The organism is Mycetocola miduiensis (assembly GCF_900115155.1).
Taxonomy (GTDB): domain Bacteria; phylum Actinomycetota; class Actinomycetes; order Actinomycetales; family Microbacteriaceae; genus Mycetocola_A; species Mycetocola_A miduiensis.
Window position 1 is genome coordinate 114649 of the sequence record NZ_FOVM01000007.1, and the last position, 113712, is coordinate 228360.

A 113712-nucleotide genomic window follows, 5' to 3' on the forward strand; every position below is an offset into this window, starting at 1 on the left:
AGACTCCACTCGGTATACGCTGAGGATGTCGCCAACCGAAGGATTCGCAGTGTCTTCCCACATCGAGCGCTCTTCTCAGGAGCACCCTCCAGGCATGCATGAGCCGACCATTCCAGAGCTTGAGGTCGACGAGTCGATCGCGCCGCGTCCGGAGGAAGAAATCGCCGACGCCTTACGGGCGGAGCCCGATGTCGAGGACCACGGTCGGAATCCGCGATAGCCGCGCTGTGTTGCCAGAGGTTCCCGGATTCCTTCCGCCGCTCGAAGCGAACTTTCTGCTGCCAGGAGTCGACGACGCGAGCGGGGCCGGCGGCGCACTCGAGGCGGCCGGGCAGAGTCAGCAAGTCGCCGTCAACCAGCTCGCAACCGGCCTCGGCATTGGAATCGCCGTGCTACCGGTAGTCACAATCCTCCTGCTGTGGCTCATCCCCCGCATCCGGTTCGCGCGAAAGGCCGGACAGGCCAAGGCAGCCGTCAAATCCGGCGCCGGCATCGACCTGCTCGCCCTGCGGGCACTGGCCACCCAGGACATCTCGACCCTCACGAGGATTGATCCAGACGTGATGGGCGCATGGCGGCGCGGCGAGGAGGGCATCACCCGCGCGCTCGCCAAACTCGAGCTGAAAAGTTCAGGTGTGCGCTTCCGCGAAGGGTGAGTGCTGCATGGCCAAAGAGCCAGAAGAGCACCGGTCGTATAGTCACCATTCGCCACCTCAGAGACGAAAAGAGAGTGTTCACTGTCGCTGGGAGCACGCGCAGCTGGCGAGGCACCGACCCATTGCACGCGCGACTTCCGCAGAGTATGCAGGAGGGGTTCCGAGCAAAGGGTGGCTAGTCGCCGCCCTTGGGTTGACAACCAAACCAGGGCGACGGAGGCGGCGGAATGCACCATGCAGGGCGTCACGGCGTGGGGATCGCGTTCGTGGCGATAATTTTTACTGTCAGCGGCTGCACCGCCCAGACCGGAGCAGATTCGTCCGGAGAAGGTTTGTGCGTCGAATCGAGGGCATCCCGAACGGTCGACCCCGCCACACGTCCCATCGCTTTCACGTCCGATCGTTCAGGCAATTACGACCTTTGGCTCATGGGAACCGACGGCTCCGATGAGGTCCAGCTGACCACAAGTTCTCACGCTGAGGCGATGCCTTCTTGGTCTCCAGACGGGACGCACTTGGCGTTCACCTCCGCGGTCGATCTGCAAGAAGGCAGAGCCGACATCTGCGTCATCAACGCTGATGGCACGGGAATCCGCAACCTGACCGGTACTGCTGACGTGTTCGAGATTGCCCCGTCATGGTCGCCCGACGGCACGCACATCGCCTACGTGACGTTGCATGATGACGGCACCAACATTCACGTCATGGAGAGCGACGGTGGTGGCAGTCGACTGCTTGCTTCTAATGGCAATTGGCCGAGTTGGTCCCCTGACGGTGAGCGCCTCGTTTTAGCACGACTCGCGGCGGGTCTCGGGAAGAACTCTGGACCGTCAATCGGGATGGCAGCGGACAGTCTCTCCTGGCTGAAGGAGAGAAGGGCCTGTTCGAGCCTGCCTGGTCTCCGGACGGGCAGTCCATCGTCTATATCTCTCCGATCGGCGACCCTGGGGCCGCCGATCCTGTGGAATGGAACGAGGACATCTTCGCGATGACAGCCGAGGGCAGCCCAGGCCGGCGAATCACTACCGGTCTGGGCAACGATCATTGGCCTCCGGCGTGGCGCCGTTGGTCTCTCCACTCCTGGCGCCGACGACCGAGCCGCGCCGCTCGACGGGCGTGCCGTCGTTGGGGCGAAGTGGGGTGCACCTGCCAGGAAAGCGAACAGCCGACTAGCTCGTCGTCTCAAAGGGCCCTTGATGCCTTCAGCGTTTCACAGCCCCGAATTCTCCGGGGACGTTCCCCGCTTGATGTCGTCATGCTTCCACTCGAGGGTGTCCAGGTCGTCGCGATCGCCAGGGCTGGACCGCCGGGACCCGCTCACCCCAGACACCCAGCGGGCTACAAGCACTGCGACGGCACCAATGACGACCAACGCGCCAATTGTGAACCAATCCATGGTTGCCTCCCCTATCTACGGGGAGCATAGACCGCGGGTGTCGCGGATGAAAGGGGCCGTCGAACCCGTTGCGCAGCCTCGCCTCCGGTCACCGTGCCAGGCATCCCATAGCGATGATCAGTCGACCAGTTCGGCGGGTTCCGTGTAGGCGTATGCTCAACAACATGAAGAGCAACGACGCTCGAATCTGCCGTTACTGCGGCCAGCTTTCGCTTGTGCCCTCCGCGAGTAAGGATCCGAGAGAACCGCCCGGATGGAGCTGCAGCAACCCCGATTGTCAGAGCAAGCACGCCATTCAGCACATCGGCTGATCTTTGCCGCTCGCTCAGTGCAGCACCCCGACCGGGTCGGAAATCGCGTCCACAGCGCAGAAAAGGCCCCACCATTGGCGGGGCCCTCCCTACTGCTGACGCTATACCTTTTCGAGGGTACGGTCGGCTGCCACTTCCTCGGTCGCGCGGGTGCGCCGGCCGACTGGGAAGGTCCAGAATCTGTACTGCTCTGATGGGACCCGGCTCTCCGGGCGCCCCTCAGGAACAGTCTTTCGGGGATCTTCCTGGGCAGTTTCGGTCTGTACAGTCTTCTCGACATCTTCATGCCACGAGTAGCACATCACCAGCCTCCTTACGATTGGAAGTAGGTCAATCGTCCTCCCGTTGGGCGGAGTAGTCGACCCCTTTTCAGCTCATACCAAGCAACAGGCGTCTTGCGCCGCAGACGTCAACTGCCCAGACGCCCCTCGGCGCGCAGCCGCTCGGTCAGAACATCCAGCATGGCAACCTGCCCGCGCACCAGCTTCACCCGGGCTTCCGCCAGCCCGACCCACCGCGCGTCGTCCACCTCAGGAAAGTCCCGCAATACACCCGATCCCTTTGGCCACTCCAGCTCGAATGTGTTACTCACCAGCCGATCAACGGCGAAGTCAGTTTCCGCCGCGAACACCGTCACCACTTTGCCCGACCGTTGCCGGAACTCCCCCAGGCTCGCATAGTGCGCGTCAGGTGCCGGCACACCGATTTCCTCCTCAAACTCCCGCCGAGCCGCTACAAACGGGTCTGCGCCCGACTCGTACTCGCCCTTGGGAATCGACCAGGCGGCCGCCTGCTTCCGTGCCCAGAACGGGCCTCCCATGTGGGCGATCCACACCTGCGGCTCCCCCGCATCCGTCAGCCGATACAGCAGGATCCCCGCGCTCTGCGCCACCATCGGCTCTTTCTCCAATCACTCTTCTCGGGCCTCGAGTCCTTCGGTTAGGAGGTCCACTTCGTTGGTATCGGGCGGAACGGCAATTGACATGTTCGATGAAACCACGACGCTACCCGGAGGTGGGACTACCAGCGGTGCGGGTCCGAGAGGGCACACGCCGTTTAATGGCGCCTAGTGCGCTCTCCTTCACAGCGGGTCCGGATGAGCGCCGTCGAGAGTTTTTAGCACGCTTCGCGGATCGTCACCGGAGATGATTCCCACGGCGGCCAGAAAGTTGCCCGCGGCCCGCCGCCGCTTCCGTCTGGCCTGGTGGGCGAGTTGCACGAAGAACGCCGTCTGAGTTCGCGTGTTTCCATCTCTGGAGGCGTGGCCCCTGATTCAGCTCTCCCCGTCGAGGTGATGACCCGCGGCACCGTTGATGCCGTCGATGCGAGCCATGCGTTCGTCGATCTCGGCCCCGGTTGGTCGAGCTATCGGTGCGCTGCTATCAGCCATGGATAACCTTTTGTTCAGTCTCAGAGCCGCAGACGCGGGAAAGAATCCCCCGAGGAGCAGATGCTCCCCGGGGGATTTAGTGTTACCGGCACAGGCTCAGGAGCCTGTAGCACGGGCTAGGCGCGCCGCCCGTTGGCAACGTGGCCCGTACCTCCATCCACCGTTGGTGGACGAGGGGGTTGTTGCGGGGCATACAGGTTACGGGCAGGGCACCTGCGTCCCACCACCATGGCCATTGCTGGTCCAGCAGACACCGTTGTTGCTTCCGGGAGGAACAACACCGCCTCCGCCGCGTGGCCGGGGTGCGGGCGGGGTGTAACTGCCACCGCCACCGCTGCTGGGCGGTTTGCTGTATCCGCCGCCGCTGCTCTTCTTGGTGCCTCCACGGGAGGATCCAGAGCTTCCGCCACCGGAGTTCTGGCGGGCAGCCGCCTGGCGAGCTGCTTCTTCGGCAGCTTTCCGAGCAGCCTCGGCCTCAGCGGCAACGCGCGCGGCTTCCTTCTCAGCTGCGATGCGCGCGGCTTCGATCTCGGCAGCGATGCGGGCGGCTTCTTCGGTCTGGAACACGGCGAAGTCGTCAGTCAGCGCGGTGACGCTCGCGTCGAGCGCCTTCGCAGCAGTCTTGACCTTCGCCGTCGCGGCCGTGATGGACGTGACGTCGTCACGCGAGGTGCACTCGGTGAGGATCGTGTTGGCCTTGCCGAGGGCAGAACCACTGTCGGTCACGCCGGCGATGAGTTCAGCACCGCTCGGGCGGGCAGGGACCGCTTCGACGGCAGCAACGGCAGCGACGCCTTCGCTTGCGTCGACAGCTGGCACGGCCTCGACGGCTTCGGCTCCAGGACGGTCGGCGTACTTGCGGCTCTTTTCGGCTTCAGCCGGGAGAGTGGTGCTTTCCACGGCCTCGAGCGCGTCGGATGCCGACGTGAAGGACGCCTTCGCGGCCTTGGTCGCCTTGGCGTCCTCCTTCAGGACCGCGACGCACTGGCGGTCGGTCTCTTTGGCGTACGCACTGACCGCGCCGACGGAGACGAGGCCTCCGGCGAGGATCAGCACCGCCGCGATAAGGAAGGCAAGGTGCTTCTTGCCATACTTCGGCGACGTCGTGTTCTTGTTACTGATCTCGTCAGTCATGGTCATCATCTCCTTCTGGGGATAGTTGGTGGGTGGTTGAGGGGAAGTGCCCGTGTTCACTATCGGCTGTGCACCGAGCCCGGACAGGAGGCCCAGAGGCTCGATTTGTTGAGTTCGGCGTCCTCTTGAGCGCGCGCGAAAGGCCGGCGGTTGTTCGGGATGTATCCGAAGCCGCCACGGAGGAGATCCTCGTGTGAATCCTTGACGCACGGGATCAACACAGCGAGCCCATTGCCACGTAGTCAATCGGTACCGGCTGGCGTCAAACACGCTGCAAATGCGCGCATCGACTCGAGGCCTCAAAGCCAACGACTTCTGGCGGCAACAGCAATAGGCGACGCACTCTTCACAATTGCCGAGCTCGTCCGCTGCGGCTCGAACTCAGCGATGCTGTAGGCGGATGGTCGTCGGCGCGCTCACCGGAGCACGCGTTGCGAGACGGCCGTGTTCTTGGCCACTCTCCAAGCACACAAACCTTATTGATCGTCAGGTGCCGCAGACAGGCGCGAGGGTACAGCGCGGCGGCATTCACGCGCTCGAGGTCGTAGGCGTGGCAGCCGCCGCGACGACGACGACGACGACATTCCAATCCAGCGCGAGAATGTTCCAGTGAGTTAACCCGGTGTGCACGACGCGCGCTGCTCGGCGAACCGGACCCATTCCGGAAGGTCCGCCGCAAATGCGCGGGTAACCGTCCGGTCAGAAGTGATGGTCCAGTCGACGTCGCCGCGCACTTCTGGCTCGAACTTGTGCCATTCGAACCAGTTAATCATCTTCAGCTTCGGGAAGCGTTCCGGAATATCGGCCGCGAAGATCTGCCACCACCATGCCTGCTTGATCGCCAACTCCCCCGCCGCGTCACCGCGGTTTACGACGAGCGCCGCAGTCTCGGGGATCGCGACCAGCTTCTGGCGTTTCTCTCCGTACTCGGCGTAGAAGTCGGGCACAGCGGAGTCGTCCCCGGCGAGGCCTCGATATTGGCCGGTCAGTTGAGCGACGAATTTGCCGTCTTCAGGCAGCTCATTCTCACCCCACGGATGCGCGGAGCCCCAGTGATAAAGCGACATGCCGACCCAGTCAACGGCGTCGTCACCGGGATAGTACGGCGCGTAAGGGTCATCGGTCATCCCGACCGTGCCGTCACCGTTCGTATCGAGGGCGGCGAAGTGGGCCGTGCCACGCTTGGCCTCAAATGCGCCGCCAGCGAAAGGGTAGCCACCAGCGTAGTTGGGTGCCCACATCATGGATGTCGCGTCCAGGGAGTCCCTGAGGCCACTACTCACGGTCCGGAAAGCATGAATGTACGCCTCCGGTTGCTGGCCCCAGGCATACCAGGAACCGTTCATTTCGTGGCCGAACCGAACGACCACAGTTGTTCCGGTCGCCTCCACCGGTGCGAGGACATCGGCCAAGTCATCGACGGATTCCGTGGTCACAGTGTCCAGCCCGCCCTTCGGCTCTAAGGTAAGCAGCAGAGTTCCGCCGGCACGCTGAACCTGGTGTACCGCAGCCGTCAGATTCTTCACATCCATCTCCCGGAGCGGGAAATCAACGAACGACACAGCTACGGCCGGCTCCTCGCCGATCGCCTGTCCGAACTCGAGCAGCGATTGATTCGCCCAATCCGGATTGACGCCGAACAGCACACCGTGACCGGGAGCGAGCTCGTCCAATGTCAGCGCCTCGCACGGCGGAAGCGATGTCGGACCGGAGCATCCCCCTAAAGCGAAGGCAAGCGCGACGACGGGAACGGCGCGAAGCGCCCGGGTGAAAAGCATTCCTCGACGCTACAACGATGGAGGATGGTAACGATCCATGCTGTCACAGCGCTCGAGAAGGAGCTCGGCATCCGTCTCACCCAACGTCAAGGGCGCGGAGTCGTACTGACGGCTGCGGGCGCGGCGCTCGCTGTGCACGGTCACGACATCCTCGACCGCCTCTCACTCGCGGAACTCGAACTTGAAGCACTCCGCGCCGGCACCGTAGGCCGGTACACGCTCAACGCGTTCCCCTCCGCCGCGCGCACCTTCGTCGCCGAAACCTGTCGGCGAATTCGTAGCGGCGACGGGCCCGCACTCGACCTACGGGTCATTACGGCTGAGCCGGATGCAGCCGTCGAGGCGCTCGCCTCGGGTAACACCGACCTGGCTGTCATCCACTCCTACTCGAACGTGCCGCGCGACCTCGCCGGTGGCCTCAGCTCGCGACCGCTAGGAAGCGAACCGGTTTGGCTCGCGGCGCCGGCCGCCGGTCTCGGCGACGGTTCGACGAGGACGATTGAACTGACCGATTTCGCGACCACGTCGTGGATCGCCCCGACCGCCGACCTAACCTGCTTCACAATGATGGAACGCGCCTGCGGCCTCGCTGGGTTCCGCCCTCGCATCGTGGCGGAATCGATGGATTTCGCTGTGCAACTCGAACTCGTCGCGGCAGGAGTCGGCGTCGCGCTGGTGCCCGCGCTCACCGTCGCGCACCTACCGGCCGGTGTCGAACTCCTCGAGCTCACCGTGCCGGTTCGGCGGAGCATCCACCTCGCCGCCCGCACCCCTGACTTCAACGACCCGGGCATTCTCAATCTCGCCAGCATCCTCGCCGACACGGCTTGCCCCCACCTTCCGATTCGTCCTCTCGCGGCCTGACCCGCGCGCCGCGGCGCGAACGCCTGCGCGGCCCTCGGCCCGACCGTCGGACGTCACCACAGGGTTGTCCAGATCCGCGCGGAAGCTGGCCGCTCTCCATACGACCGCCCATCGTCGGCGACCTCGACCTCACTTTCCAGGGCATGGATCTCTCGTCCGATCGCGGACTCCAGATGCTGGTGTTCTCCGCTGACCCCGGCTCGTCCTCACACGACGGCCTGCAACTGCTGTCGAACTTGTCCAGCACACAGAACGCTTCCGCGCCGGAAGTTGCGGCGGACGCCACACGGCGACCGCGTGACTGAATACGCAACCCCTGAGGATCGTCTTCCGAGATCCAGAGCATCTCTCGGATCGTGGTAAACGGGCAGCGCCACCAGCGAGGAACCACCGACGCGACCGTCATCCTCGACAAAGGCATCCAGACCACATCGACGGCATCAGCTGTGCACTCAAACTCGATGACGCCGAACACTCACACGTCTACGACCTCGGCGTAGAATTGGGGAAACGAGGAGATGAGATGGCACGCGCCAACGAGTTGACGGATGAACCCGACATCGCCGACTTCGACTTCGCTCGGGTTCTTGCCGCTGTCGCAGATCCGGTGCGCCTCAGCATCCTGAGGCAACTGGCCGACGCCCACACGGCGCTTAATTGCGGAGCTTTCGAATTGCCGGTGAAAGCGCCAACGGCAACCCATCACTTCACGGCGCTGCGACAGGCTGGCGTCCTGCATCAGTACTATGTCGGCTCATCAAGAATGAACCTCCTCCGCTTTGACGACATGGAGCAGGCTTACCCCGGCTTCCTGCCCTCCGTGATCGCAGCCTCGGCGATGCACCGATAACTATTCAGCGCCGATAACCGCCCCTGCGTCGACCCCTCCGCGGTAACCCGCACAGGGTAGGCACGTTTGCACCAGTTTCGTCTGGCTGCGAAACGGGCGCATTCAGTTAGTTGTCATGGCATCGCGTGGTTGGGCGGCCCAGCTGCGCGCCAAGTCAAGAGCGTCCGCCGAGGGTGATCCTGGTTCTGCAGGTAAGTCGCGACGATGATGCCGCTCCTGGAGGGCAGCATCAGAGTCTCGTACGAGAGCGTGCCTGCTTTGCTCTGAGACCAACGGGGCCGATGAATAGAGCAAAGCCCGCAGACCTAAACTTCTACGGGACCGCAGGGCACAACACTGAGCGAGCCATCCGGAGTCGTTGAAGACGAACTCTGCCCGATCTCCGCAGCGGGACGACGGATGCTGCTCGTCGCCATCCCGGCGGAAGTCACCGATTGGCGCTGGGTCGACCCCCGCGCGCGGCGCGTGTCCCTCCCGGTTACGCCATCCGTGTTCAGCCCGTGGCTGGTGCTGCAGTTGAAGCAGCTAGCGGGGCTGACGCTGCTGGATCAGTCGCGCACGCGGGCAGGCACGAGCGCGACCTCCTGTGCCACGCTCTCGGCCGGGTCCCCTTCAAGCATGGCGATCAGTGTGCGGGCGCAGATCGCTCCAGTCTCCACCGGATCGACATCGAGGTAGGCAACGCGCGAGTCGGCCCCGACGGCTTTCGAGTTCCCGGTAACCGACACCTGCACGTCACCCGGGATGCTGAGTCCTAACTCGGCAGCCGCGTTGGTGATGGCGCTGCAATAGGTCTCGTTGAGGCAGTGCACCGCGTTCACTTCGTTCAGAGTGGCGGAGAGGATTTCACGGGCGGCGTCCATCGGCGCCTGGCCCGGAGCAAGCGATACGACCCGCGACGCCACCCCGCGGCGGGCGCACCAGCGCTCGTAGGCCCCGATCGTCGAGACGGTGTACTCATCCAGCCGCGGGCCGACGAACAGCGCAGGGCGTAGTGTCGCCTCGCGGGACTGACGGGCCAGGTGGTCGAGCATGTCGGGTATCGCCTGCGCCATATCGGAGTGCACGCTGGCCAGCTGGGCGCCCGGCTTCGGCTGGTAGCCGCCATCGGTGACCACGGCGCGGCCGTTCTCCAGGCTCTGCTCCACGATCGGGTCCCCGGGAAGAGGGTCGACAACGATCACTCCGTCTAGGGGCAGATAGGTTTCGATTCGACCGTCGACGCTACTGGGCGCGGCCGAGATCGAATATCCGTGTTCCACTGCCTCGATGGCGGCGCCGGCAATGATGCTGCGGTAATAGGGCATGTAGGTCTGTTCCCAGACCGCCGAGTCGCGGTAGCTGACGACGATACCGATCACCCGCGACCTGCCGGAGCGCAGTGCCTGACCGATCGCGTTCGGCCGGTAGCCAAGTTTCGACCCCACCTCGAGCACCCGCTCCCTGGTGGCAGCGGCGACTTCACCCTTGTTGTTGTAGACCTGCGAAACCGTCGCCGTGGAGACGCCAGCGGCCTTCGCGACATCCTGAATGCCGATCTTCTTGTTCGAAACCGTGCTCACCGCTCCGCCTGCTCCTGCCGTCGACCACCCATCTTGACGGAGGGTGCGATTACTGAATACTATCGGCTGCCGCCTAAAACGATTTAGGTATGAGGAGAGGAATGCAATGACGCACACCCCACGACTGCTCGTCCCCGCTGCAGCGATCGCAGCGCTTCTATTATTCAGCGGATGCAGCGCATCAGCGGAAGGAGAAGTCCTGGAGAGCGGAAACCCCGCCTCATACGGTGACTGCGAACTCACCGGCGCCAGGGGCGAGTACACCCTGGAGACCAAGACCGAAGGCACCCTACTGGTGAAGGCAGACCTGCCGAGCCCCGGCTGGTACAACGGCGACACGGTCGAAGACATCCGCAGCGGCTTCGACTTCTGCCTGCTCGTGAACATCGCGCACCGCGCCGGCATCGACAACGTCAAGCTGCAGATGGCGTCATTCGACGGCCTCGTCGCAGGCAAGGCCGGCGACATGGACCTGTCACTCAACCAGATCACCATCACCGACGAACGCCGCCAAGTCATGGACTTCTCCGACCCGTACTTCCAGTCGACGGCGGGCGTGCTGGTCAAGAAGGGGGCGGATGTCACCGAGTCGACCCTCTCGAGCAGTCACCTCGGCGTGAAGCAGGGCACCGTCGGGCAGCTGCTGGTCGCCGACGTCATCAAGCCGGAGAAGGCGGCATCCGTCTTCCCCGGAGACCCGGAGATGCAGGCAGCCGTACTCGCCGGGAACGTCGACGCGGGCATCCAGGATCTCAGCATCGTGCTGGGCGCTGCGACGCAGTCGGGCGGCAAGCTCGAGGTGGTGGGCCAGGTCCTCACCGATGAGGCGTACGGGATCATGATGGAGAAGGGCTCCCCCAACCTCGACACGATCAACAAGATCCTCGCCGACCTGAAGGCCGATCGCACCCTGGACAAGCTCAGCGCGGAGTACCTCGTGGATGCCTACGGCGTCGACCCGGCAAGCATCCCGGTATGGGACGTCAAGTGACGCTGAAAACTCCCCCGGTTGCGCGACCCCTCGGGGTCGCGCAACCCTCCCCGGTGGGCACGGCACGCACGCTGCTGCTGGCAGGAGTGCTGCTGTGCCTCCTCACCGTCGGGATGACCGGGTTCGCCGCCTACCTGACCATCACCGTCGCCGAGACAGGTGTGTGGAAGACCGCCCTCGGCGCCGCCACCCTGGTCGTGGTGGTCCTGGCCCTTCTCACGGCGCGGCCTCTGATCAGTGGGTTCCGGCAACAGGTCGCCAGCACGACAGCCGCCGAGGCAGGCGACCTCGTCTCAGCCCGGAAGTTCCGTGCTCGCGCCGCCCAGTCGGGCTGGACCGCGCTCGGCTCCTGCCTCCCGCTCATGTTCATCGCCACGTTTACGATGTTCCTCCTTGCAAACGACCATGCCGTGCAGACAACGTTCTTCGACGCGCAGTTCATGGCGCAAAGCGTGGGCGACGTGACCGTGGCGTTTGGGGAGAACATCAAGATCGCCCTGCTCGCCGAGGCGTTCGTGCTCGTCTGGGCGCTCGTCATCGCGCTGGCCCGGCTGGCGCCATCGAAGGCGGGGCGGCCGCTGAGGTGGCTGGCCACCGCGTACGTCGACGTCTTCCGCGCCATCCCGTCGATCATCGTGATCTACCTGGTCGGCTTCGGCCTTCCGCTGGCTGGTGTGCCGATCCTCAGCGAGATGGGGCCGATGTGGTCCGCCGTCCTCGCCCTCACCCTCACCTATGGCGCCTACGTGGCCGAGGTGTACCGGGCCGGCATCGAAGGCATCCACTGGTCACAGGTTTCCGCCGCCCGTTCACTCGGACTCTCCTACGGTAAAACTATGCGGCACGTGATCGTGCCTCAGGCGGTTCGCAAGGTGACCCCGCCGCTGCTGAACGATTTCATCGGGCTGCAGAAGGACACTGCTTTGGTCACCATCATTGGAACGGTCGACGCGTTCACACAGGCGAAGATGTACTCCAGCAACTACTTCAACCTGTCATCGGTGACGGTGGTCGCGATCCTGTTCATCATCATCACAATCCCGCAGACCCGCTTCGTCGACCGGCTCCTCGAGCGCGACGCACGCCGCCAATTGAGCAAGGGATAGTCATGGCTTTTCTCGAACTGAACGATGTCGAAAAGTCCTACGCCACCAACCCGGTGCTGCGCGGCATCACCCTGCATGTGGCCAAGCACCAGGTGGTGTGCCTGATCGGCGCATCCGGCTGCGGAAAGTCGACGCTACTTCGCTGCGTCAACGCACTGGAAGACATCCAGGGCGGAGACATCAGGCTGGATGGCGACGTGGTCTCCGGGGAGGGCATCGACGTCAACTCGCTCCGCCGCAAAGTGGGCATCGTGTTCCAGAGCTTCAACCTTTTTCCCCACATGACCGTGCTGCAGAACGTCACCCTGTCGCCCATCCGGGTGCTGGGGGTGCCGCGGGCGGATGCCGAGAAGCAGGCGATCGCGCTGCTCACCCGGGTCGGACTCGCCGAGAAAGCGGATGCCTACCCTGACCAGTTGTCGGGCGGGCAGCAGCAGCGCGTCGCCATCGTCCGGGCGCTCGCCATGAACCCGGAGGTGCTGCTGCTCGATGAGATCACGTCAGCCCTCGACCCTGAACTGGTCGCCGAGGTGCTCAACATCGTGCGGGACCTCGCCGCGGACGGCCTGACCATCCTGATGGCAACGCATGAGATGTCGTTCGCGCGCGAGGTGGCGGACACGGTCGCATACATCCACGAAGGCACCGTGCTCGAGCAGGGACCGCCCGCGGACATCTTCGGTGCGCCACAGCATGAACGCACCCAGGCGTTCCTGAAGAAGATTATTGAAGCGGGAAGGCTGTGAGAGTGACCACAGTATTGGTCGTGGAGCACGAGTCGAATGCCGGCGTCGGCCTGGTCGGCGAACGCATCCGTGCCGCCGGGGCAGCGCTGGACGTGGTGGGGCCTGAGGCGGGGCGAGACATCCCGTTGACCGCAGACGGCTACAATGGCGTCGTGGTCCTCGGCGGAACGCCGGGCCCCACGGATGACGTCACCGCCGAGTGGCTGCCACGCGTGCGAACTCTGATCGCTCACTGCCTGGACACCGAGGTGCCGTTCCTCGGAATCTGCCTCGGAGCCGAGCTCCTAGCCGTCGTCGCGAACGGTGTGGTCGGCCCGGTGCGCAACGGCGCCGAGGTCGGACTGACCGAACTGGCACTCACGGCGGCTGCCGAGGACGACCCGCTCCTGGGCGGCCTGACCGGCCAGCTCAGGGCTTTGCAATGGCACACACTGGAAGTGCACGAACTTCCGCCGGGCGTGGTGTCGCTGTGCTCCAGTGACCGGTGCCCGAACCAGGCGTTCCGGGTCGGGGCCACGGCCTGGGGACTGCAGTTCCACCTGGAGGCATTGGCGGCGACCGCCGAGGAGTGGGCCGGCGAGGACAGCGAGGATCTGCGCTCGGTCGGGCTGACCGGATCTGAGGTGGTTGCGCGGATGCAGGAGCACGAGGTTTCGCTGCGTGACACGTGGTCGACTGTGGCTGACCGCTGGATGTCGCTGGTCGTCAGCGCGGCTGACCAATTGGCGGAGCCAGCATCCGAAGTACTGAACTCGCACGCGCGCCGCTCGTGACGCCATCGGGAGCGAGCCGTTGCTATAAAACGAGGGTGGACCGGTCCAGCCGATTCAGGGATGCCGCGTGAGCGGCGCAATTTGAAGTAGGGCGGACGGGACTTGAACCCGTGACCGACGGATGGCGACGGATCGCTTCCGACGACTGGCCGTGGACGCTGAAACCTCGACTGATTTGGATCTGACCGGGAGTCCGCGGATAACGCCTCATATGGTCGATCGGTGGCAGTCCGGTGCGCGAGCCTGGCCTTCCCTGCTCGGCTCTACCCCGCTGCCAGCGGATGTAGCGCTGGTGCTCGCTCGGACGGCGGGAATATTTCGGCGAGGAATCCTGCCGGGTGCGGTACCGTGGCGCTTCCGGCGAAACAGAAGGATCAGGGATGGCTGCACGAATCCGTTGGCGTGGCGCCCGTCCACGCTGGAACCCCCGTCAGCTCTTGTGGTGGCTGTGGCCCGAACTGCCCGCATCATGGTCGCAGGTGCCGGAACGGCTGCTGCCCGCCGTCACCCAGATTGCCCGACTCACCATTGCAGCGGTGGTCGCGTACGTCATCGCGGACGCCTTGTTTCCGGGCATTCTCGACCTCACGGCCCCCCTTACGGCGCTCCTCGTTGTACAAGTTTCCACGGTGGGCACGCTGCTCATGGGATTGGTGCGGGTCGGGGCGGTTTTGACCGGCGTGCTTGTCGCGGTGGCCGTCACTACGTTCCTAGGGCTCACGTGGTGGAGCCTCGCTTTGGTAATGGCCGCGTCCCTCACGATCGCCTATCTTCTGCGCCTCGGCGACCAAACGCTGGAGGCGCCGATCAGCGGGATGCTCATCCTTGCGGTGTCAGCACCCGGAGTTGCCGCTGAAGTGCGGGTGGCGAACACACTGATCGGCACGGCCGTCGGGGTCGCCTTCAGCCTGATTGCACCGATCGCCATTCCGAACGCGCGGGCCAGTCAGGCAGTACGCCGCGTCATCCGATCCCAAGCTGCGCTGTTGAATGAGGTCGCCTCGACTCTCGGGGATCGTGCTCCGCATCCCGAGGAGGTGACCGCCTGGACCGAGTGGATCGGTGACATCGCCGCAGAGTTGCGTGCCGCAGCAGCCGCGGTGGAAGCGGCCAGGGAGAGCCGGCGTCTCAATCCGCGGGCACTCGCCACCGCTACAGTCCACCCTGGCCTCGCGTCAGCCGTCGGGAGGCTAGACCGGTCGCTCGCCGCGGAGCGGATCCTCATCGCCGCGATCGGACGACAGGCTCCCGTCCACTCCGGCAGCTCATCCGGTCCGTTGGAAGCCGAACTGCGGCGCGCCTTCGCAGTAGCACTCGATGACGTTGCCAACAGTCTGCGCGCATTCGGTGACCTGGTTCAAGCAGAGTACGAGGACGCAAAAGCGGACCGTTCAGAGGAGGCGTTCGAGCGGACGCTGGAGGCCGTGCGCGAGGCGCGAGCCGTGATAACGGAACTCGCCCTCATCGACGTGGACCCGCGCGGGCAGGCCGAGCTATGGATCCTGCACAGCTCGGTGCTTGCCGCGCTCGAGCAGGTTGTGGCACAACTCGACGTCGACGTCGACGTCGCGCGTACGGGTCGCAGAACGGAGCCTTGGGTCGCGCGTCGGTTGCTTCCGATGATTCGCCTGCCTCGCGCCAGCCGTCCGGATCACAGAAAGCCAAAGGGACTCGGCCCGAACAGGTAGTCGTCAGACGGGGCGCCAGTCCCATGAACTTCGCCGCATGACAGTGAGAATCCTCGACGGAGCCACTCACACGACTATCCGACAGGTTCTGGTACCGCATCGGCGAGACTTCGGCAGGGTCGAAGACAACGGCCAGAACATCGATCTCACCGAGGAGTGAGGCTGCGAGCTTCTGTAATGTTTCCTCGACTTCTAACCCCACAGGTCAGCGGTGGTCAATACCCAACCGCTGCGAGACCGGCATTTGCCTGCTCCGGGGTGAACTGCGACCCGTACTGGCTAGTCAGCTGCTCATAAAGTCCGTCGCGGCTGAACGAGCTGTATTCCAAGTAGGACTTCGCTTGCTCCGCAGCCTCGGCGTTCCAATCGGGGGCAAGGTAGTCCACCGCCCACGTCGCCACGTCCAATGGGTAGCCCGAGCCGTACTGGCTGCCCAGTTGGTTATGGATCCCTGTCAGCTGAACGCTAGCCCGAGCCGTCCAAGCAACCCGGAGTCTCCGGTTCGCACTCACCGACGCCTTGCTCTTCGAGAAACCAAGCCGGCAGATCATCACGGCTGGGGCTGATCGAGAAGACGTTGGAATCGATGAGCGGGTATCCACTACTGGTCTCCGCATAGAAGTTCGGTGCCGTGGAGCTTCGGAAGTCGGCCATCTGATTTGGTGCATCGGTAACGCTTCCCGTGTACGGCTGAAGGAACGATCCTGACGAGTCCGTCAGCCGATTGGCTGGGTCGCAAACACCATTTACGCCCCAGGCGTAGGCGTGGAAACGCGTGCTGTGGTCTGCCTGTGGGCCGATGATTTCGGCGTAGATCACCGGGCCACCACCTGAGCCTTCACCCGGATAACTGATGGTCACGGCATCGGGCTGGGTGTTATTGATGCTGGACAACGAGTCGGAGTTGAGCGAGGCGGTCGTGAATCCGGGCGTCGTGAACGACGGATGGAATCCACCGTCGCAGCTGAGGACACTCAACATCACGACTTCTTCCGAGTCATCGACAAGGGCAGATACGACAAACTTTTCTTGGATATAGAGGCGATAGCTGACGATCTCGGTCAGGTCAGCACCACGTTGGACGCTGCCCTCGTGGGTCGTCGATGGCTCTCCGAGGATTTGCGTCAGTCGGTCGCCGCTCAACCCGGCAGCCAACGGTTCGAGCATCTCGTAGTCCTCGTAGTTGGTCCACGTTGCTCTCAGATAGGTTCCGGCAGCGAAGATGACCAGGATGGCCGAGATGAGTCCTGCGATGGCGAGTACCGATTTGGTGATCCGTCGCATGACGAACCAAGTGGGCCACGCGGACCGCCACAACCACGGTCGCTCGTAGCTGGGGATTTTGTCGTAGTCGTTCGAATCGTCTGACACATTGGCCCCCGGTGAACGCGATCGATGACTCCGATTAACGAGAGGATCCTCCGAGCGGCGCCCGGCGGCCAGCCATCGAGGGCGTGTCCTGATTCTCGCCTCACCGCATCCCATCACGGAAGGCAAGTGGCGCACAATCCCTCGCGTGGAGGTTCGGCGTAGCGTCCGAGCGTAGGCCCTGATCTTGGAGGTTGGACTGAAGACATGACGCAGCGCTGATCACGGTGGCTCATCCGTGCTGACGTTCGTCGTTGTCCCTTGACCTGTTCAAGGGACGGTCACCGTGAATGCCCTCGTTACCCGAAAGTGCGTACTTCCGTGCTCCAAGAACATGAATTACGGTAACTGAGTTACCAGCAGGAAGTAGAGAGGCGATCATGGCACGAATCACCGTCCTCGGAGGCACCGGATACGCCGGAGCAGCGGTCGTTGCGGAAGCGGCTGCGCGTGGGCACCAGGTCACCTCGGTCAGCCGTTCAGAGCCGGCGACGCGCATCGAGGGCGTCGACTACGTGATCGGCTCGGCCTTGGACGCTGACATCCTCGACGCCGTTCTACCCGGCCGTGATGTCATCTACTCGGCACTTGCCCCGCGCGGCGAGATGGCCGGCAAGCTCGAAGGGGTGGTGGACGTGCTTATCTCCCGCCTCGCTGGAACGCCCACCCGCCTCGGCTACACCGGGGGCGCGTCGTCGCTGCACACGGAAGAAGGCGGTCCGACGCTTTGGGAAGTCTCCAAAGACCACCTCCCCGCCGAGGTGAAGCCCGAGGTCGAAACCGGCATCACCGTCTACGCGGCACTTCAGGCGTCGCCCGAGTCGCTCGACTGGTTCTACGTGAGCCCGCCCGCCGAGTTCGGCTCATGGCTCGACACCCCTGACAAGGGCAGCTATGTGCTCGGAGGTGACGTGCTCTTGAAGGATTCCGACGGCAACTCGACCATCTCAGCGGCCGACCTTGCGATCGCCGTGGTCGACGAGATCGAAACACCCACCCACCATCGAGCGCGGTTTACAGCCATCCACTAGGCGGTCCCGTAAAAGCTCCAACACGTCCAGGCGCCAGCGGCTGTCAACGCCCCGAATAGTGACTCCAAGGGAACCCCTGTCGGGACATTCGAGCGGGAAGGGCAGGGCACATGAGGCGGTCGACCTATTAGTAGCGCGTAGCTGCGAGCGGAAGCCGCGTCGCCCGTCGCGCGGGGACGTATTCTTGACTCTGCCGTCGAGTAGCCTCATTCCCATATTGGTTCTGGGAGCCACCGTCAGATTTCCAGCGATTGTCTGAAGCAAGATCTCGGCTTACTCGAAGTGGAGTGCGGAATGCTGGCATGGTTTCCCCCCGAAAGTCGACTGGCGTTTCAAGCTAACAGGCGGAACGGATGCAATCCGGAACTTTGCCCTGACACTGGGGGTACTGCGATTGAGTGTTCCGCGAGTGGTTTGCTCCTTTGCATCCGGGCTCGGAGGGGCTTGCGGCGACTCGCTACTCAACCCTTAATGGGACCGCTCAGCGGCACGCGTCCGGTATGTTCAAGGCATGAATGACGAGGAGGCAACGGCTGACGAGCGGTCGAGGGATTTGCAACGTCTCCGTATGCTCCTAGTTGTCGTGGGCGTCCTTGGAATGATGTGGACGTTAGGAGTCGGCGGTGCCGCCGCTAGCCACGGAGGTTTTGAACATGGATGCATCGTCGGAGGACCATTCCCTTCCTCGTCGCCGCAAACCTTATCCATAGACGGTGGGCCGGAACGGGCTTACCTCTCCTTGTGGCCATTCGGGCGCGCCTGCGACTGGAAACGCTCGGACGGACCGGGCGTTGTAACGGCGTTGCCGGACTGGACACAGACCGGTGGTTTCCTTGCTTGCGGTGCGATGGCGATAGCCGGGGGCTTCTTGATCGGCCGAACCAAAGAAGGGGCAAGGTCCGTCGAGGCGAACGCCAGCTAGCTGGGAAGAGCGCGACCGGGACCGGAGACGATCTGACGCCGAAGGACACTGCCTATCTTCGCCTGCCCATGCGCACGGGCCGGACTCTCATCGGGAACCCTCTACGGGAACGCTTGCAGGCACTCGTAACGAGTGAAATCGCTTGGCGAAGGCCGGACTTCGTGGCGCCGAATGCGTCGTTCCGACGAGCGTTAGACGAAGTTACCGCCATCGTGGGTTGTGCGTCTACGTGTCTTCTGAGTCACGCGGAGCCGAGGCATCCAATTGCGTGTGTCCGCCGGTGCCCTCGACGGTCGGGTTTGTGAACGGGACAGCGCCGAGAACCTCCGAGGAGGTGCGGACAGGCCCGACCGTGCGCCGACGCAGCGGGTCGCGGCGCAGGTCGACGTAGAGCGACACGCACAGGCCGATGATGATCAGAACGAACGGGCTCGCCGCCAGAATCGTGAATGTCTGCAATGCGCCCAGCCCACCCACAAACAGCAGAACCGCCGCGACGGCGCCGGTAAGGACTGCCCAGAAGATCACCAGGGGTTTCCAGGGCTCTTTGCGGCCGCGACTCGAGAGCGTCCCGAGAACGAGAGCACCGGCATCCGCTCCACTGACGAAGAACACCGCAGTTAGCACCATCACCAGCAACGCAGACCCGATAAAGAACGGGTACTGCTGCAACGCCGCGAAAAACGCTGCCGCCTCGCTGCCTGTGCTGGCGATGTCCACACCGTTCAGCTGCAGATTCAGGCCCGCCCCACCGAAGACCACGAACCAGATGATGCTGACCGCCGTCGGCACCAATAGCACGCCGAGAATGAACTCGCGAATGGTGCGGCCGCGGGAGATCCGGGCGATGAACGTGCCGACAAACGGGGTCCAGGAGATCCACCAAGCCCAGTAGAAGATCGTCCAGCTCGCCAGCCAGTCGCCGCCGCCGAACACTGCCGAGTGGAAACTCATTGGAACGAGGTCGGTCAGGTACGCCCCGAGCGATGACGGCAGCAGGTTCAGGATGAACACCGTCGGGCCGACCACGAAGACGAACGCCAGGAGCACGGCGGACAGCACCATATTTGTGTTGCTCAGCCATCTGATCCCCTTCGCGATCCCACTCGCAGCGGAGAATACGACGCCGACGGTTAGCACACAGATGATGATGATTGGCATAGCCGTTCCCGGGTTGTCAGCGAACTCCCCTGTGCTCAGCAGTGAGATGCCGGCTGCGATCTGCAGCGCCCCTAGCCCGAGCGACGTCGCCGACCCGAACTTGGTGCAGATGATCGCCAGGATGTCGATCGGCTTGCCCCACCCTTTGGTCTCGATTCGCTCCTTGCCGAAAATGGCCTGGAACGGGGAGCTCATCAGATTGCCGCGGCCCATCCGGTATGTCGAGTAGGCCAAGGCCAGACCGACCACCGAGTAGATCGCCCACGGATGGAGCCCCCAGTGGAAGAAGGTGTACGCCATGGCCGCGTTGGCGGCATCCGCACTGTTCGGCGCCGCGTCGACGAATGGCGGGGGCGAAGCTAGATGAGTGACCGGCTCGTACACGCCGAAGAACATCAGCCCGATCCCCATGCCCGCACTGAACATCATCGCGACCCACGAGAGCGTCGAAAACTCGGTGCCCTGCCCTTCGCGCGAGAGCGGGATGCTGCCATACCTGCCGAACGCCAGTACCAAGGAGAAGATGACGAAGCCCGATGCGCCGAGGATGAACAGCCAGCCGGCGTTGCCGGTGACCCACCCGAGAGCGGATGCCGCGGCGTCACCCACTGCTTCGGTGAACAACACTCCGAGTAGGCAGACCACCACGATGATGCCGGCGGACACGCCGAAGACCGTCTTGTCGACCGTGGCCCATCCCGTCCGGGCGCGATCGTTCACTGCGTCCCCGATTGAAGACTCGATGTCGTCGTCGGATAGGCCCTTAGACATGTCCCTCCTCGCTGACCGAACACCTGCCGATCGACCCTCCGTGCAGAAAGAGGCCTACGTGCGAAGAATCTGCGCTCGGCTGCCCATAAAACTACGCGGACGCGGGGGAGATTACTATAGTTGCCGCTATGGCTGCACTCGACAACTTCGGATCGCCTGAACAGGCGTTGTACGCCGGCGACTCTGGGCGCACCACCTTCGGCCGGCACGGCGACGTTGCAAAGACCGACGTGCGTGTTGCCGCCTACGAAGACTGTGACGAGGCTAACGCTGCGGTGAGCGTAGTGATGGCGGTGAGTGGCCTGCCGATCGGAATCACGTCCACTCTCGCAAGCGTACAGAACGACCTGTTCGATATGGTCGCCGACCTGGCGGTTCCGCTGGACGATCCCGAGCCAGCTACCGCACGCATCCGCGAATCGCACCTCACTCGCCTCGAACGCGCGGTCGATCATTTTGCGCAGGAAGCCACCGATCTCAGCGGATTCGTCCTGCCCGGCGGCACGGTCGCGGCAGCGCTGCTCTATCAGGCACGTGCCGTCGTGCGTCGCGCCGAGCGCACAGTCTGGGCCGCGGTGGAAACGCACCCGGAGTCGGTCAACCCGTTGTGTGCGCGTTATCTGAACCGGTTGTCATCGCTGTTGTTCGTGTTGGCCCGGGGTGCGAATACCGAGCACGGCGACGAGCAGTGGGTGCCCGAGGCGACGGCGACGGCCATGGCTTCGGAAGACGACGGCGGTGACTTGTCGCGGGCGCGGACAGTGAACGGGGATGACGATAGCGCGACACAGTCGCGCCACGATTTCGAGCCCTGAAAAAGCGAGTTGAGCGAGGGCTTGAGAACGCCCGTGAGCTGCGGACGACGCTGTCTTCCAGATCAAGAATGATTGTGCTCTCGTGGTTCCGTGCCACGGGGCGGGCTGGTGCAGAATGAGCAGGTCGAGCGAGTCCACACCTAGCTTGCGGGTGCTGAAGCTCTCGACCAAGAGCGAGAAGTCCCGCAAGATGTGGGCGGAGCAGAAGGTGGGCTTCCACCGAACCGGCGTGAGAGCATTTCACCATCCAGCGGTCGGTGAGTTCGAGCTCACGTTCCAGGCCATGCATCTTCCTGGAGATCAGAGCCTGACTCTCTTTGCGTACCCCGCCGAACCCGGAACACCGGCAGCCGATGCGTTGAAACTAGCACTTGTCACCGGGCTCAAGCACTACCTCGGCCCTTTCGAGGCGTACGCCGCGGGAGAAATGCCTGATACTCCCTTCCGGGAGGAAGCCGCCAGGCTCGACACCCCGAACTTCTACTACGCGCAGGAGGATGAACTCTTCGCTGCGGCCGCACTCCAGGGGTTCACCTGGTCGGTGCATCGATCGCACACCGTCATCGGCCACGCCGTCGGCAATGCGATGAACATGGGTTTGACCATCGCCGTCCAGGCGACTTTAGCGAAACACCTCGATCTGCCATTCGCCTTCCCCGGCAGCGCGGCTCAATGGAACGGTCTCACTGACATGACCGATGCGGGGGTCCTCGCTGAGCAGATGGTCTGGGCTGCGACCGAGACCGCTGGGCGAAACGAGGCGTTCAACATTGTCAACGGAGACGTCTTTCGCTGGCGTTGGATGTGGCCACGGCTCGCCGACCTCCTCGGCGTGCCTGCAGAACAGGTCATCGGGTTTGAGAAGCGAGCGCGGCCGCTGGAGGTACAAATGGCAGAGCACGTTCATCACTGGCCGGCGATCGCAACCGAGTATGGCCTTGTCGAGAGTGATATATCCCGGCTCGCCTCGTGGTGGCACACAGATGCTGATCTGGGACGGGAGATGGAAGTCGTAACGGATATGGGCAAGAGCCGCGCCGCGGGGTTCCTCAGCTTCCGTCGGACGGACCAGGCGTTCGCCGAGCTCTTCGATCGCTATCGAGCAGACCGCCTCATTCCCTGAGCGGGCCGCGGAGGACATGCAGCCGAGCCCTGAACCCTACGGCGATGCCCGAGCGGCAGACTACGACGTTAAGACTCGAATCGGCGCGCATGAGCACCCGACAAGGACTTTCCGAGAACGAAGGATAGAGACTTCACCATGGACTAGCTGACGAGTATGAACACTCGACTCTCGATTTATCGTGGATAAGCGGTAAATAAACGTTCAACGCATCGGGGCGTCCAGCTCATCCGCCATACAGTAGGTCCTGTTCAGCGCCGGTTTCTGCATACTTCTCGAGACTTGAACCCGTAATCCACGACTCAAGTCTCGTAGCAATCAGCTAGATACAAAGACCCGATCAGAGAGCAATTTTAAGTAGGGCGGACGGGACTTGAACCCGTGACCGACGGATTATGAGTCCGCTGCTCTAACCAGCTGAGCTACCGCCCCGAACGGTGTCTATTGGTCAGACACCTGGATGGGAATCGACTCCGTTACGGGGTCTGTCACCGATTCTCCACGATACAGGCTCTCGAACGTCGACAGCGTCCGCTGGATGTCGTGCGCCTTGATCATCCGAAGCGACTCGCGTTTCATCGCAAGAATCTTCTCCGGTGACGCGGTGAGAACATCCGTCAACCGGGCTGCGAGTTCAGCGACGTTTCCCGGCTCGAAGAGGTAACCATTCTCGTCATCGTGCACCAGGTGCGGGAGGGCCATCGCGTTCGCGGCGACCACGGGGAGGGCGGATGCCATCGCCTCCATCGTCACGATGCTCTGAAGCTCAGCAATCGACGGCATCGCGAGCACTGTGGCGCGAGTGTAGGTGGATCGGAGTTCCTCGTCGCTGACATACCCGGTGAAGGTCACCCGGTCGCCAAGCCCCAGCTGCGCGGCAAGGTTCTCTAGGTTGCGCTTCTGGTCGCCCCCACCGACGATCTCGAGCTTCGCATCAAGCGAAGGATCGAGTGTGGCGAACGCCTTGATGAGCACATCGATCTGCTTCTCACCGGTGACCCGGCCGACGAACAAGATGCGGTTCTCGGTGCGCGGCTCGAAGTTCGGCGTGTACATGTGCGCGTCGATGCCACAGGAAATGGCGTGGACACCACTCAGGCCGGTGTACTTCTCAAGGAAGTCGGCCGCACGGCGCGTCGGCGTGGTGACGGCTTCGGCCAGGTTGAGGTTTCCGCGGGCGAGCTTCCACGCCCAGCGCACGAGTGCCTCGCGGTACCGTTCGGGCAGGAGCGAGAACTCCAGCGCGTTCTCGGGCATGAGGTGATTGGTCGCGACGATCCGGATGCCACGCTTGCTGGCCGCGTTCGATAGGCCGCGCCCGACGATGACATAAGACTGCGAGTGGATCACATCGGGCTTCACCGCGTCGATGATGCGTGCCGCGTTGCGGTTGACGGCCCAGGGCAGAGCAAAACGAAGCCAGTCGTGCGGGTACCACCGCCAGCTCTTTAGCCGGTGCACGGTCATCTGCTGGCCCTCGTGCGTCTCCGTCCAGGTGCCGCGCCTGCTCGACGCCGCCGGAGCGACGACGTGCACTTCGTGTCCACGCGCGACCATCCCCGCTGCCAGACGCTCGGCGAAGCGGGCAGCACCGTTCACATCGGGCGCGAAGGTGTCGGCCCCAATGATGATGCGCATCGGTCGTTTGCCGTCTGGTGGGGTGATTGTCGGACGGGTGCCGGTCGGATTCAGTGCGTCGGGCAAGGTGGGCTTTTCCTCCGTCATCGGCCGGTGCACGAGCATCCGGCCACATCCCCTGGCTGATGGCCTCCCGGGATCGGTCGGTTCATTCTAACCGGCGGCCAGCCCGTCGCGCAGGACACCGGCGCGCGTGCCGCGAATCGCAAGGACGCCTCGTTTTCGGGGAATAAGCGGCTCGGAGGTCGATCCGGGCCGTCGTCGATCGTTCTCCTAGTAGCGGTCCGATATCCGGGCCACTACCCTGACCACCCAGGAGAAAGGAACTCCCATGCGCTACGCACTTCTGTTGAACAACCCCGAACCAACCGATGTCGGGATCACCGAGGAAGACATGGAGCCGGCGCGCGCCGCGTTCGATGCGTATGCCAAGTCGCTCGAAGAGGCAGGCGTGCTCCTGTCGGTGGACATCCTCCAGCCGGTCGCTTCGTCCACCACCCTGACGTTGCGAAACGGCAGCCTACAGATTCAGGACGGGCCGTTCGCCGACACGAAAGAGAAGCTCAACGGTGTCTTCGTCCTCGACGTTCCCGACCTCGATGCGGCGCTGGCGTGGGCCGAGAAATGCCCGGCAGCACAGTACGGCGTGATCGAGATTCGCCCCTCAGCACTCTTCTTCGCGGACGGGCAGTGGCAGAGCACGAGCTGACGGCCACAGCTGCAGCTGAGCACGTCGCCCGGAACTACTACGGGCGACTGCTCGCGCTCCTCGCAGCGGCCAACGGGGACATTCCATCGGCAGAAGATGCACTCTCCGACGCGCTGCTGCAGGCGCTGGCCACCTGGCCGGACGCGGGTGTCCCGGCGAACCCGGCTGGCTGGGTCTACTCGGTGGCCCGCAACCGCCTGCGGGACCGGTTCCGTTCAGCGGCCCACCGCACCTCAGTTCCGCTGGACAACCTCGACATCGGGAACAGCGATACCGACGAGGTCGATATCGACGCCATCCCCGACAAAAGGCTTGCACTGCTGTTCGCCTGCGCCCACCCAGCGATCGACCAGGCAATCCGTACACCGCTCATGCTGCAGACGGTGCTCGGGCTCGACGCCGACCGCATCGCTGCGGCGTTCGCGATCCCCGGACCGGCCATGGCCCAGCGACTGGTCCGCGCGAAGCGGCGAATCAGGGATGCTCGCATCCCGTTCCGAGTGCCGGACCGGTCCGAGATGCCCGCGCGGCTCGACGCGGTTCTCGAAGCGGTCTACGGCGCGTACGCCATCGACTGGCAGCTGATCGCAGGCGTCACGATTCGCGAGTCGCTGTCGGGAGAAGCCCTGTACCTGGCCGAGACCGTTGCTGAGCTCCTTCCGGACGAACCCGAAACCCTCGGCCTCGCCGGACTGCTCTCCCTATCGCTTTCTCGTTCCGCTGCTCGGACCCGGGCCGACGGGAGCCTGATACCCCTCGATCAGCAAGAAACCGCGCTGTGGGATGCTGCGCAGATTGAGCGCGGCGAGCAGTACCTCCGGCGGGCGCATGCGCTGGGGAGAATCGGCCGGTTCCAGTTGGAAGCTGCGATCCAGTCGGTGCACTGCGCCCGGGCGCGAACCGGAACGACGGACTGGGCAACGCTTCGGTTATTTCACGAGGCACTGCTTCGCGTGGCACCGACGCTCGGCGCTGAAGTCTCCCTGGCGGCTGTGCTCGCCGAGTTGGACGGCCCCGATGCAGGGCTCGATTTCCTCGACGGGATTTCCGCAGCTGGCGTGAATCGGTTCCAGCCGGCATGGGCAACGCGAGCGCACCTTCTCGCCGCGGCCGGGCGGCCTGCCGAGGCAGCGGCTGCTTACGACAAGGCGATCTCCCTGACCGCTGACGGGCGGACGCGTGACTGGCTCCGCGATCGAGCCGACAAGGCGCGGCGGGGCTGAAACCCTAGGGCTGCACCTGCGGATGGTGGCGCGCCAGCTGGAAGACGCCCCACACGGCGAACGCACCGGCGACGGCGAAACCGATTATTGCCCAGAGCGGAGCGCCGCTGGCCTCGTCGAGGACGACGATGCCGATCGCCACGGCGACCATCGGGTCGACGACAGTCAGTCCGGCGATGACCAGGTCGGGGGGACCGGAGGAATAGGCAGTCTGGACGAAGTAGGCCCCGATTCCCGTCGCAGCGAGAAGCGCAACAACGCACAGCATCGTGAGCCAGTCGAAGTTCTCGTTCATGATCCTGTTGATGACCACTTTGGCGAGCGTCGCCACGAATCCGTAGATGATTCCGGCCGCGAGTATGAAAAACAGCGCCTTTGACCGTCTACGGAAGAATACGAAACCGAGTCCAAAGAGGACGAGCACCGCGGCCAGCATGATGAGGATCGTGTACAGATCCTGATCGGTGACAGCCTTCTCCCCCGCAACAAGCGCCGCAATGGTGACGAACAGGCCGACACCGCCGACACAGGCTGCGATGGCGATCACCGAGGCGTGGTTGAGCTTCACCTTGTTGATGCGAGCGTTCAGCACCGCGGTGATGACGAGCGCGATGGCGCCAAGCGGCTGCACGATGATCAGCGGCGACCAGACCAGCGCCGTCAACTGAAACGCAATGGCGAACCCGAGCATGAGTGTTCCGAGTACCCAGGATGGGCGCGCCAGCAGCTGCTTCAGCTGCCCCACGTTCAGTCCGCTGCGCGCATCGACGCCGCTGCTCGCTTCGACCTTCTGGACCCCTCGGTGCTGGAACTGAGCCCCGAGCGACAGAAAAACGGCACCCACAATCGCGAGCGGGATGCCGATGAGTTGACTGGGATTGCGAACGAACTCCGCCGTCAGGTCGTTGAAGTCGTTGCTCGCAAACATCACCTTGCGAGCCTACAACGGGCCTGTCTTGGTTAGGCTCAACGAATGGCCATTCTCCCCATTCGCATCACGGGTGACCCGGTGCTGCACTCCCCCGCCGAACCTGTGACCGAATTCGACGACACGCTTCGGCAACTCGTTGCAGACATGTTCGAGACCATGGACGCTGCGCCGGGTGTGGGGCTCGCCGCGCCGCAGGTCGGCGTGCCGCTCCGCCTCTTCGTCTACGGCTACGACACCGACGAGCACGGTCGGTGGCGCGGAGTGGTGATCAACCCTGAACTCTGGATCAGTCCCCCGCCCGCAGGCGACCCGGACGAGGAGCTGGAGTCGGAGGGCTGCCTGTCGTTCCCCGGCGAGCGGTTCCCGCTGCGTCGCGCCGACGAAGCGATCGTTACAGGCGTGGACCTGGAGCAGCAGCCGGTCGAGATCCGCGTCGACGGCTGGCGCGCTCGTATTCTTCAGCACGAATATGACCACCTCGACGGCTACCTGTACGTCGATCGGCTGCGCCGGCATGAACGGAAGCTCGTCGCAAAAATCACCCGCAAAATGGGGTGGGGCGCACCAGGCATCAGCTGGATGCCCGGCGTTGACAACCTCGACGACTGAGTCCGGCTGGCACAAAGCGCCGACGCCCGGCGTTGTCCGGGCAAAAGAAAAGACCACAGGGGTGGAGCCCTTGTGGTCTTCTCAGCTCCTCGACTTGGACTCGAACCAAGAACCTACCGGTTAACAGCCGATTGCTCTGCCAATTGAGCTATCGAGGATTATGTGTTGCGCATTTACTTTACCAAAACAATCGCAGACACCAAATCGGCAGGCCGCTCACCGTCAGCCGGCATCCGACGACACGGTCGAGTTCGCGTGGGACAAGCCCGCGAGGAACGGATGCTCCGGGTGAGCGAGCAGGTCGTCGATGGGCCCCAGGCCCACGATCCGGCCGTCGTGAAGCGCCGCGACCCGGGAGGTGGATCGCCGTAGCAGCGAAAGATCATGGCTGATGAGGACCGCCGCGAAGCTACCCTCCTCGTGAAGCCTTGCGATCAGGTGACTTATCGCACCGCGCACCGTCACGTCGATCCCAGCGGTGGGTTCGTCAGCCACCCACAGTTTCGGACCGAGCACGAGCGACCGCGCGACAGCCACCCGTTGCCGTTGGCCGCTCGAGAGCTCGAACGGGTACTTCTCGAAGACCGCGAGCGGCAATTCGACGGCGTCGAGCATTGTCGCGACGCGCAAACCAAGTGCCTTGCGGTTGTAGAGACGGTCCCGCTCCAGAATCGGCTGGGCGATGACCTCGGCCACCGTCAGCTCAGGGGCGAGCCGCGAGGCGGCATCCTGGGGCAGGTAAGCCACGTTGAAGGTGAGGCTGGTCAATTCCCGGCGCCGGATGCCGCGCAAACGGTGACCGAGAACCGTCGCGTCGCCGCCGACGATCACCGGCGCCGGATCCGCACCCTTCGGGGCGACCAGGTCGCCCGCGATAACCCGGGCGAGGGTGGACTTGCCTGAGCCGGACTCCCCGACGATGCCGACAACCTCATCGTCGCCCACAACGACGTCGACCCCGTGAAGAGCTCGATGCGGCGCGCTCAGGCGCCGCCCTGGGTACTCGACGGCGAGGTCGTCGACCCGCACAGCTGTCGTCTCGGCTCCCGATGCAGTCATGGCACCATCCTGCCCTAAAGGGGGCACGCCGCCACCCCCCAACGCGCCGGTCAGCGTTCCCGGAGCCTGCGCCGTTCCCCTTCGAGCGCCATGAGCGCAGCCTGGATCGCCCGGTAACTTTCGCGGTCTTTGGGGTCGGTTCGCTGCAGTCGTCCGAGCATGTCGTGCGACTGGCGCAGCAGATCGCGGTCGATCAACGCCACGGTGATCTCACGCACGTACGAAGTCAGGTCAGCTTCGGAGCGCTCCGGAATCGGCGCGACGGCGAGCTGTTGCACGAGGCCGGTCATCGGGGTCGGTACGGTCTCGATCACCCGATCGAACCAGGCGGCGGTGCCGAAACTGTCAAGGGTGGCCGCGATAGCGTCACGGACAACAGCGAGGGTCGGGTTCACGAAGCCGGTGAGTACGGCCCGCTGCACGAGGTCGTGCCCGGCTAGCTCAGGATGCTGCAGGATCGCCATCAGGGCGTCGCGTTCCAGCCTCGTGGCCGGGTCTCCCGGGAGATCCCGGAGCGACGCAGGCCGCTCGGCGGGCGCCTCCGCCTGAGGCGTCGCGGCCTGGTTGCGGGAGACGGGGGCACGGTTTCCGCCCCTCCCCGCGCGGCTGATCGCCGCCTGCACCTCGGCGAGGTCGACACCGAGGTGCCGGGCAAGAACCCGCGTGTAGCCGGGGCGAAGGGAGGGGTCGCGGATGTCGGCGACGATCGGGGCGGACTCGCTCAGGGCGCCGACCCGGCCTTCGACGGTTTCGAGGTCGTACGAGGCGAGGGTCTGCCGGATGACGAACTCGAACATCGGCTCTTTGGCGTCGATAAGCCGGCGGACCGCGTCGTCCCCGCGGTTGAGCCGCAAATCGCACGGGTCGAGGCCGTCTGGGGCCACCGCTACGTAGGTCTGGGCGGAGAACCGCTGCTCCTCGGCGAACGCGCGCATCGCGGCCTTCTGCCCTGCGGCATCCGGGTCGAAGGTGAAGATGACCTCACCCTTGCCGCTGTCGTCACCCATCACCCGGCGAAGGGTCTTGATGTGGTCGACACCGAAAGAGGTGCCGCAAGTGGCGACCGCGGTCGTGACCCCGGCCAGGTGGCAGGCCATCACGTCGGTGTAACCCTCGACGACAACGACGCGGCCGCTGCGGGAGACATCCCGTTTCGCGAGGTCCAGCCCGTAGAGGACCTGCGCCTTGTGGTACACCGCTGTTTCAGGGGTGTTGAGGTATTTCGGGCCTTTGTCGTCGTCGAGCAGTTTGCGCGCCCCGAAGCCGACCGTCTGCCCGGTGACATCGCGGATGGGCCAGATCAGGCGCCCGCGGAACCGGTCGTAGATCCCGCGGTCGCCCTGCGAGACCAGGCCTGATGCGCTGATCTCCTCGACGCTGAATCCTTTGCCACGGAGCACTTTGGTGAGCGAATCCCAGCTTTTCGGCGCGAAGCCGACGCCGAACTTGTCGGCGGCGATGTGGTCGAAGCCGCGTTCGCCGAGGAACCGCCGGCCAGGGTCAGCCCCGGGCGTGGCGAGCTGCTCCCGGAAGTAGGTTTCGGCGGCCGCGTTCGCGGCGAGGAGCCGTGCGCGGTTGCTGTGGTCGGGGGCGCTGTCGCCGTCTTCGTAGGTGAGCTGGAAGCCGACCCGCGCCGCGAGCCGCTCGACAGCATCCGCAAAGGTGACGTGGTCCATTTTCTGAAGGAAGGAGATGACGTCACCCGATTCACCGCAGCCGAAGCAGTGGTAGAAACCCAGTTGCGGGCGGACGTGGAAGCTCGGGCTGCGTTCGTCATGGAACGGGCAGAGACCCTTGAGCGAACCGACGCCGGCAGACTTGAGGCTGACGAAATCACCGACGATGTCGGCGATGTTGGTGCGGGACTTGACCTCTTCTATGTCGCTTGTGCGAATGCGGCCGGCCATCGTCCTATCCTATCGAGGATCGACTGGAGGGCGGCCTCCCCACAGGGACGGTCGGGCCTACGCGCTCAGCGCGAGACGCTCGTGCCAGGCCAGAGCGGACTGGTCGGTGAGGCTCGCGACCTGGTCGACGACGACGCGTTTGCGGGCGGCGTCGTTGGCGGCATCCGCCCAGTCGTCGGCGAAGCCACGATCGAGCGAGTCCGGACCGGCCTGCAGGAGACCCTCGGCGAGGTCGGTCAGGATGTCACGCTGCTGCCGGTAGATCGGCTGGCGGGCATCGCTCGCCATGACGAAGGCAGCGACGACGCCTTTCAGCACGGCGATCTCTGCCTGCACCTCGTGGGGGACGATCACGCTCGCACCGAACCGGATGAGGCTAGACTGCGGGTACGCTTCACGGGTGGCCTGTGTCGCCGACTGCGAGAAGTGGCCGATCATCTGGCTGGTGAAGTTCTTTAGTTTGGCGAGGTCGCGGCGGGAAGCATCCCAGCTGGTCATCCAGACGTCGTAGCGCGCGAGGCGGTCGAAGGCTGCGGCCATGTCGTCGAGGGTGAAGCTTTCACCCGCCCATGCCTGGACCGCGAGGATGAGCGAGTCGTGGCCGGCGCGGGCGCTGAGGAACGCCGGGTCGATGTACTCGTTGACGATGGCATCCTCGAAATCGTGCACCGAGTACGCGATGTCGTCGGAGAGGTCCATCACCTCCGCTTCAATGCAGCGCTGGCGCTCTGGCGCACCGACCCGAAGCCAGTCGAACGCGTCAGTGTCTTCGTTGAAGAACCCGAACTTGGCGCGGCCGCCTGGATCGTGGACCGCCTGCGCGGCCGGCCAGGGGTATTTGCAACTCGCGTCGAGGCTCGCACGGGTCAGGTTGAGTCCGTAAGACCGGCCGTCAGCGTCGAACACTTTCGGCTCGAGGCGGGTCAGGATCCGGAGGGTCTGCGCGTTGCCTTCGAAACCGCCGATATCCGCGGCCCAGTCGTTGAGCGCTCGCTCCCCGTTGTGTCCGAACGGCGGATGGCCGAGGTCATGGGCGAGGCAGGCGGTGTCGACGATATCCGGTTCAAGACCGAGGCTTGTCGCAAGTTCCCGCCCGACCTGGGCGACCTCGAGCGAGTGGGTGAGCCGGTTGCGCGCGAAGTCCAGTCCGGCGGCCGGGCTCAGCACCTGGGTCTTCGCGGCGAGTCGCCGCAGCGCGCTGGAGTGCAGCAGGCGTGCGCGGTCACGGGCAAAGTGTGAGCGGCGCGACGAGTGGGTCTCCGGGATGGCACGTTCGTTGTCGTGTTCGGAGTACTCCCCGCTACCCGCCACTGGTGTCCGCCTCTGTCTCGGTCAGCGTTCCGCGTTCGGTGACGCCGATGGTGCGGGAGTTCAGCCAGCCGTCGGGCAGCACCGTGCGCTTCGGTGACCCGGCCCGGCCTCGCTGGCCTTCGGCATCCGCTCCCGGGTACGGCAACGTCCAGTCGAGCGTGGCGAGAAGCTCATCGAGCTGGTCCAATGACTCGACCGTCGCGAGGCGAGCCCTGAGGTCGCCGCCGACGGGGTATCCCTTGAAGTACCAGGCGACATGCTTGCGGATGTCGCGGCATCCGCGTTCTTCGCTCTCGAAGAATTCGGCGAGAAGCTCAGCGTGCCGACGGAAGGTTGTCGCGACCTGACCGAGGCTGGGCCGGAAGCGAGTGTCACTGCCGGTGAACGCGGCGGCGAGGTCACCGAACAGCCACGGCCGGCCCAGGCAGCCGCGCCCGACGACGACACCGTCGCAGCCGGTCTCGGCCATCATCCTCAGGGCGTCTTCGCCTGACCAGATGTCGCCGTTGCCGAGGATCGGAACACCACTCACCGTCTCTTTGAGCTTCGTGATGGCGGACCAGTCCGCCTGTCCGGAGTAGAACTCGGACGCGGTCCGAGCGTGCAGGGCGATGCTGGCGACGCCGGCGCCTTCGGCTGCTTTGCCGGCCTCCAGGTAGGTGAGGTGATCTGAGTCGATGCCTTTGCGCATCTTCACCGTCAGCGGGATGTCCCCCGCTGCTTTTACTGCGCCTTCGACGATGTCGCGGAACAGGTCCTGCTTCCACGGAAGCGCCGAACCGCCGCCCTTACGGGTCACTTTCGGCACCGGGCAGCCGAAGTTGAGGTCGATGTGGTCGGCGCGATCCTCGGCCACGAGGATGGTAACCGCTTCTGACACGGTTTTCGGGTCGACGCCGTAGAGCTGGATGCTGCGGGTCGTCTCGGACTCGTGGTGGTTGATCAGCCGCATGGTCTCTTTGTTGCGCTCGACGAGAGCGCGAGAGGTGATCATCTCGCTGACATAGAGCCCGACGCCGAACTCGCGGCAGAGTCGGCGGAACGCGGTGTTGGTGATCCCGGCCATGGGCGCAAGGACCACCGGCACGTCGAGCTCGAGGGAGCCGATGGTCAGTGCCGGGGTGTGGCTTATCGTGGGAATCGCAGACATGTCCTTCAATTCTCCCAGAAAGCTGGCGAAACCATGACCGAACAGGAATCCGGGGATGGCATCGAGCGGATGAGAGCCGATGCGGCTTCCCGCGGGCTCAAGGTCGAGGTGGTTTCGCGACCCAAAGCGTCAAGCCTTGAAGAGGCCGCGGGGCTTCTCGGCATCGAACCGCGCGAGATCGTGAAGACCCTCGTTGTGAAGCGGCACGACGGGGACTTCCTGTTCGCGCTCGTGCCAGGCGGCCGCAAGATTTCCTGGCCGAAACTGCGTGCCCTCGTCGGGGTGAACAAGCTGTCGATGCCCTCAGCGGATGCCGCCTTTGAGGCGACCGGGTACGGCCGCGGCACCATCACCCCGCTCGGAAGCACAACGGCCTGGCCGGTCTGGGTGGATGAATCGGTGCGCGGGCACCGGGTCGCCCTTGGCGCCGGTGACCACGGCCACAGCGCGTTCGTTGACGTCGACGCGCTCGTCGACGCTTTCGCAGCGACCGTTGCCGATATCACCGACCCCGAGTAAAAGCTTTCTCGACGGCCGCCGTAACCTCGGCGAGCGACGGAATCGCGCACGCGTCGCCCTCGCAGGCGACAGCATCCGTCGCGCCGAGGAGGGTCAGTGCCGGTCGTGCGGACCTGTCGCTCATGACGTCACCGCCGCGCGTTCGGTCCAGACCTGGTCGAGCACCTGCGCAAATGTGGCCGCTTCCTGGGCACCGGAGACGCCGTACTTGCCGTCGATGACGAAGAACGGGACGCCCTGGATGCCGTATTCCAGACCAAGGGCCTGGTCGGCACGGACGTCGTCGAGGAACTCGTCTTCGTTCAGCGCGCGGACCACGTCGTCGCGGTCCAGCCCGATCTCCGAGGCGAGGTCGGCGAGGTCTTCGACCCGGCCGACATGCCTGCCCTCGGTGAAGTAGGCCTTGAGCAGACGTTCCTTGGCCTCGACCTGCTTGCCGTGGGCCTTGGCGTAGTGCAGCAGCTGGTGCGCCTTTACGGTGTTGGTGTGCTGGAGGGCGTCGTAGTCATATTCCAGGCCGGTGGCGCTGGCGACGCCTGTCACGCGGTCGATCATCTGCGCGGCCTGCGACGCGGGGATGCCCTTGTGCTGGGAGAGGAACGCCGCCGCGTTGCCGTCGAAGTCGACGGGAGTCTCGGGCGAAAGTTCGTAGCTGTGGTATTCGACGATCACCTCGGGGGCGCTGTCGCCCACCTTCTCGGCGAACGCCTTGGCGCCGGCTTCGAATTTGCGCTTGCCGATGTAGCACCAGGGGCATGCGATGTCTGACCAGATGTCGATTTTGATGGATTCACTCACACTGGGCCCAACTGGATCCGCTGCGCGAGTATTCCCGTGCCTGCATGTCTGGGTGCCGCGACGTTCATCCGTCGCAGATGCCAGTTTTCGGCCCGCATAACCGACGTTTGCGACGGATGAAGTGCTGCCCACGCGTTCTGTCGTAGTGTCGTCGCCATGAGCATGCGCGAGAAACCCGGGGTGGCCGTCGTCACCGGAGTGGGCCGCAGACGTTCGATCGGTGCGGGCCTCGCGCTCGGGCTCGCCGAAGACGGCTGGGACCTCGCCCTCAACCACTGGCGCCCATACGACGAACGACTCGGCCTGGAGGGAACACCTGACGACCCACGAGTGGTCGCCGACGGATGCCGCGAGCTCGGTGTCGCGGTGGAGTTGATCTCAGCAGACCTCAGCGAGCCCGAAACCCCGGAGGCGATCATCCGGGTCGCACAGAAGATGGGTCCGGTTCGCGGGCTCGTCATTTCTCACTGTGAATCGGTCGACAGCTCCATCCTGACCACAGATCTGGACAGCTGGGACCGGCACTTCGCCGTCAACGCCCGAGCGACCTGGCTGCTGATCAAGGCGTTCGCCGAGCAGCTGCCGAGCAACGTCGTGCCTGGGCAGGTCGGCGGCCGGGTGGTCGCACTCACGAGCGACCACTCCGTCCACAACCTGCCTTACGGCGCCAGCAAGGGCGCACTCGATCGGATCGTCATCGCCGCCGCGGTAGAACTCGCCGATCGAGGGGTGCGCGCGAATGTCGTGAACCCGGGACCGATCGACACAGGCTGGATGACGGACGAGATCCGCGCCGCGGGCATCGCGGCGACCCCGGCCGGACGGCTCGGCACGCCCGACGACACCGCTGACCTGGTTCGGTTCCTCTTGTCACCGCGCGGCGGATGGCTCAACGGGCAGATCCTCTACAGCAACGGCGGCTTCAAGGTCAGTTGAGGACCACCCGACGGATCAGGCAGTCGAGAAGCAACGAACCGACTCAGGTCCCGGGCTTGTCGATCGCCCCGCCGAACCGGCGGTCGCGATCGATGTAGAGCCCGATCGCCTCCCAAAGGTCCTCGCGGGTGAAGTCCGGCCACAACGTGTCAAGGAAGACCATCTCGGCGTAGGCGCTCTGCCAGAGCAGGAAGTTGCTCGTCCGCTGCTCGCCCGAACTCCGCACGAAGAGGTCGACGTCGGGCAGGTCGGGAGCGTAGAGCGCACGCTGGATGGACTTCTCGGTGATCCCAGACGGTTTGAGCGTCCCCGCCGCGACCTGCTCAGCCAGCTGCCGCACGGCATCCGTGATCTCGGTCCTTCCTCCGTAGTTCACGCACATCGTGAGGGTCAGGGTGTCGTTGTCGGCCGTCAGTTTCTCGGCGAACTGCAGTTCCTTGATGACCGATGCCCACAGCCGCGGTTTGCGGCCGGCCCACCTCACGCGCACACCCCACTCATTGAGCTGGTCACGCCTGCGGTGGAGCACATCACGGTTGAACCCCATCAGGAACCGGACTTCATCCGGAGAGCGTCGCCAGTTTTCGGTGGAGAACGCGTAGACGGAGAGGTGCTTCACGCCGACCTGGATGGCGCCGGCGACGACGTCGAGCAGCGCCGCTTCGCCAGCCCGGTGGCCCTCAACCCGTGGCAGACCCTGCCGGTTCGCCCAGCGGCCGTTGCCGTCCATGACGATGGCCACGTGTTCCGGAACACCGGCTGCAGGCAGCTGCGGCGGGTAGATCCCCGTCCAGTCGAGCGGACGATATTCGACGGCATCCCGGTGGGTGAAGGGTTTCGGGGTCACGTGTCGGCTTTCTCTCGGGAGACATGGACGAGCGACTTGAGTCCGCGCTCGAGGTGCCACTGGGTGTACGCGGCCGCGACCCCGCTCGCTCGTGACCGCGTGTCTTCGTCGGACGCGTCGGCGTGATCCCAGTCCCCGGTGAGCAGCGACGACAGCAGGCCGATCGTCTGGGCATCCAGCCGGGGGCTCCCCGGCGGGGCGCACTGGTCACAGACGACCCCGCCAAGCTGAACCACCATGTGGCTGTGCGGCCCCGGCGCCTGGCATCTGGCGCAATCGAAGAAACTCGGCGCCCATCCAGCCAGCGACAGTGCACGCAGCAGATAAGAGTCGAGGGTCAGCGAGGAGTCGTGGTCATGACGCGACAGTGCACGCAACGCACCGACCAGCAGGAGGTACTGCTGCAGCGAACCTTCTGACTCGGTGAGCTTGTCTGCGGTCTCCACCATCACGGTCGCTGCCGTGTACGCGGAGTAGTCCGCGGCGATCAGAGCGCCGTACGACGCCAGCGTCTCCGCCTGGTTGATCACGTCAAGGGATCGACCTTCATACAGCTGAAGGTCTGCCACCATGAACGGCTCGAGCCGGGCACCGAACTTCGAGCCAGTGCGCCGCACACCCTTCGCGACCGCACGGACCTTGCCGTGCGACCGCGTCAGCAGGGTCACGATCCTGTCGGCTTCGCCCAGCTTGTGGGTGCGCAGCACGACACCTTCATCACGGTAAACGGGCACAGTCCAGTATCCAGCAGGATGCCGCTCCCCCGCCGACGGCTCGCCTACACCGCCGCGAGGGCGCGATCACCCGTTGTCGTCCGAATGGCCCGGTTCACGGCGGAAACCACGGCCTTGAGGGATGCCGTCGAGATGTCACCGTCGATTCCGACGCCCCAGAGCCGGCGGTCACCGACCTGCAGTTCGACGTAGGCGGCGGCTTGGGCGTCGCCGCTGGCACCGAGGGTGTGCTCGACGTAGTCGTAGAGGGTGACTTCGATGCCCCGCTCGCGGAGCACCCCGAGGAATGCCGCGATCGGACCGTTACCGGTCGAGGTCGCCGCCGTCACTTCGTCGCCGTCCCGGAGGTCGACGACCAGTTCCACGGCACCGGCGAGGTTGCTCGACGTCCGGGTTGACTGCAGTTCGAACCGGCCCCACTTCTCGCTCTCGCTGTCAGAGGGCAGGTACTCGTCCTGGAAGGTGGTCCAGATTGCATCGCTGGTGAGCTCGCCACCCTGCTCGTCCGTCTTCGACTGAACGACGCTGGAGAACTCGATCTGCAGCTTACGCGGCAGGTCGAGGGCGTGGTCGGCCTTGAGCAGGTACGCGACGCCGCCCTTGCCAGACTGCGAGTTCACCCGAATCACCGCCTCGTAGGTGCGGCCGAGGTCCTTAGGGTCCACCGGCAGATACGGGACCGCCCAGACGAGTTCGTTGACGTTTCGGCCCTGGGCAGCGGCATCCGCGGCCATCGCCTCGAAGCCCTTCTTGATGGCATCCTGGTGGGACCCGCTGAAGGCGGTGAACACCAGTTCGCCTGACCACGGGCTGCGCTCGTGCACCTTCATCTGTGTGCAGTATTCGGCGGTGCGCTTGATCTCGTCGACGTCGCTGAAGTCGATCTGCGGGTCGATGCCCTGGGTAAACAGGTTGATGCCAAGGGCGACGAGGTCGACGTTGCCTGTGCGCTCACCGTTGCCGAAGAGGCAGCCTTCGATCCGGTCGGCGCCGGCCATGTAGCCGAGTTCGGCGGCGGCGACGCCTGTACCCCGGTCGTTGTGCGGGTGCAGCGACAGGATGACGTTCTCGCGGTGGTTGAGGTGACGCGACATCCACTCGATCGAGTCGGCGTAGACGTTCGGTGTCGCCATCTCGACGGTCGACGGGAGGTTGATGATGACCTTGCGCTCTGGGGTCGGTTCGAAGACCTCGAGGACCTGGTTGCACACGTCGACGGCGTACTCGAGTTCTGTGCCGGTGTAGCTCTCGGGCGAGTACTCGTAGTACACGGTCGTCTCAGGAATGAGCTTTTCCATCTCGCGGCAGACCCGCGCCCCGTGCAGGGCGATGTCAATGATCCCCTGCTTGTCGGACCGGAACACGACCTCACGCTGGAGCACACTTGTCGAGTTGTAGAGGTGCACGATGGCCTGCTTCGCGCCGGCGATGGACTCGTAGGTGCGCTGAATCAGGTGATCCCGCGCCTGGGTTAGCACCTGGATGGTGACGTCGTCAGGGATGGCGTTCTCTTCGATGAGGCTGCGCACGAAGTCGAAATCGGTCTGGCTTGCGCTCGGGAACCCGACCTCGATCTCTTTGTACCCCATCCGCACGAGCAGGTCGAACATGATCCGCTTGCGTTCGGGGCTCATCGGGTCGACCAGTGCCTGGTTTCCGTCGCGGAGGTCGACGGCGCACCACCGTGGAGCGGTCGTGATGCGTTTGGTGGGCCAGGTACGGTCCGGCAGGTCGACGGTGATCTGTTCGTGGTACGGACGGTACTTGTGAATCGGCATGGCCGAAGCGACCTGGTTGTTTCTCATTGTTCTATTCTCCTCGCGTGTGTGGAAAGCCAACGACAAACCCCGCGACGAGAGGGCTTAGAAGGAAGCCTCGTCGCGGCAGCTAAGGAGCAGAGTGCCGAACAACACAGGAACAGGCTAACACCGTTTCGCCTGCCCCCGTGTCGAATCTGTGCACTTTGTATGCCGAAACGATGATCGACGCAAGAAGTGCGCGGTTTATCAGTCGACTGCGACGGCTGCGACAGGCGAGATGCGTCCCGCCCGTGGCGCGCAAAAGATCATCCCTTGTTTGGACGCCTAGAACCCGAGACGGCCGAGCAGCTTGGGGTCACGCTGCCAGTCCTTGGCCACCTTGACCCGGATGGACAGGAATACCTGCTTGCCGACGAGCTTCTCGATCGGGATGCGCGCCTGCTGGCCCACGTCGCGCAGGCGGGATCCGCCCTTGCCGATGATGATGGCTTTCTGGCTGTCACGCTCCACGAAGATGTTCGCGAAGATGTCGAGAATGTCTTTGTCCTCGCGTTCGATCATGTCATCGATAGTGACCGCGATCGAGTGCGGCAACTCGTCGTGCACACCCTCGAGTGACGCCTCACGGATGTACTCCGCGATGCGGTCCTCGAGGACCTCGTCGGTGATGGCATCCGCCGGGTAAAGCGGTTCGGAGGTTGGCATGAGCGCGATCAGCTCGCGGACGAGGGTGTCGAGCTGGATGCTGCTGGTCGCCGACACGGGGATGATCAGGTCCCACTCGCGCAGTTTCTGCACCTCTGAGAGCTGCTCGGCGGTCGTCGGCCTCGGTGCCGCATCGATCTTCGTGACGATGGCGACCTTCTTTGCGCGCGGATAGTGATCGAGCTGCTCGTTGATGAACTTGTCGCCGGGCCCGATCTTCTCGTTGGCCGGCACGCACAAACCGATCACGTCGACATCGCTGAGGGTCGACTGGACGAGGTCGTTGAGCCGTTCGCCGAGGAGCGTCCTCGGCCGGTGGATTCCAGGAGTGTCCACGATGATCAACTGCCCGGTGTCCTCGTGGACGATGCCGCGGATCGCCTTACGGGTGGTCTGCGGTTTGGAGCTGGTGATCGCCACTTTCTGGCCGACGAGCGCGTTCGTCAGGGTCGACTTGCCGACGTTGGGCCGCCCGACGAACGAGACGAAACCGGCGCGGTAGCCGGCATCCGGCAACACTTCGGGTTCCGGCTGTGGGTGGTCGGTGTTCTGATCGTCATGCGTCATGACTACTCCTCAATCGATTCATATGATCTCTGCACGTCCCGCAGTGCCGCGGTCCGTGTCACGATCACCGTGCTCACGCGCTTGCGCCTGCCCTCGGTACGTTCTGCGGTGAGCCTCAGGCCGTCGGTTTCGGCGATCGAACCGGCGACAGGCAGCCGTCCGAGCACCTTGGTGAGGAGCCCGCCGACGGTGTCGACTTCATCGTCATCCATTTCCAGGTCGAACAGTTCGCCGAGCTCGTCCACCGGCAGCCGGGCGCTCACGCGGTATTCGTCGTCGTTAAGCTTTTCGACATCCGGTGTGTCGGTGTCGTACTCGTCGGAGATGTCACCGACGAGCTCTTCGAGCAGGTCCTCGAGGGTCACGAGGCCGGCGATTCCGCCGTACTCGTCGACGACCATGGCGAGGTGGTTGGATTCGAGCTGCATCTGCTGCAGCAACGAATCGGCCTTCTTCGACTCGGGCACGAACAGTGCTGGGCGCGCGAGGGCGCGCACACTCACGCTGTTCGCTGCGGCGTCACCTTCGTGGCTGAGTCGCACGACATCCTTGAGATACAGCACGCCGGTGACCTCGTCGACCTCACCATCGGTGACGGGGATGCGCGACACCCCGGTGCGCAGGAACAGGCTCATCGCCTGCTGCACGGACACGTTGGCATCGACGGTGACCATGTCGGTCCTCGGGACCATGACTTCACGGACCACCGTCTCGTTGAATTCGAAGATGGAGTGGATGAGTTCCCGGTCGTCTTCTTCGAGCACATCGAGCTCGGTGGCCTCGTCGACCATGTTGAGAAGCTGCTCCTCCGAGGAGAAGGATGCTTCGCGCGCCACCCCAGGGGTGACCCGGTTACCGAACGCCACGAGGGCGTTGGCCAGCGGGCCGAGGAGCACCCGCACGGCGCGGATCACCGGTGCGACGATGCGCAGGAGCCCCTCGGCGTGGGAACGGCCGAAGCTGCGCGGGCTGGCGCCGACGAGCACGAACGACACAGCGGTCATGATCAGGGCCGAGTACAGCAGGACCAGCCAGGGTTCGTCGATGGTGAAGGCGAACGCGAGGGTGACGAGCACGGCGGCGGTGGTCTCGGCAAGTACCCGGATGAAGTTGATGGCGTTGAGGTGCGCCCCCGGGTCTTCAGCGATAGCGCGCAGGTACGCGGGGTTCCGGGACGACTCGGCGAGCTCGGCCATCACCGCGCGCGAGGTCACGCTGATCGCTGCGTCCGCAGCCGCCATCAACCCGCCGAACGCGACGAGCAGCAGGGCGACGCCGATGAACCAGTAGAGGATCATCACCGGGTGGAACGCTCCTGCACCGAGAAACCGAGCAGGATGTCGCGCTGGATTCCGAACATCTCCCGCTCCTCAGCCGGTTCGGCGTGGTCGAAGCCGAGAAGGTGGAGGATGCCGTGGGTGGTCAGGAGCAGAAGCTCCTGGAGCGTCGAGTGCCCGGCCGTTTCAGCCTGCGCTTCGGCGACCTGTGGGCACAGCACGATGTCGCCGAGAAGCCCGGCCGGCGTTGGAGTGTCCTCGGTGCCGGGGCGCAGCTCGTCCATCGGGAAGCTGAGCACATCGGTGGGGCCTGGTTCGTCCATCCACTGGACGTGGAGCTGTTCCATCGCGGCTTCGTCGACGAGGACGATGTTGAGGTCGGCCTCCTGGCTGACGTGCATGGCGCCAAGGGCGTAATCGGCGAGGCGGAGCAGCGCCGCTTCATCGACCGGGATGGCGGATTCGTTGTTGATCTCGATACTCATGAACTCTTGCCCCTTCTGGGCATCCGGTCGCGCGGTGTGGAGCCTCGCCGTTCGGCACGATTGGCGAACTCCTGGGCCTGGCCCCGTTCAAACCGTTCAGCCTGCTTGACCTGGTCGTACTCGCTGTAGGCGTCGACGATGCGCGCGACGAGGTTGTGGCGAACGACGTCGTCGCTGGTCAGCTGGGAGAAGTGGATGTCGTCGACGTTGGCAAGCACCCGGGTGACGAGTCGGAGCCCTGACGAGCCGGCCGGCAGGTCGATCTGGGTGATGTCACCGGTGACGACCATCTTCGAACCGAAACCGAGCCGGGTAAGGAACATCTTCATCTGCTCAGGCGTAGTGTTCTGGGCTTCGTCGAGCACGATGAACGAGTTGTTCAGCGTCCGACCGCGCATGTACGCGAGCGGTGCGACCTCGACGGTGCCCGCTGCGAGCAGCTTCGGTACCAGTTCCGGGTCCATCATCTCGTTGAGGGCGTCGAATAGCGGCCGCAGATACGGGTCGATCTTGTCGGTGAGGGTGCCGGGCAGGAACCCGAGCCGCTCACCGGCTTCGACGGCCGGGCGGGTCAGGATGATCCGCTCGACTTCCTTACGCTGCAGCGCCTGCACGGCTTTGGCCATCGCCAGGTAGGTTTTGCCTGTACCGGCCGGACCGATCCCGAACACGATCGTGTTCTCGTCGATGGCGTCGACGTACTGCTTCTGTCCCAGGGTCTTCGGGCGGATGCTCCGACCACGCGACGTGAGGATGGCCTGCCCGAGGAGGTCGGCGGGCTTTCCGGAGCCGTCCTCCAGGATGCGAGCCGATGACAGGACTTCGACGGGCTCGAGGTCCTGTCCCTGCTTCACCATGTCGATCAGTTCGGCAATGAGGTTGTGGGCTGCCCGAACCTGGGTGGCATCGCCGGTGAGGGTGATCTCATTGCCACGGACATGCAGTTCCACCGCCGGGTACTGCGTTTCGATTGTTGTCAGGAGCCGGTCCTGGGCGCCGAGGAGACGGACCATGGCCACTCCGTCGACGTGGAGCTTTGCTTCTGCAGCCGCCGGTTCGGCGAACGGTCCGCTGTCGGATACTGGGTCACTAGAGGTCGGCACGTGGATCCTCTCCGAGGTCGCCGATGAGAATGTGGGCGTGGACGTGGAAGACGGTCTGGCCGGCTTTCTCGCCCGTGTTGAAAATGAGTCGGTACTGGCCGCCGTGTTCGTTGGCGATCTGCTGGGCCAGGTTGACGACTTCGGCCAGGAGCTGTGGGTCCCCGACCGCAAGTTCAGCGACGTTCGCGTAGTCGGGTGTCTTGGGGACGACGAGGATGTGCACGGGCGCCTTCGGCGCGATGTCGTTGAACGCGATCAGCCGGTCGGTCTCGGCCACAATGCTGGCCGGGATTTCGCGCGAGATGATGCGGGTGAAGATGCTGGGTTCTGTCGTCGACATGTTCCTATCCTACGAAGCTCGGCCGGCCGGTGGGCGGCCGGTGGGGGTCACCAGCGCCCGAGTCGCACGTTGAGCACGGCGAGGGCTGCCGGTCCGGCGGATGATGTCCGCAGCACGGTGTCACCGAGGCGGGTCCGGAGCGCGCCGGCTGCCGTGAGGCTGTCCAGTTCCGCGTCGCTGATCCCGCCCTCCGGCCCGACAATCAGAAGAAGGTCACGGTCGTCGCTGGCGACGTCGATCTGACTGAGCGGTTCGGAGGCTGTCGGGTCGAGAAGCACCACGCGGCTTGTTCCGGCGAGCCGGGAAAGGTCAGCGGTCGATGCGATCGGTGAAACCGGTGGCACGAAGGAGCGGATGGACTGCTTGGATGCTTCGCGTACGATCGTCTCCCAACGGAGACGACCTTTCTCCTTTTTCGGTCCTTCCCACCGGGAGACGCTCCTCGATGCCGCCCACGGGATGATCGCGGAGACACCGAGTTCGGTCGCGGCCTGGATCGCCATTTCGTCGCGGTCACCCTTGGCCAGCGCCTGCACCAGCACGAGGCGTGGCGACGGCTCCTTTTCAACCGTGACTGTGATCGCACGAACTCCCAGGTGCCCCGGCTCAACGGATTCGATCACCCCGGTGACGAGCAGCCCTCGCCCGTTGCCGATCCGAATGTCGTCTCCGACACGCGAACGGTTGACGGTGACGGCGTGCTTCGCTTCAGCGCCCACGAGTTCGACAAGGGCACCCTCGTCTGCTGTCGCGAGATCCTCACGGAGGTACAGGCTGCTCATGTCAGCTCAGGAAGCGGTCGCGCAGTTTGGCGAAGAGCCCCTGCTGGAACGAACCGAGCTGGGTCGACTTCTGGTCCCGTCCTGCAGCGAACGCTTTGATCAGTTCTTTCTCACGGTGGTCGAGACGGGTCGGGGTGACCACCTGGACGCCGATGCGCAGGTCACCGCGACCGTTGCCGCGAAGCTTCGTCACGCCTCTGCCCTTCACCGTGAGGACCTCGTTGCTCTGGACTCCCGGCTTCAGTTCGACGTCGACGTCTCCGTCGAGGGCGTGGATGGTCGTCGTAACGCCAAGGATGGCATCCGTCATGGGAACGTCCAGCGTGCAGAGCAGGTCGTCGCCGTTGCGGCTGAACCGTTCGTCGCTCCGTACCTTTATTTCAAGGTACAGGTCACCGTGGGGTCCACCGGCTGGGCCGATCTCTCCGCTGCCCGGCATCTGCAGGCGCAGGCCGGTGTCGACACCGGCCGGGATGTCGACAGGGACTGTGCGACGGTCGCGGACTCGACCCTGGCCCTGGCAGGTGACGCAGGGGTGCGGGATGACGGTTCCGTAGCCGCGGCAGGTTCCACAGGGCGTGGACGTCATGACGTTGCCGAGGAGGGAGCGGACGGCGCGCTGGATCGACCCGGTGCCGCGGCAGATGTCGCAGGTGACCGGTGAGGTTCCCGGCTGGCAGCAAGAACCCTGGCAGGTGCCGCACAGCACCGCGGTGTCGACCTCAAGGTCACGGTGGGTTCCGAAGATGACTTCGGCGAGGTCGACCTCGACCCGAAGGAGAGCGTCCTGGCCGCGCTCGCGACGGGACTTGGGTCCGCGTTGCTGCTGGCCGCCGAAGAAGGTGTCGAAGATGTCGCCGAATCCGCCGAATCCGCCGCCCATCCCGCCTGATCCGCCGAGATCGTACTGCTGACGCTGTTTCGCGTCGCTGAGCACGTCGTATGCGTGGGTCACCTCTTTGAACCGCTCGGATGCTTCTGCGCCCGGGTTTACGTCGGGGTGCAACTCTCGCGCCAGGCGCCGGTAGGCTTTTTTGATTTCATCGGTGGTCGCCTCGCGGGACACTCCGAGAACTTCGTAATGGTCAGCCACTCAAGGCCTTTCGTTGTGAGGGTCGTCGCTGTGCTCGCTGGACGACCGGGGATGATGCTCTGTGCCGAGCACGGCAGCGGGGTCAGTCCTCGCCGAGCAGGCGGGACAAGTAGCGGGCAACGGCTCGCACGGCGGCGAGGTTGTTGGTGTAATCCATTCTCGTCGGTCCGAGCACGCCCAACCTGGCAAGTTCGCCAGCAGAGGAACGATAGTTGCTGGCGATGACCGACGTTTCACCGAGTCCGAACGACTCATTCTCGCGCCCGATGGAGGCTGACACTCCCCCTCGGTCGACGTCCATCTCGCCGAACAGACGCAGCAGCACGACCTGCTGTTCGAGCGCTTCGAGCACCGGGTAGATACTGCCGGAGAAGTCTTCTTCGGTGCGGGCGAGGTTCGCGGCACCGGCCATCACGAGCTTGTCGTGTCGGTATTGCGCGAAGCCTTCCGCGAGGGCCTGGGTGATCCGCGCCGTGAGCGGTTGGTCTTCTGGAGCGGCCTCTGTGCGGGCCTGCTTGAGGATCCCAGCGGATGCTTCGACGCTGGCGCCACCGAGCAACGCGTTGAGCTTGCTTTTGACCCGCTCGAGTCGCTCGGCGTCGACCGGCTGCTCGATCTCGACGACCTGCTGCTCAACCCTGCCTGTGTCGGTGATAAGAACCGTCAGGACGCGCCGGTCAGTCAGGCTCACCAGTTCGACATGGCGGACCTGCGCCCTCGCGAAGGACGGGTACTGCACGATCGCGACCTGGTTGGTGATCTGCGACAGCAGTCGCACTGTGCGCATGAGGACGTCGTCGAGGTCGACGGACTGGCCGAGGAAGGTCCGGATGGCTTCACGCTGCGCTTCAGAGAGCGGCTTGCGGTCGGCGAGCCGGTCGACGAAGAGGCGGTAGCCCTTATCCGTCGGAATGCGCCCTGACGAGGTGTGGGGAGCGGAGATCAGCTCCTCATCTTCGAGTTGCGCCATGTCGTTGCGGATCGTGGCTGCGGATACACCGAACGAGTGCCGCTCGACGATCGCCTTCGACCCTACGGGTTCACGACTCGCGACGTAGTCCTGAACAATGACCCGGAGCACTTCGAGGCTGCGGTCGGAAACCATCCCTGCACCTCTCCCGCTGAAATCGCGTCCACATGGTTGGCACTCAAAGTACCCGAGTGCCAATTCTAGCGTGAGCCACACACACGAGGTAATTGCCGAACGCCCTGAACAGCGTTACTTTTAGCAGAAGCCCAACCACCGCCCGCCCGCCCCGTGTTGAGGCGATCGGGCCCCGCAGCAAGAAGCGTCATCGATCGAAAGGCTTGGCCATGACCGACCCCAACGCGCAACCCCCGGTTGACCCTTCCCAGAACCCTCCCCAGGCGCCGCAGGGCCCCGCCGCCGGCCAGCCCCCATACGGCGGCCAGCAGCCCCAGCCCGGGCAGCCGTACCCTGGCCAGCAGCCCCCCGCCGGACAGCCGCACCCCGGGCAGCAGCCACCTCCTGGACAGCCATACGGCCAGCCGCCGCAGTACGGGCAGCAGCCATACGGTGGTCCGGTTCCGCCGCAGCAGTACCAGTACCAGGGGCAGCCGAGCGGCGCAGCCCCGCTGACCCAAGCCGAAGACAAGCAGTGGGCGTCGTTCGCCCACTTCGGTGGTGCCCTCGGCGCCTTCCTCGGTGCAGGAACCGCGGGCTGGATCGCGCCACTCATCATCTACCTCGTCTTCAAGGACCGCGGCCCGTTCACGCGCCAGGAGTCGAAGGAGGCGCTGAACTTCCAGCTGACCGTGACGATCTACGTCATCGGCCTCTACATCCTCGGTGCGATCCTCTCGATCGTGCTGATCGGCTTCCTGCTATGGCCGCTGGCCTGGATCGTCGGAGTCCTCGGCGTGATCTTCGGCATCATCGGCGGTGTGAAGGTCAACAACGGTGAGGCGTACCGTTACTTCCACGCCATCCGCATGGTGAAGTAGCGCGCGAAGGAGCATCGCGAAGAAGCACTCGGCGGACGGTTCGCCGGCCGGCTCACACGGTCAGCCGGCGGACCACCGCATCAGCAAGAAGCCGCCCTCGCAGGGTCAGTTCCACTCTCCCGCGCAGGGCGGCTTCGGCGTTAACAAGGTTGTCAGCGATGAGGCCGGCCACGGCGACACGGGCATCAGCCGGCAGTGTCGAGATCAGGATGCCGTCCCGCGTCCGGCTGAGAAGAAGGATCCGTTCCAGTTCCCGGGTCTCGGCCGAGAGGGTCTCTCGGCCCGCTCCGGGTGACACACCGTCACTCATCCGACCGGCGTATGCGGCCGGATGCTTGACGTTCCACCAGCGGACGCCGCCGACATGGCTGTGCGCGCCCGGGCCGATTCCCCACCAGTCCTGGCTCTGCCAGTATGCGAGGTTGTGCCGCGAACGGGACTCGGGCCCTTTGGCCCAGTTGCTCACTTCGTACCAAGAGAAACCGGCGGCCTCGAGCTTGGCGTCCACCAGTTCGTACATATCGGCCTGGAGGTCTTCGTCGGGTTGGCTGACGAGCCCAGACTTGATCTGCCGGGCAAGCTTGGTGCCCGCTTCGACGATCAGGGAGTAGGCGGAGAGGTGGTCGGGGTTCGTTGCGAGGGCGGCGTCGACCGACCGGGTCCAGTCGTCGAGGCTCTCTCCGGGGGTGCCGTAGATCAGGTCGACGCTCACCTGCAGGCCGGCACGGCGCGCCCATTCGACGACGAGCGGCACACGGTCGGGGTCATGCGTCCGCTCGAGTGTCGCCAGCACGTGCGGCACCGCCGACTGCATTCCGAACGAAACGCGGGTGAACCCAGCGTCGGCCAGAGTCGTCAGGTAGTCGGCGTCGACCGAGTCCGGGTTCGCCTCGGTCGTGATCTCGGCATCCGTTGTCAGCCCGATCGACGTGCGGACCGACTCGAGCATCCTGACGAGGTCACCGGCTGGGAGCAGGGTCGGGGTCCCGCCGCCGAAGAACACGGTCGACGCCGGACGTGCAGGGAGTCCGCTCGAGCGGAGCGTGGCTCCGGCGAACGCTACTTCCGCGGACGCCTCGCTTGCATAATCCGACTGTTTCGCTCCACGCAGTTCTGTCGCCGTGTAGGTGTTGAAGTCGCAGTAGCCGCACCGCACCCGGCAGAACGGAACGTGGAGGTAGACCGAGAGCATCCGGGCATCTGCGCCGTCGAGCACCGAGCCGGGCAGTGCACCGTCGAGGGGTGCCGGGTCGGCGATCAACTGGGGACCGGCCATCAGTGGTGCCGCACGTCAGGCCGCCGGGTTCGCCCACAGCGGCGACAGTGCGCGGAGGTACGCCGTCGTGAACGCCTTCCGCCGCAATTTCAGTAGAGGCGGGAACAACCGGTACGCGAGCGAAACCGGGCGCGTGAACGAGCGCACGCCGAGCCAGACGGAGTCGTCGTCGCGGTGTTCCACGCGAAAAAGCTCTTCGCCGCTGACCCGGTTACCGCCGACCGTGCCGTAGGCGAACGCGACGACGGTGGGTTCTTCTAGAACGAAGACGACCCGGATCCGTTCGTCGATGGAGAAAGAACCGACCCGCCCGCGCAGTCGAGCCGTGGACCCGGAGGCGACGTACGGGGTCCCGTCAGCGGCGAATCGCTGTTCGCTCGACACGGCGATCGGCTCGAGCGCCGTGCCGTCTTCGTCATAACGGATGCCGCCGTAGCGCTGGCTGGAGTCAGCCTTCACGTCGAGTACGTCGAGTCCTGAGAGCCTCTGGATATCCCAGCTGAGCAACGAGGCCGATGCGGCCGCGAACCGCTCCTCACCGCTGCCCAGTCGGGTGGATGCTTCGAACGGCGTGAAACCGCGCGGCGGGTACTGCAGCAGGTCGTGCGCCTGTGTTGCGCCGACCGCCGCGTAATCGACGGGCTGGTCCTCGAAGTTACTTCGCCGCATCCGCTACTTCTTTTCTTTCGTCTCGGTCTCTCCGGACAGCGCGGCGATGAAGGCCTCCTGCGGGACCTCGACCCTGCCGACCATCTTCATGCGCTTCTTGCCTTCTTTCTGCTTCTCGAGCAGTTTGCGCTTACGGCTGATGTCGCCGCCGTAGCACTTGGCGAGAACGTCCTTGCGCATCGCCCGGACGGACTCACGAGCGATGATCCGCGCTCCGATGGCAGCCTGGATGGGGACCTCGAACTGCTGGCGCGGGATGAGCTTCTTCAGCCGTTCCGTCATCAGCACGCCGTAGGCGTATGCCTTATCGCGGTGGACGATCGCGCTGAACGCATCCACCTGCTCCCCCTGAAGGAGGATATCCACCTTGACCAAGTCGGCTGTCTGCGCACCGGAGGGTTCGTAGTCGAGCGAGGCGTAGCCCTGGGTGCGGCTCTTGAGGTGGTCGAAGAAGTCGAAGACGATCTCACCGAGCGGCATCGTGTAACGCAGCTCGACTCGGTCCTCACCGAAGTACTCCATGCCGAGGAGGGCACCACGGCGGCCCTGGCAGAGTTCCATGATCGTGCCGACGTAATCCTTCGGGGCGAGGATGCCGACCTTGACCATGGGCTCTTCAACTGACGCGATCTTTCCGCCCGGGAACTCGCTCGGGTTGGTCACCGTGACGGTCTTCTTGTCGTCGGTGGTGACCTCATAGGTCACGCTCGGTGCCGTGGCAATGAGGTCGAGGTTGAATTCTCGCTCGAGACGTTCGGTGACGATCTCCAGGTGGAGCAGGCCGAGGAATCCGCAGCGGAAGCCGAATCCGAGGGCGACGGATGTCTCAGGCTCGTAGTTGAGGGACGCATCCGAAAGCTTGAGCTTGTCGAGCGCGTCGCGCAGAACCGGGTAATCGCTTCCATCGATCGGGTACAGACCGGAGAAGACCATCGGCTTGGGGTCGGTGTAGCCGGGAAGCGCCTCAGTGGACGGCTTCGCTGCTGTGGTGACCGTGTCACCGACCTTCGACTGGCGGACATCTTTCACGCCTGTGATGAGGTACCCGACCTCGCCGACGCCGAGCCCCTTGGTCGGGGACGGCTCAGGCGAACTGACGCCGATTTCGAGGAGTTCGTGGACGGCCCTCGTCGACATCATCTGGATGCGTTCGCGCGGGCTGAGGTGTCCGTCGATCATCCGGACGTAGGTGATGACGCCGCGGTAGGTGTCGTAGACGGAGTCGAAAATCATAGCCCGGGCCGGGGCATCCGGGTTGCCGACCGGGTTCGGGATGCGCTGGACGACCCGGTCAAGCAGTTCCTCGACACCGGCACCGGTCTTGCCGGAGACCTTGAGGACGTCGTCGGGGGAACCGCCGATGAGGTTGGCGAGTTCCTTGGCGTACTTCTCCGGGTCAGCGGCCGGGAGGTCGATCTTGTTGAGGACCGGGATGATCTCGAGGTCGTTCTCCATCGCCAGGTACAGGTTGGCGAGGGTCTGCGCTTCGATGCCCTGGGCGGCGTCGACGAGGAGGATCGCGCCCTCGCACGCGGCGAGCGACCGGGAGACCTCGTAGGTGAAGTCGACGTGCCCCGGGGTGTCGATCATATTGAGCGCGTAGGTCTGTCCGTCAAGTTCCCACGGCATCCGCACGGCCTGGCTCTTGATCGTGATTCCGCGTTCGCGCTCGATGTCCATCCGGTCGAGGTACTGGGCGCGCATGTCGCGATCGGCGACGGCACCCGTCACGCCCAGCATCCGGTCGGCCAGTGTCGACTTGCCGTGGTCGATGTGCGCGATGATGCAGAAGTTGCGGATGAACGACGGGTCGGTAGCGGCAGGCTCGAGTGCCTTCACAGCTTTGGGGCTCACGCGTTCCTCAGGGATCTATGGCTGGGTGGGGATGGACTAACTCCCTATTGTCCCATGAACCGCCCACCGGTGAGTCCGCATCTCGACCCTGTCTCACTCCGGTGACACAATGACAGCATGGCTGCCCTGCCCGCGATTGTGCTCGTCCATGGCATCCGTACGTCCGGAACGATGTGGCGGCGACAGGTTCAGGACCTGCAGGCCGCCGGGTTCGTGGTGGATGCTCCGGATCTTCCCGGGCACGGCACCCGCATCGGCGAAGAATTCACGATCGATGCCGCGATGGCCGCCATCGACGATGCCGTCTCGCGCCATAAGGGACCCGTTCTGCTGGTCGGCCTGTCTCTCGGTGGGTACCTGTCCATCCATTACGCCGGCCAGAAACCCGGTCGTGTCACAGGACTCGTGGCGGCGAGTTGCCAGACGCTGCCCCGCGGGGTCGGCTTGTGGGGTTATCGCGCGCTCGCCCGGGGCATCCATCGCCTGCCCGACCGGGGGGCGTGGCTCAACGACGCGATGGCCCGTCGTTTCCTTCCTGCCGAGGGCGTCGCCGACATGGCGGCGGGTGGTGTTGCGCTCGAGGTCATGGACTCAGCACTCACGGCGGTCGGTACGCTCGACCCGCTCGACGGACTCCGCCGCTACCCGGGGCCGGTGTGGTTTGTCATGGGTGGGTTGGACCATTTCCGCCTGTCGCAGCGGGCATTCCTCCGGGCGCGACCGGATGCATCCGTCGTCGTCGTGCCGAGGGCTACACACCTCGTGAGTCTCGTCAAACCCGACGAGTTCACCCGGGCGGTGACGGATGCCGCGAGAGCATTGACCGTCGATTCGCCGCAGATTTCAGAGAATGGCACCGGGACTGGTATCGTTACTCCTTGACTTGCGTGTGGGTTGCCCCGCACGATTTTCGCCGCGAAGCGCCCTCTCTCGCCCAGTGGCACATCCCATTCGAACAAACGGAAGCGTACAAACGTGGCAAACATTAAGTCGCAGATCAAGCGAATCGGCACCAACAAGAAGGCAACGGAGCGCAACAAGGCGATCAAGAGCCAGCTGCGGACTCTCGTCCGCCAGACTCGCGAGGCCGTGCTCGCCGGTGACAAGGCTCAGGCTGAGTCGACCCTGAAGACCGCCGCGAAGAAGCTCGACAAGGCCGTGAGCAAGGGCGTCATCCACAAGAACCAGGCAGCGAACCGCAAGTCGGCTCTCGCCAAGAAGGTTGCTTCGCTCTAGGCAGCACTTTCTCATTCACCACAGGCTCCGCTTCGGCGGGGCCTGTGGTGGTTAAGGCGTCGGCGGTTTGGCGGGTGCTATCGCCGACTAGGCCCAAAGTGCTGTCGCCTGCCACGGTGGAGCACCCTTTGCGACCACTCGATCGGCGGTCAACCGGCTGGATGGCGCGATCGGGCCCAAAAGACTGTTGATGGTCGCCGCGAACCACCCTTCGGGACCAATCGATCAGCGGAACCACCCTTTGGGACCGATCGAACCCCCACGAACTGTCGTCCGGTCCGTCCTGGTCAGCGCCCGCGGCGCGCGATCGTATGGATCATGCGCTCGAGCGCGTAGACCGGGTCGCGACCCGCTCCCTTGACGCTGGCATCCGTGTCGGCAAGAACCTGGATGCACCGTCCAAGTCCCTGGTCGGTCCAGCCCGAGAGGTCGCGGCGGGCGCGGTCGACCTGCCAGGGGGCAAGACCAAACTGACGCGCGAGATCGGCCGACGAACCCCGGCCACCTTGCACTTTCGCCATCGTGCGGAGCTTACTGGCGAACGCTGCGACGATCGGCACGGGGTCCGCCCCGGATGCGAGAGCGTGGCGAAGGCCGACGAGGGCCTCCGCGTACCGGCCGGCGATCGCTGCGTCAGCGACCGTGAACGCATTCGTTTCGACCCGCCCGCCGTAGTAACGGGTGACCGTGGCCTCGGTTACTTCTGTGCCACTGTCGGCGATCAGTTGGGCGCACGCCCCGGCGAGTTCGGCAAGGTCATCCGAGAACGCCGAGACCACGGCTCTGAGTGCGGCCGGGCGGATCGCTTTGCCTGCCGTCTTGAACTCTGCTGCGGCGAAATCGTACTTGTCGCTCTCTTTCTTGAGCTCGGCGCACACCACTTCGATTGCCGACGCCTTGGAAGCGCGAACCGCGTCGAGGAGCTTCTTGCCGCGCACTCCCCCGGCATGGCGGAGCACGACGTATGCTCCCTCAGCCGGCGATTCGAGATACGCCAGAGCCTCGGTGAGGAACCCGTCAGAGCACTTCTCCACGTTCGTCACCCGGATCATTCGAGGTTCGTTGAACAGGGAGGGACTCGCCAGCGTCAGCAGTTCTCCCGGTGTGTAGCTGTCGGCTTCGATGTCGTTGACTTCGAGGCTCGGGTCTTCGACCCGGAGATAGTCGCGGAGCATCCGGATCGCGCGGTCGGCGAGGAACCCTTCTGGTCCGGAGACCAGCACAACCGGGGCCGGGCGGATCGCATTCCAGCTCAATTGCGGGATCGCTACTTTTGCGCCCGCTTTCGCTGATGTCGCGCTACGCGCAGCTGCCACAGTCCACCGTCCTCATGCATTCAGCCTACCGGCGACAGCCGACACCGGGCGCGTCAGCACGGCCTGGCGGTCCATACCACCGGCTCGGTCTCCAGAGCGCCGACGACGATCATCCCGCAGGTGTCGGTGCGGAACGCCGCCTTACCTGCCGCCGTGAGCAGCTCCAGCGCTGCGGGAGTCGGATGCCCGTAACGATTGTCGGCGCCGACCGGGATGAGCGCCACCCGCGCCGCCGCAACGGTATACATTCGCTCGCTTTGGTCGGCGGACCCGTGGTGCGCCATCTTCACCAGGTCGACGGGACCGCCGATCGCGTGGCCGGCGACGATCCGCTCCTGGGCGCGTTCGTCGAGGTCGCCGAGAAAGAGCGACCGGGCACCGGCTGGCGATTCGAAAAGAAGAGTCACGCTTCCGCTGTTGCCGGTCCACAACGGTCCGGCCCGGGGTGGAGGCCAGAGCACCCCCCAGCGCGACGCGCCGAGGGTTCCGGAGAGCCCAGCGGTCGCCCGTCGGATGCTGGCTCCTCCGGCGGCGAGATCGGCGAGGATGCGCGCGTCCGATGGGTTCACCGGTTCGGCGACGAGCGCGAGATTTACCCGGCCGATCACCGCCGACACGCCGCCGACGTGGTCGAGGTCGAAATGGGTGAGGACGAGCAGATCGAGCCGGCCGATCGACATGGCGTCCAGGCACGTGGTCAGAAGCACTGGATCTGGCCCGGTGTCGAGAAGAGCCACCGCTCCCCCGTCGCGGACGAGGATTGCATCGCCCTGGCCGACGTCGCAGGCTGCTGATGTCCAGTCGCTGGGCATCGACATTGCCTGACCGATGCGGGGACCGGCGAGACTCCCGGCGTATGCCCCGCCGGACAGCACGAGTACCCCAGTGCAGAGCCCGGCGATCACGCGCCTACCGATCAACGCTGAACGCACCCCGAGGATCAGGACGGTGGTCAGGGCGGCGAGAAGGAGCGCCCCTTCCGCGTCCGGCAGCCACGGCAGGCGGTTCACGGGAAGCCCGTTCACCGTGGTTGCGATCGCGGCGATCCAGGCCGCCGGCAGCCAGCCAAGCCAGGCCAGCACGACGGCAACCGGAGGAAGAACGGGCGCCAGAATGCACGCAGCCAGTCCGAGCAGAGTGGCGATCGGCGCGGCAGGCGCCGCAAGGAGATTCGCCGGCACCCCGAGAACCGGGATGGTGGGCGCTAGCAGGATCAGTACCGGCTGACACGCCAGCTGCGCGGCCAACGGCAGAGCGAATGCGGCGGCCAGCCAATGCGGCATCCAGGCCGCAAGCATCCGCGTGATAGGCCGGGTGAGGATGAGAAGCCCGCCGGTCGCGAGCGCGGACAGCACGAAACCGTAGGTACGGGACAGCCAGGGGTCGCCGATCACCACCATGATCACGACGAGGCTCAGGACGGGTAGCCCTGCTGACGGCCTGCCGGCGCCGAGGGCAAGTAGCACGGCAAGCGCCATGAGTGCTGCCCTGATCACGCTCGGTTCCGGTGTCACAAGGATCACGAAGAGACCGAGCCCGACGAGCGCACCCGAAATCCGGAGCCATCGCGGTGCCCTGAGTGCAGCGAGGAGGGCCGTCAGCACAGCGACGATGACGGCACAGTTGGCGCCGGAGACCGCGGTCAGGTGGCTCAGCGAACTGGCTTTCATCGACTGGTCGAGTTCGTCGCTCACCGCCGTGGTGTCGCCGGTGGAGAGCCCCGGGAGAAGCTCTCCTCCCCCGCCAGGCAGGTTTTCCGCCAACCCGACGAGCCCCTTTCGCATGTCACCGGCCCACGCGAGATACCACGGCGGGCCTTCGAGAATAGCCGCGGGTCGCCCGGCGAAGAGAAGAAAGGCGGCGTCGTCCCCCTGCTCCGTCGCACGAGGGACCGCCTCGGCTTCCAGTACGGACCCGATGGGCACCGGATGCCGCTTGGTCACGGTTATGAACAGCACGATCGGAACAGACACGGAGACGCGCGCAGCACCGAGCTCTACCTCGGTGACTGTGGCATGGATTCGCTGAGCAGTTTCGTCGTCCGACGCGCCAGAACCTCCTGCCGTCGGCTGCTGCGTCGACCGGTCCCAGACCGATCCTCCCCGCGAGGCGTCGACGACGGATTTTTCGGTGACCGTCACGCGAACGGTCACCGTCCGACCGGCATCCGCCGCTGCGAGGAGTATCTCCGGAGACCTCGCTCCCTCACGCGCTGCCACTGCAGTGGCAGCGAGCGAAACCGCCAGCAGTGTGACGGTGAGCATTGCCCACCAGGCGGACCGCCCGCACGGCGACTCCCCACGCTGACGGGGTCGTGTCACCGCGACGATTCCGGCCGCAGCCATCATCGCGAAGCCGGCGATGCTGACGGCCCACGCGGCATCCGGGAATCCCACGACAATTACTGCCGTGATCCACGCCGCCGCAGCCGGAAATACCAGCCGATGTGCCGGGTTCACACCGAACCCCGCTGCGCGATCGTGGAAAGGTGTCGGGCCATACGGTCCAGCGAACCGCGTTTCGACCTGTTCCTACGGCACTCAGCCCCGAACAGTGGATGCCGTCCACGCCTGGACGTCTCTGTGAAGGAGCCATGCCCTAACCCTTTCGGCGCCTGCCTTCACCCGGCGCGGATGCCGGCAGCGCGGGTGTCGGCAGCACCCGCACGTCGACTGCCACCTCATTCAGCGGCTCACCGTGCTCCCATTGCCGTGCGAGGACCAGCCGGAGCGACACCTGGCCCGGACGACGGGCTCGGAATCGCAGCGTCACCGCGGCCTCAGCGCCGAGCGGGCCCTGCCCTTCGCGCACCTCCGCAGTGCGCTCGTGACGTTCCGGTTCCGCAGCATCGAGCACAGGATCGGGAGGCTCAACGACCGCCCATTGGTACCCGCCAGCCGGTTGCACAACGTCGATCCTGAGCACGTCCCCGGTGTGCAGGTCCACTGGTGCCGCCCGCGTTGTGGGGTCGATCCGGATCTCCTTATCCGCATCAGCGTGCGCAATGGCTCCAGCGACTGCCAGAGAACCGCGGTCGACGCCCCACGCCCCGCTCAGGTTCGTGCCGCTGAGATTGGCGCCGTCGAGCAGCGCCTCGGTGAGATCCGATTGGGAAAGATCCGCCGCGGTGAGGTTCGTGTTGCGCAGGTCAGCGCGTCGCAAACAGGAACCCGATCCCTTAGCGCCGAAGAGAATCGCACCCCTCAGAGTGGCCTCGCTGAGATCGGCTCCTTCGAAGTGCGCGTAGGAAAGGTCGGCGCGAGCGAGATCGAGACCGCTGAGGTCCTGATCGATGAGGTCGGCGCCGTTCAGCGACGGCAGCGGCTGTCCGTTGCTGATGAGCTCCTGCAGTTGCTGCCGGGTCCATTGCGCCATCTACCGATTATTCCTCCCGTTCATCCGCCACCCATTCATCCGCAGTGGACCAGCGTCAGGCGAACAGAGGCGCCTTGACCCAATACCGCTTGCTGTATCCCCCGTCGAAGTCGACCTGAACGGCTCGCTGAGCAATGAGGATCGCCTCCGACCCACGGATGTCGTACCCGATTTCATAGGTGCCGGGGACCGTCGTGAATCCGATGGGGGCGGGTCCTCGAAGAAGCGAGTTTCGCAGCCGTTCGCTGAACGCCTGCGCCAGGGCCGAATCGGGATCTCTCACCTCATTCGTAGTGCTCTTGTCGCCGGACGGCGAAGGCTCCGGCGTGAAAGCCCGCGGCTGGTCCGAAAGCTCTTGTACTTCCCGGGTGTTTGCGCGGACCTGCGTGACCGTACCGTCGTTGTCGAGGGTCACCTGCACCGCCCCGGAACCTGGTGTGATGACCGGCAGTCCATTGATCTTCTGGCGGTACTGAACGAGTTTGCCTGTCGTGAATGGGCCCTCTGCGGACCCGTCGCCCTTCTCCGAACCGCCGCCTTCCTGAATGTCCACGACCCTGTCGAGGAGGAAATCAGCGTCCGAGTCGAGGCCGTATCGCCGTAGGGCACCTTCTGCGACGCTGATAGCGGCGCGGCGGCTGATCGGTGACCGGTTCTGGGTGTTCGGGGATGCGAGGATCGCTGTGACCTCTCCATCGTCGCCGACGGTCACCTGGCGGCCCTCGCCTCCGAGCGAGACGAATCCCCGACGCTGCTGTGCCTCCGACTCGTCCGCTCCGAATCGTTCGGCGACGGTTCGAACGGAGCGGCTGCCAGGAGGCGCAAGGAGCGCCAGTCGAGGATCGCGCGCCACGGAGAGCAGAGGCTGGCGTACGGCACTCAAAGCCGTGTTGTACGAGCTCCACCACCACCACCAGGCCGTGCTTGCGGCATTCGGGTAGAAGAACCGTTCGTTCGCGAGGCGGTTCTGGGGGGACGTCCTCCGTGAACTTCGCTGCAGGGATCGTACGGGCACGACCGTTACTGCCCTGTTACCGCCGGAACCCCCACGGGGCCCGTGGGGTCCACGATCAGGAGGATGGCCTTTCGGTTACGAGTCGTTCGGCGAAGCCGGCTCCGAACGCCGCTATCAATATCGAGGCGGCGTTGATTTGCTGTCCCTCGACCGCCGAGGCCGCGAGGAAGACAAGCAGCCCCGCCACTCCCCCGATGGCGACCCGCGACAATGACGAAACATACGAGTTGTATGCCTGCGGGATGCGCATCTGCGGCACGCGGGTCGAGCGCTGCGCCGCGCTGACGACAGCGCCGACAACACCCGTCGCGAGAGCCGCGAATGCCAGCCACCGATCAGCGATGGGTTCTCGCAGGAATCCGATCCCGATCAGGGACGCCAGAACCAGTGCAAGTGCAACAACACCCGTCCACAGCAGGTGCTTCTGGTGTCGTCGGAGGATGGTCAGTTTGCGGTATTCGTTGGAGAAACTCTCATTCCTGATCAGGAGCGCCTCTCTCAGCGCATCCCGGTTCCCTCGCGGCGGCGTGCGTAACCACGGGCGTCTCTCTCTGTCGAGTATCGGTTTCACGAGAGCCGTCACGGCGTCCTGCCGCCATTGCTTGATCTTGTCGCTTGCGACGACCTCAGATCTCAGCGACAGAGCGGTGTAGACGACCTCATCATCCGACATCCGCGCAACGAGCGCCTCGCGAGCCCGGAACGCCTGACCCCAGCCTGTGTCGACGTCACCGACGAATAGAGCCCGCCGCGCTCGGCGGATGTGGTCGGCAGCCAGGGACACAGCAGCGCGGTCAGCGGCTTCACTGATTTCTGAAGGAGGCGCCTCGCGCAACTGGGATGCGAGATCATCGATCTCTTCGGCGAGCCGGCGAAGTTGCGGGTCGTTCCGCCGGGTGCCGAAAAGCGGCGGACGTGTCCGGCCAGCATCATCGGATGGCGCTCTGCCGGGCGCGAAACGCAGGAGCTCCCGTTCCCCTGCGCGAGTCAGGAGGCTGGGCGCCTCGTCGACCGGAACCCAGCGCACCTTCGCGTCATTCTCGGAATCCGTTTGGTGCCGCTGAGATTCGGCAGGTTCCATAACCCAGAAGAGACCAACGCGAGCGTCGCCACCGAGCTGGTCGTCGACGATGTCGGCGAATCGTGACGACGAGACTGGGCTGGCGATTTCTGTGCTCACCACCCTCAACGCGGCGTCTCGCAGGGTGCGGTCGCTGCGGAGAACCTCACCCTGAGGCAGCGTCCACTCCGTCCGCCCAGTCGTTGAGCGATGGCGGACAACCGCCAGCAATGGCTTCCGCCGAAGGCGCGACCTGTTCCCGCTCGCGAAGACGAGCCCCCCGACGATGAGTCGTTCGTCTGCCTTCGGCTCGGAAGTCATCGGTCTCCTCCACGACCGACTCGCCGTGTGACGCGGCGATGCCGTCAGACTCAGCGTGCCCGGACCCTGTCGGCAGTGTCAATCCTCCCCACACCGGGCTCCATTTCATACCGACACCAGATCCTTGAGCGATTCGAACGTCTTGTCGCCGATGCCGGGGACATTGAGCAAATCGTCAACGCTTCGGAACCGCCCGTTCGCTTCACGCCAGGCGATGATCCGCGCGGCCATGGTTGGGCCGACCCGTGGGAGCGTGTCGAGTTCGGCGCTCGACGCCGTATTGATGTTCACCTTGCCGCCAGGTGCGGCTGCTCCCGGTTCAGATGGCGGCGGGTCGGCACCCTGCACCGACACGACGATTTGCTCACCGTCGCTCAGGAAACGGGCGAGGTTGACCGTCTTCTGGTCAGCCTCGGGCGTGAAGCCACCGGCGGCCGCGATGGCGTCGACCACTCGTTCGCCGTCACGGAACTGGTAGACCCCTGGGCTCGCAACGGCGCCAAGGATGTGAACGTACAGAGCAGCCCCGCCGGCCTCGTCGATCCCGGTTGTTGCGGCAGGAGGCAGCGGGCGGGCCTGACCCGTCGCTCCGAGCAGGGAAACGACGATCGCGGTGAGCAGCCCGGCGAGCATCAGCACAAGCAGGGCACCGACACCGATCCGCACGCCTCGAGGTCGTCGCGTCGCCAGCGTTACGGGGAGAACGGATGCCGCTCCCGGCGACCGCGCGGAAGCGTGCCTGGCCATGACGTCCAGTCAAGCGCTCGGTCCGAGCATCCCCCGCAACGGCGGCCCGATGTGTGGACAAGCGTATGCCTGGCGGCCCCTGTGCAGGACCGGCAGCTCGCCCGAGGTCTCCTGCTAGTCCTCGGGGAGGGTCAGTGTCGCGATGTCGGCGGTCTCGCCATTGGATTCGAAGACCAGCTTGACGTTCACGTTGTAGGTGCCAGGGACGCTGAGGTCGGGAATCCACAGTTCGACACTTCCGGCGTCGTGCGGTGTCGAGGCGATGACCCGGTAGGCGAGTTTGTCGGCCTTCCAGTTCTCGGGAACATCGACCCCGTCGAGCGACCAGGTCAGGAGCACGGGTACTCCTTTGACTCCTTCGAGGTTGAGTCGCACCGCGACGGTCCAGCCGAGCGGGTCCAGCCCCGTCGGGTCCTCTATCGCCTCGACCTCCGCGAACGCCTCCGCTAAAATCGTGGCCAACTCCTCCGGAGGCACCTGTTTGCCCTCGTTGCCTTCGGCTTCAGCGTCCACCGTCAGGTTGAACGCGACCCCGGGCATCCGGTCTGCCACGCCGTCTTCGTAATCGCTAAGTACCGGCTGATCCCCGACCGCCTGGATGTACTCCAGGGTCGGGCGCTGTCGCACGAGACGCTCAAGCGGGGACTCTGTGAAGGTCGGCGTCGGTGTGTCGGATGTTGGCGGCACGGTTGGCGTCTCCGGTCCCGGCGTCGGGGTGTCGGTAGGCGTCGGGGCCGGAGTGTCGGTAGCAGCAGGGTGCGCGGGGTCCGACGGTGGCGCGCTCGGCGTCACAGCACTGTTCCTCCCCCAGGCCCCGAGGTCTGCGACCATTCGAGGTGCTCCAGCCCCTTCCGGAGCTGGTTCAAGGTGAAGGTCTTTGCCGAGGTCGGCGGATGTGAAGTCACCGAGAGAGGTCAGCTTGGTGAGCACGACCGACTCGACCCGTGCAACATCCCCCGGGTCAGCCGGGAAGACTCTGTCCCACAGGTTAATCACGCCCAGCAGAGCAGCCGCCAGCGCTCCAGCGGTGATCAGGAGCGTCTTTCCCTTGAGATACCACGGTGTTGAAGCTACGGGTGTTGAAGCTACTGGTTGAGTGTCGGCATCCACATCGCACCTCCGACTACAACACCTACGTTCCTCCACGTTGTCGAGGTGCGCAACCCTGATCCTGTGCGGTGGCGACCCCTACGGTTTGGTGGCGATGCTCACGATCTTCGGTGCCCGGACGACCACGTTTACGATGGTCCGGTCTCCGACGGCGCGCTGCACGGCCGCAGACGCGCGGGCGAGCGATTCGAGCTCATCCGTCGACACCTTCGGCGATACCTCGAGGCGGTCGCGGACCTTACCGTCGACCTGCACGACGCACGTCACAGACTCCTCCACCAGAAGTGTCGGGTCGGCCTTGCGCCAGGTGACGTGGGACACCGTCGGCTCATAGCCGAGCATCTCCCACATGTCCTCGGCTGTGTATGGCGCGAACAGGTTGAGGGCGACGGCGGTGACCTCAGCGGCTTCGCGGACGGCAGCATCCGCCGGGCCTGCACCGGTGTCGATCACCTTGCGAGTCGCGTTGACGAGTTCCATCAGACGGGCGACTACGACGTTGAACTTGAACGATTCGACGAGCCCCGGTGCGTCGGCAAGGAAGCGGTGGGTAACGCGGCGCAGCGCCGGGTCGCCCGTCTTCCAGAGCACGTCCGGGGCGCTGGTCACATCGTGGGCTACGCGCCATGCCCGACCGAGGAACTTCGCGGACCCGGCTGGGGAGACATCCGCCCAATCGATGTCGTCTTCGGGCGGTCCGGCGAAGACGAGGGTGACGCGCAATGCGTCGGCCCCGTATCTCTCGAGCTCGCTGGCGAATTCGACGAGGTTGCCACGGCTCTTCGACATCTTCGCGCCGTCCATGAGCACCATTCCCTGGTTGAGCAGAGAGGTAAACGGTTCGGTGAAGCTCAGGTAGTCGAGGTCGTAGAGGACCTTTGTAATGAACCGTGAGTAGAGCAGGTGCAGGATCGCGTGCTCAACACCGCCGACGTACTGGTCGACCGGTGCCCACTTGTCGGCCTGGGCCGGGTCGAACGCCATGGTGTCTGACTGCGGGTTGAGGTAACGCAGGTAGTACCAGGAGCTGTCGACGAACGTGTCCATCGTGTCGGAGTCGCGCTTGGCTGCTGCTCCGCAACGGGGGCACGGCACGTTGATCCAGTCCTCGGCCGCACCGAGCGGACTGGTGCCCTTCGGCTGCAGGTCGAGACCCTCTGCAGGCGGCAACTCGACGGGGAGCTGGTCCTCGGGAACGGGGACTTCACCACACACCTCACAGTGGATGATCGGGATCGGTGCTCCCCAGTAGCGCTGGCGGGAGATCAGCCAGTCACGCAGCCGGTAGTTCTTCGCGGTTTCACCGAGCCCGGATGCCGTGAGTGCGTCGGTGATCTTCGCGATCGCCACGTTCTTGCTCAGGCCGTTGAACGGGCCCGAGTTGATCAACCGGCCGGGGCCGACGAGCGCTTCTCCAGTGACCTTCGGGTCGAGGGGCGGCAGGTCGTCGGGGAGCTCGCCGTCGACGAGCACAGGGATCGCTCCGGTGACCGGCTGGCTGGTGTCGACGACGACGCGCACGGGCAGGTCAAAAGCGCGGGCGAAGTCAAGGTCGCGCTGGTCGTGGGCCGGAACAGCCATGATCGCGCCGTGCCCGTAGTCGGCGAGCACGTAATCGGACGCCCAGATCGGCAGGCGTTCGCCGTTGAGCGGGTTGGTCGCGTAGCGCTCCAGGAAGACTCCGGTCTTCTCCCGTTCCGTGCTGAGACGCTCAATGTCGGTCTCCGCTTTGACGCGGTCGACATACTCCGCAAACGCAGCCTTCGTGGCATCCGGTGCATCGGCGACCAGTTCGGCGGCGAGCTCAGAATCGGCGGCGACGACCATGAAGGTGACACCGTAAAGCGTGTCGGGGCGCGTCGTGTACACGGCGACCGGATCGGCCTTGCCCTCGATGACGAAGTTCACGTCGGCGCCGGTGGATCGGCCAACCCAGTTGCGCTGCATGCTCATGACCTTCGACGGCCATGCGCCTTCGAGCTGCTTCAGGTCGTCGACGAGGCGGTCGGCGTAGTCAGTGATGCGGAAATACCACTGGGTGAGTTTCTTCTTCGTGACGAGGTTGCCACACCGCTCACAGTGACCGTCGACGACCTGCTCGTTGGCCAGAACGGTCTGGTCGAACGGGCACCAGTTGACCGGGCTCGCCTTGCGGTAGGCCAGGCCCTTTTCGTACAACTTCAGGAACAGCCACTGGGTCCAGCGGTAATACTCGGGGTCGGAGGTGTGGATCTCGCGATCCCAGTCGAACGAGGGCGCGTAAGTGCGGAAACTGGACTTCTGCTGCGCGATGTTGTCGTAGGTCCAGCGACGCGGGTCGACGCCACGCTTGATGGCGGCGTTCTCGGCGGGAAGACCGAATGAGTCCCAGCCGATCGGGTGCAGAACGTTGAACCCCTGCTGGCGCCAGTACCTGGCCACGACATCGCCGAGGCCGAACGCTTCGGCGTGCCCCATGTGCAGGTCGCCTGAGGGGTACGGGAACATGTCAAGGACATACTTGCGCGGGCGCTTGTCGTTCTCGTCGTCCGTCGCGAAGGGCTTCATCCGGTCCCATACCGGAAGCCACTTCTCCTGGATAGCGGCGAAATCGTACTTCTGTCCGACCTGGGTTTGCTCGTCGTGTGACACGTGGCTCTCATTCATAAGCGGGGAAAGGACCTGTGTGGAGGCACTTCGGCGTTCCGCATGATCCAACGATCTAGCCTACTTCCTGTTCGGACACGCCTAACGCGGTCAAAAGCGCGGCGGCTTTCACCCGGGTCTCTTCGATTTCCTCGTCGATCACCGACAGTGCGGTGATGCCGCCGCCTGTTCCGATGGATGCCCCGCCGGCATCGATCACGATGCTGCGGATCACCATGGCCAGGTCGACAGCGCCGTCGGCGCCGAAGTAACCGAAAGCGCCTGAGTACACGCCGCGAGGGCCCGCCTCCAGCCGGTCGAGGATGGTCATGGCTGAAATCTTTGGCGCCCCGGTCATCGAACCCGCTGGGAAGGCCGATTGGACGGCATCCACCCCGCTCACTCCCTCGGCGAGGCGGGCGGTGACGGTGCTGACGAGTTGGTGGACCTGCGCGTAACTCTCCACGGCGAGCAGCTGGGTGACCGCCACACTGCCGGTGATGGCAACACGACCGAGGTCGTTGCGCATGAGATCGACGATCATCAAGTTCTCTGCGCGTTCCTTGTCGCTGCCGATCAGTTCCGCTTCGAGTTGTGCGTCGCGTTCCGGTGTTCTTCCGCGTGGACGGGTTCCCTTGATCGGGCGGGTCGTCACCCTTCCGTCTGGGCTGACCCGGAGGAACTGCTCCGGTGACGAGCTGACCAGAGAGACCCCATCCACAACGATCAAGCCGCCGTGATGGCTGGGGCTTGAATGCCGCAGTCGGCGGTACACATCGACGGCGGTGAACGACCCGTCGATTCGGATTTCGTTGGTAAGGCAGAGCTGGTACACGTTGCCGCGACCGATTTCGGCTTGCGCTTCTTCGACGAGCTCCGCGTATCTGGGTGCCGGATGCCGCCAACGGACAGATCCTGGTCCAGCGGGCGGATGCGGCGGGTCGGGTATCGGGTCGGAAAGCTGACTGAGCCAGTCGAAGGGCTCCCCCGCTGCCGCGTCTTCTTGTTCCAGCGCGGTGACGGTGTGTGCTGTGTGGTCGAAGACGAGCATCCTGGCAGGGCGGAGGACCGCGGCATCCGGATACCGTGACGGGTGCGAGGGTGTGCCGCAGATTTCCGCTCCAGCTTCGTAGCCGATCCAGCCCACCCAGCCTGGCGAGAACTCCCCTGCAGGAACGCCGTTTTTGTTGCTTGCGCCGGCGCTCTCATCGGCGAGCTCGGCGCGAAGGGCGGCGAAGATGGTGGAGTGCCCGGTGACCACGGTCTCGGTGTCGTCGCCGAGTGCTGTCGACCGGGTAACGGTTCCGTTGGGGACCGAAGCCGTGAGTAGTTCAGTTCCATCGCCGAGGTAGCTGAATCCGCTGGAAGCGTGGACCCCGCTATCCAGCCAAAATGCGCGAGGTGATGCTGCGAACATCGTGACGAAGGCGATTTCGGGGTCGATCCATGTGCTCAGTTGTCTCGACCTCACGCTGGATACCACGCCTCCAAGTTTAGATTGCGTACGTGGTCGGGAGATTCTCCGCTCAACCGGGATCAGTGTGGTCTGTGCAAGCTGCGCGCGTACAGATTCGGGGTGTTCGGTTCCATCCACCGGTGCGGCGCTCAGCCTCGTCGGCGGGTTCTGCGCCTCTGGCCTCGGCGGTCGTGCCATGCGCAGGACGCACCCGGCAAGCCGACGTAGACTTCGAGAAATGACCACTCTCACGACGCTGACGGACGCTGGAATGCGCGCGATGAACGCTGTTCACCGCGCTCTTCTTGCCATTTCGGGCGGTCGCGTCGGCTGGCGGCTCGGTCCGATGGTCGTGCTCGAGTTGCACACGGTCGGCCGCTCGTCCGGATTCCGACGATCGACGATGCTTACGGCCCCTATTCACCGAGACGGTCGGTTTGTCCTCGTCGCATCGAAGGGTGGCGACGACCGGGACCCGCAGTGGTACAAGAACCTGTGCGCCGAACCGGATGTCGAAATTTCGGTTCGCGGCACGACTGGACGCTATCGGGCACGCACCGCGTCAGATGCTGAGAAACAGGAGCTGTGGCCGGAGATCGTCGCTTCGTATCGCGGTTATGCGGCGTACCAGCGCCGAACCTCCCGGAACATCCCTGTGGTGATCTGCGAGCCGGCCGACGACAACTCGACGTCTTAGTACCGATCGGGCCCAAAGAGTCGTTCGGCCGCCCACGCGAGCAGCCCTTCGGGCCCAATCGATCACCCGAGCACCCCTTTGGGACCAATCGATCACCCGAGCAGCCGTTCGGGCCCAATCAAGTTCACCGGCGTTCACGGGCGATGCGTGACTTGTGCGTCGCTCCAGCCGATCGGGCCCGAAAGGTCGTTCGGATGCGACGCGAACAGCCATTTGGGACCGATCGATCACCCGAACAGCGCTTTGGGACGGATCGACGGCCACCGCCAGCAAAAGACACCGGCAGAATGAACACCGCACCATATCAACGCCCGACCAGAACCCCGTCGACAACGCGAACTCTGCGGTTCACGAGCCCGGCAGGTACATCCCCATGCGAGATGAGCAGCACGGTGCGATCCCCACTCGCCTGCAGCAGGTCCTGAAGCAATGCCCCAGCGAGGTCCGCTTCGACGTTGGCCGTCGGCTCATCGAGCACGAGAACCGGGAAATCCCGCAACAGCGCCCGAGCCACCGCGATACGCTGCGCCTGCCCACCGGAGACGAGCGAACCGCGCTCCCCCACACGGGCATCCAGACCCCCGCGAGCGGCGACCCAGTCACCGAGACCGACCCGGTCGAGCACAGCAAGAAGTTCGGCATCTGTGGCGGTGTCTTTCGCGAACAGCAGGTTCTGACGAACACTTTCATCGAAGAGATACGGGATCTGCTCGCACAGCCCGACGAAGCGTCGAACCTCTTCGACCGGCAGCTCCCGCACATCCTGCCCAGACAGCCGATAGGTCCCCGTGTGGTCGAGGAAACGCACGAGCACGTGCGCGAGCGTGGTCTTGCCCGCGCCACTCGCCCCCTCGATGAGCACCCGCTCGCCCTGGCCGATCGCGAGGGATGCCACCGAGAGTGCAGGAGCGGATGCTCCGGGCCAGCTGGCCGATACGCCTTCCAGTTCCATGGCCGGCGCCACCGGCACCGGCATCCGTTCGCTTGTGCCCCCATCGACGCGAATCTCGACCGGCACCTCGTTCGGCGCTACCCGGGCGATGCGCTGGGCGCTCGACCGCACCTCGCGCCAGGCGCTGACGGCGAGCGGCACGGATGCGACCACCTCGAAGACCGCGAGCGGCACGAGCACGATCACCGCGAGCCCCGGCCCACTGAGCGGCCCAGTCCCGGTCGTGGCCAGCGCGGGAATACCGGCGACGAGGGACCACGCCACCGCAATCCCAGAAAACAGCGACAGAGCGGCGGCCGCAATACCGGCCCCGAGCGACCGGGCGGTCAGCGCCCGGGTGAGATCGCGATCAGCCGCTTCGACTTTCCGGCGCCCCGACTCCTCAGCCCCGTACGCGATGAGAACGTCCAGGCTCCCGAGGTAATCGATCAGAGCGTCAACGAGTGCGGCACGTTTCGGTGCCAGTGAGCGCTCTGCGGATGCCGACACCCGGCCAGCGACGACGATTCCGACCCCGAATGCTGCGATGAAAGCGATGACAAGCCCAACCGCTGCGGTCGGCGACAGCAGGGCGACGACCCAGACGGCGATCGCTGCGACGCCCACCGAGGTGAGGAGCGGCTGGACAACACGCAACGGCAGGTTCTGCAGTTCGTCGACATCGGAAACCAGGGACGAGAGGAGTGAGCCGCGGCGGGCGCGCCCCAATCCGTCGGGCGCGAGCGGGATGAGCCGACGCAGCAGGTCGACCCGAACGGTTTCGAGCTGACGGAATGCGGCGTCGTGGCTGGTGAGACGCTCCAGATAACGGAAAAGCGCCCGACCGAGCGCGAACGCGCGCACCCCGACGACAGCCATCGACAGGTAGAGGATGGGCGGCTGTTCGGATGCGCGGGTGATCAGGTACGCGCTCGTCGCCATGAGAGCGACCGTGGAGAGCGCGGCTAGTACTCCGAAGACCACTCCCCAGACCCAGCCCGCTGTGCGCGGCTGGGCGATGGACAGGATCGAACGGACATCGCCGGAGCGAATGGGAACGGAAGCCTGCAGATCGGCACTCATGACGCTCCCGCCAGGACCAGCGGTTCGATTCGAAGGACGGCATCAGCCCGTTGGATCACGGCCTCGCGGTGGCTCACGACGACTACGGCGACACCCGCATCGGCAACCACCCGAAGCCCGTCCAGCAGCCGTGCCTCGGTCTCCGCGTCCAACGCCGAGCTCGGTTCGTCGAGCAGCAGCACAGCGCAACCCCGGCCGAGGGTTCGGTAGATGGCGCGGGCGATGCCCACGCGCTGCGCCTGGCCGCCCGAAAGACCGGTCCCAGCGACGCCGACGGCGAGGTCCGGTGAGAGATCGGCGGCTGCGGCGAGGTCGAGCGCGTGCCGGACCCTCTCGGGATCCAGAGCGGCTGAACCCAGCGCCACATTCTCGGCGACGGAGCCGACGACAAGCGACGGCCGTTGACCGGTCCATGCCAGCCACGGGCGCTCACGTCCCGTGAACGGAATGGGCGTCTGCCCGAGTGCGATCGTTCCGGTGTGCGGGGCGAATCCGAGAACCGCTCCGAGGAGGCTGGATTTTCCCGCCCCGCTCGGCCCGGCAATCACGGTCAGCTGGCCGCGGGCGAACTCCGTAGAGATCGGCGCGAGCACGGGTCCGTTGCCGTAGTCGACGGACACATCCGTGAGCGTGAGTGTCCCGGATGCCTCGACGTCGCGACCGGCCGGCACCGGAGAATCCGCCCGTCTCGACTTCGCTGCATCGAGGATGTCGAAGGCATCCTCCGCGGCCGCGACGCCCTCAGCCGCGGCGTGGAAGCCGGCGCCGACCTGGCGCAGAGGGAGAAAAGCTTCAGGGGCGAGCAGCAGAACGAACAGCCCGACCGAAAGCGCCATCGAGCCGTCGACGAGCCGCAGGCCGATCGAGACGGCCACCAGGGCGACGGAGAGACTCGCCGCGAGTTCCAGCGCGAAACTCGACAGGAACGAGACCCGAAGGACCCGCATCGTCTGCGTGCGGTAGTCCCGTGTGATCGAACGCATCCGGTCGATTTGACGCCGTTCCCTACCGAAAATCTTGAGGGTCGCGAGTCCGCCGAGGGTGTCGACGAAGCCGGACGAGAGATCACCGAGCACGGCCCACTGCCGCCGCTGGACGACCTGGGTGGCAAGGCCGATGAGGATCATGAAGATCGGGATCAGGGGCAGCGTCACGACGATGAAGATCGCTGACACCCAGTCCTGCATCAGGATGACGACCACAATCACGGGAGTGACGATCGCGGTGAGGATCAGCTGAGGGAGGTACTTGGAGAAGTAGTCGTCGAGAGCGTCCATTCCGCGTCCGAGCAGGGTCGCCACCCGGGCACTGCTTTGCCCGGCGAGCCACGACGGCCCCAGGCGGCGAACAGCGTCGAGCACCCCGAGCCGCAATTCGCTCTTGACCTTCGCGGCACCCCTGGCGGCGACGAGGTCCTGCCCGTAGACGAGCACCGCCCGGATGCCGGCGACGGCGACGAGCGCCCCGATCTGCGGCAGGATCTCCCCGAGTGGGCGCCCTTCAACGGCCCCGGTGATGCACGCGGTGAGCAGCCAGGCGAAGGCCAGGATGCATACTGTCGTCGCAATCCCGATGGCGGCACCGCCGAGAAGGAGCCACCTCGCGCTGACGGCGTAGCGAAGGAGCCGGGGATCGAGAGGTCGCACAGTCACAGGTTAATGCGCCACTTCGACAGTTCTCTCGACACCCGGGTCCGCGCCGCCGTCGATGTGAGCACGAGTCACGCGCTTGCGGAACACCCAGTAGGTCCAGCCTTGATAGAGCAGGATGAGCGGCAGGGCGATGAGGGCGGTCCAGCTCATCACCTGCAGTGTGTACGGGCTCGACGAGGCGTTCGCGATGGTGAGGCTGTTGGCGGGGTCGTTGCTTGCTGGCATGACGTCCGGGAACAGCGCCGTGAAGAGCGTCAGTACTGCAAGCGCGATGGTCGAGGCCATAAGACCGAACGCGAGCCCCTCCCTACCCCGGAGGTTCGCGACGAAGGCCGCGACCAGGGTGAGGGCTGCCGCGACGGCGAGCAGCAGGCTCGGGAGCGAACCGAACTCCAGCACGGTCCAGGCGAGGAACACCCAAGCAACGACGATCGTCAGCACGCCGGCGCGGGTGGCGAGGGCCCGCGAACGCATCCGGATGGAGCCCTCGGACTTCAGCGCGAGGAAGTAGGCACCGTGGGTGAAGAACAGCAGGAGCGTCGCGAATCCGCCGAGGAGCGCGTACGGGTTGAGAAGGTCGAACACGGTGCCGGTGTAGTCGTGACCGGAGTCGAGCGACACTCCCCGGACGATGTTGGCGAACGCGACGCCCCAGAGGAACGCGGGTACCGCTGAACCCCAGACGATCATCCGGTCGAATCGGCGTTTCCAGGCCAACTCGGGGCGCTGGTGGCGGTACTCGAACGAAACGCCGCGCAGGATGAGTGCAAGAAGGATGATCAGAAGCGGAAGGTAGAAGCCGCTGAACAGCGTCGCGTACCACTCGGGGAACGCGGCGAACAGGGAGGCACCCGCCACGATCAGCCAGGTCTCGTTGAGATCCCAGACCGGGCCGATGGTGTTGATCACGACGCGCCGGTCGGTGTCGTCCTTCGATACGAACGGCATGCTCATGCCGACGCCGAAGTCGAAACCGTCGAGGACGAAGTAGCCGATGAAGAAGAAGGCGATGATGCCGAACCAGAGAACTCCGAGATCCATGATGTCCTCCTAGTAGACCGTCGTGTGGACGAGTGGTTTGCCGGTTTCCTCATTGGACTCTGCTGGAACGGCCGGACCGTGTAGGACGGCCTTCTTGATCAGGCGGAACTCGACGACCGCGAGCGACCCGTAGACCAGCGTGAAGAGGGTGAGGGAGATGAGCACCTCGAGGCCGGTCACTCCGGGCGAGACGCCGTCCGCGGTCTGGAGCAATCCGAAGACAAGCCACGGCTGTCGGCCCATTTCGGTGAACACCCAGCCGACGATCATCGCACCGAGCGACAGCGGGAACGACCAGATCGCGGCCTTCCATACCCACTTGTTCGTCGGCATCCGCCCCTTGCGGGTGAGCCAGAGCCCGACCATCGCGACGAAGATGTGCAGGATACCCAGGCCGATCATCCAGCGGAATGACCAGTAGGTGACCCAGATGATAGGCGTGTAGTCGCCGGGGCCGTAGAGGGTCTGGTACTGCTCCTGCAGGTTGTTGATGCCCTCAACGGTGCCGTTCAGGGTGTGCGTCGACAGGAATGACAGCAGGTACGGGATGCGGATGGAGAAGAGCTCGTGCACGCCGTCCGGAGTTCCGAGCGTGAAGATCGAGAAGGATGCTTCGGCGCCGGTCGATGTGTCGTACATCGCTTCTGCCGCGGCCATTTTCATCGGCTGCGACGCAACCATGGCGAGGCTGAGCTGGTCGCCGGCGAGGGTGGTTAGCGCACCGGAGATGACCATCGCCCAGAGGCCGAACTTCAGCGCAGGACGCATGGTCTCGAGGTGCTGGTTCCTCGACAGGTGCCAGGCGGCAACCGTGATGATGAGCCCAGCGGAAACCATGAAGCAGGCAAAGATCGTGTGCGGGAAGGCGGCGAGGGCAACCGGGTTGGTCAGGAGCTCCCAAATGCTGGTGAGCTCCGCGCGGCCTTTCTCCTCGTTGATCGTGAACGCAACAGGGTTCTGCATGAATGCGTTCGCCGCGATGATGAAGTAGGCCGACAGGATGCTCGCGGTCGCGACGACCCAGATGGTCGCGAGGTGGAGTTTCTCCGGCAGCTTGTCCCAGCCGAAGATCCACAGCCCGATGAACGTGGCCTCGAGGAAGAACGCGAGAAGGCCCTCGAAGGCAAGCGGTGCGCCGAAGACGTCGCCGACGAAGCGGGAGTAGTCGGACCAGTTCATTCCGAACTGGAACTCCTGCACAATGCCCGTCACGACGCCCATGGCGAAGTTGATCAGGAAGATCTTGCCGAAGAAATGGGTGAGCTGAAGGTAGTGCGTCTTGCCGGTCCGGACCCAGGCCGTTTGGAAGATCGCAATAGTCAGAGCCATCCCGATCGTCAGCGGCACGAAGAGGAAGTGATAGATGGTCGTCAGCCCGAACTGCCAGCGTGACAGCAGCAGCGGATCCAGTAGCTCGTTCACTTCACCTCCACGGCGATTTTCTACACAGCGTAGAAACCTGTGTTCCCGAGCGTAGCGCAATAGTTCTACGGTTTGTAGAACTAGTTCTACTTTGCGTAGAAAGTTGTTCGATAACGAGGTATCGTTGACGCATGGCAACTCTGGGAGACCTTGAACGCGCGGTCATGGACGTGCTCTGGAGCACGGAGAACCCGCTCAGCGCGAACGATCTTCGTGATCGCCTCCACGCGAGCAACCGTGACGGGGCGAGGGACGTCGCCGTCACCACCGTTCTCACCGTGCTCTCACGTCTTGAGGGCAAAAACTTCGTCTCGCGGGACCGGTCGATGCGACCCCACCTGTACCGCTCAGTGACGACACGCGCTGAGCACACGGCCGGACTCATGCACGAGGTTCTCGGAACCGCGCCTGATCGTGAAGCAGCCCTCGCACGGTTCATCGGTTCTGTCTCGCCTGCGGAAGCACAGACTCTTCGGGAGCTGCTCGGCGCCTCGACACCGACCGCCCGCTAAGCAAGCCGACAGTAAACTCCGAGCGTGATGTTCTTCACCTCAGTGGTGCTGCTGTGCCTCGCCGTTCTTCTCGCGTGGCCCGTCCCGCTCCTTCTCGCTCGCGCACAGTGGCCGAGTCGCGCTCCAGGCACCGCCCTCGTCCTCTGGCAAGCCATCGCCCTCGCCGGCGGGCTTTCGATGATCGGCGCTTTCGTGACATACGGGCTCATCCCGTTCGGACCGAACCTGCTGACGGCGCTCCGTGAGCTCGTCCGCCACCTGTTCGACGGGACACTTCCGGATGACGCCAACCTCGGCCACATCTTCGCCCTGTGTATTGCCGTGCTCTTCACCGGCCACCTGCTTCTCAACCTGGCCTTGACCATTGCCAGAACCGAACGGCAGCGCAACCGGCACCTCTCCCTGGTCAACCTGTTGAGCGCCCCCATGCCAGGCCGCCCCGACACCAGGGTGCTCGATCACCCGGCGCCTGTCGCGTACTGCCTTCCCGGGATGACCCGGTCGGTCACGGTATTGTCCGAGGGTCTCGTCTCACTGCTCGACGCTGAGCAGTTGAAGGGCGTCATCGCCCACGAAAGGGCCCACCTCCGCCAGCAGCACCACCTCGTCCTCGTCGCATTCAAGTCGTGGCACAGCGCGCTGCCCTGGTTCCCGATTGCCAACCGGGCCGAGACCGCTGTCGGCCTGCTCGTCGAGATGCTCGCAGACGACCAGGCCCGCCGCGTCGTCGACGACACCACGCTCGCGACTGCGATCGCCCTTGTGGCATCCGAAGGGGCAGATCGGCCAGACGGTTCGACCCTTGAGCACCTTCACGCAGGCGACACAGCCGAAGGCGTCGTCGGCAGCCGGATACAACGCCTCTTGTCGCCGCGCCCTCCGCTGTCCAACACCGCACGGGTCGCGGTACTCGTCGTTTCTGTCGCTCTCCTGCTCGTGCCGACCCTCCTTCTCATCGTCATCTGATTCCCCTAGGCTCAGTGGGATGAACGAGTTTCTGAGCTGGGTCCTCGACCTCGTTCAGGGCGTGGACCCAGTCCTCCGTACGGCGCTGGCAGGCCTCGCGATCCTGCTGGAGACATCCGTGCTGGTCGGGCTGGTCGTTCCAGGCGACACCGTCGTCATTGTGGCGAGCACGGGCGTCGAAACCCCCGCGCAGTTCGTCTCGCTCATCGTTGTTGTCATCATTGGCGCGTTGATCGGCGAGAGCATTGGCTTCGCCCTCGGGCGATACTTCGGCCCGCGTATCCGTGACTCGCGGCTCGGTCGCCGCATCGGCCCGGTGCAGTGGCAGCGCGCGGAGAATTACCTCGACCGGCGCGGCGGGATCGCGGTGTTCATTTCGCGGTTCCTGCCCGTGCTTCACTCACTGATCCCGCTGACCGTCGGCATGAGCAGCATGAGCTACCGAAAATTCATCTCGTGGACAGTGCCGGCCTGCGTGATCTGGGCCGTCCTGTACGTCTCGGTCGGCTCGGCCGCCGCCGGCACGTACCGGGAACTCGCGGATCAGTTGCACTACGCCGGATACCTGTTCGTGGGCATCATCGCCGGTTTCCTCGTCCTTGTTTTCGTGGCCAAGAAGTTGCTGCACCGGTCCCAGGAACGGCACATGGACCGCGCAGGTGACGGAGACGCGACCACGGTCGAGGACGAATAGATCACCACCCGGGAATATCGGCATGCCAGACTGTGAGGATGCGAACTCGCCAGCAGCCCGGTCCAGGTGGGTCGAAAACGGCCGTCACCCTCCACCGCGCAGCCCGGATCGACGATGCCTGGCTTGACTGGCGGGCTCGGCGCGGCCGCAAACGCGGAATGGTGGCGACGGTCATTCCGTTCACCGGTTACGGCTCCACCACTCTCCTCCGTGTCCTGGCTCGAGTCCTCCTGACCAAGCCGGATGCTCTGCCCGCCGCTGCCCCCTCACAGCGCGTGCGTGGGTGGCGCAGTTTCACGAGCATCCCGGTCGTGTACGCGTCGGTCACGGTCGTCGCCGGCGGCAAATCCTACGAAGTGCAGGCCGACCGCGGCGGAGTCGTCGACGCCGAAATCACGGTTTCGCTCGAACCCGGATGGCAGCAAATCACTCTTCGCAGTGAGGATTCGCGTCCGGTCGTCGCAAATGTTTTCATCGCCGATCCTTCGGTGCGCGTCGGCGTCATCTCCGACATCGACGACACGGTCATGGTCACGGCACTCCCCCGGCCCCTTCTGGCTGCCTGGAACACTTTCGTACTCGACGAGCACGCCAGGACACCGGTGCCAGGCATGGCGGTGCTGCTCGAGCGCGTCGTGCGACGACAAGAGGGAACACCGATCATCTATCTGTCGACGGGCGCGTGGAATGTCGCTCCGACACTGTCGCGCTTCCTCCACCGGCACCTCTATCCGACCGGCCCCCTCCTCCTCACCGACTGGGGGCCCACCCACGATCGTTTCTTCCGCAGCGGACGTCAGCACAAGGCCGACAACCTGCGCCGACTGGCCGCCGAATTCCCCGACGTGCGCTGGCTGCTCGTCGGAGACGACGGCCAGCACGACGAAGAGATCTACGGCTCCTTCGCCGAAGAGCACCCGGACAACGTCGCGGCCATCGCCATCCGTCAGCTGTCGGTTCCAGAAGCGGTGCTCGCCGGTGGTCGCTCGAAGGGCGAAGAACACGGCAAGACCACGGTGCCGTGGATCTACGCCCCCGACGGTGCCGGACTCCTCGAACAGCTGGAAGAGCTCGGCCTGGTCTAACGGTTCAGTCCAGTTCGACAGGGGCGAGAAGTTGGGGCCCGTCGTTCTTCACACTGTTCACCGCTTTTGAGACCGGATAGTAGTGAAAGTCGTGCGCCACCTCGAACGAGCTGGAATCCAGAAGTGCGAGAGCGTCGTCGGGTGAGAGTTCCCCGCCCAGCCAGTCGTCGTACGTGTCCGGGGTGAGGCATGCGGGCATCCGGTCGTGGACCTCGCCGGGCGCGACATGGGCATCACGGGTGATAATGGCCATCGAGAGCCGCCAACGGTCGGGGTCGTCGGATGCTTTGGACCGGTCGGGCCATGCCCGGACAATCCCTGCCATGGCGACGTCGGTTCCGGGGTGGTGGATGAAGTACGGCTGCTTGCCGTTCTCAGTCAGTTGCCACTCGTAATACCCGGCAGCGCTGACGATGCAGCGTGATGTAGCGAACGCTCCCTTGAAGAGACCGTTCGTGGCGACCGTTTCGATCCTCGCGTTGATGACGGGTTTGCCCCCGCCAAAGGTGGGTGAGCTGGGCGACACGATGCCCCAGCGCACCGATTCGAGTTGTCGTTTGCCCGCGTGTTCCCGAACGACCGGTACCTGGTCCGTCGGTGCGACGTTCCATGACGGTGTCCACTCCGGTGCCGGTCGCCCTGTCTCGGTCATGAACTCCCGAATGAGGTCGTCGGTTTCTTTGTCCATCGCAAATCTTCCGCACATGCTCTCATCCTGCCGCAGACCGCTGACAGCGGCCAGACTGGGAACATGGCACACGAATGGAAGCCGTCCGACATTGCGCGACTCCGACTCGTTGCGCAGCGAATTCATCAGCCGGGAAGGGCCGGTCCACTCGAAACCGTCACCGATCTCACGGCGATGCAGGGCCAGGACCTGCCGGGAGTGTTGTGGTCCATCGGGCTCCGCACCCCGGATGCGACCGAGGCGGATGTGCGCGCGGCATTCGACCGCGCCGAACTGGTGCGCAGCTGGCCGATGCGGGGCACTCTGCACGTGACGACCCCCGATGACGTGAGGATGATCCTGCCTCTCTCGAGGAACCGTCTCGTCACCTCGTTCGCAACGAGGCACAGGGAACTCGGGATCACCGCTGAGGATGTTGGAGCGCGATGAGGGATCGTCGAACTCGCGGTTCGTTACTTCACGAGCCATGGCCCCGCCACTGCGGCCGACTTCGCCTGGTGGGCGAACCTCACCCTCACCGACGTCAGGGCGGCGATCCGCGAGGCCGGAGATCGGTTGGGCGCTGTCACGGATGGCACGACGACCTGGCACGGGTCTGCCGACGTTCTCGCCCATGAACGACCGCTGCCCGGTGCGCGTGCCATCCACGCGTTGCCCGGCTTCGACGAGAACCTCCTCGGTTACGCTGACCGGTCTGCCGCCCTCGCCGCCGGGTATTCGCAGCTCATCGTCCCCGGCAACAACGGAATGTTCAAGGCGACGGTGGTGGCCGGCGGCCGCGTGGTGGGAACGTGGACGCGCACGGAGAAGCCCTCAAGCATCCAGGTGAAAGCAGAATCGTTCGAGAACCTGACCAAGAGCCACGAGGCAGGCCTCGCCCGGGCGATTGCGCGATACGGGCGGTTCAAGCAGAAGCGCGCGGAGCTGAGAGTCTCGAACGGGAGCGGCCCCGCGTCACGGTAGCGTGGGAGAGTGAAACGCCTGCGAGCCCCGCGACTGCCGACGTTCCTCCGTGCTCCCAGCCGGGTTCCGCTGCTCCAGGTGGTCAAGACATCGGTCGCGACGGTGCTGGCGTGGGTGGTCGCAGTTTCCCTGCTCCCGTCCGAACTGCCCATCTTCGCTGCGATAGCGGCCCTGCTCGTCGTGCAGCCGAGTGTCAACCAGTCGTTCGGCAAAGCCGTCGAGCGCAGCGTCGGGGTGATCGCCGGTGTGGTCATCGCCACGCTCATCGGCCTGTTCGCGAGCAACCAGGCCTGGGTGATCCTGCTCGCCATCGTTGTGTCGATCTTCTTCGGCTGGGCATTCAGGCTTTCGCCCGGCTCGGCGAACCAGGTTCCCATCAGCGCCATGCTGGTCCTGGCACTGGGTGCGACGACTCCCGGTTATGCCGTCGACCGCATCCTCGAAACGCTGATCGGCGCGGCGCTCGGCGTGATCATCAACGTGCTCATTGTCCCGCCGGTCGCGCTCGGTCCAGCCGAGCGCGATGTGGGTCTCCTGACCTCGGAGCTCGCGGCGAGCCTTGAACGGCTCGCCACCGCGCTGACGGCTCCGCAGTCCCGGCAGCAGCTGGACGGACTCATGATCCAGGCACGGCTCCTCCGCCCGATGCGGGATGCCGCGGAGGCATCCGTTCGCAACGGCGAGGAGTCACTCACCCTCAACCCACGGAAGAGCGCCCACCGCACCAGACTGGAGTACACCCATCAGCTGCTCGCCCGACTCTCGCCGATGGTGACGAGGGTGATCGGCATGACTCGCGCGCTCCACGATCACTACGATGATTCCCTCGTCGAGGAACCGTCCATACACTCGATTGCCGGCGAACTACGGCGCGCCGCCCATGACCTTCGGTTGCTGGGACCCGTAAGTGCAAATCGCCCGGCAGACGAACCCACGCCCACGGCCGAGATACCGGTGCTCACCGCACCCCTCACCATCGCGCGCCCGCACCCGGAGCACTGGATGCTCATCGGGTCACTGATGGAAGACCTGCGCCGCATACACGAAGAGATCGTCGGAGACTGAGTCTCCGACGATCTCTTCGCGTCGCTGTGAGCGGGATTACTCGCCGGCGTGCACTGCCTGCAGTTCGAGCGTGATGGTGACCTTTTCTCCAAGGAGAACACCACCGGTCTCGAGCGCGGCGTTGTAGTTCAGGCCGAAGTCTTCACGGTTGATGACGGCCTTGGCTGTTGCGCCGCCCTTGTAGTTGCCGTAGGGGTCCTGACCGAAGCCACCGAATTCGAAGTCGAAGGTGACCGGCTTGGTGATGCCCTTGATCGTGAGGTTTCCGTCGACCTTGAAGTCGTCGCCCTCCTGGCGGACACCGGTCGAGACGAAGTCGATGGTCGGGTAGGTCGGCGCGTCGAAGAAGTCACCGGTGCGCAGGTGGCCATCGCGGTTGGGCTCGTTGGTGTTGATGGAGGCAACCTCGGCGGATGCCGTGACGCTCGAGTCGAGGGGGTTCTGACCGGTCACGAACGTGGCCGAGAACTTCTCGAATGTTCCCTTCACCTTGCTGATCATGATGTGGCGGATGCTGAAGCCAACCTCGCTGTGGGTGGGGTCGATGGTCCAGGTTCCAGCCTTGTAGCCGGGGATCGAGGTCGCGGTCAAAGTCATGTGTGCTCCTTCATGGGGCGTTTGGGTTGTGGCGCATGCGCGCTATGTCGATTCAAACGTATGCAGTGTGGATCGTATTCCCACTCTCAGAATGATCGTGGCGGGGTCAGCGTAGCGGGTCAGGGTTAACTGCCGATCCCGAAGCGCGCGACCAGCAATTTCAGCGCGGCATCGTCGATCTGTTGCGGGGATATCCGCCCGGCGTCGATGGCGTGTCCGATCTCGGCGATCAGCACAGCGGGATCGACTCCGTCGACGGCCGGCGAGGACCCGAGAACGAAGAGCAGCATCGTCGTCCCGGCGGCAAGGGCACGGATGGCGTTCTCCGACACGTTCTGGTACTCCGGCAGGCCCGTGTTCCTCAACATCAGGATGTCGTCGGTGATGGTGATGCCGTCGAAGCCGAGCTCGTCGCGGAGGATCGAATGCCAGACTCGAGAGAGGGACGCGGGAACGGGATCGACGCTGCGGTAGTCGAGGTGCCCGAACATGACGATCTGGGCGCCTGCCACGATGCCTGCGGAGAACGGCGGGGCCTCCGCCGCCCTCCACTCGTCGAGGGTCATATCGGTTGCGGGAACGACCGTGTGAGAGTCGCCAGGGGCGGCGCCATGTCCGGGAAAGTGCTTGAGGGTCGAGAGCACCAGGCCTCGCTCCCCCGTCACCGCCGCGGCGACGCGTTCGGCAGACGATTCGGGCGTCGTGCCGAGTGCCCTCCTGTAGATGAACGAGCCTGGGTCGTCGGTCACGTCGGCGATGATGCCGAAGTTCAGCGAGATGCCCGACCGCGCAAGAAGGTCCGCGCGCAGATGGAACGCCTGTTCGGTCTCGGCCGCTGGGAGGTTCTTGAGGGTTACCGATGACGGCCATTCATCGGACCGGATCCGGCGGACGTCACCCCCTTCCTGATCGGTGCCGATGAGGAGCGGAAAGCGGATGTCCGGGCTTACCGCGGCGGCGAGGGCGGCAGTTTCTTCAGGAGTGCCTGCAATGTTATCGCCCATGAAGATGAGCCCACCCGGCTGGTAAGTGTCGACGAAGCTGCGCAACGCGGCCGCATCCGTTCCAGGCACGTGGAGCATGAGCAGGCTGGCGATCTTCTGATCCCGCGTCATGGCCGAAAGCTGCTTCGTGGCGGCGACCTCAGCCGGGCTGGCTGTCGGCACCGGGGACCTCGTGGCTGTCGACCGCGGTACCGGTGTCTGCGGCACGGATGTCGCGGTGCCCGAAGTCGGGGAACTCGTACCCACCGCACAAGCGGAGAGAGAAATGAGGATCAGAACGGCGGTGGCCAGACGAGCGGAACGCCGCCGCGAATGCCGGATCATCATGCCAGCCTACGGATCGCAGCTTGGCCTCAGCCGGGAACGATGAGGGTGACACCGGCGGTGTTGCGGGCGTTGGCGAGATCGATCATCGCCTCAGGCGCTTCCTCCAGGCCGATGCGCCTGGTGATCAATTCCTCAGGGCGGAGCCTCCCAGACGCAATAATGTCCAGCATCCCCGGGTAATGCCGTGCGGCCATCCCATGGCTGCCGAGAACCGTCAGCTCACCGGCAATAATCTCGGCCATCGGCATCCGCGGATCCGAAGAGAACAACCCGATCTGCACGTGCCTGCCCCGCCGGGCAAGGGAACGGATGGCGACGGCCGTCGTGTTCTCCCGCCCGAGCGCTTCTACCGACACTCCCGCGCCACCTCCAGTCAAGTCCCTGACTGCTGCGACGACCTCCGCATCCGTCAGTCCGCCGGAGTCGATCACGTGCTCGGCACCGGATGCCGTCGCGAGCGCAAGTGCCTCGCCTGACACGTCGACACCGATCACGCGCGCACCCAGCGCGGCCGCGATCATGACGGCGCTCAGTCCGACGCCACCGCAGCCGACGACAACGACCCATTCGTCTGCCTGGACGTGTGCCTGACCGACCAGTCCGCGGAACGAGGTGGCGAACCGGCATCCGAGGATCGCTGCCGCCCCGGGGTCGAGAGCGTCTGGAACGGGAATCACATTGAGTTCGGCATTTCGGATGAGTACATATTCGGCGAATGAGCCCCAGTGAGTGAAACCGGGTTGGGTCTGGTTGCGACACACCTGGCCGTTGCCGCTCTCGCACTCGGGGCAAGAGCCGCAGGCGCAGACGAACGGAACGGTCACCCGCTGTCCGACGCGGAGCTCAGTCACCCCTGCGCCACGTTCAGCGATCCGACCCACGAGTTCGTGACCCGGCACGTGCGGAAGGCGGATGCCGGGGTCGTGACCGGCCCACGCATGAAGGTCACTGCGGCACAGACCGGTCGCGAGAACCTGAACGACGACGTCCCCGTCCCCGGCCTGCGGTCGGGCGACATCAACGACGCGGGGTTCTCCCCCGAAGGACTCGTACAGAACGGCACGCATCAGGCCAGTATCCCGCAGCCGCGCGGTTCGAGCCTCCATTACGCTGGAACGGCGCGAGAACGAGTTCCCGCAATCGCGCCGATAACCCGAGGGGCTCGAATGGACCTGAACGCTGCCACCTTCGACGAGATCCTCCGCTTCGTCGACCTGGCCGGCGTTCTCGCGAACGCGATCCTCGGCGGCATTGCTGCGCGAACGGCTCGGCTCGACATGGTCGGATTCGTCATCCTCGCGATCCTGAGCGGGCTCGGCGGCGGCCTGATCCGTGACACGCTGCTTCAGCAGGGTCCTCCCGTAGCCCTGACCGACCCCGCTTACCTCGCCATCGCGATCACCGGTGCGTTCATCGCGTTCTTCGTTCCGTTTCGGGGGCGGTGGTCGCAGCGCTCGCTCGTGCTGATCGACGCCCTGGCCATCGGCTCCTGGGCAGCGGTCGGGGCACAGAAGACGCTGGAAGCAGACCTGGGCTGGCTTGCAGCCGTCGCCATGGGGATCGTCACGGCGGTCGGAGGCGGCGCCGTGCGCGACGTGATGCTGCTCCGCATCCCGCGCATCTTCGGCGGCAACACCCTGTACGCGACGAGCGCGCTCGTGTCCAGCGTCGAGATGGTCGTGCTGAGCGGGTTGGGGATGCCGACTCTCGGTTCCTTCGTCGCGATGGCGACAGGCGCCCTCCTGTCGCTGCTTGCCCGTCGCTACGGCTGGACGCTGCCCACTGAAGTGCGTATTCCCCGCCCGCGCCTGTGGAGTGATGTCGCGCGGAGCTTCCGCCGCCGGCGGCAGGAGCCGGATGCTTCGGAGCATGGCACAGAACCGCTCGCCTGACCTGCGGCATCCCTTCCCTGAAATTTCGTGGACACCCGCAAGCAGGAGTCGTAGCGTTGGACGGGTCACGTGGAGGAGCCCCCGTTCGAGGCTCAGGATCCGTGGCCATCGAGGAAGGACCATCATGCCCACAATCCACGAGCACGAACCGCCGTATTCCGTCGGCTATTTCGTCGGCAGTCTGGCGTCGGCGTCGATCAACAGGCAGCTCGCGGGCGCGCTGATCAAAGTCGCCCCAGAGGACTTCACGTTCACTGAGATCCCCATCAGGGACCTGCCGCTCTACAGTTACGACTACGACGCGGACTATCCACCGGTCGCCCGTTCCTTCAAACAGGCCATCGCCGATGTGGATGCGGTCCTCTTCGTCACTCCGGAGTACAACCGTTCGATGCCCGGTGCGCTGAAGAACGCGATCGACTGGGGCTCGAGGCCATGGGGCGAGAACTCCTTCACCGCAAAGCCGTCTGCGGTGATCGGAGCGTCACCGGGGGCCATCGGAACCGCAGTGGCGCAGCAGAACCTGCGCAGCGTGCTGAGCTTCTGCAATTCACCGCAGATGAACGCGCCAGAGGCGTACATCCAGGTCACGCCTGGGCTCATCGCCGAGGACGGATCGATCACCAACGAAGGGACCGAGGCGTTCCTTCGCGACTGGATGGCGGATTTTCTGACCTTCGTGACGCGCGTTCTCACTGTCGTCCCGCAGCGCTGACGGGCGCTCAGGCCGCGTCGAGGTAGGTCCAGGCGCGGCCGTCCCGTACGAACCGGCTCACCTCGTGCTGCTCACCGCGCCCGTCGGCTGAGCGGTAGAAGGCCCGGAACTCGACGACGCCGTCGTGGTCGAGTAGTCCGCCGTGTCGTGTTGCGAGAATGTCGAGCCGGTACCACCCCAGCTCAGGGTCAAGCTCGAGGGATGCCGGTCGGGTGCTCGGATGCCACGACCGCAGCAGGTAGTCCACGTCACCGGCGACGAATGCGGAGTATCGCGACCGCATGAGCCGTTCCGCTGTCGGGGCACCCGCTTGACCGCGGTGGAACGGTGCGCAGCAGAGGCCGTAGGTTTCTCCGCTCAGGCACGGACACCGGTCGGCGTCGGCAAGGTCAGCGAAGGGCATGATTCCATTATCCCGGCGGCTCGCGATTCCGACCGACGCCGGGCGTATGCACAGGCCCACCGACCGCTAGGCCAGCCCTCGACCGCCTTCAGTGCCGTCGCCGTGAGCCGCTGCCGCGGCGAGTCCGCGCGGAGCCTTCCTCTTCGGAGCGGGTGGAAGCCATCCGTTTACGCCTGAACACGAGAAGCAGTACGACGAGAAGCCCGATAAGTGCGGTACCAAACAGGTACGGCAGCAGACCAGGTCCGGTGTCTTGCGCAACTCCGGGCAACGGTGCTGGCTGCGCGGCTCGTGCCTTCTGCACTTCCTCGGCCGTGACGGTAAAGGGCAGGGCTGTGCCGGTGCCGGTCACCTTTGTTGCGGCATCGGTGAGCGTGATGTCGAGGGTGTAGTCGCCGGGATTGAGGATGCTGGCCAGCGTCGTCTCCACACGTGTTGCGTCGTGTGCGTATACCGAACCCATCGCGACAGGCGCTTCACTGACTGTCTTCCCGGAAGCGTCCTTGATCGTCATCCCGCCCGTCGGCTTCACGTTGGCGTTTCCGGTGTTGCTCAGTTCCACAATGACGACGGAGTGCGCCGCGGCGACTTTATGACCGGCCGCTCCGAACGCGAACCCCGGGTTCAATGGTCCGGGGACCCGAATCGACACGGCAACGGCCTGCCGGATCACCTGATCCAGCGCTACCCCGCCGGAGCCTTCGAGCGGAGCGTCGTTTTCGAGGACGAGGCTCGTGATGTATTGCCCGGGAGCGGTGTCAGCGGGCACGGTGATCGAGAATGTACGGATGTTCGCTTGCTCAGGATCGAGTTGAAGCACCTCCGTCGGATAGGAGACCCAGGTTGTCGTCGTCGACGGCGTGCCATCCCGGCCCTCCGCTCCGAAACCTCCGTTGGTGATCGAGTGAGCGTCGGCGGCGTATGTCCGGGCCGCGATGGGTTTCGGGCCATGGTTGCCAAGTTCCACCTCGTACTCCTCCGTCTGGCCAGGTTCGAGCAAGAGCTCGAAGTAGGAACCAGGCTGATTCACCGGCTTGAGGCTGAGTTGCACCGGTGGGGCTGTCGAGGCGGCTGCCGGGCCGGCGATTGAGGCGCTGCCGAGGAGTATCCCAGCCAGGGCAGTGGTGAGCAGCGCGAAGCGGCGAGCGGCGGTCTGTGGCATCGGGTATGGCCATACTTTCTTGGAGCTGCGTTCGCACGCATCAGGAAGCGTTGCACCCTGACCGGCGCTCGAGGGAGATCACGGTCAGCAGGAAAGAAGAATGTGGGGCCGAGCTGTGCCGCCCGGCCCCACATTGGTTCAACTGCCGTCCAAAACGAATTACGGAGCGCTGCTGATGGTGGTCGTCAGGGTGCCTGTGTAGGCTCCCGCGTAGGTGTTCGCCGGGATCGCGACGGCAAGGGCGACGGGGGCGGTGTACGTGCCCATTCCGCTCTGTGCCGCTGCGGACAGGACCGTGGTCTCGACATTCAGCGCAACGGCGCCAGCGGTCGGGGTAACGCCCGTCGCATCTTGTCCGGCCGTGCTGCTGACTGCGCCAATTGTTGCGGTGATACCCGCAGCCGGGATAACGGTCGCTCCGGCGCTGACCATGGCGGGGGTGGGTGCCAGATCGGTGACGATCTGAGTGACGTTCCAGCCGGCACCGCTACCTGTGCTGTCGTCAGCGTTGAGCGTCAGCGACCCGACGCTCGATGCGGCTGCGTGCGAAGTCGCGACGGCGCCGAGCGTGATGTTGGCGACTGACGCGGTACGCTCGCCCGCGGTGACGGTTTGGACAACGTCATCGGCGAATGCGGACGGCGCGATGAGCAGCGACCCGGCAACGAGCGCGCCGATTGCCGTGAATTTGACAGAGTTCTTCATTGGAAAATGTACTTTCAGAGTTAGGCGGGCCCGGCCGCGAAAAACGCAGCGCAAGCCATGAAAACCCCCCGGTTTAGGAGCCTAAAATTGAAGCTAGCCGACTGCAGGTACCCGCGAAATCCGGAAAGCGCGGTGCGCAAAATCCCATTAACGCGCCATGGAGCGACCGATGGCTCGGGACGTCTTCAACGCAAGAATCTTTGGCGACACCATCGAGTGTTATGACCTTCGAGCCGCGGATCGGGTCGCTGCGACCCGTTGTCATGGTCGGGCCCTTCTCTGGTTTAGGATTGCCTTACCTTGCCCGGATCGATGGAAGCTCACTTCATGCCCTCACGCTTGCGTCACGCACGCCTCGTCCCGGTCGTGCTCGCGTCTCTGCTGCTCGCAGGCTGCTCCGCCGGAGGTTCCAGCCCTAGCCAGGACCCAAGCGCTGACGACGCGCTCGTCGTCTACAACGCGCAACACGAGGAACTCACGACAGAGTGGGCCGAAGCCTTCACCGAGCAAACCGGCATCGACGTTGTGCTCCGTAACGGTGATGACAGTGAACTCGGCAATCAACTCATTCAGGAAGGGACCGCCTCGAAAGCGGACGTCTTCCTCACCGAAAACTCCCCCGCGATGTCGCTGGTGGAGCAGGCTGGCCTCCTGGCCCCAGTCGATGAGGCCACTCTCGCCCTCGTGCCGGAGCAATACCGGCCTGCGTCCGGGGACTGGACCGGCATCGCAGCCCGGTCCACCGTTATCGTCTACAACCCGGAACTGATCGAGGAAGAGGAATTGCCCACCTCGCTCCTCGACCTGGCCAAGCCGGAGTGGAAGGGCCGGTGGGGCGCTGCTCCTGGTAAAGCTGATTTCCAAGCCATTGTTTCAGCCGTGCTCGAGACCCAGGGCAAGGACGGCGCCCGGCGGTGGCTTGAGGGCATGGTGGCGAACGCCACCGAATACCGCAACAACATCGTCACCATGAAGGCAGTCAACGCCGGCGAGGTTCCGGTTGGCGTCATCTACCACTACTACTGGTATCGCGACCAGGATGCCGCGGCCGAAGACAGCGGCAACACCAAACTGCACTACCTCGGCAATCAGGACCCGGGAGCCTTCGTCAGTGTGTCCGGCGGGGGCGTGCTTAAGAATGCCCCCCACGCCGACGAGGCCCAGCAGTTCATCGCATTTCTCGTGGGCAAGCAGGGCCAGCAAATCCTCGGCGAAGGCTACAGCTTTGAATACCCGGTCGCCTCGGATGTGCCGGCGAAGACGGAGCTCCCTCCTCTCGACGGCCTGGACGCCCCGATCATCGACCCCTCAACGCTGAACGGGCCACAGGTAATCGAGCTGATGACGGAAGCCGGACTCCTCTGACCACGCAGACGACCCGCCCGCTCCTCGGGATGCCGCAGCGACGCGCGGCGCCTCCCGTTCTCGTCACCGTCGTCGTTGTACTCGCCCTCGGCGCACTGATTCCCATCGGATACGTCGTCCAGGCTGCGGTAGCCATGGGCTGGGACGAGCTCGCGGCCCTCGTGTTCCGCCCGAAGGTTGGCGAGTTGCTCGCCAACACTGTCCTGCTCGTCATCATCGGCGTTCCGGCAACCGTTGTCCTGGGCGTCGGCGGCGCGTGGCTGGTCGAGCGCACCGCGCTACCTGGTCGCAAGGTGTTCGCGGTGGCGTTCGCGGCCCCGCTTGCGATTCCGGCTTTCGTCTCGAGCTACGGGTGGGCAAGTGCGGTGCCCTCCATCAGTGGGTTGTGGGGCGGTTTGCTCGTCGCCGTGACAGTGTATTTTCCACTGGTCTACCTGCCTGCGCTGGCGGCGATCCGCGGCCTCGACCCAGCGCTCGAAGAGTCAGCGCGCTCGCTCGGGATGGGCTCGTGGTCGGTGTTCAGCCGGGTCGTGCTGCCGCAGCTGCGCCTGGCGGTCCTCGGCGGCGGACTGGTGGTCGCGTTGCATCTGCTGGCTGAATATGGGGCTTTCGCCTTTCTGCGCTTCGACACATTCACCACTGCGATCGTTGTCGCCTATCAGGCGAGCTTCGCAGGCCCGAACGCGGCCGCCCTCGGGCTCGTCCTCGTGCTGCTGTGCCTCTGCCTGCTTGTCGCCGAATCACTCGCCCGCGGCCAGGCGCGCTACTCGCGCGTGGGTGGCGGGTCACCGCATCCGCCCGCGCGGCTGCCGCTCGGCCCTCTCACGCCAGTCGCCATCATCGCGGCGACCTGTGTCGTCGCCACGTCCACCCTCGTGCCGCTCACGAGTGTCGTGCGGTGGTTGTTCCATGGGGGCTCCGCCGACCTCGTCGGCCTCACGTCGGCCACCGGGCAGACTCTCCTCCTCGCCATTGCCGCAGCGGTCTGTGCAATCGCCGTCGCGCTCCCCTTCGCCTGGCTGGCGGTGCGCTATCCGGGGCGGCTCTCGCGTCTCCTGGAAGGTGCGGCGTACCTGGCGAGCAGTCTTCCCTCGATCATCGTCGCGCTCGCACTCGTCGTGACAACCATTGCCTTCGCACCGGCGCTTTATCAGACGGCTTTCACGGTGATTGCTGCCTACGTGGTGATTTTCCTCCCCCGCGCGCTGGTCCCCCTCCGGGCCGGTCTCTCGCAGGTGCCCGAATCCCTCGAGGAAGCGGCTCGTTCCCTGGGCGTCGCACCGTTCCGGGCTCGGCTGCGAGTGACGGTACCGCTCCTCATTCCCTCGATTTGCGCGGGTGGCGCGCTCGTGGCGCTCGGTGCCGCGAACGAACTCACAGCCACGTTGCTCCTCGCGCCGACCGGAACCCGGACCGTCGCAACAAGCTTCTGGGCTGCTGCCTCGTCGCTCGACTACCCCACAGCGGCCCCATACGCGATAGTGCTCGTTTTGCTGTCGTGCCCGGCGGTCGCCCTCATGTTCGCCCACGCGACCGGACGGAACCTCCGATGACCCTCCGCCTCAACAACATATCGAAGGCCTTCGGCGCAACGCCGGTACTCAACGATGTCAGCCTCGAAGTTCCAGACGGCGCCCGGATCGCACTCGTTGGCTCGTCGGGGAGCGGCAAAAGCACGCTGCTGCGGCTTATCGGTGGTTTTGAGCAGCCGGATACGGGAAGCATCGCGCTCGACGGCCGGGAGTTGAGCAGCCCGCATGCGACGGTGCCCGCTCACCGGCGCGGCATCGGCTACGTCGCACAGGACGGCGCATTGTTCCCGCACCTTTCAGTGGCCAGGAACATCGCATTCGGGATGCCCCGCGCGGCACGGCGAAAAGCTCGGGTGCAGGAGCTGATGGAACTCGCCTCCCTCGATCCTGCGCTCGCCGACCGCATGCCGCACCAACTCTCGGGCGGACAGCAACAACGGGTCGCCCTTGCTCGAGCGCTCACACAGCAGCCGAAGGTGATCCTCCTCGACGAACCGTTCAGCGCCCTGGACACCGGCCTGCGCGCCCAGACTCGCCAGGCCGTGGTCGACATCCTTGAGCGGAGCGGGGTGACTGCCCTGCTCGTGACCCACGACCGCGACGAAGCTCTTTCCTTCGGCCAGCAGGTCGGCGTGCTCGCCGAAGGTCGACTCGTTCAAGTCGGCGCGCCGGCGAGTGTGTTCGATGCACCGGTTGATGTGCGCGTCGCCGCGTTCCTCGGCGATGTGGTGCTGGTGCCAGCGTGTCTCACGGCGACCGACGCAGTCGATTGCGTTTTCGGTCGAGTGCCCGTGAGGCACGACCACAGCGGCGGCGCCGACCGGGTGCACGCCATGGTGCGGCCCGAGCAGTTGCACCTGGCTCGAACAGCCGGCCCTAGCAATGCGACCGTCGTCGGCATCCGGTCAACGGGAGCCGGTGCGGAACTCACGCTGCGTTTCGGCGACGGGAGCTCCGCGGTGCAGGCGACGCATCGGGTGCCGTTGCACGCCGCGGACGCTTACGAGACAGGATGCTCGGTCAGCGTCGCCGTCAATGGCGGGATCGTTCTCTACCCCGGTCAGGGCTGACGCGAGGAGCGCGCAGGCGACGTTTCGATTACGCCGGCCCCGCGGCCCCTTTGGCCTCCCCCATTGCTGACGAACGGAGCGAACGCACTGCGGTTGCGACACGCCGGCTCCCCCGCGTGTACACACGCCAGACGATCACACCGGTCGCGAGGGACAGCAGCGTGCCCAACCACGGAGCAGTCTGCTCGAACGGCGGGTACACCTGCCAATGGGTGAGATAGATGAACATCGAAGCGCCCGCGAGTGCGACGACTGCCGGTACCATCCATCGCGGCAGGCGAACCGTCGGCACCCAGATCAACGCCAGCACGCCGATGACAACCACTGCCTCGCGCACCGGATCACCGAAGAATCCCACGGAACTCGCCACCGCCATCACGGACACGACCACTCGTCTGGCGGTGGTGTCGGCACGGGCGATAAGCCAGCCAAGCGCGATCAGCCAGACGACCACGGGACCCATGTAACGTTCGACATACTCCGGGTGAGCTCCGGCGATAGCGAAGCGCGCGACCAGCGCGATGGTGAAAGCGACCATGGCGAATCCGAACGGAGAGCGCCGCTCGATCCGATCAACCGCGCGAACCGCAAAGACCACGGCGAGTCCCACAATGGTCCAGAGCACTGCCTCGAGGAACCAGAACTGCCACTGCTCGTTCCACCGCCCGTCGCCCGGCACCAGATTGTTGATCAGCGCAGTCGTGCTGAGGTGATACTGACCGGTCAAGAGCGCCACACTACCGATCCAGAGCACTGCGGGCACCGCGAGCTGCGCAGCACTGTGCATGAGTAGGAGCGGCCTCGATCGGCCGGGCACTGATGCCAGCTGGAAGCGGGCAAGGTTGTATCCCGCCACGGCTAGCAGCAGGTGCGCGCCGCCTTTCACCACGAAGAGATCCGCATGGGTCCCCACAATGAGCACGATTGCGATCGCTCGGAGCACCGCCGGCGTCTCGAGGCGAACGACTCCGGTGAAGAGGGAACGAATAGGCCAGCTGGCGACAGCGGCAGGACCATCCGTGGATGTGTCAGGATCAGCCGTGGTGGGCTTCGCGTCTGCCTCTTCCACGGCGGTCGCGGCCAGCTCGCGAGCGGTGAGCGCCGGCCAGTCGCGGGGCAGGCGACCGAGCACCGCCTCGAGTGCAAGGGACACTTCGATGTAGCTCAGCGAGTCGCCGCCGAGCGCCGCGAACGAGTCGTCCGGGCGCGCGTGAGGACAAGCGAGCAACGTCGCCAGGATGTCGCGGATCGCCTCAGGCGACACCTCAGCGGCGGCGTCGGGTAACACCGTCGTCTCCGAGACGCGGTCCTGCAGCGCGGCAAACCGCACCAGCGCTGAGGTGTCGAGCTTGCCACTGGGCGTTCGTGGGAACTGCTGCACAGTGTAAGCACTGATGGCGTGGGTGGGCAGGCCCGCGAGCGTGGCGGCCCGCTCCTGCGCGCGTCGGGCGACCCGGTCCGAGGTGGCGAAGAGAAGAAGCCGTTCATCGGCATTCGCGACGCGCACGTGGGTCCCGTCATCCGCGAGAAGCCGCTCCATCTGGTCCAGATCGATTCGCAACCCGAAAATCTTGACGAACCGGCTCATTCGACCGACGATCTCGTACAGCCCATCGGCGCGCCGGCGCGCGAGGTCACCCGTCCGCAACTCGTGCACCGTGCGACCGAGATCGAAGTCCGCCGGTGTCTCGGCATAACCGAGCATCACATTGGGCCCCTCGTAGACAAGCTCCCCTTCGCTCCCGTCCCCTGCCGCGGGATCCCCGGCGTCGATACGGAACCGGCCGCCGGGAATGGGGCGCCCGATTGTTCCTGCACCGGTTCCTACGAGCTCGGGAGGCAGATAAGCCATCCGAGCGGTTGCTTCGGTCTGGCCGTACATGACGAAGAGCTCGAATCCACGCTCCTCGCCGAGACGGGCGAAGCGCCGGATCATCTCAGGCGCGAGCCGGCCCCCCGCCTGTGTCAGATAGCGCAGGCTCGGGACCGACCGTTCCGTGAAGCCGCTGGCTTCGAGCATCTCGAACGTGTACGGCACACCTGCGATCGAGGTGACGGAATGCGCCGATGCTTCCCGCCAGAACGATTCCTCGGTCACCGATCGTTCGGTGAGCATGACACTTGCTCCGGCGAGCAGGTGGCTGTTCACGACGGACAGGCCGTAGCAGTACTGCAGCGGCAGTGTCGTCGCCGCACAATCGTCGGGCCCGAGACGCAGGTACTGTGCGATGGATGCCGCGTTGCTGCGCAGGTTGTCGTAGGAAAGTCGCACCAGCTTCGGCGACCCGGTGGATCCGGATGTGCTGGCAAGCATCGCGAGTTCGGGGTGGAAGGTATGCACACTGCCCGGGTTGCGCTCCTCGAGCATCCAGCCCCGTGCGCCGGGGAGGGCGACGACGTCTGGGTCGAAGCGCTCGATCATGCTGGCTCTGTGGGCGAGGCTTGCTGCGTCGTCACCACCAGAGACGATCAATACCGGATGCCCGCCCTCGAGTGCGGCGAGATAGGTGACGATCGGCTCGAGCGCGTTACCGGCGGCAATCATCACCAGGCGACGAGTTTCGCCGAGCTGGCTGATTCGCTCCTGAACCAGCAACGAGAGCTCGGCATAGCTGATGGGAGCGCTGTCGACGATGAGCGCCGTGTCGTCAGGTTGGCCTCCAAGGAGGCATGTCCCATGGGCGGAGGCGATTGAGAGCATGGATAAGACCTTCAGTGCGGGATGCGGTAGCCACCCATTGAACAAAGGTAAGCATAACCTAACCAAAAGGGCGCGTTCAGCATGCAAGACCTCCGAATGAAACACGGGCGGCAGTTTGTGACAGCCAGTGCTTACGCTGCGCCGTTACGGCGACGCCGCAACATCAGCACTCCGCCGCTGAGCAGTAGCGCCATGCCGAGGACAAGTACCCACGGGAGGACATGTCCACCGGTGACGGCCAGCGGCGTCTGCACGGGATGGTCGGTTACGCTCGGTGGGGTCGTTATGTTTTCCACGTTCTTCAACCTGAACCAGCGGGCCAAAGCGCGCGGGCGACCAAAGCCCGCCTGATAGACGACGTCACCATAATGACGCCACAGATGCCCAGCGCAACGCCGCGGAGTGTCCCCAAGTCGGCCTCCGACGTGTCCGCAATGGCTCGCAGCCCTGCTCGCAGTGCTACTCAGGGATACTAGGTAGTCGGCGAACAGAGTCACCGAGGGTCGTTAACGTCAGGGAGGCGAAAGATGCAGCTGCCAAAGGGGCGCGTCCACTGGGCGCGCCACGCGGTCGCCGCGGTGGAGGATCGGGAGCGGGCGTTGCAGGCCGCGGAGGAACTGGCTCAGCAGGGCAGCTGGATCTGGGAGATCGGGCCAGACCTGGTGAGCTGGTCTGAACAGGTGCACCAGATTCTTGGGACCGACCCGGCTGGGCAACCGACGACGTACGACGGATACCTATCCATGGTTCATTCCGATGACCGGGAACGGGTGTCGTCAGCGATCCGGGAGACGGTCTCAACCGGCGTAAACTACGAGGTCGACCACCGAATCGTCCGGCGAGACGGCGAGATCCGAGAGGTCCGCGGCAGGGGCCGAGCCGAGTGGGATCCGAGTGGACAGCCGATCCGATTGATCGGCGGCCTCCAAGACCTCAGCGAGATGAGGATGGCGGCGAGGGAGTCGAACCGGTCGCGTGACTTGTTCGCCGGGGTGCTTGATGCTGCGACGGAGCAGTCCATCATTGCTACCGATCCGCACGGTTTGATCACGGTTTTCAATACCGGCGCGGAGCGGATGCTCGGTTACTCGGCGCAGGAGATGATCGGGACCAGCCCTGAGCGTCTTCACGACCCGGGCGAGATCCGGGCGAGGGCTGACGAGCTGGGTATGGAACCGGGTTTCGAGGTTTTCCTGGTTCAGGCCGCCGCAGGGCAGCCCGAGACGCGGCAGTGGACGTATGTCACCCGTGACGGTCGTCGGTTGCTGGCGTCGATCACAGTGAGTGCGATGCGTGGTCTCCGCGGTGAGGTGACCGGGTTCATCAAGGTCGGCACCGACATCACCGAACTGAACCGTTCACGGGCAGCCTTGCAGGAGAGCGAGTCGCGGTTTCGGGACTTATTCCAGTACGCGCCGAACGGGATGATGCTGGTCGGGGTTGGTTCAGAGAATTCGGGCCGGTTTCTTGAGGTGAATCCTGCGATGTGCCAGCTCACAGGGTACTCAGAGCAGCAATTGCTCGCGATGGACATGAATGGGCTGGTGGCCCCGGGCGATCCTGATGCGAATTCGGATCCGTTTTCGACGCTCCGGCGCGATCCGGCGTCGGGTGCTTCCGTGGAGCAGCACTGGATCCACGCCGACGGAAGCGAGCTGTGGGTACAGGTAAATCTCAGCCCCGGCGCGGCTGCCGCCACCGATGCTGCGGTGGTGGGCCAGGTGGAAGATATCTCGGCCCGTAAACGGGGCGAGGAGGCGTTGCGGCGCCAGGCCTTGCACGACGGGTTGACGGGCCTGCCGAACCGGATCCAGTTGATGGACCGCATGGACCACGCCCTCATGGAGAGCGTGCGCACCGATCGGCGCCTCGGGGTGCTGTACCTGGACCTCGACGGGTTCAAGGGAATCAACGACTCCGCCGGTCATGCCGCGGGGGACCGGGCGCTGGTGCACGTAGCCAATCAGATTCGCGCGGCTCTGGGACCGGGTGACATGGTGGCGCGCCTCGGCGGTGACGAGTTCGTGATGGTGTGTGAAGACCTCGAAAACGATGACGTAGCGAGCGTCATCGCCGATCGCGTCCTGACCGCTCTTCGGACCCCGTTCGTCGTCGGCGACGAGACGTTCGCGCTGAGCGGCAGCATCGGCGTCAGCCTGTCTGACAAATCTTCCACCCCTGAGCAACTGCTCCACCAGGCCGACGAAGCCATGTACGTGGCTAAAGATGCAGGTAAGGGTCGGTTCCAGGTCGGCGGCCCAGACACCCCGGCACATCTGACGCGGACGGCTCAGGCCATGCGCCACATGCGCCTTCTGGCTGAACTGGGTTATGCCGTCGAGCGCGACGAGCTGGTCATGTACGGCCAGCCGGTTTTGGACCTGCCAACCGGCCGTGTGGTGGCAGTCGAAAGTCTTCTTCGCTGGGCGCGCCCCGACGGCGTCATTCTCGCTCCCGGAGAGTTCCTCGACGTCGCCGAGGCGACCGACCTGATACACCCCATCGGGCGCTGGGTTCTGCGGCAATCATGCCGGATCGCGGCCACCTGGGTCGACGTGCTCGACTCGGCGGCACCCGCGGTCCACGTGAACGTCTCCGGCCGGCAACTGGAGACCGGGAGTCTGCACCAGGAAGTGCTCCAGGCCCTGTCGGCCGCGAAGCTTGAGCCTTCCCAGCTGGTCCTCGAGCTCACAGAGACCCACATGCCGCTGATCGCGAATTCCCTCAAGAAGGATCTGCAAGATCTGCGGGATCGTGGCGTGAAGGTGGCCATCGACGACCTCGGTACCGGGTACAGCAGCCTCACCCGGATCACCGAGCTCCCCGTCGACATCCTCAAGATCGACATGAGCTTCGTCAGGGGCGTGGAGAAGGACCCAGCCTGCGCCGCGGTGGTGCGAGGCATCCTGGCCATCGGAGACGCACTCGGCCTGGACGTCATCGCGGAAGGGGTCGAGTCGGCCACACAAGCCGTTCGGCTCAGCGAGTATGGATGCACCAGCGTGCAGGGCTACCTCTACAGCCGTCCTCTGGCCGAACAGGCCCTCCTGAGTCACCTCGCCTCGCACGCCGGCGCCGCTTCGATTCAACCATCGTGACACCTCGCCCCCACGCAGGAGAAGACCTGACAGCCGTACGCTCGTGAAAATGCGCCGCGATCGCCCCCTCGGGTCTTCGAGCGATATCCCCGTCTTGAAGAATCCCGTAAAGCGTTCCATTGAGGGTTCATTGACGTCGTCTAAAGCGGCACTGGCCGGAGCGAGCAGTTAACCAGAGGCGGCAGCCGGAAGGACGCCGGCGAGAAGGGGAGCGAGGATCCATACGTCGGTTTGCAACTCCACGAGAACGGTTGGGGCCCCGCCGAGTACAGCCACCATGCAGAGTATGGCGCCCCGGACAGTTCCGCCGACATTCGGAATCGCGACGGTAGCGAGTATTACGCCGGAGACGGCTAATACCACCCCAACAGCCACGATGCCGATTCCTCCGGAGCGGAAGACGCCACCCCACTTATCGGCAATTTCGCGCAGTCCACGGATGCCGATCTCGAAGGCGAACGCCGATGCTGCGGTCAGCGCAAGTGCCAATACGACCCACACCAGGAAGTTGGCGTCGCTCCACGCTTCACGCCGGACGTCGGCTGCCCACAAAACCACCCAAACGCCGAGGCCGAGAAAAATGGAGAAAACAGCTGCAACCCTGCCGATACTGAATCGTCCGCCACCCGAGTGATGCGACCCGCTCATGGAGCAAGTGTCGCCCAACCGCTCGAAATCGTCCAGCAGTGGCCACCGCAGGCTAGGAATATCCGATCGACAACCGGCGTTTCGGGTATGGACCCCGAATCACTCGGTGCAATCCTTCGACGAAAGGCCACTGGATCTTGACTGTTCCGCTTTCCATCCTCGATCTGGCGACGATCGGACCCGGGCAGACCGCCGCCGAGAGTTTTGCCGGCAGCGTCGCCATAGCGCGGCGGGCTGAGGAACTCGGCTACCAACGGATTTGGTACGCCGAACACCACAACATGTCCTCGATCGCCTCGTCAGCCACCAGCGTGCTGATTGCGCATGTCGCAGCTCATACCGAGACGATCCGGCTTGGTGCGGGCGGGGTGATGCTCCCCAACCATTCACCGCTGACCATTGCCGAACAATTCGGCACGCTGGAGACTCTGCACCCTGGGCGGATCGACCTCGGCCTAGGGCGTGCGCCGGGAAGCGACCAGAACACCATGCGGGCGCTGCGCCGTGACCCGAGGTCTTCAGACAGTTTCCCTCAGGACGTGCTGGAACTGCAGGGCTACCTGACCGGTCCCACCCGGATTCCGGGTGTGGAGGCGATCCCGGGCAAGGGCACCAACGTTCCGCTGTACATCCTGGGTTCGTCGCTGTTCGGCGCCAAGCTCGCCGCTGCACTGGGCCTGCCCTATGCCTTTGCTTCACACTTCGCTCCCAACGCGCTGCACGACGCGGTAGCCACCTACCGGCGCGAGTTCAAGCCGTCCGCCCAGCTCGACAAACCCCACGTCATCGTCGGCGTTAATGTCGTTGCGGCCGCCACCGACGCCGAGGCGCAGGAGATGTTCCGCGCGGCCCTGCGCGCACGGGTGGCCCTGTTGCTAGGCAGAGGCAGGACGTTCACCGATGTCGAGGCGGATCTGATCCTGGACTCCCCGGAAGGCCAGCAGATTGCCCAGATGATGAAGTACTCGGCAGTCGGCACGCCGGACGCGGTCGTGGATTACCTGACGACGTTCACAGCGCATTCCGGTGCGGATGAACTGATCGTGGCACACCAAAGTCCGGGCGTGGCAGGGCAAGTGCGTTCCGTGGAACTACTGGCTGAGGCGGCGGGCTTGACTGGGGCGACGCCAGCGCGAACGCTCTAGAACTGGCTCCGTGTCAGTGCTTGGCGTCTCTTTGGGGATCGCCTTGTACGCGCGGAGCACCGTGCCGGCCTGGATTTCGCGGATCGCCAGCCCACCCATGTGGGGCGCTATCTTTCTTCTCAATGAGCCTTCGGTTTTCATGACGTGTCGTATTTCCCGAGGTTGGTCGCCTTCGGGCCCGTGCCTTCGAGACGACAGTGGTAGATCGTCTCCTTGGACAGCTGGAGGTACTCCGCGAGCTCGTCGACGGTGAGAGGGGGCTTGAGAGGCCTTTTTCAACGAAAAGAACCCCTGAGAACTTATCGTTCATCAGGGTTTTTGGTGGATCTGAGGGGATTCGAACCCCTGACCCCCTGACAGACGCTGGAGTGCAGGTTTGCGCCGTCTTTAGTTGTGGATGCCAGTAATCATATGGGTGCAAGGGCGATCGCTCAGACGGGTACACCGCGTTGAATGTGAATATCTGACGTTGGTTGGCGGTCAAAAGGGACCCAAAAAGGCCCCAGCACACGAAAGTCTCCGTCACCGAGGTATCCCCGAATCCAAGTCCTCTCTGTGGGTGATCCCGCCAGCCCTTTCGCCGGGGCGGTACTCTTGGCTTGCTCGTCATCCCGCCAACGACACGGAGCGCATCCACTCGACGCCGAACAAGCGCGGGTCGCGCTTGTGCTCCTGCGATGGCACGAGATGTCACGTCTGGCCGGTGAACCGCGCGCCTGCCCCAGCGATTTGAGGGGTGGGGCAAGAGTGCGGCGAGTTCCGCTCCCCATTCTCTCGCGCGCTCGAGCTCTCCGTCGGCGATCGGGCCCGAATAGCCGTGCACGCCGAAGGTCTCGGGCTTTGCGACCGGGCGGAATCCGAGGGCCACAAGCCCTCTTCATCGCCTTCTTGGCCGCCGATCCAGGCAGCCGGGGACTCACGACACGAGTATCGAACGCAGCCACAGGAACTGCGCGCTCCGGTTCTGCAAGTAGCTGGATCCATTCACGGATGCCGCGGACAGGAATGTGCTGGGCGCCCTGCTTGCTCGCCGACTCTCGTGTCGAATTGGTTGTCATAGAGAATGCGTGGGTGGGGCCACCCACGACCAACAGTTCAATGTCAGAGTCCAAGGTGCTCGGTGCGGTCGCTGCGTCCACCACATCGGTGCGTTCGCCGATCCCGGCCGCGATTTCGTGCGCTAGTCGCTCTGTGTTTCCCCAGAGCGATTCGAAGACGACTACTACGTGCATAATGGCTCCTCTGCGAGGGTCCGGCTAGCGCTCACCGGTCCGCAGCGGCATCCCCCAATGTCGCTGCCGTCAGGACCGGTGCGGTCTCTTGAGCATGGCCGACAAGAGTCTGTTCTCCCGACTGTGAGCCGAGACTGCGCCCGCACCCACCCACAACCTGCACCGGCCCCCTTTGTCCTGGGACCTTTGACCCTGTGCGTGCTCCCCCGGACTTCCCGATGCTGGCGGCATGGAACAGTTGATCTACTTTGGGGTGTTCTGCCTTTTGGTTCTGGCCTTGTGTATCGTGCGGCCCAACGCTGGCCGGATCTTCCTGGGAATCTTTTTCCTGATCATGGCGACGGCCGTCAATGTTGTGCTTGTCCTCGTTGCGCCGGAGCAGTTCGTGGCCCTGGGCACCCAGGGCGCAATTGTGCCGTCCTATAAATGGTCTTTCGAGCACATCGTCATCGTTGCCCCGGCTCTCTTCGGGTTGCTGACCGCGGCCTACGAGATAGCGGTCGGCCTGCTACTCCTATCGCACGGCAAGTATGTGAAGTGGGGCCTAATCGGAGGAATCGCGTTCCTGATAGGCATAACGCCACTGGGCATCTACACCCTGGCGAACCCGATCATGGCACTAGCGATGGCGTATCTGCTCACCAAAAACTTCGAGAAGAGCCTGGCTGAGATCGTCCGCTCCGCAACCCGACCGCGACCCCGGTCGGCTCGCGCGACAACCTCGGCGACGATAACAGACCGAACTTCGTCAGAAGGCGCGGACCCCCATGGCTGGAATTGATCGGAGTCGTCCTGATCGTCCACCGGTTTGATTAGGCTCGCCCAGGCTCCCGGCGCTTTCGGGCGCGGACTTGCCAACCGCGCCTCGATGCGCCGGTGGCCCACACCTTCCCCCGTTCACGGTTACTCAAGCATGTCGGCGGCGCTTGAAAACTGGACAGCAGCGGCGCTTGAAAAGTGAACACTCAACGATTGGAGACTGATCACTTTGGAAGACTGGGCTCTGACCACCGGGAGTGGTGGCGCGCCCTCACACTCATCGACACAGGAGTGTCCTTGCTGGTGCTGCTCGTGCCTATCCACCCCTTTCATGTTCCCGCGGTCTTGCTCAACGCCGGCATCCTGATCGCATGGTTGGGTTCATATGGCCATCCTCAGACCTCGTCCGGTCATGAGCGCCCCCGGCAAGTCACTCTGCCGGCCCTGGCTTGACGGCGCAGGGCGCGGCGGGCGCGTGGCGAAGACTGAAATGCGAGTGTGACGGGACCTGCGCGAAAGCGAAGATCGTCGCGTCTGGATGCCGTTCGAGCATCCGCCAAGGAACGACGGCTGGGCTCGTCGTTCCACGCCCTGTCCCGGATGCCCTCAACTCTGTTGTTCCGCCAGGTCCTGTCGGTTGCGAGTCACTTCCCGCACCACGATGACTCCGCTAACCAGAATGCTGATGACGCACCCGGCGACGGCGAACCAGAGGACAGTTCGTATCACGAATGCCCAGTCGACGGATCCGTCGCTGAAGCTAAAAGGGAACACGCGAAGCAGTTGGGTGAGAAAGACCAGAGCCACTGCAGACGTGATGATCTCGCCGACAGCCCTCACCCAGCGGATGTCCGCGATCATATTGACCGTGTTTACCAGGATTCCGACGACGAGAGCGAGGTTGAACACGAGTACGACCGAGTCGGCCTCTCCAGTCAGGATCGGAACGGCGCGCCATCCCGGCCAGCCATTCACCAATCCCAGCAAGACGGCGTTGACGACAATGGCGGCCGAAAACCCGATCCGCCGACGGAAGCTGCCGTTGCGGAGGGTGCCGCCCCGGCCGGATTCATTTAGCGTTTCCATTTCTTGATGCTGCACCGCGCGGTCGGTGAGGCACAGGGCCGAACGTCACCTCTACTGAGGTGAACCGACCGGGCGTCGGCCACAGAGTCGCCCTAGGCGCCAGCCGTCACGGTGCATTGACTCCATTGGGCTCACTGACTGGTCCACCAGCTTGAGTGTTGCCCGGATCGACCGGGCCCTGATCCAGCCTGAAGGGTGGGTAGTCGTCGCGAAGCAGTGCGACGTAGGCGATCACTCGGAAGGCCCACCTGTTGATGCCCATGAGCAAATCAAACAGCCCACGCGGATAGATACCGGTGAAAAGAAGCGCAACTCCGACGATCAGGACGAGGGTCCCAACGAGCGAAAGGCCACCCCGAGTCACCGTTTCGTCCCAGCGGTCTTGCCACACGATTGGACCGCTGATCGCGGCGAGGATCAAATAGTGCGGGATCGCCAGCAGCCACCATTTGACAAGGACGAGGCCTCGGCTCAGCCTGTCGGGGTAAGCAACGTCGAAGTCGGCGGGATAATCCGCCCGGTTCAGGGTGAAGGGCGGATATTTGTCGGTGCCAAGTGCCGAGTATGAGTAGAAACCGACTCGCCAGCTCCACCGAAGCACTCCGACGTTGAACAAGAAGAGCGGGTACGGGTACCGGCCGGTGAACAGAATCGCAAAGCCGGCGACGAGTGTGGTGACTCCGAAGGCGAACCAGAGAAACACGAGGATGATGTAATGCGGAATGGCAAGGAGCCACTTCACCAGCCACAGCCCCCGTGACACAGTTGCGTCCCGTTCACCGACGAAGAGAACGGGAGAGCTGCCGCGACCGACCGCCAGCCCAGGTCCGCCAGTCCTCGGACCCTTAAGTGGACCAGCTGGTTGTTGCGATGGCGACGGCAGCGGTCCGGAGCTGTTCCGCCCGAGAAGAATTGCTCCGACGATGAGCAGCGGGAGTCCGATGGCGAGGACGAGGATGCCGGTTCCCACCAGGGCCGCCGCGGCAGGCCCGATGAGATCGCTTCGAACGCCGGCCCGCACGTGGACGTCGATCCCCGCGCTCGCGTCTGCATTCATGATCACGATCCGCCATTCTCCAGGCGTGACCTGCCAATCGAGTTCTTGTGTACCTGCCCCTGACGCTGACTCAGCCCAGAAGTCCTGCTCTGCTGGCAGTTCAGGTTCGGTGGACCCTTCGATTTCGCGATACTCGGCTTCAAATGGGCGGTATGTCACGCTGCGGAGTTCGGCATGCTCAACATCGTCCAGGTAGCGGTCGACGTCTGCTCGCGGAGCGATCCCGATGAACACGTCGGAATTCTCTGCTTCCGCCGTAAGACGCACCGTCGCAAGGTCGAAGGGCAGGTTGGGAATCGGATCCGATGACAACTCCCCCACCGCGGCCGACGTCAGCGCGTATGACGAGGTGGCGAAGCTTTCTTCCGGGGTGGAGAAGAAACCGCTTCTGTCCCGGAACTGATTGGCGCTGGACACGACGACCCCAGCCGTCAGGATCGTCATGCCGAAGAGGGACAGGAGGATGCCGATCGTCAGCAGAACCACCCCGAGTGCGAGGGCGCCACTCGATGCCGGTCGGCGATCGGTGGTCTCGGTGACGTTGAGAGTAGTCATGCGGCGAGTATCGCGCTTCGCAGCGGGTCGGAAGGAGGGTCGAAAGTCCCGGGCCGGCTAGTTCCCTCGCCATGGAAAGAGCAGGTACAGACTTGCCCACGCGAGCCCTGCCAGAAGAATCAATCGGATCCACAGCGCCCAGTCCGTCGTCCATATCCATAGCGCGAGGGCCCACGGCAGGAAAATCACGAACTCGATCGCTTGCAGAAGAAAGGCTTGGCCTCGGAACCACGACCACACGTCGTCAAGATCGCCCTGTCTCAGCAGAAGAGCCAGTCCGAAAGCGCCCCAGAGAATGACGGCGAGGAAGAAGACAATCGCGCTGACGAACTTGGTCGCATCCATCACGAGTCCTTCCGTTTTGTCCGTCGTATCCCGGCCAACAGCAAGACCGCAGCAACGACGTAGAGTGCGAGGATCAGGGGCTCGGCGGGATCGAACGGAATCGATCCGGGCACGCCGGCGGCTGTCTGGAAGACAAGGGCCATCATGTACGTCACCTGATGAAACACGCCCGATACCAGTGCGATGGCCGCGAGCGTGACTCCCCAGGCTGTCCTCCGCCACAACAGCACGGCAGCGGTGAGGTAGGTCGGAACCAGAACCGCGAGGTCAAGTGCCATTCCGAGATGCACGACGCTGTCGGTTTCGACGAGCGAGCTGCCCGGGGGCAACGCATCGGTCAACACAGCCGAGACCGCCCAGAAAACCCACAGAGCTCCCAGCGAAACACCCAGAAGAGCAAGAAGGATCGCGATCGTTCGAACCGGGGTCCGTTGTCGCAGCTGGTCTCTGAGTGCTTGCCTGTCGAAGGATGCCAGCGACGTGATCAGGGCGAACAAGGATACCGAGAACGTCGCCGTATGGATCAGGAATAGGTCGTTGAAACCGGTCCCGAAGATGTAATAGGCGTAGGTATACACCAGATAACCGAGCACACCGGCTGTGAGGAGACCACCCCTCAGCGAACCATGCCCCGCCTCCCACAGCGCTCCGCCCAGAATAGGCACGGCGACCGCTGCCGTGACGAGGTCGAAACCGCGGAGCATGTGAGCGGTACCGCTATCGGCGCCGTAAATTCCAGCTACCGTGAGGCCCAGAACCGATGCCAGGAGGGCCAGCAGCGCAGCGCTTGCAGCAAGGACGAGTGCGGTCCGATTCGTAACCGCGAGGTCGTTCCACGATTTGTCGCCCTTCATCACCACTCGCATATCGCTGTCGGTCATGACGGCGTCACCTCCGTCCGCTTGTTCGTTTGTCTCTGAGCGATGAGTGTGTGCGATCGTCGACGTTCAGGCTTACGGGTGCGACACGCAGCTTCAGAAGATGAACGGAGCCCAGCACCAGGAAGAGCAGCGATAAGGCCGCCGCAGCAAGGAATGCCGGCACGTCAGGCTGTTCGCCGAACCGCGGTTTGACGAGTTCGGCGAGGGCGAGAGAAAAGATCAGGGTGAACCCGAGAATATACACGGGTGGAGCCAGGACGAGGCCGCTTCCACGACGTCGGAACATCAGAAAGGCCAGCACAAGAAACGCTGGCATGATGAAGCACAAGTCCAGGATGAAGATCGAGTACAACGAATCGATCTGATCACCCTGCACCATCAGCGGCAGCAGCATACTGATCCACAACGGATAGAAGATGATCGGTTGCAGGAGCGCACCGAGCGCTGAGACAACCCGGACGCGGTCAGCGAGCTGCGCGTGCTCCAGCACCTCGTCCCGGATCCTGGTGCACGCGAATACAATCCCCCAAAACGACAACGTGAATATGGCGAGATAGACCAGGTAGAAGCCGTTGTACGTGCGTTCGATCACGTAGATGCCGTACGCGTAGAAGAGGTACCCCAGAAGCCCGAGTGCGACGAGATCAAACTTGGGACTCCTGGCGCCGCCCCCGATTGCACTTCCCAACAGGCCGAGGGCAACAATGGCCGAGATGACGTCCTGGGCGAACGCGCCCGGGATGAGAAAGCGGGCTACGACCCCGTCATAAACCCCGGGATTGAGGATGCCCGGAACGGACGCAACGAGAGCGAGCGCTGACACCAAAATCCACAATGCGCGGTGCCATGCCACACCGGGCTCGCTCAGCACCGAATGAAGAGATTGCTTCGCTGTCATGGGTCCGCCTGTGTCCTTTCAGGTTGGTAACGGTCCTGCGATGCCCACTCGGAGCCGGCCATGGGCTCCAGCCCGCCTTAAGATCTGTGCAGTTCCGCTGACACCCAATGGGTGGTCGTCGGCGTGCAAACAGTCCCTTTCGGCGTGCACAGCACGGTAGGCGAGGGCCCAGCCTGCCAAAAGGGTCAAAAGTCCCAGTGCCACAAAACGCTGTGAACCGCACAGGTAACCTTCGACCCTTGCTCCCGCATGCTCTCCGAGTCAGCCGGGCCTCATGGGACGGTCAGGTCGCCGGGCGCGTAGCCGCACCCACTGGGGCCGTCTATCCTGCCATGATCGCTGCCGGGGCCGTCGAAGGCGTCTTCCTCGGCGCTGGTCAGGTGGCGGGATTCGGAAAGGTCCAGCATCGTCCCGCGCCCGCTGGATAGTCGTCACTGCATGCGGAGCTGCTCTTGCATGGTCGATCGGAATGATCCCGAGCGCACTGGCCGACTTCCGTCTGGACGACCCTTTCGCCATTGTTGTTATGGCGTTCGGAGCCGTCTTGCTTCTGACATCCATTCCTGTCCTGCAGTGGCGTGTCCTCCGGTGTTGGATCCAACCGGCTCTTTTCTGGATACCGGCAAATGTTGCTGGCTGGGCCTTCGGCATCCTGTGGACTCTCACGCCATCGCTGTTCATCGACGATCGCACCGCCCCAGGGGCCATTGCCGCGATCTTCGTCACTTCCGGCCTGCGGATGGCGTTCACGGTGGCGGCGATTACCGCGTTCGCCGCACGGAAGGTCATCCGGATTGCGCGACTACTACTACGTGAGGACGGGGATGTTCGTAAGATGCAGCCTACCCGGGAGTCTGACGCGTGAGTTGGCCGGTCGCCGTCCCAGCGGGACGGCCACGCGCAGAGTGTCCCTGAACGCTCACGTCCTGGTCCATTTCGATCCGCATGCTTCCCTTCTTTCCTGCGGGTGTTGGTGTGCGATTCATCGCGTTGGCGCATTGACGACGACGGTCGGGACGGCGGCCGACAGGACGACTGTGTGGCTGACTGATCCGAGAAAGAACCGCTTGATCCCGCGAAATCCCCGGTTGCCGACGACAAGCATCCCTGCTCCCCTCGCCGCTTCGAGAAGCACATCCGATGGGGAGCCCTGCTCGATGATGGGGTCAGTCATCAGATCCGGGTACCGAACCAGGATGCTCTCCATCGCGTCGGTGACGATATCCCGGTACATCTCGGCCAGCGATTCCAGGAGTTCGGGATCATGCTCCGTCTGCCCGGGCCACAATGGTGGTCCTTGCCACGCGCGTACTGGGCGCAGGGTCGCACCCGTGCGCGAGGCCTCTTCTGCTGCGAAAAGTAACGCGGCTTCTTCCGGGTCGTCCACGCCGACGACGATCGTGTGACCGTCGGTGACGAAGGGATGGGGAATGATCGCTACCGGACCGTGGGCTGTTGCGGCGAGCCTCGCTCCTACCGACCAGCTTCGGCGCGGTCTGCTCCCGGTGGCGTGACGCGTCCCCACCGCGATAAGCGCGGACGGCGACGAAAATGCAGCGAGAGACGCGACCGTGTCGCCCTGGACGAGTTCGGTGTGGATCGTCCTGTCGGGATGACCGTCGCGGATGCGTTCCGCCTTCTCCATCAGGTTGATCCGGGCCACGGCTGCAGTTGAGTCGGCGGCAAACGTTTCTTCCAGTGCGATGTCGTTGTCGACCTGAACGAGGACAATCTTTTCTGAAGAGGGCCGAGTGAGAGCCCATTCAATCGCCCGTTCAGCACCATCACTGCCGTCCCACCCGACCACTACTTTCTCAATCATGCTCTCGCTCCTCTTCGGCGATGTGCCAACGGGGCCGCGTGCCGCGAAGCCCTGTCATTTCGTGCGAACTGACGTTTGGAAGCTTTCTCCCATTGAATCGGGCTGAGTAAGGGTCCAAAGTCCCTAGGACGGGAGCGTCCGGTCTGTCCTCTCCTCGGGCCCACGGATGTTCCCGGACTCCGTGAGACGAAGATCCCGTCTTCTGCGGCCGTACTTGTCGAGCACTGCCACGAGAAATACGACGCCAACGATATAGACGAGGTCCTCAATTGGCGCCCACGGAAGATAGATGCCGAGAGTCTTCTCACGGTGAAAGACGTAGACAGGGAGCGCGGAGAGCACGTTGTCGAAGACGAGGGTCGTGACCACGAGGATGCCTGCGGTTCGCAACACGTGCCGGGTGAAGATCACCCGGGTACGCAGGACCGCGTAGTCCAGTACGAGAGCCAACCCGACGAGAGCCAGTGTAAGCACAAGGAATGTGGCCATCATTTGTGGATCCTCAGCATGACGAGCGTGAAATAGCCGAAGAAGGTCAGGAGGAAAATTTCCTCGAGCGGCATGTCGCGGGAGAAGAGAAAGACCCCCATCACCCGCGAGCCGGCGGAGAACACACCCAAGAGCAACCCCGTGATGTCGAACAGAAGGAGTATTGCGAAGACGGCGACCACGACGATGACCGTGTGGCCCGGATCCCGGAAGAGTGCAACCTTCCAATGCCAGTCGATGATGATCATCCCTGCGAAGGCAACGAGGATGCCCGCTAGGTAGACGACGTCCAGAAGTTCCGGCATGCGCGGCCCCCTTCCCTCCCTGTGCCCATCGAGATTCGTGTGTTGATGCTGTACTTGCCCGCACCTCTGTCACAGGGTCGAAGGTCACATCCATGGCAGGAAGGCGGCGCGCCGTGTCGTGAACGCCGGCGCTTTCGCCTGCGCTGACGGCAGGGACTTTCGACCCTGATCCATGACGTCACCCTTCCCTAATGTCCGAGTCAGTACTGAGCGAAGGGGGAAGCGCGTGGCAGCGATCGAGGTTAGCGGGCTTCGGAAAAGTTATGGGGCGACAGCAGTCGTAGATACCGTCTCGTTCTCCGTCGATCAGGGCGAGGTGTTCGCGCTTCTCGGTCCGAATGGCGCCGGGAAGACCACAACCGTCGAAATACTGGAAGGTCACCGAAAAGCAGACGCCGGGACAATTCGTGTTCTCGGTTTCGACCCAGCTTCCAACCCGCGCGAGTTTCGGGAACGGATCGGCATCGTTCTGCAGGACGCCGGATTCGAGGAAGACTTCACCGTCGCAGAATTGATCCGGCTACAACGGCGACTGTACCCTCGCCGGCTCAAGGTCGACGACCTCATGGAGCAGGTCGGGCTCACTGAAAAGCGAAACGCCCGCGTGAAGACGCTGTCAGGCGGGCAACGACGGAGACTTGACCTTGCGCTGGGGCTGGCTGGCGACCCTGAGGTGCTCTTCCTCGACGAACCAACGACCGGATTCGACCCGGCCGCACGCCGGCACGCTTGGACGCTCGTGGAGTCGCTCCGCGAGCAAGGCACGACCGTGCTCCTCACAACGCACTACCTGGATGAAGCGGAGCACCTGGCCGATCGCGTCGCGGTCATGGTCAGCGGGCGCCTCCTCGCCGTCGGGACGCCGGCAGAACTGACAGCCCACCAGAGAAATGTCGTAATCTCTTTCCGGCTGCCCCCTGGGGCAGCGATCAACTCGCTTCCGCCGCTCGTCCGAGGCGTCACCGCGGATGGCGCGGGGTGGACGCTGTCGACAGACGAGCCGACGGCTGCACTGCACGCCCTGTCAACCTGGGCCCTCGAGCGTCGGGTGGAACTCCCTGCCCTTGAAGTGCGGCGGCTCTCCCTGGAAGACGTGTACCTCGACCTCGTGGGCGCGAACAACGACGGCGACGAGGAGCGTGAGATGCACGTACGAGCCCGCGACAGATCATGATCGTCGTGGAACGCACGGGCGCGGCGAGTGTGTTGCTCGTCGCGAAGGATCAGCTCGCGCATGCGACCGTCGCGCTGTGGCGCACGCGCGTCGTTTTGATCTTCACCTTCGGGATGCCGTTGGTGTGGCTGATTCTCGTGGGCCTGCTGGCTGGCAACGACGCTGTCGGTGAAGACGGCCTGCGGGTCATGCAGTTCGCTGCGCCAACGGCCATCGCGATGGGGACGTTCTTCGCCACTATGCCCCCTGTTGCAATTTCGGTCGCCGAGGCCCGCGAGAAGCGGGTGCTGAAAAGGGTTCGAGGTACACCGCTGCCCGCCTGGTGTTATTTCTTCGGGCAGATCGGCGCATCCTTCGTGTTCGCCACGGCGTCGCTCGTTGTGACCCTGCTGGTCAGCGTGACCTTGTACGGTGTTCGGCTGCAGCAGGGCACCCTCGTGGCCACAACCGTCACCCTCCTCGTCGGACTCGTCTCGTTCTCCGCACTCGGCCTGGCGATCGGTTGCCTGTCTCGAAGCGCAGCGATCGCCGAGGCTGCGGCCATCGGCGCGGCGGTCGTCTTATCATTCATCTCCGGCCTGTTCCTGATGGGCGCCGCGCTGCCGCCCTGGCTCGATCGAGTGGCATCGGCGTTTCCCTTGAAGCCCTACGCGAGTTTGCTTCAGGACCAGTTCAATCCGTTTCTCCAGGACAGTTGGGATCCGGCCGCCCTCGCAGTGCTGGGCGCCTGGGGGCTGCTCGGTGCGATCGTCAGCCTCCGCGCCTTCCGCTGGGACGTGTCCCGCCCGCACGCGACGTCGAGGCACGTCCCCGCGGTTCCCGGCCGGAAGCAGCCAGCGCGGTGGGCGCCCGCGATCGTGACTCGGCGTCCCTCTCCGATCTCGCTCATCTCCCAGCAAACGACCGCGTCACTCCGAGTGGTATGGCGTCGGCCCGGGGAGATTTTCTTCTCACTTGCCATGCCCATCGCTCTTTTCGCCCTCCTCGTCACGACGCAGGGCAATGGCGCCCTCCCCAATGGCCAGCCGGTTTCGCTGTCCACCGCAGCGAGCATGGTCACCTGGGGCGCCGGTGTGGCTGCATTCATGAATCTCGCCGAATCTGTGGCGCGGGCGCGCGACACACGCGTTCTCAAGAGAGTGAGGGGCACGCCACTACCGGCACAGGCCTACCTGGCCGGCAAGGCACTGGCTAGCCTGGCGCTGGTCCTCATCCTTCTTCTCGGAATCCTCACTCTGGCTGCGGTGGCATACGGGCTTCGAATCAGCGTCGCCGGGCTGGCCCTCGGCCTCGTCGTCGTGCTGGTCGGCACCGGATCTCTTGCCGCGTGCGGCTTCCTGCTTGCTGCGGTCGTCCCCACCGCCCGGGCGGTCGGTGCTGTCGGCCTTCTACTTCTCTTCCTGTTGTCGTTCTTCTCCGACGTTTTCGTCACTGCGGGGCCGGACTGGATGGGAACGGTCGGTGCCTTCTTCCCCCTGAAACACCTTCAGAACGGACTTGCCACGGCCTGGCATTCGGACGGCGCGGATGTCCCTTGGCTCAATATCGTCGTGCTGACCTTGTGGGGCGTTATTGCCGCCGGGCTCGCCGTCCGCCTTTTCCGCTGGGAGCCCGCCGCCTGATCCGGTCCTTGGTGCGGCGAAGCTCAGATCGTCACCCAGCCGCCGTCGCTAGCCAGGACAACACCGGAGACGTTGGCGGAATCATCGCTCAGGAGCCAGGTGATTGCGGCTGCGAGATGTTCGGGCGTGGCAATGGGCGGCACATTGACCTGAAGAAACGGCCCCAACCGCTCGGCTGCGGACTGCGACCGGAACGGAGCTTCGATGTTCGTGGCGACGCCGCCCGGCGCGACGGCATTGCACCGGATCCCGCTGGGCGTATAGAAGAACGCCGTGCTCTTGGTGAAACCGTTCACCGCATGCTTAGACGTCGTGTACGACGTTCCCGCCGCCGATCCGCGGAGTCCGGCCTCGGAACTCACGTTCACGATCGAGCCGGACCCGACCCCGAGCATGAGGGGCAGCACTGACCGCGTCGTCCGCATCAACGCCGTCAGGTTCACGGCAAGAACGCGTTCCCAGGTGGCGTCGTCGATCTCTGCGGTCGGCAGGAAGCCGTCCATGATGCCCGCCACGTTCGCGAGGGCGTCCACCCGGCCATCGGCCCGACCGACGACGTCGTCGACCGTACCCTGTGAAGTGATGTCACCGGCGACGGTCGCCAACATGTCAGTCGCTGATTCCGCAGACAGGGCATCGAGTCTGGCTGCGTCCACGTCGGTGGCGATGACGCGGGCGCCCTCCCGAAGGAGCCGGACGGCGGTCGCCCTCCCGATGCCAGAGCCGGCACCTGTGACTATCGCCGTTTTTCCGTCGAAACGGTTAGGAACTAAGGAGTGGTCCATTGCTTTGCGTCCTTCCACACGCGGTCGCGCCCGGTTCATCGTTGGCTCCACCGGACGCCCTTACGAACTCCACTCAACCGGCTTCCAGTGGTCAGGCCCAGGGCACAAAGTCCCGGCGCGCGTCACCGGGACGAAAGGCCCTAGCCCTCGGCACCGACGCTCGCACACGATGGGAGGGCATCCGGCGGCCGCCCACAACACGATGGGAGGGCATCCGGCGGCCGCCCACAACAGCCTCGCCGGTTCAAGCAGAAGGGAAACCGCATGAAAGCGCTGGTGGTCTTCGAGTCGATGTTCGGGAGTACCCACGAACTGGCGAACGCGATCGCGAGCGGACTCCGCGAGACATGTGACGTCGACGTCGTCCGTGCCGACGCGGTCGACGCCATTGCGGTCGATGCTGCGGATCTCCTCGTCGTCGGCGCGCCGACCCACGCCCACACCTTGAGTACCGAAGCGTCACGTCACGACGCAGCTACGATGACGTCGGACGCCGACGGTGACCTCGACCTGGAGGAGCCGGTGATGACGCAGGGGCTCCGGGAGTGGTTCGACAGCCTCGAGCACCTGGCGAAACCCTTCGCGGCCTTCGATACCCGGTCCGACATGCCACGGCTCCTGACCGGTGCCTCGTCGAAGCGCATCGAACGCGAACTGCGAAAGAAGGGCGCCGTCAGCGTTCTGCAGCCAGAAAGCTTTCTTGTGACCCGCTTCGCCGGTTTGAAGGACGGTGAAGCGGAGCGAGGTCGCGCGTGGGGTGAGCAGGTTGCCCTGGCGTTCCGCACCACGATGAAGAGATGAGCGTCTGGCCTGCACCGTCAGTGAGACACGCGGATCGGATGGACACGCGCAATCGCTCCCCCATCGTCGAATGGTTGCTCGAGGGCGATCCGTCGGTCCGCTGGCAGGTGCTGCGCGACCTGGAGCACGGCCCTGACGCAGCAGTCCGATCGGAGCGGGAGAAGATCGCAACGTCGGGATGGGGTGCCAGGCTCCTCGCGGAGCAGGGTGCCGATGGACGATGGGCTGGTGGCCTGTACAGCCCGAAGTGGACCTCGACCACCTACACCCTGCTCTTGCTTCTCTGGCTTGGGCTGCCACGGGGAAATGAACAAGCCTTAGCGGGCTGCCGGGTCCTCTGGGACGGTGCCACCTTCTTCGGCGGCGGGCTGACCCTTGCAAAAACCGTGAAGGTGCCCGAGGCCTGTATCACCGGCATGCTCGTGCTGCTCGCCGCGTCTTTCGGTTACCACGACGACCGTATCGAACCGGCTGTCGAGTGGCTGTTGGATAACCAGCTCGCCGATGGCGGCTGGAACTGTGCGGCCATCAGGACGGGCTCCACTCATGGCTCATTCCACACGTCGATCACCGTGCTCGAGGCGCTGCACGCCTATGCGTCGGCGGGAGGAGCCGTGCCAGTCAGGTCGTCGCTTCGAGACGGTCGCGATTTCTTCTTGAATCACTCCCTGTTCCGCTCGCACCGCTCAGGGAAGGTCGTTGACACCGCGTTCACGAGGTTCCCCTTCCCGCCTCAATGGCACTTCGATGTTCTCCGCGGTCTGGAGCACTTCCGATTGAGCGGCGCCGACCGTGACGCCCGGCTGGATGACGCCATCCACGTTCTTCGCAACGCGCGAGGCCCAGACGGCAGGTGGCCACGCCACCAGCCATATCCCGGGCGCTACTGGTTCACACTCGAACAGCCGGGGCAGAGCCGGTTGGCAACCTTACGTGCACTGCGTGTGCTGGACTGGTGGAAGACAGACATCCGCGCCGGTTCGTTCGGGTCATGAACTGGTCACCCCCGATCAGCCTCGGCCTGCGCTCGGGGTCTTGCGCTCCAGCGTCTATGGCATGCAAAACTGGCGAGACGTGTTCGCCCGCACGCAACGTGGGCGGCAATGCCGCGGCAGGGAGTGGGACGTATGGCAGCCTCAAGCAGATACCAGGAGATCGCGGAGACCCTCGGCCGCCACGGGATGGACTTCCTCGCGACCGCCGTCGGCGTGAATTCCTGGCTGCGCCCCTCCCCCAGCTCGCCCGATTCACCGATCCAGGCACGGACTGTGCCCGAACGACTCCGGTTGGTGCTGGAGGAGCTGGGGCCGACCTTCGTGAAGCTCGGCCAACTCCTGTCTACACGACCCGATTTGTTGCCACCCGAATACATCACCGAACTGTCCAAACTCCAGGATTCCGCCCCACCTGTTACTCAGGACGCGATCATCGAGACCGTTCGAGCAGAACTGGGCGCCGACCCGCAGCAGATCTTCGCCGAATTCGACGAGAGCCCGCTGGCATCGGCGTCGATCGGCCAGGCCCACACCGCCGTGCTCGCCGACGGGACAGAAGTGGTCGTGAAAGTGCGTCGACCGGATGCCGTTCGGAAGGTCAACGAGGACCTCGAGATTCTGCAGAATCTCGCCGACCGCGCCAGCCGAATCTGGGAGCCCGCGCGGACGTACAACGTTCGTGGGCTGGTTCAAGAGTTCGCGCATACGCTGCGAGGTGAACTCGACTACCTTCGTGAAGCACGCAACGCGGAACGGTTCGCAGCAAACTTCGCCGGCCATCCCGACGTGTCGATCCCGCGCGTGTTCCGGGAGACCACCACATCGCGTGTGCTCACATTGGAGCGGGTGTCCGGCATCCGTATCAACGATGTGGCCGCCCTCGACGCGGCGGGAGTGGACCGGCCGGCTCTCGCCCGCACCGGGGCCCGGCTCATGCTGCGGATGATCTTCGAGCACGGCTTCTTCCACGCCGATCCCCACCCCGGGAACCTCTTCGTCCAGCCAGACGGTTCGATCACGCTCATCGACTTCGGAATGGTCGGAGACCTGGAACCGGAGTTGCAGGACAAGTTCGTCGATTTCTTGATCGCCTTCACTCGTCGACAGCCCGAAGAGCTCGCCGACGCTCTTATCGATCTTTCCGTGACGAAAGGGATCGGTGATCGCGACCACCTGCGCGAAGGTCTATCGTCGTTCGTCGCGGACTACAGCGACAAGCCCCTGAGCGAGGTCAGCTTTGCTCACCTCGCATCTGAGCTTTTGGGAATCGTGAGGCAACAGCGGCTCCAATTGCCACGAGAAGTGGCGCTGATCTTCAAGGTCCTGATCATGATGGAGGGCATCGGCGTCCAGCTGGATCCGAACTATGACCTGATGGGAGTCCTCACCCCCTACGTACGCCGGATCCTGAAGGAGAGACTCTCCCTCGCCGCGATGTCTCAACGACTTCTTCGCGCGTCCGCCGACACCGGTGCTTTGATGATTGAAATGCCGTCGCGACTGCGGCGCATTCTGGATCGGGCCGACAGGTCTGGCATCGAAGTACATCTCCGTGCCGCCGAGCTCGAACCGCTCGTTGCGCGAACTGAACGCATCGGCAACCGCCTTGTCGCTGGCCTCATAACGGCGGCGCTGATCAATGGCGTCGGTGACCTCATCGTCAGCGAAAAGCGCTGGCGTTCGTGGGAAGGTGCGCTTCTGAGCGCCGGGGTCACGGTGGTCAGTTCTCTGACGGGGTACCTGCTCTGGACATCCCGTCATCGCCATCGGTGACATCGCGATCGCCCAAACCGCTGGCCTGGTCGACGGCCGAGGGGCTCCGCAGCCGTGCGTGCGAGGGCCAAATAGGTTCGAGGCCCTCGTGTTCTCGCAAATTGTTGAGCGCGCGGAACAGCTCGAGCGATATCTCGACCAATTGCTCGATGTCATCCTTCGCCGCCCGGTCCGTCTCATAGTCGTGGCGGGCGAGGGCTGCAGAAATTGCATCCTGCCGCTTCGCCGCGATGAGCAGCACGGCACCCTGTAGTCCGGCGAGCATGCTGAGGAACAGGTTGAGAAGAATGTACGGGTATGGGTCCCACCCTCTGTCGAATGAGTTGAATAGCGCCCAGAGGGCCATGAAAAGGAGGAAGATGCCGACGAAGCGCCAACTCCCCATACCATTTCGCAGTCGGTCGGCGGCTCGGTCGCCCCTGGAGAGCGTCACGATGCTCCTCGTGCCAGTTCGTGAGAGGGGACAAGGCAACCTCTTTTCGTTCTGTCGGGTGCCGATCACGGTGAACCGCTGGAAGACTGGGCTGAACATCCCAGGATCGGGCGGAAGCTAAACGAAATCGGGTTCCGGTTCGGGTCCCAGGTCGAAGTGTCGTCCGTTGATCTCCGATGGGGTCACCCGCACGAAGACAGGCTTCAGGGTGGGCACCCACGACCGCAGCGGAAGGGCCTCCGCCGCATAGATGTCTGCCTGCTTCTCGAGGATGGCTGCCTCTCCCTTCACAACGACGCTCCATGCTTCTGTGGTGCTGTAGGAGTCCACTTCGAATGCGACCGAAGCGTTGATGGTGACCTCGAGAAGCTTGCTGCCTGGTGCGGTTCGAAAGACGAAGGAATTCTCGTCGGCGTAATAATTGATGGGGAAAATGTCGGGATGCCCGGCAACGCTGACAGCCAGTCTGCCCATCGTGCGCTCTCGGAGGAAATCCCATGCCTCCTCTTTCGTCAACACGGTAATCGGCTCATCGATACTCGACATGCTGGGCTCTCTTCCTGCGACGTGGTCGCGAGATGGTCGCGACCACG

At 64.5% G+C, this 113712-nt stretch carries 108 protein-coding genes, 2 tRNA genes and 1 pseudogene; 44 read left to right on the forward strand and 67 right to left on the reverse strand.

Going from position 1 to position 113712, the window contains the following annotated elements:
- Window positions 1–94: 94 nt before the first annotated feature.
- The 3 genes from BM197_RS16745 (at window position 95) to BM197_RS16850 (ending at window position 1648) form a co-directional block, all read left to right on the forward strand.
- Complete coding sequence (locus tag BM197_RS16745) at window positions 95–220, forward strand: hypothetical protein (protein WP_281247435.1); 126 nt, start codon at window positions 95–97, stop codon at window positions 218–220.
- On the forward strand, window positions 189–656 hold the full coding sequence (locus BM197_RS12265) for a hypothetical protein (protein ID WP_090711925.1): 468 nt from the start codon (window positions 189–191) through the stop codon (window positions 654–656). The genes BM197_RS16745 and BM197_RS12265 overlap by 32 nt, the downstream gene beginning before the upstream one ends.
- Window positions 657–883: 227 nt before the next feature.
- Complete coding sequence (locus BM197_RS16850; protein WP_090711927.1) at window positions 884–1648, forward strand: TolB family protein; 765 nt, start codon at window positions 884–886, stop codon at window positions 1646–1648.
- Window positions 1649–1866: 218 nt separating this feature from the next.
- Here the strand turns inward: BM197_RS16850 and BM197_RS16345 are convergent, their stop codons facing one another.
- From BM197_RS16345 to BM197_RS12295, 4 genes are all read right to left on the reverse strand, one after another.
- Complete coding sequence (locus tag BM197_RS16345; RefSeq protein WP_177216827.1) at window positions 1867–2052, reverse strand: hypothetical protein; 186 nt, start codon at window positions 2050–2052, stop codon at window positions 1867–1869.
- 720 nt (window positions 2053–2772) lie between these two features.
- Complete coding sequence (locus BM197_RS12285) at window positions 2773–3258, reverse strand: NUDIX hydrolase (protein ID WP_090711931.1); 486 nt, start codon at window positions 3256–3258, stop codon at window positions 2773–2775.
- A 693-nt stretch (window positions 3259–3951) separates the two neighbouring features.
- Window positions 3952–4887 carry a hypothetical protein gene (locus BM197_RS12290; RefSeq protein ID WP_143095073.1) on the reverse strand — a complete coding sequence of 312 codons (936 nt, stop codon included), beginning with the start codon at window positions 4885–4887 and terminating at the stop codon, window positions 3952–3954.
- A gap of 614 nt (window positions 4888–5501) precedes the next feature.
- Window positions 5502–6533: a glycoside hydrolase family 26 protein gene (locus tag BM197_RS12295; protein WP_245762525.1), complete on the reverse strand. Its 1032-nt coding sequence runs from the start codon at window positions 6531–6533 to the stop codon at window positions 5502–5504.
- 156 nt (window positions 6534–6689) lie between these two features.
- On the opposite strand from BM197_RS12295, the gene BM197_RS12300 reads away from it, so the two are divergent.
- Window positions 6690–7529 carry a LysR family transcriptional regulator gene (locus BM197_RS12300; protein ID WP_090711937.1) on the forward strand — a complete coding sequence of 280 codons (840 nt, stop codon included), beginning with the start codon at window positions 6690–6692 and terminating at the stop codon, window positions 7527–7529.
- A gap of 523 nt (window positions 7530–8052) precedes the next feature.
- Window positions 8053–8379 carry an ArsR/SmtB family transcription factor gene (locus BM197_RS12310; protein ID WP_090711939.1) on the forward strand — a complete coding sequence of 109 codons (327 nt, stop codon included), beginning with the start codon at window positions 8053–8055 and terminating at the stop codon, window positions 8377–8379.
- Window positions 8380–8927: 548 nt separating this feature from the next.
- Here the strand turns inward: BM197_RS12310 and BM197_RS16135 are convergent.
- Window positions 8928–9941, reverse strand: a complete 1014-nt coding sequence (locus BM197_RS16135; protein WP_177216828.1) for a LacI family DNA-binding transcriptional regulator — start codon at window positions 9939–9941, stop codon at window positions 8928–8930.
- Between the two features lie 106 nt (window positions 9942–10047).
- On the opposite strand from BM197_RS16135, the gene BM197_RS12320 reads away from it, so the two are divergent.
- The 6 genes from BM197_RS12320 to BM197_RS16750 all read left to right on the forward strand — a co-directional run bounded on the left by BM197_RS12320 (window position 10048) and on the right by BM197_RS16750 (window position 15405).
- On the forward strand, window positions 10048–10932 hold the full coding sequence (locus tag BM197_RS12320; protein WP_090711943.1) for an ABC transporter substrate-binding protein: 885 nt from the start codon (window positions 10048–10050) through the stop codon (window positions 10930–10932).
- The gene (locus BM197_RS12325; RefSeq protein ID WP_218151866.1) at window positions 10917–12038 is read left to right on the forward strand and encodes an amino acid ABC transporter permease; all 1122 of its coding nucleotides are present in this window, start codon (window positions 10917–10919) and stop codon (window positions 12036–12038) included. Before BM197_RS12320 ends, BM197_RS12325 begins: the two co-directional genes overlap by 16 nt.
- Before the next feature lie 2 nt (window positions 12039–12040).
- Window positions 12041–12784 (forward strand): amino acid ABC transporter ATP-binding protein, encoded by a 744-nt coding sequence (locus tag BM197_RS12330; protein ID WP_090711945.1) that lies wholly within the window; start codon window positions 12041–12043, stop codon window positions 12782–12784.
- A gap of 2 nt (window positions 12785–12786) precedes the next feature.
- Window positions 12787–13557 carry a type 1 glutamine amidotransferase gene (locus BM197_RS12335; RefSeq protein ID WP_090711947.1) on the forward strand — a complete coding sequence of 257 codons (771 nt, stop codon included), beginning with the start codon at window positions 12787–12789 and terminating at the stop codon, window positions 13555–13557.
- A 380-nt stretch (window positions 13558–13937) separates the two neighbouring features.
- A complete protein-coding gene (locus BM197_RS12340) occupies window positions 13938–15245 on the forward strand; it encodes an FUSC family protein (RefSeq protein WP_090711949.1) in 1308 nt (435 codons plus the stop codon).
- Between the two features lie 37 nt (window positions 15246–15282).
- Complete coding sequence (locus tag BM197_RS16750) at window positions 15283–15405, forward strand: hypothetical protein (RefSeq protein WP_281247436.1); 123 nt, start codon at window positions 15283–15285, stop codon at window positions 15403–15405.
- 55 nt (window positions 15406–15460) lie between these two features.
- On the opposite strand, the gene BM197_RS16480 is transcribed toward BM197_RS16750, so the two are convergent.
- Together BM197_RS16480 and BM197_RS16655 are read right to left on the reverse strand one after the other, a co-directional pair.
- Window positions 15461–15796 (reverse strand): Ltp family lipoprotein, encoded by a 336-nt coding sequence (locus BM197_RS16480; protein WP_245762535.1) that lies wholly within the window; start codon window positions 15794–15796, stop codon window positions 15461–15463.
- A complete protein-coding gene (locus tag BM197_RS16655; RefSeq protein WP_177216830.1) occupies window positions 15711–16529 on the reverse strand; it encodes an ETEC_3214 domain-containing protein in 819 nt (272 codons plus the stop codon). The genes BM197_RS16480 and BM197_RS16655 overlap by 86 nt, the downstream gene beginning before the upstream one ends.
- A 464-nt stretch (window positions 16530–16993) precedes the next feature.
- Between BM197_RS16655 and BM197_RS12350 the strand changes: the two genes are divergently transcribed.
- Entirely contained in the window at window positions 16994–17644 is a 651-nt protein-coding gene (locus tag BM197_RS12350) for an NAD(P)-dependent oxidoreductase (RefSeq protein WP_090711953.1), read from the forward strand.
- Window positions 17645–18791: 1147 nt separating this feature from the next.
- Here the strand turns inward: BM197_RS12350 and BM197_RS12355 are convergent.
- Entirely contained in the window at window positions 18792–20498 is a 1707-nt protein-coding gene (locus BM197_RS12355; protein ID WP_090711955.1) for a BCCT family transporter, read from the reverse strand.
- Between the two features lie 128 nt (window positions 20499–20626).
- On the opposite strand from BM197_RS12355, the gene BM197_RS12360 reads away from it, so the two are divergent.
- Window positions 20627–21313: a cob(I)yrinic acid a,c-diamide adenosyltransferase gene (locus tag BM197_RS12360; RefSeq protein ID WP_090711957.1), complete on the forward strand. Its 687-nt coding sequence runs from the start codon at window positions 20627–20629 to the stop codon at window positions 21311–21313.
- A 115-nt stretch (window positions 21314–21428) separates the two neighbouring features.
- Window positions 21429–22436 carry an MmyB family transcriptional regulator gene (locus BM197_RS12365; RefSeq protein ID WP_177216831.1) on the forward strand — a complete coding sequence of 336 codons (1008 nt, stop codon included), beginning with the start codon at window positions 21429–21431 and terminating at the stop codon, window positions 22434–22436.
- 358 nt (window positions 22437–22794) lie between these two features.
- Here the strand turns inward: BM197_RS12365 and BM197_RS12370 are convergent.
- Both BM197_RS12370 and BM197_RS12375 read right to left on the reverse strand, forming a co-directional pair.
- Window positions 22795–22868, reverse strand: a tRNA-Ile gene (locus tag BM197_RS12370).
- A 9-nt stretch (window positions 22869–22877) separates the two neighbouring features.
- Window positions 22878–24140, reverse strand: a complete 1263-nt coding sequence (locus BM197_RS12375) for a glycosyltransferase (protein WP_425435724.1) — start codon at window positions 24138–24140, stop codon at window positions 22878–22880.
- Window positions 24141–24405: 265 nt separating this feature from the next.
- On the opposite strand from BM197_RS12375, the gene BM197_RS12380 reads away from it, so the two are divergent.
- Window positions 24406–24783: a YciI family protein gene (locus tag BM197_RS12380; RefSeq protein ID WP_090711959.1), complete on the forward strand. Its 378-nt coding sequence runs from the start codon at window positions 24406–24408 to the stop codon at window positions 24781–24783.
- Window positions 24765–26006 carry an RNA polymerase sigma factor gene (locus BM197_RS12385; RefSeq protein WP_245762526.1) on the forward strand — a complete coding sequence of 414 codons (1242 nt, stop codon included), beginning with the start codon at window positions 24765–24767 and terminating at the stop codon, window positions 26004–26006. The genes BM197_RS12380 and BM197_RS12385 overlap by 19 nt, the downstream gene beginning before the upstream one ends.
- Window positions 26007–26010: 4 nt before the next feature.
- Here BM197_RS12385 and BM197_RS12390 read toward each other — a convergent pair whose 3' ends face one another.
- Window positions 26011–26934: a DMT family transporter gene (locus BM197_RS12390; protein WP_090711961.1), complete on the reverse strand. Its 924-nt coding sequence runs from the start codon at window positions 26932–26934 to the stop codon at window positions 26011–26013.
- 45 nt (window positions 26935–26979) lie between these two features.
- On the opposite strand from BM197_RS12390, the gene def reads away from it, so the two are divergent.
- Window positions 26980–27546 (forward strand): peptide deformylase, encoded by a 567-nt coding sequence (def, locus tag BM197_RS12395; protein ID WP_090711963.1) that lies wholly within the window; start codon window positions 26980–26982, stop codon window positions 27544–27546.
- Window positions 27547–27631: 85 nt separating this feature from the next.
- Here def and BM197_RS12400 read toward each other — a convergent pair.
- The 5 genes from BM197_RS12400 to dusB form a co-directional block, all read right to left on the reverse strand.
- Window positions 27632–27704 (reverse strand) — tRNA-Asn (locus BM197_RS12400).
- Window positions 27705–27768: 64 nt separating this feature from the next.
- The gene (locus BM197_RS12405) at window positions 27769–28605 is read right to left on the reverse strand and encodes an ATP-binding cassette domain-containing protein (protein ID WP_090711965.1); all 837 of its coding nucleotides are present in this window, start codon (window positions 28603–28605) and stop codon (window positions 27769–27771) included.
- Window positions 28606–28655: 50 nt separating this feature from the next.
- Window positions 28656–30512, reverse strand: a complete 1857-nt coding sequence (gene dnaG, locus BM197_RS12410; RefSeq protein ID WP_090711966.1) for a DNA primase — start codon at window positions 30510–30512, stop codon at window positions 28656–28658.
- 57 nt (window positions 30513–30569) lie between these two features.
- Complete coding sequence (locus tag BM197_RS12415; RefSeq protein WP_090711968.1) at window positions 30570–31823, reverse strand: deoxyguanosinetriphosphate triphosphohydrolase; 1254 nt, start codon at window positions 31821–31823, stop codon at window positions 30570–30572.
- A complete protein-coding gene (dusB, locus tag BM197_RS12420; protein WP_090711970.1) occupies window positions 31813–32973 on the reverse strand; it encodes a tRNA dihydrouridine synthase DusB in 1161 nt (386 codons plus the stop codon). Before dusB ends, BM197_RS12415 begins: the two co-directional genes overlap by 11 nt.
- Before the next feature lie 33 nt (window positions 32974–33006).
- On the opposite strand from dusB, the gene BM197_RS12425 reads away from it, so the two are divergent.
- Complete coding sequence (locus tag BM197_RS12425) at window positions 33007–33492, forward strand: aminoacyl-tRNA deacylase (RefSeq protein ID WP_090711972.1); 486 nt, start codon at window positions 33007–33009, stop codon at window positions 33490–33492.
- Here the strand turns inward: BM197_RS12425 and BM197_RS16360 are convergent.
- Both BM197_RS16360 and BM197_RS12430 read right to left on the reverse strand, forming a co-directional pair.
- Entirely contained in the window at window positions 33476–33616 is a 141-nt protein-coding gene (locus BM197_RS16360; protein WP_177216833.1) for a hypothetical protein, read from the reverse strand. The genes BM197_RS12425 and BM197_RS16360 overlap by 17 nt on opposite strands.
- Window positions 33613–34290 carry a DsbA family oxidoreductase gene (locus tag BM197_RS12430; RefSeq protein ID WP_090711974.1) on the reverse strand — a complete coding sequence of 226 codons (678 nt, stop codon included), beginning with the start codon at window positions 34288–34290 and terminating at the stop codon, window positions 33613–33615. The genes BM197_RS16360 and BM197_RS12430 overlap by 4 nt, the downstream gene beginning before the upstream one ends.
- Window positions 34291–34446: 156 nt before the next feature.
- Between BM197_RS12430 and BM197_RS12435 the strand changes: the two genes are divergently transcribed.
- On the forward strand, window positions 34447–35226 hold the full coding sequence (locus tag BM197_RS12435; protein ID WP_218151867.1) for an SDR family oxidoreductase: 780 nt from the start codon (window positions 34447–34449) through the stop codon (window positions 35224–35226).
- 43 nt (window positions 35227–35269) lie between these two features.
- Here the strand turns inward: BM197_RS12435 and BM197_RS12440 are convergent, their stop codons facing one another.
- From BM197_RS12440 to hrcA, 11 genes are all read right to left on the reverse strand, one after another.
- Window positions 35270–36073 carry an isoprenyl transferase gene (locus tag BM197_RS12440; RefSeq protein WP_090711976.1) on the reverse strand — a complete coding sequence of 268 codons (804 nt, stop codon included), beginning with the start codon at window positions 36071–36073 and terminating at the stop codon, window positions 35270–35272.
- Window positions 36070–36807 carry a DNA repair protein RecO gene (recO, locus tag BM197_RS12445; RefSeq protein WP_090711978.1) on the reverse strand — a complete coding sequence of 246 codons (738 nt, stop codon included), beginning with the start codon at window positions 36805–36807 and terminating at the stop codon, window positions 36070–36072. Before recO ends, BM197_RS12440 begins: the two co-directional genes overlap by 4 nt.
- Window positions 36808–36851: 44 nt before the next feature.
- Window positions 36852–38612: a 2-isopropylmalate synthase gene (gene leuA / locus BM197_RS12450; protein WP_090711980.1), complete on the reverse strand. Its 1761-nt coding sequence runs from the start codon at window positions 38610–38612 to the stop codon at window positions 36852–36854.
- Window positions 38613–38891: 279 nt separating this feature from the next.
- Entirely contained in the window at window positions 38892–39839 is a 948-nt protein-coding gene (era, locus tag BM197_RS12455; RefSeq protein ID WP_177216834.1) for a GTPase Era, read from the reverse strand.
- A 2-nt stretch (window positions 39840–39841) separates the two neighbouring features.
- Window positions 39842–41137: a hemolysin family protein gene (locus tag BM197_RS12460; RefSeq protein WP_090711982.1), complete on the reverse strand. Its 1296-nt coding sequence runs from the start codon at window positions 41135–41137 to the stop codon at window positions 39842–39844.
- Window positions 41137–41601, reverse strand: a complete 465-nt coding sequence (gene ybeY / locus BM197_RS12465) for an rRNA maturation RNase YbeY (protein ID WP_090711984.1) — start codon at window positions 41599–41601, stop codon at window positions 41137–41139. Before ybeY ends, BM197_RS12460 begins: the two co-directional genes overlap by 1 nt.
- Entirely contained in the window at window positions 41598–42614 is a 1017-nt protein-coding gene (locus tag BM197_RS12470; protein WP_090712142.1) for a PhoH family protein, read from the reverse strand. Before BM197_RS12470 ends, ybeY begins: the two co-directional genes overlap by 4 nt.
- 76 nt (window positions 42615–42690) lie before the next feature.
- Window positions 42691–43044, reverse strand: coding sequence for an HIT domain-containing protein (locus BM197_RS12475; protein ID WP_090711986.1), 354 nt, complete (start codon window positions 43042–43044; stop codon window positions 42691–42693).
- Window positions 43045–43091: 47 nt separating this feature from the next.
- A complete protein-coding gene (locus BM197_RS12480) occupies window positions 43092–43826 on the reverse strand; it encodes a 16S rRNA (uracil(1498)-N(3))-methyltransferase (RefSeq protein WP_090711988.1) in 735 nt (244 codons plus the stop codon).
- Window position 43827: 1 nt separating this feature from the next.
- Window positions 43828–44919: a molecular chaperone DnaJ gene (gene dnaJ / locus BM197_RS12485; RefSeq protein ID WP_090711990.1), complete on the reverse strand. Its 1092-nt coding sequence runs from the start codon at window positions 44917–44919 to the stop codon at window positions 43828–43830.
- A gap of 82 nt (window positions 44920–45001) precedes the next feature.
- Entirely contained in the window at window positions 45002–46024 is a 1023-nt protein-coding gene (hrcA, locus tag BM197_RS12490) for a heat-inducible transcriptional repressor HrcA (protein ID WP_090711992.1), read from the reverse strand.
- A gap of 209 nt (window positions 46025–46233) precedes the next feature.
- Between hrcA and BM197_RS12495 the strand changes: the two genes are divergently transcribed.
- A complete protein-coding gene (locus BM197_RS12495) occupies window positions 46234–46884 on the forward strand; it encodes a DUF4870 domain-containing protein (RefSeq protein ID WP_090711994.1) in 651 nt (216 codons plus the stop codon).
- A gap of 52 nt (window positions 46885–46936) precedes the next feature.
- On the opposite strand, the gene hemW is transcribed toward BM197_RS12495, so the two are convergent.
- The 3 genes from hemW to lepA are packed head-to-tail and all read right to left on the reverse strand — an operon-like array spanning window position 46937 to window position 50683.
- Window positions 46937–48160: a radical SAM family heme chaperone HemW gene (gene hemW / locus BM197_RS12500; RefSeq protein ID WP_090711996.1), complete on the reverse strand. Its 1224-nt coding sequence runs from the start codon at window positions 48158–48160 to the stop codon at window positions 46937–46939.
- A gap of 15 nt (window positions 48161–48175) precedes the next feature.
- Window positions 48176–48829 carry a DUF1990 domain-containing protein gene (locus BM197_RS12505; protein ID WP_090711998.1) on the reverse strand — a complete coding sequence of 218 codons (654 nt, stop codon included), beginning with the start codon at window positions 48827–48829 and terminating at the stop codon, window positions 48176–48178.
- Window positions 48830–48832: 3 nt separating this feature from the next.
- Window positions 48833–50683: a translation elongation factor 4 gene (lepA, locus tag BM197_RS12510; RefSeq protein ID WP_090712000.1), complete on the reverse strand. Its 1851-nt coding sequence runs from the start codon at window positions 50681–50683 to the stop codon at window positions 48833–48835.
- Between the two features lie 117 nt (window positions 50684–50800).
- Between lepA and BM197_RS12515 the strand changes: the two genes are divergently transcribed.
- The gene (locus tag BM197_RS12515) at window positions 50801–51565 is read left to right on the forward strand and encodes an alpha/beta fold hydrolase (protein WP_090712001.1); all 765 of its coding nucleotides are present in this window, start codon (window positions 50801–50803) and stop codon (window positions 51563–51565) included.
- 93 nt (window positions 51566–51658) lie between these two features.
- Window positions 51659–51919, forward strand: coding sequence for a 30S ribosomal protein S20 (gene rpsT / locus BM197_RS12520; protein ID WP_090712004.1), 261 nt, complete (start codon window positions 51659–51661; stop codon window positions 51917–51919).
- 287 nt (window positions 51920–52206) lie between these two features.
- Here the strand turns inward: rpsT and holA are convergent, their stop codons facing one another.
- The 9 genes from holA to BM197_RS12565 all read right to left on the reverse strand — a co-directional run bounded on the left by holA (window position 52207) and on the right by BM197_RS12565 (window position 64971).
- Window positions 52207–53235: a DNA polymerase III subunit delta gene (gene holA, locus BM197_RS12525; RefSeq protein WP_090712006.1), complete on the reverse strand. Its 1029-nt coding sequence runs from the start codon at window positions 53233–53235 to the stop codon at window positions 52207–52209.
- A 53-nt stretch (window positions 53236–53288) separates the two neighbouring features.
- Window positions 53289–55694 (reverse strand): ComEC/Rec2 family competence protein, encoded by a 2406-nt coding sequence (locus BM197_RS12530; protein WP_143095074.1) that lies wholly within the window; start codon window positions 55692–55694, stop codon window positions 53289–53291.
- A 139-nt stretch (window positions 55695–55833) separates the two neighbouring features.
- Window positions 55834–56610 (reverse strand): pentapeptide repeat-containing protein, encoded by a 777-nt coding sequence (locus BM197_RS12535; protein ID WP_090712010.1) that lies wholly within the window; start codon window positions 56608–56610, stop codon window positions 55834–55836.
- A gap of 55 nt (window positions 56611–56665) precedes the next feature.
- A complete protein-coding gene (locus BM197_RS12540) occupies window positions 56666–57625 on the reverse strand; it encodes a hypothetical protein (protein ID WP_143095075.1) in 960 nt (319 codons plus the stop codon).
- Between the two features lie 55 nt (window positions 57626–57680).
- Window positions 57681–59006: an NUDIX domain-containing protein gene (locus tag BM197_RS12545; protein ID WP_090712013.1), complete on the reverse strand. Its 1326-nt coding sequence runs from the start codon at window positions 59004–59006 to the stop codon at window positions 57681–57683.
- Between the two features lie 105 nt (window positions 59007–59111).
- Complete coding sequence (locus tag BM197_RS12550) at window positions 59112–59753, reverse strand: ComEA family DNA-binding protein (protein WP_245762527.1); 642 nt, start codon at window positions 59751–59753, stop codon at window positions 59112–59114.
- Between the two features lie 114 nt (window positions 59754–59867).
- On the reverse strand, window positions 59868–60863 hold the full coding sequence (locus BM197_RS16485) for a hypothetical protein (RefSeq protein ID WP_090712015.1): 996 nt from the start codon (window positions 60861–60863) through the stop codon (window positions 59868–59870).
- Window positions 60864–60941: 78 nt separating this feature from the next.
- Window positions 60942–63494 carry a leucine--tRNA ligase gene (gene leuS, locus BM197_RS12560; protein WP_245762528.1) on the reverse strand — a complete coding sequence of 851 codons (2553 nt, stop codon included), beginning with the start codon at window positions 63492–63494 and terminating at the stop codon, window positions 60942–60944.
- Window positions 63495–63564: 70 nt separating this feature from the next.
- Entirely contained in the window at window positions 63565–64971 is a 1407-nt protein-coding gene (locus BM197_RS12565) for an anthranilate synthase component I family protein (protein WP_090712018.1), read from the reverse strand.
- A gap of 211 nt (window positions 64972–65182) precedes the next feature.
- Here BM197_RS12565 and BM197_RS12570 point away from each other — a divergent pair, with 211 nt between their 5' ends.
- Window positions 65183–65641 (forward strand): nitroreductase/quinone reductase family protein, encoded by a 459-nt coding sequence (locus BM197_RS12570; protein WP_090712020.1) that lies wholly within the window; start codon window positions 65183–65185, stop codon window positions 65639–65641.
- 304 nt (window positions 65642–65945) lie between these two features.
- Here the strand turns inward: BM197_RS12570 and cydC are convergent, their stop codons facing one another.
- Genes cydC through BM197_RS12590 form a run of 4 tightly spaced genes read right to left on the reverse strand, consistent with a single transcriptional unit; the run spans window position 65946 to window position 71770 of the window.
- Window positions 65946–67655, reverse strand: coding sequence for a thiol reductant ABC exporter subunit CydC (gene cydC, locus BM197_RS12575; protein ID WP_090712022.1), 1710 nt, complete (start codon window positions 67653–67655; stop codon window positions 65946–65948).
- On the reverse strand, window positions 67652–69301 hold the full coding sequence (cydD, locus tag BM197_RS12580) for a thiol reductant ABC exporter subunit CydD (protein WP_090712145.1): 1650 nt from the start codon (window positions 69299–69301) through the stop codon (window positions 67652–67654). The genes cydC and cydD overlap by 4 nt, the downstream gene beginning before the upstream one ends.
- Before the next feature lie 9 nt (window positions 69302–69310).
- Window positions 69311–70348: a cytochrome d ubiquinol oxidase subunit II gene (gene cydB, locus BM197_RS12585; protein ID WP_090712024.1), complete on the reverse strand. Its 1038-nt coding sequence runs from the start codon at window positions 70346–70348 to the stop codon at window positions 69311–69313.
- A gap of 9 nt (window positions 70349–70357) precedes the next feature.
- A complete protein-coding gene (locus BM197_RS12590; RefSeq protein WP_090712026.1) occupies window positions 70358–71770 on the reverse strand; it encodes a cytochrome ubiquinol oxidase subunit I in 1413 nt (470 codons plus the stop codon).
- 131 nt (window positions 71771–71901) lie between these two features.
- Between BM197_RS12590 and BM197_RS12595 the strand changes: the two genes are divergently transcribed.
- The 4 genes from BM197_RS12595 to BM197_RS12610 are packed head-to-tail and all read left to right on the forward strand — an operon-like array spanning window position 71902 to window position 75027.
- Window positions 71902–72282 carry a BlaI/MecI/CopY family transcriptional regulator gene (locus tag BM197_RS12595; protein ID WP_090712028.1) on the forward strand — a complete coding sequence of 127 codons (381 nt, stop codon included), beginning with the start codon at window positions 71902–71904 and terminating at the stop codon, window positions 72280–72282.
- A gap of 27 nt (window positions 72283–72309) precedes the next feature.
- Window positions 72310–73248 (forward strand): M56 family metallopeptidase, encoded by a 939-nt coding sequence (locus BM197_RS12600; RefSeq protein ID WP_090712030.1) that lies wholly within the window; start codon window positions 72310–72312, stop codon window positions 73246–73248.
- A gap of 19 nt (window positions 73249–73267) precedes the next feature.
- Window positions 73268–73942 (forward strand): DedA family protein, encoded by a 675-nt coding sequence (locus BM197_RS12605; RefSeq protein ID WP_090712032.1) that lies wholly within the window; start codon window positions 73268–73270, stop codon window positions 73940–73942.
- A 38-nt stretch (window positions 73943–73980) separates the two neighbouring features.
- Window positions 73981–75027, forward strand: coding sequence for an App1 family protein phosphatidate phosphatase (locus BM197_RS12610; RefSeq protein WP_090712034.1), 1047 nt, complete (start codon window positions 73981–73983; stop codon window positions 75025–75027).
- A 4-nt stretch (window positions 75028–75031) separates the two neighbouring features.
- Here BM197_RS12610 and BM197_RS12615 read toward each other — a convergent pair whose 3' ends face one another.
- Window positions 75032–75733 carry an SOS response-associated peptidase gene (locus tag BM197_RS12615; RefSeq protein WP_090712037.1) on the reverse strand — a complete coding sequence of 234 codons (702 nt, stop codon included), beginning with the start codon at window positions 75731–75733 and terminating at the stop codon, window positions 75032–75034.
- A gap of 45 nt (window positions 75734–75778) precedes the next feature.
- On the opposite strand from BM197_RS12615, the gene BM197_RS12620 reads away from it, so the two are divergent.
- Genes BM197_RS12620 through BM197_RS12630 form a run of 3 tightly spaced genes read left to right on the forward strand, consistent with a single transcriptional unit; the run spans window position 75779 to window position 77743 of the window.
- A complete protein-coding gene (locus BM197_RS12620; protein WP_090712039.1) occupies window positions 75779–76144 on the forward strand; it encodes a DNA glycosylase AlkZ-like family protein in 366 nt (121 codons plus the stop codon).
- Window positions 76145–76147: 3 nt separating this feature from the next.
- Window positions 76148–76678 (forward strand): DNA glycosylase AlkZ-like family protein, encoded by a 531-nt coding sequence (locus BM197_RS12625; RefSeq protein ID WP_090712041.1) that lies wholly within the window; start codon window positions 76148–76150, stop codon window positions 76676–76678.
- A gap of 9 nt (window positions 76679–76687) precedes the next feature.
- The gene (locus BM197_RS12630; RefSeq protein WP_245762530.1) at window positions 76688–77743 is read left to right on the forward strand and encodes an FUSC family protein; all 1056 of its coding nucleotides are present in this window, start codon (window positions 76688–76690) and stop codon (window positions 77741–77743) included.
- A 36-nt stretch (window positions 77744–77779) separates the two neighbouring features.
- On the opposite strand, the gene BM197_RS12635 is transcribed toward BM197_RS12630, so the two are convergent.
- The 4 genes and pseudogenes from BM197_RS12635 to BM197_RS16800 form a co-directional block, all read right to left on the reverse strand.
- Window positions 77780–78340 (reverse strand): YceI family protein, encoded by a 561-nt coding sequence (locus BM197_RS12635; RefSeq protein WP_090712043.1) that lies wholly within the window; start codon window positions 78338–78340, stop codon window positions 77780–77782.
- A gap of 125 nt (window positions 78341–78465) precedes the next feature.
- The gene (locus tag BM197_RS12640; RefSeq protein WP_218151868.1) at window positions 78466–79506 is read right to left on the reverse strand and encodes a glycoside hydrolase family 3 N-terminal domain-containing protein; all 1041 of its coding nucleotides are present in this window, start codon (window positions 79504–79506) and stop codon (window positions 78466–78468) included.
- A 191-nt stretch (window positions 79507–79697) separates the two neighbouring features.
- On the reverse strand, window positions 79698–80348 hold the full coding sequence (locus tag BM197_RS16795; protein WP_342714586.1) for a zinc-binding dehydrogenase: 651 nt from the start codon (window positions 80346–80348) through the stop codon (window positions 79698–79700).
- Window positions 80349–80390: 42 nt separating this feature from the next.
- Window positions 80391–80777 (reverse strand): annotated as a pseudogene (locus tag BM197_RS16800) (alcohol dehydrogenase catalytic domain-containing protein); the annotation flags it as partial.
- 60 nt (window positions 80778–80837) lie between these two features.
- Here BM197_RS16800 and BM197_RS12650 point away from each other — a divergent pair.
- Window positions 80838–81563 carry a trimeric intracellular cation channel family protein gene (locus BM197_RS12650; RefSeq protein ID WP_090712049.1) on the forward strand — a complete coding sequence of 242 codons (726 nt, stop codon included), beginning with the start codon at window positions 80838–80840 and terminating at the stop codon, window positions 81561–81563.
- A gap of 124 nt (window positions 81564–81687) precedes the next feature.
- Window positions 81688–82278, forward strand: a complete 591-nt coding sequence (locus tag BM197_RS12655) for an NADPH-dependent FMN reductase (protein ID WP_090712051.1) — start codon at window positions 81688–81690, stop codon at window positions 82276–82278.
- A 7-nt stretch (window positions 82279–82285) separates the two neighbouring features.
- Here the strand turns inward: BM197_RS12655 and BM197_RS12660 are convergent, their stop codons facing one another.
- The 3 genes from BM197_RS12660 to BM197_RS12670 form a co-directional block, all read right to left on the reverse strand.
- Window positions 82286–82681: a YchJ family protein gene (locus BM197_RS12660; protein WP_090712053.1), complete on the reverse strand. Its 396-nt coding sequence runs from the start codon at window positions 82679–82681 to the stop codon at window positions 82286–82288.
- Window positions 82682–82769: 88 nt separating this feature from the next.
- Window positions 82770–83843 carry a WxL protein peptidoglycan domain-containing protein gene (locus tag BM197_RS12665; RefSeq protein ID WP_090712056.1) on the reverse strand — a complete coding sequence of 358 codons (1074 nt, stop codon included), beginning with the start codon at window positions 83841–83843 and terminating at the stop codon, window positions 82770–82772.
- Window positions 83844–84002: 159 nt separating this feature from the next.
- Window positions 84003–84548, reverse strand: coding sequence for a WxL domain-containing protein (locus BM197_RS12670; protein WP_090712058.1), 546 nt, complete (start codon window positions 84546–84548; stop codon window positions 84003–84005).
- 327 nt (window positions 84549–84875) lie between these two features.
- On the opposite strand from BM197_RS12670, the gene BM197_RS12675 reads away from it, so the two are divergent.
- Genes BM197_RS12675 through BM197_RS12685 form a run of 3 tightly spaced genes read left to right on the forward strand, consistent with a single transcriptional unit; the run spans window position 84876 to window position 88515 of the window.
- Window positions 84876–85913 (forward strand): iron ABC transporter substrate-binding protein, encoded by a 1038-nt coding sequence (locus tag BM197_RS12675; RefSeq protein ID WP_245762531.1) that lies wholly within the window; start codon window positions 84876–84878, stop codon window positions 85911–85913.
- A 29-nt stretch (window positions 85914–85942) separates the two neighbouring features.
- The gene (locus BM197_RS12680; RefSeq protein ID WP_090712062.1) at window positions 85943–87466 is read left to right on the forward strand and encodes an ABC transporter permease; all 1524 of its coding nucleotides are present in this window, start codon (window positions 85943–85945) and stop codon (window positions 87464–87466) included.
- A complete protein-coding gene (locus BM197_RS12685; RefSeq protein WP_090712064.1) occupies window positions 87463–88515 on the forward strand; it encodes an ABC transporter ATP-binding protein in 1053 nt (350 codons plus the stop codon). Before BM197_RS12680 ends, BM197_RS12685 begins: the two co-directional genes overlap by 4 nt.
- Before the next feature lie 28 nt (window positions 88516–88543).
- Here the strand turns inward: BM197_RS12685 and BM197_RS12690 are convergent, their stop codons facing one another.
- Window positions 88544–91216: an AMP-binding protein gene (locus BM197_RS12690; protein ID WP_090712066.1), complete on the reverse strand. Its 2673-nt coding sequence runs from the start codon at window positions 91214–91216 to the stop codon at window positions 88544–88546.
- Between the two features lie 131 nt (window positions 91217–91347).
- A complete protein-coding gene (locus BM197_RS16365) occupies window positions 91348–91512 on the reverse strand; it encodes an LPXTG cell wall anchor domain-containing protein (protein ID WP_090712068.1) in 165 nt (54 codons plus the stop codon).
- Window positions 91513–91743: 231 nt separating this feature from the next.
- Between BM197_RS16365 and BM197_RS12700 the strand changes: the two genes are divergently transcribed.
- On the forward strand, window positions 91744–94314 hold the full coding sequence (locus BM197_RS12700) for a sensor domain-containing protein (RefSeq protein WP_090712070.1): 2571 nt from the start codon (window positions 91744–91746) through the stop codon (window positions 94312–94314).
- Between the two features lie 168 nt (window positions 94315–94482).
- Here the strand turns inward: BM197_RS12700 and BM197_RS12705 are convergent, their stop codons facing one another.
- A complete protein-coding gene (locus tag BM197_RS12705) occupies window positions 94483–94962 on the reverse strand; it encodes a hypothetical protein (RefSeq protein WP_090712072.1) in 480 nt (159 codons plus the stop codon).
- A gap of 137 nt (window positions 94963–95099) precedes the next feature.
- On the opposite strand from BM197_RS12705, the gene BM197_RS12710 reads away from it, so the two are divergent.
- Window positions 95100–96107, forward strand: a complete 1008-nt coding sequence (locus BM197_RS12710; RefSeq protein WP_090712074.1) for an LLM class flavin-dependent oxidoreductase — start codon at window positions 95100–95102, stop codon at window positions 96105–96107.
- 1461 nt (window positions 96108–97568) lie between these two features.
- Complete coding sequence (locus tag BM197_RS12720) at window positions 97569–98120, forward strand: hypothetical protein (protein WP_177216836.1); 552 nt, start codon at window positions 97569–97571, stop codon at window positions 98118–98120.
- A 584-nt stretch (window positions 98121–98704) separates the two neighbouring features.
- Here the strand turns inward: BM197_RS12720 and BM197_RS12725 are convergent.
- The 5 genes from BM197_RS12725 to BM197_RS12745 all read right to left on the reverse strand — a co-directional run bounded on the left by BM197_RS12725 (window position 98705) and on the right by BM197_RS12745 (window position 102920).
- Window positions 98705–99184, reverse strand: coding sequence for a hypothetical protein (locus tag BM197_RS12725; protein WP_090712076.1), 480 nt, complete (start codon window positions 99182–99184; stop codon window positions 98705–98707).
- Between the two features lie 106 nt (window positions 99185–99290).
- Window positions 99291–100796, reverse strand: a complete 1506-nt coding sequence (locus BM197_RS12730) for a DUF4389 domain-containing protein (protein ID WP_245762532.1) — start codon at window positions 100794–100796, stop codon at window positions 99291–99293.
- A 57-nt stretch (window positions 100797–100853) separates the two neighbouring features.
- On the reverse strand, window positions 100854–101141 hold the full coding sequence (locus tag BM197_RS12735; protein ID WP_090712078.1) for a hypothetical protein: 288 nt from the start codon (window positions 101139–101141) through the stop codon (window positions 100854–100856).
- Complete coding sequence (locus BM197_RS12740) at window positions 101141–102022, reverse strand: hypothetical protein (RefSeq protein ID WP_090712079.1); 882 nt, start codon at window positions 102020–102022, stop codon at window positions 101141–101143. Before BM197_RS12740 ends, BM197_RS12735 begins: the two co-directional genes overlap by 1 nt.
- A 7-nt stretch (window positions 102023–102029) precedes the next feature.
- Window positions 102030–102920: a hypothetical protein gene (locus BM197_RS12745; RefSeq protein WP_177216837.1), complete on the reverse strand. Its 891-nt coding sequence runs from the start codon at window positions 102918–102920 to the stop codon at window positions 102030–102032.
- 469 nt (window positions 102921–103389) lie between these two features.
- Here BM197_RS12745 and BM197_RS12750 point away from each other — a divergent pair, with 469 nt between their 5' ends.
- A complete protein-coding gene (locus tag BM197_RS12750) occupies window positions 103390–103785 on the forward strand; it encodes a hypothetical protein (RefSeq protein ID WP_090712081.1) in 396 nt (131 codons plus the stop codon).
- A 117-nt stretch (window positions 103786–103902) separates the two neighbouring features.
- Here BM197_RS12750 and BM197_RS12755 read toward each other — a convergent pair whose 3' ends face one another.
- The 3 genes from BM197_RS12755 to BM197_RS12765 form a co-directional block, all read right to left on the reverse strand.
- Window positions 103903–104742, reverse strand: coding sequence for a universal stress protein (locus BM197_RS12755; RefSeq protein ID WP_090712083.1), 840 nt, complete (start codon window positions 104740–104742; stop codon window positions 103903–103905).
- A gap of 123 nt (window positions 104743–104865) precedes the next feature.
- Complete coding sequence (locus BM197_RS12760; RefSeq protein WP_090712085.1) at window positions 104866–105234, reverse strand: lycopene cyclase domain-containing protein; 369 nt, start codon at window positions 105232–105234, stop codon at window positions 104866–104868.
- The gene (locus BM197_RS12765; RefSeq protein ID WP_090712087.1) at window positions 105231–105536 is read right to left on the reverse strand and encodes a hypothetical protein; all 306 of its coding nucleotides are present in this window, start codon (window positions 105534–105536) and stop codon (window positions 105231–105233) included. Before BM197_RS12765 ends, BM197_RS12760 begins: the two co-directional genes overlap by 4 nt.
- 226 nt (window positions 105537–105762) lie before the next feature.
- On the opposite strand from BM197_RS12765, the gene BM197_RS12770 reads away from it, so the two are divergent.
- Both BM197_RS12770 and BM197_RS12775 read left to right on the forward strand, forming a co-directional pair.
- On the forward strand, window positions 105763–106710 hold the full coding sequence (locus BM197_RS12770; RefSeq protein WP_245762533.1) for an ABC transporter ATP-binding protein: 948 nt from the start codon (window positions 105763–105765) through the stop codon (window positions 106708–106710).
- A 5-nt stretch (window positions 106711–106715) separates the two neighbouring features.
- A complete protein-coding gene (locus tag BM197_RS12775; RefSeq protein ID WP_177216838.1) occupies window positions 106716–108332 on the forward strand; it encodes an ABC transporter permease in 1617 nt (538 codons plus the stop codon).
- A 23-nt stretch (window positions 108333–108355) separates the two neighbouring features.
- On the opposite strand, the gene BM197_RS12780 is transcribed toward BM197_RS12775, so the two are convergent.
- A complete protein-coding gene (locus tag BM197_RS12780; protein WP_090712094.1) occupies window positions 108356–109117 on the reverse strand; it encodes an SDR family NAD(P)-dependent oxidoreductase in 762 nt (253 codons plus the stop codon).
- 264 nt (window positions 109118–109381) lie between these two features.
- Between BM197_RS12780 and BM197_RS12785 the strand changes: the two genes are divergently transcribed.
- From BM197_RS12785 to BM197_RS12795, 3 genes are all read left to right on the forward strand, one after another.
- A complete protein-coding gene (locus tag BM197_RS12785) occupies window positions 109382–109918 on the forward strand; it encodes a flavodoxin family protein (protein WP_090712095.1) in 537 nt (178 codons plus the stop codon).
- A gap of 38 nt (window positions 109919–109956) precedes the next feature.
- The gene (locus BM197_RS12790; protein ID WP_090712097.1) at window positions 109957–110913 is read left to right on the forward strand and encodes a prenyltransferase/squalene oxidase repeat-containing protein; all 957 of its coding nucleotides are present in this window, start codon (window positions 109957–109959) and stop codon (window positions 110911–110913) included.
- Between the two features lie 132 nt (window positions 110914–111045).
- Window positions 111046–112686, forward strand: a complete 1641-nt coding sequence (locus tag BM197_RS12795) for an ABC1 kinase family protein (protein WP_090712100.1) — start codon at window positions 111046–111048, stop codon at window positions 112684–112686.
- Here the strand turns inward: BM197_RS12795 and BM197_RS12800 are convergent.
- Together BM197_RS12800 and BM197_RS12805 are read right to left on the reverse strand one after the other, a co-directional pair.
- On the reverse strand, window positions 112634–113119 hold the full coding sequence (locus BM197_RS12800; RefSeq protein ID WP_245762534.1) for a DUF1003 domain-containing protein: 486 nt from the start codon (window positions 113117–113119) through the stop codon (window positions 112634–112636). The genes BM197_RS12795 and BM197_RS12800 overlap by 53 nt on opposite strands.
- Window positions 113120–113236: 117 nt before the next feature.
- A complete protein-coding gene (locus tag BM197_RS12805; protein WP_090712102.1) occupies window positions 113237–113665 on the reverse strand; it encodes a pyridoxamine 5'-phosphate oxidase family protein in 429 nt (142 codons plus the stop codon).
- Window positions 113666–113712: the final 47 nt, after the last annotated feature.

Coding starts and splice junctions, on each gene's coding strand:
- BM197_RS12720 (WP_177216836.1), top strand. CDS start 97,569: ATGGAACAGTTGATCTACTTTGGGGTGTTCTGCCTTTTGGTTCTGGCC.
- BM197_RS12535 (WP_090712010.1), bottom strand. CDS start 56,610: ATGGCGCAATGGACCCGGCAGCAACTGCAGGAGCTCATCAGCAACGGA.
- BM197_RS12730 (WP_245762532.1), bottom strand. CDS start 100,796: ATGACTACTCTCAACGTCACCGAGACCACCGATCGCCGACCGGCATCG.
- def (WP_090711963.1), top strand. CDS start 26,980: ATGGCCATTCTCCCCATTCGCATCACGGGTGACCCGGTGCTGCACTCC.
- BM197_RS12545 (WP_090712013.1), bottom strand. CDS start 59,006: ATGACTTCCGAGCCGAAGGCAGACGAACGACTCATCGTCGGGGGGCTC.
- hrcA (WP_090711992.1), bottom strand. CDS start 46,024: ATGGTTTCCGACCGCAGCCTCGAAGTGCTCCGGGTCATTGTTCAGGAC.
- BM197_RS12320 (WP_090711943.1), top strand. CDS start 10,048: ATGACGCACACCCCACGACTGCTCGTCCCCGCTGCAGCGATCGCAGCG.
- BM197_RS12620 (WP_090712039.1), top strand. CDS start 75,779: ATGGCACACGAATGGAAGCCGTCCGACATTGCGCGACTCCGACTCGTT.
- BM197_RS12390 (WP_090711961.1), bottom strand. CDS start 26,934: ATGTTTGCGAGCAACGACTTCAACGACCTGACGGCGGAGTTCGTTCGC.
- BM197_RS12475 (WP_090711986.1), bottom strand. CDS start 43,044: ATGTCGACGACAGAACCCAGCATCTTCACCCGCATCATCTCGCGCGAA.
- BM197_RS12660 (WP_090712053.1), bottom strand. CDS start 82,681: ATGCCCTTCGCTGACCTTGCCGACGCCGACCGGTGTCCGTGCCTGAGC.
- BM197_RS12600 (WP_090712030.1), top strand. CDS start 72,310: ATGTTCTTCACCTCAGTGGTGCTGCTGTGCCTCGCCGTTCTTCTCGCG.
- BM197_RS12330 (WP_090711945.1), top strand. CDS start 12,041: ATGGCTTTTCTCGAACTGAACGATGTCGAAAAGTCCTACGCCACCAAC.
- leuA (WP_090711980.1), bottom strand. CDS start 38,612: ATGAGAAACAACCAGGTCGCTTCGGCCATGCCGATTCACAAGTACCGT.
- BM197_RS12745 (WP_177216837.1), bottom strand. CDS start 102,920: ATGACAGCGAAGCAATCTCTTCATTCGGTGCTGAGCGAGCCCGGTGTG.
- BM197_RS12790 (WP_090712097.1), top strand. CDS start 109,957: ATGGACACGCGCAATCGCTCCCCCATCGTCGAATGGTTGCTCGAGGGC.
- BM197_RS12340 (WP_090711949.1), top strand. CDS start 13,938: ATGGCTGCACGAATCCGTTGGCGTGGCGCCCGTCCACGCTGGAACCCC.
- BM197_RS12365 (WP_177216831.1), top strand. CDS start 21,429: ATGAGCAGGTCGAGCGAGTCCACACCTAGCTTGCGGGTGCTGAAGCTC.
- BM197_RS12675 (WP_245762531.1), top strand. CDS start 84,876: ATGCCCTCACGCTTGCGTCACGCACGCCTCGTCCCGGTCGTGCTCGCG.
- BM197_RS12605 (WP_090712032.1), top strand. CDS start 73,268: ATGAACGAGTTTCTGAGCTGGGTCCTCGACCTCGTTCAGGGCGTGGAC.
- ybeY (WP_090711984.1), bottom strand. CDS start 41,601: ATGAGTATCGAGATCAACAACGAATCCGCCATCCCGGTCGATGAAGCG.
- BM197_RS12760 (WP_090712085.1), bottom strand. CDS start 105,234: ATGATGGCCACATTCCTTGTGCTTACACTGGCTCTCGTCGGGTTGGCT.
- BM197_RS12765 (WP_090712087.1), bottom strand. CDS start 105,536: ATGCCGGAACTTCTGGACGTCGTCTACCTAGCGGGCATCCTCGTTGCC.
- BM197_RS16345 (WP_177216827.1), bottom strand. CDS start 2,052: ATGGATTGGTTCACAATTGGCGCGTTGGTCGTCATTGGTGCCGTCGCA.
- BM197_RS12615 (WP_090712037.1), bottom strand. CDS start 75,733: ATGTGCGGAAGATTTGCGATGGACAAAGAAACCGACGACCTCATTCGG.
- BM197_RS12460 (WP_090711982.1), bottom strand. CDS start 41,137: ATGATCCTCTACTGGTTCATCGGCGTCGCCCTGCTGCTCGTCGCGTTC.
- BM197_RS12300 (WP_090711937.1), top strand. CDS start 6,690: ATGGTAACGATCCATGCTGTCACAGCGCTCGAGAAGGAGCTCGGCATC.
- BM197_RS12405 (WP_090711965.1), bottom strand. CDS start 28,605: ATGACTGCATCGGGAGCCGAGACGACAGCTGTGCGGGTCGACGACCTC.
- BM197_RS12650 (WP_090712049.1), top strand. CDS start 80,838: ATGGACCTGAACGCTGCCACCTTCGACGAGATCCTCCGCTTCGTCGAC.
- BM197_RS12670 (WP_090712058.1), bottom strand. CDS start 84,548: ATGAAGAACTCTGTCAAATTCACGGCAATCGGCGCGCTCGTTGCCGGG.
- BM197_RS12360 (WP_090711957.1), top strand. CDS start 20,627: ATGGCTGCACTCGACAACTTCGGATCGCCTGAACAGGCGTTGTACGCC.
- dusB (WP_090711970.1), bottom strand. CDS start 32,973: ATGTCTGCGATTCCCACGATAAGCCACACCCCGGCACTGACCATCGGC.
- BM197_RS12425 (WP_090711972.1), top strand. CDS start 33,007: ATGACCGAACAGGAATCCGGGGATGGCATCGAGCGGATGAGAGCCGAT.
- BM197_RS12610 (WP_090712034.1), top strand. CDS start 73,981: ATGCGAACTCGCCAGCAGCCCGGTCCAGGTGGGTCGAAAACGGCCGTC.
- BM197_RS12515 (WP_090712001.1), top strand. CDS start 50,801: ATGGCTGCCCTGCCCGCGATTGTGCTCGTCCATGGCATCCGTACGTCC.
- BM197_RS12665 (WP_090712056.1), bottom strand. CDS start 83,843: ATGCCACAGACCGCCGCTCGCCGCTTCGCGCTGCTCACCACTGCCCTG.
- BM197_RS12700 (WP_090712070.1), top strand. CDS start 91,744: ATGCAGCTGCCAAAGGGGCGCGTCCACTGGGCGCGCCACGCGGTCGCC.
- BM197_RS12755 (WP_090712083.1), bottom strand. CDS start 104,742: ATGATTGAGAAAGTAGTGGTCGGGTGGGACGGCAGTGATGGTGCTGAA.
- BM197_RS12550 (WP_245762527.1), bottom strand. CDS start 59,753: ATGGCCAGGCACGCTTCCGCGCGGTCGCCGGGAGCGGCATCCGTTCTC.
- BM197_RS12380 (WP_090711959.1), top strand. CDS start 24,406: ATGCGCTACGCACTTCTGTTGAACAACCCCGAACCAACCGATGTCGGG.
- BM197_RS12310 (WP_090711939.1), top strand. CDS start 8,053: ATGGCACGCGCCAACGAGTTGACGGATGAACCCGACATCGCCGACTTC.
- BM197_RS12740 (WP_090712079.1), bottom strand. CDS start 102,022: ATGACCGACAGCGATATGCGAGTGGTGATGAAGGGCGACAAATCGTGG.
- BM197_RS12805 (WP_090712102.1), bottom strand. CDS start 113,665: ATGTCGAGTATCGATGAGCCGATTACCGTGTTGACGAAAGAGGAGGCA.
- BM197_RS16655 (WP_177216830.1), bottom strand. CDS start 16,529: ATGCGACGGATCACCAAATCGGTACTCGCCATCGCAGGACTCATCTCG.
- BM197_RS12795 (WP_090712100.1), top strand. CDS start 111,046: ATGGCAGCCTCAAGCAGATACCAGGAGATCGCGGAGACCCTCGGCCGC.
- BM197_RS12780 (WP_090712094.1), bottom strand. CDS start 109,117: ATGGACCACTCCTTAGTTCCTAACCGTTTCGACGGAAAAACGGCGATA.
- BM197_RS12725 (WP_090712076.1), bottom strand. CDS start 99,184: ATGGAAACGCTAAATGAATCCGGCCGGGGCGGCACCCTCCGCAACGGC.
- BM197_RS12655 (WP_090712051.1), top strand. CDS start 81,688: ATGCCCACAATCCACGAGCACGAACCGCCGTATTCCGTCGGCTATTTC.
- BM197_RS12635 (WP_090712043.1), bottom strand. CDS start 78,340: ATGACTTTGACCGCGACCTCGATCCCCGGCTACAAGGCTGGAACCTGG.
- BM197_RS12325 (WP_218151866.1), top strand. CDS start 10,917: ATGGGACGTCAAGTGACGCTGAAAACTCCCCCGGTTGCGCGACCCCTC.
- BM197_RS12285 (WP_090711931.1), bottom strand. CDS start 3,258: ATGGTGGCGCAGAGCGCGGGGATCCTGCTGTATCGGCTGACGGATGCG.
- BM197_RS12505 (WP_090711998.1), bottom strand. CDS start 48,829: ATGCGGCGAAGTAACTTCGAGGACCAGCCCGTCGATTACGCGGCGGTC.
- hemW (WP_090711996.1), bottom strand. CDS start 48,160: ATGGCCGGTCCCCAGTTGATCGCCGACCCGGCACCCCTCGACGGTGCA.
- BM197_RS16745 (WP_281247435.1), top strand. CDS start 95: ATGCATGAGCCGACCATTCCAGAGCTTGAGGTCGACGAGTCGATCGCG.
- BM197_RS12290 (WP_143095073.1), bottom strand. CDS start 4,887: ATGACTGACGAGATCAGTAACAAGAACACGACGTCGCCGAAGTATGGC.
- BM197_RS16480 (WP_245762535.1), bottom strand. CDS start 15,796: ATGATCTGCCGGCTTGGTTTCTCGAAGAGCAAGGCGTCGGTGAGTGCG.
- cydC (WP_090712022.1), bottom strand. CDS start 67,655: ATGAGTGCCGATCTGCAGGCTTCCGTTCCCATTCGCTCCGGCGATGTC.
- cydB (WP_090712024.1), bottom strand. CDS start 70,348: ATGGATCTCGGAGTTCTCTGGTTCGGCATCATCGCCTTCTTCTTCATC.
- BM197_RS12470 (WP_090712142.1), bottom strand. CDS start 42,614: ATGGTCCGTCTCCTCGGCGCCCAGGACCGGCTCCTGACAACAATCGAA.
- BM197_RS12685 (WP_090712064.1), top strand. CDS start 87,463: ATGACCCTCCGCCTCAACAACATATCGAAGGCCTTCGGCGCAACGCCG.
- BM197_RS12690 (WP_090712066.1), bottom strand. CDS start 91,216: ATGCTCTCAATCGCCTCCGCCCATGGGACATGCCTCCTTGGAGGCCAA.
- BM197_RS12350 (WP_090711953.1), top strand. CDS start 16,994: ATGGCACGAATCACCGTCCTCGGAGGCACCGGATACGCCGGAGCAGCG.
- BM197_RS12735 (WP_090712078.1), bottom strand. CDS start 101,141: ATGGATGCGACCAAGTTCGTCAGCGCGATTGTCTTCTTCCTCGCCGTC.
- BM197_RS16850 (WP_090711927.1), top strand. CDS start 884: ATGCACCATGCAGGGCGTCACGGCGTGGGGATCGCGTTCGTGGCGATA.
- BM197_RS12265 (WP_090711925.1), top strand. CDS start 189: ATGTCGAGGACCACGGTCGGAATCCGCGATAGCCGCGCTGTGTTGCCA.
- era (WP_177216834.1), bottom strand. CDS start 39,839: ATGACGCATGACGATCAGAACACCGACCACCCACAGCCGGAACCCGAA.
- BM197_RS12705 (WP_090712072.1), bottom strand. CDS start 94,962: ATGAGCGGGTCGCATCACTCGGGTGGCGGACGATTCAGTATCGGCAGG.
- BM197_RS12480 (WP_090711988.1), bottom strand. CDS start 43,826: ATGAGCAGCCTGTACCTCCGTGAGGATCTCGCGACAGCAGACGAGGGT.
- BM197_RS12355 (WP_090711955.1), bottom strand. CDS start 20,498: ATGTCTAAGGGCCTATCCGACGACGACATCGAGTCTTCAATCGGGGAC.
- BM197_RS12570 (WP_090712020.1), top strand. CDS start 65,183: ATGACCACTCTCACGACGCTGACGGACGCTGGAATGCGCGCGATGAAC.
- BM197_RS16750 (WP_281247436.1), top strand. CDS start 15,283: ATGACAGTGAGAATCCTCGACGGAGCCACTCACACGACTATCCGACAG.
- BM197_RS12785 (WP_090712095.1), top strand. CDS start 109,382: ATGAAAGCGCTGGTGGTCTTCGAGTCGATGTTCGGGAGTACCCACGAA.
- BM197_RS12495 (WP_090711994.1), top strand. CDS start 46,234: ATGACCGACCCCAACGCGCAACCCCCGGTTGACCCTTCCCAGAACCCT.
- dnaG (WP_090711966.1), bottom strand. CDS start 30,512: ATGGCCGGCCGCATTCGCACAAGCGACATAGAAGAGGTCAAGTCCCGC.
- BM197_RS12750 (WP_090712081.1), top strand. CDS start 103,390: ATGATCCCGAGCGCACTGGCCGACTTCCGTCTGGACGACCCTTTCGCC.
- BM197_RS12680 (WP_090712062.1), top strand. CDS start 85,943: ATGCCGCAGCGACGCGCGGCGCCTCCCGTTCTCGTCACCGTCGTCGTT.
- BM197_RS16360 (WP_177216833.1), bottom strand. CDS start 33,616: ATGAGCGACAGGTCCGCACGACCGGCACTGACCCTCCTCGGCGCGACG.
- BM197_RS12595 (WP_090712028.1), top strand. CDS start 71,902: ATGGCAACTCTGGGAGACCTTGAACGCGCGGTCATGGACGTGCTCTGG.
- BM197_RS12435 (WP_218151867.1), top strand. CDS start 34,447: ATGAGCATGCGCGAGAAACCCGGGGTGGCCGTCGTCACCGGAGTGGGC.